This window comes from Campylobacter sp. BCW_6464, from assembly GCF_001762775.1.
GTDB classification, from domain to species: Bacteria; Campylobacterota; Campylobacteria; order Campylobacterales; family Campylobacteraceae; genus Campylobacter_D; species Campylobacter_D jejuni.
In genome coordinates, this window is record NZ_MJXM01000080.1 from 26766 (window position 1) to 142108 (window position 115343).

Consider the following 115343-nt stretch of genomic DNA (forward strand, 5'->3'; position numbering starts at 1 on the left):
TGCCATCTTCTAAAGTTAAATCTAAATCAGTTTGAGTGTCTTCTTGAATCTGTTCTTTAGTTGCTTCTTGTTCTAAATTTTCATCTTCTAAATTTTGAGTTTCTAAAGTTTCGTTTACATTATCATCTTGCGCATTATCATCAAAACTCAAATCTTCCATTCCATCTGAATTTATATCTAAAGAATTTTCATCAGGCAAATCATCTAAATTTAAATTATCTAAATCCAAGCTTATATCGGCATAAGGATTTTCATCATTACTTAATATTGGCAAATCAATAGATGTATGTTTGTTTGTATCTTTATTATTAAGTAAATTTAAAAAATCTGTAGGTAAAAAAGGTTTTTGTAAAATTTGTGCATCTATATCTACATTTTGATTTCGCGGGGCTAAAAAAATCAATCTATCGCATTTTTCTTTAAGAATTTTTAAAGGTGCTGGAGTATCACTATCTACAACAATCACATCATAATTACCCAAATTTTCACTATAAGCATTAAGTTCTTCAAAATCATAAGACATTTTTTTAGCACTAAGGCTTACAAGTCTTGAAACTACAGGGTTTTCATTTAAAAGTAAAATTTTCATCACTTTAATCCTTGAAAAATAATCACTATTTTACGATAATTTCATTTATCCTTTCCTTAGGAGAAAAAAAGAGTTTGCATATGAGTAAAAAGTTCTAAAATTAAATTTTTAAAATATTGCATCATAACTAGTAAAATAGCAATCAAAACTACAAAGCCTAAAGCTATCTTTATAGGATATCCAATAACTAAAAGATTAAATTGTGGCATTGTTTTCATCAAAAGTCCAAAAATAACATCGGCTAAAAGTGAAATTCCAAGTATGGGAAAGCTCATAGTAAAACCTATGATGAAAATATTAAACATACCCATATTTAGATAATGCATTAAATTCTCATGCGGATAAAATCCACCTAAACTAATATAACCCAAAGAATGACTTAAAAACAAAAGCATTAAATGATGGCCATCAAAAGCAAGAAAAAACATCAAAGCAAGCAAATTTAAAATTTGAGATGTGATAGGCATACTCGTTCCAGAACTTGGATCTAATATACTTGCCATAGTAAATCCCATAGTAAAAGCAATCTGCTCGCCTGCCATCATAATAATAGCAAAAATAATTTGAAGCATTAATCCTGCTATCATTCCAAAAATCACTTCACTAATAAGCTGTAAAACAAAAAAACTATCTAAATGCAAAGATTCTAATCTAGCCAAAGGATATAAATACATAGTCAAAAATAAAACTATAGTACTTTTTATCACCATAGGAATAGAATTATGTGAAAAAAAAGGAAAAAAAACTATAAGACCACTCATTCTAGCAAGAAGCAACATAAAAGTTACAACATTTTTATCACCTAAATAATTAACAAATTCCATTGGCGTTTATAGTATAAGTTTTATCACAAAAACTTGCAAGCTTGCTATCGTGAGTTACAAAAAATAAAGCTGCATCATTTTCTTTAACATAGGATATTAAAAGCTCGATAACATTTTTAGCATTATCAAAATCCAAATTTCCAGTTGCTTCATCAGCAAAAATAATCTTTGGTTTTTTACAAAGCACACGTGCGATACTCACACGCTGTTGTTGTCCGCCGCTAAGCTTTCCTATTTTTTGATACAAAAGCGTATCAATACCTAACCTTTTTAAAATTTTCTCATCTAAATCTTGACCTGATAAAACACTAGCAAGTTCGATATTTTCTAAAGCTGAAAAACCTTTAAAAAGATAATGTGTCTGAAAAATAATACCAAAATCATAACGGCGAATGTTTAATCTTTCGTTTTCATCTATCTGATAAAGACTAGAACCTTTAAAAAAAACTTCACCTTTTTTTGGAATCAATAAAGAAGAAAGTATATGCAAAAGAGTAGATTTACCACAACCACTGCTCCCTTGAATAGCAATGCAATCTTTAGTATTTAAAGTAAGATTTAAACCCTCAAAAAGCGGATAATCAAAACTATGGCTTAAATTTTCCGCTCTTAAGAGTTCCATTTTTAACCGTTTTTAAAGTTGTGCAGCAACTTCAGCCGCAAAATCTTCAGTTTTCTTTTCTAAACCTTCGCCAACTTCAAAGCAAATAAATTCAACAATTTTAATTTTTCCGCCAAATTCTTTTTCTTTTTCAGCGATCACTTGTTCTACAGTTTTTTTATCATCCATTACATAAAACTGACCCATTAAAGTAAGTTTGCTATCGAGTTGAGAATTATCAGCTATAAAGCTATTCATTTTACCTGGGATAATATTGTCCCAAATTTTTTCAGGTTTACCTTGAGCTTTAAGCTCTTCTTTGATTTTTTCTTCAGCTTCTTTTAAAATTGCATCACTTAATTGTTTGCGACTTGCAAATTGAGGAATTTTATGTTCAGGTTTATTTGGATCTTTAAGTCTGCGTCTTTCTTCATTTTCTTTTTCAAGTTCAGCAACCAAAGCTTTGTATTCATTTTCAACAAAAGTCATATCCAAATCTTCATAACTTAAATAACTTGGTCTCATTGCTGCAATATGCATACAAATTTGTCTTAACAAATCTCTTGATTTTGAAGCCACTTCAGCGCTATTACAAGCTGCAGCGATCACAACACCAACACGGCCATTTGTATGGATATAACCATTTACAACGCCGTTAGCACCTGCTTTTAAAGTTGCAAATCTTCTTACAACTAAGTTTTCTCCTATAGTTGCAATTTGACTTTTTAAATATTCTTCAAATTTTATGCCATTGATTGTGCTTGAATGAAGTTCTTCCACACTTTGTAAGCTATTACTTTGAATATGAGCTGTAGTATCTTTTGTTAAGGCGATAAACTGATCATTTTTTGCCACAAAATCTGTTTCGGAATTAATCTCACTTACAGTTGCGCTTGTAAAATCATCGCTTACTTTTACACTTACTAAACCTTCTGCAGCAAGTCTATCTGCTTTTTTAGCAGCCTTGCCTAAACCTTTTTCTCTTAAAAGTTGCACTGCTTTATCAAAATCTCCATTAGTTTCACTCAAAGCATTTTTACAATCCATCATCCCCGCACCTGTACTTTCGCGGAGTTCTTTTACCATTGCAGCAGTGATTTCAGCCATTATTCTTGCTCCTCACCGAAGTCTTCTTCGCTCATCGCTTCATCTAAAACTTCTTTTTTCTCTTCATCAGTGATTTCTTTTTCTTTATTTGGTAAAGCTTCACCATCTTGTTCTCTTAAAGCTTTTCCCTCATTAATCGCTTCAGCCATTTCTTGACAGAAAAGTTGCACTGAACGAATTGCATCATCATTTCCTGGAATAGGATAAGTTACCAAATCAGGATCGCAGTTTGTATCTAGTGGAGCTACAACAGGAATTCTTAATCTATTTGCTTCTTGAACAGCAATTTTTTCTTTTACTGTGTCAACAACAAAAATCATATCAGGTTGAGTTTTCATATAACGAATTCCACCTAAATAAGCTAATAATTTTTCTTTTTTTCTTGTAAGCATTAAAGCTTCTTTTTTAGTTAAAAGCTTAATACTTCCATCTTCTTCCATTTTTTCAATTACTTCTAATTTTCTAATTGATTGGCGAATAGTACCAAAATTTGTCATCATACCGCCAAGCCATCTATGATTTACATAAGGCATACCGCATTTTTCAGCGTATTCTTTAATCGCTCCACCTGCTTGTTTTTTTGTTCCAACAAAAAGTATAGTTTTTCCTTCAGCGGCAGCATCACGAACGATATTATAGGTATATCTAAAATATCTTAAAGTTTTTTGTAAATCAATTACATAAATACCTTTTCTCTCGCCAAAAATGAATTTTTTCATCTTTGGATTCCAGCGTCTTGTTTGATGTCCAAAATGCACACCACATTCTAATAAATCTCTCATACTAACCATGAGTTTCTCCTTATAAATTTAGCTTTATTCCTCCACATCCCTTAATTTACACAAGCTAAAAAGGATTGATGTGTGTGAAATGAAGCTAGGATTCTATCAAATTTAAGTTTAGTTTTTACTTATATATGTATTCTTTAGTGAGACTTAAATTATTATTAATTTCCTTTGTGATTAAAAATTGGAACAAATCCACGCTTCCAACACGAAAAGCAGAGGCGCAAGAACGAAGGTATAAATCCCACATTCTTATAAATTCTTCATCATATTTTTCCCTTACCTTGTCCAATACTTTATTAAAATTTTCATCCCATAAATCTAAAGTTTTTGCATAGTGCATTCTTAAACTTTCTGCTAGAAGAAGATGAAAATCCCATTCACTCATAGCACTTACAACCTCTCTTAAAGAAGGCAAATATCCTCCTGGAAAAATATATTTATCTATCCAAGCATTTGTTTTTCCTTCAAACATGGCTAAAATAGAATGTAAAAGCATAGAACCTCCAGGTTTTAAAACTTGTTTTACTTTCATAAAATAAAGTCCTAAATTCTCTTTGCCTACATGTTCAAACATACCCACAGAAACAACTTTATCAAAATAATTTTCAAATTCTAAATCTTGATAATTTTGAAGTCTTATTTCTATTTTATCTTCAAGATCAAGTTCTTTTACTCTTTCCTTGGCTTTTTTACACTGCTCCTCTGAAATAGTAATTCCAACAACTCTAACTCCATACTTTTGAGCCGCCATAATAGAAAGCCAACCCCAGCCACAACCTATATCTAAAAGCTTTTCTCCTTCTTTTAAATCAAGTTTTTTAAGAGTATGTTCTATTTTGTTAATTTGAGCTTCATAAAGAGTATTATTAGGCTCTTTAAAATAAGCGCAAGAATAGCTCATAGTATCATCAAGCCAAAGCTTATAAAAATCATTACCTATATCATAATGACTTTTAATATTTTTACTTTCCTGTTTTTGGGCTATTTTACTCAAGATATCCTCTGTATTTTTTAAAAAACGCTTATTTGAAAAATAATACAAAACTTTAGCTATTTCATCATAATCACCTTCTATTTCTAGTTTAGACTCCATATAATGTTTTGCAAAAACTAAACTCGTATCACTAAATAATTTTAAAAAAGGTATTTTTTCTTTGAAAATTAAAGAAAATTTAGCAGACTGATTACCCACATGAAATTCTTCTTGATCCCAAAATACAATTCTAAAATTTCCATAATTCCATTTTGAAAGAATAAATTTAATCATTTGTTTTTCAAGCATGACATACTCCAATTAATAAGAATTATTATTTGATAGTATCTCTTAATTAGGTTTAAAAATTAATAAAAATGAAGAAAAAATAAGATTTTTGCCATTATCATTAAATAATGGCAAAAAATGTAATATTAATGTAATTTAGACCAAACAGAGCGCTTCCAACCTATAGCAAAAATACTTAAAATTACAAAGAATATCATTACATAAATTCCTGTAGTTTTTCTTTCTTCTTTCTTGCTATCACCTACTTGATCAATATAAGATACAACCTTAGCCTGTGCAGCTTCTGTTAAACCTACTCTTGGCATAGCGGTTCCTGGAAGAAGTTTTTGAGTGTTATTAATAAAATCATGTAAATATTGCTCACCACGAGATCTTATCATCATAGAAAGATCAGGCGGAACAGAACCTAAATAAGTTTTTAAATCATTTTGATTTGATGGAGTAAAAAAGCTATCGTATTTCATATCATGACAACGTCCGCAAGCCTCAATAAAAGTTGCTTTATCTTTAGCAAATTTTATATCTTTTTCCATTAAAGCCACTTTTTGAGCACTATTTTCCATTTTAGCATATTTTGCCTCAACATCTTTCTTAATAGTAGCATCTTCATTGGCTTCAAATTTAACACTCACATCTTTAAGATAAGCAATTACATTGGCTATATTTGCATTTGTAGCTTCTTCACTTTCTCCTGAATTATCTTTATTGTAAGCTGTCATAATAAAAGCATCACCAAATTTATGATCTACTTTTAAAGCAAGCGCAGGATGCATAATCAAAGCTGCTAAAAATTTTTCATCAAAAATAGCACCAGCTGCACTAAGATCAGGTGGTATTACTCCCATAGAAGAATCAGTAATATTAGCTGTTATTCCATCTTCTTTTAGACCATGACATGCAAAACAGTTATTTTCAAAAAATTCTTTACCTTTTTTTGCATCACCCTTAGCAAAATCGATCTTTGCAACATCTGCCCAAAGTGTTTCAACTTTACTTAATTCTTCTTTTGCTTTTTCAAGTTCTTTGTTTGCACTCTCTATTCTTTTAGCATCTCCTGAAGCTTGTGCATCTTTTAGAGCTAATTCTTTAGCTTCAACTATACCTTTTGCAAAAGTAGTATCTTCAACAGCAAAATCAAAATTTGCAGGAGCAACATGAGGTTTCATCACTGAATGAGCATAAGGCTCTACCCCCCAATATACAAGCGCAGTAAAAACTACTACAACTAAAAATATTTTTATTTCTCTCATTGTTTAGCTCCTTTTCTCTCCATAATAGTAATAACCGGTAAAACTACAATAAGTAAAAGTAAAAATACTATAGAAGCGTAAAATCCTACCCAAGCATTTACACCTGTTGGAGGTAATTTTCCATAAACTGTTAAAACAATTAAATCAATAAGCAATATCCAAAACCAAATGAAAAATAAAGGTCTTTCATGAGCTGGTTTTACAACATCACTTCTATCAAGCCAAGGAAGCAAGAAGAAAATCACTTGAGCAATACCAAATGCAGCCAAACCTATATCAAAAGCTTTAATACCTGCAATATCAAAGAAAAATCCTCTTAAAACTTCATAACTCCATAAGAAATACCACTCAGGATAAATATGAGCTGGTGTTTTAAGCGCATTAGCTGGATCAAAATTAATTGGATCCATTGCAAATTCAAATTTAAAACAGACCAAATAAAAGAAGAAAATCATAAAAAAGCTTATATACATAAAATCTTTTGATAAAAATCCTGGCCAAAAAGGAATCACTTTAGAACCCTTTGTGTCACCTGCCATGTATTTTTCAGCCTCTAAATCAAAGTCAAGTTCTTCAGAAATTTCATTATTAACATGAGGAATTCTTAAAGAATAGAAATGAAATGCTATAATAGCAATGATAACTATAGGAAGCAAGCACACATGAAGCATAAAAAATCTTGTTAAAGTTGGATCAGAAACCGCATAATCTCCACGAATCCAAATCACAAGCTCAGGGCCAATAAATGGTATCCCTCCAAAAAGATTAGTGATTACTTGAGCTGCCCAATAACTCATTTGTCCCCAAGGAAGCATATAGCCACTAAAAGCTTCAGCAGAAAATACAACAAACAAAAGCATACCGCTAACCCAAATCATCTCACGACCTTTTTTATAAGAACCGTAATAAATTCCTGTTAGCATATGTATGTATATAATCAAAAATACAACAGAAGCGGCAACACCATGCATGTGACGCCAAAGCCATCCATAATCCACCTCTTGCATAATAGTCTTATTCACACTATCAAAAGCAAGTGCAGTATCTGGTTTATAATACATCACAAGTAAAAGTCCTGTAACAAAAAGCACTGCAAAAAGAGTGGTTAAAATAACCCCCATTGCCCAAAGAAAGTTAATTTGCTTTGGTATCCAATACTTTACCATTAAAACATCAAGCAGTTTATGTACTGCAAGTCTTTGATCAAGCCAATCTACAAGGCCATTAGCTTTTCTAATTTGTGCCATCTTAAGCCTCCGCTATCATTTTTTTATATTCAGGACCCTCTTCACCTAAAACAAGTTTGGTTCCATCAATCTTAAAAGGAGGAATTTCAAGAGGCTTTGGAGGAGGTCCAAAGACATTTTTTCCACTTGTGTCAAATTCTCCACCATGACAGGCACATTTAAACAATTGCTCACTTGGTTGGTAAGCAGGTATACAACCCAAATGCGTACAAAGTCCTATAACCACAGTATAAGCTGCGTTATCTACCACAACATCACGTTTTTCATCTTTTGGCATACTCGCATCTTTTTTTAATATAAAAATAGGCTTTTTACGCCATTCTATAGTTCTAAGCTCTCCATCTTGCATTCCTGATAAATCTACTGTAGTAAAACCTGCAGCTTTGACACTTGGAAGCGGATCCCAAGTTTTTTTCATCGCAACAAGCGAGAAAACACCGCCTACAGCAGCTACGCTTCCAAATGCAAAGCCCATAAAGCTTCGTCTACTCTCAGATGTAGCCATAACTTGTCCTTTCGATTTTATTTTTTAACCAAGTTAAAAGTTTATCGAAATTAAAATAAATTTTTTCTTTGTTTAACAAGTTTTGATATTTAGACAATAAGAGCAAAAAGAGAAAAAACAAGCACAGGTAAAGTTATCAAAAAGCCAAATTTACAATATTGCCAAAAAGAAATATTAATGCCTTTTCTAGCCAAAACTCCAAGCCAAAGCAAAGTTGCCAAAGAACCTATTGGTGTAAGTTTTGGGCCTATATTTACTCCTAAAAGATGCGCATAAATCATCAAAGAATCAAAAGAAAAATTCTCAAAATATTCTTTTAATGCCAAATCTCCGATTAAAACCATAGGCAAATTATTAAATACAGAAGATCCAAAAGCTGAAATCAAAGCCACACCAAAAATTCCACTCTTATCTTGCATCAAAAAAGTATAACTTTTAACCAAAATTTCACTCACACCTATTTTATGTAAAGCAAAAACTACCATATAAAGCCCAAAACTAAAAAGCAAAACTCCATAAGGTGCTTCAAAAAGAATTTGAATACTTTTTTTACCTTGAATTTTTAAAACAATAAGCCAAAAAATTCCCGCCCAAAGCAAAGCAAAAAAACTTATTTTAATATCAAAAATTTCACCTATAAAAAAACTGATCACAAAAAGAAATAAAAATACTATGCAAAGAAAAAACAACTTCGATGAAATTTGCTCTTTTTTGACTAATTTAAATTCAAGCCTTTTAGGCAAAACTCTCACATAAAGCACAAAAACCATAACTATAGTAGAAAGCAAAACAAAAAAATTTGGCAAAAACATATTTTTAGCAAATTCTAAAAATTCTATCTTAAAATAATTTGCTGTGATGATATTGGTTAAATTTGAAATAACCAAAGCGTTTGAACTTGCATCACATAAAAAAGAAAGACTAAGCAAAAAAGAACTTAAAATAAAAGCATGATTTTTACAATCTTTAAGAGTTGAAAATAAAGCTATAATAATAGGTGTAATGATTAAAATCGCTCCATCGTTAGCAAAAAATGCAGAAAGAAAAAAGACAAAAATCAACAAAAATAACATCAATTTTTTTGTGCTGATATAAATTTTTTCTTGATTTTTCTCTCTAGAAAAATGCAAAATTTTACTCGCAATAAAATCAAAAAATCCCAAAGCTTCCAAGCTAAAAGAAAGGATAATCAACCCAACCAAAGTTAAAGAACTATCCCAAACCAAAGAAAAAACAAAATAAGCATCTTTAAAATCTACCAATTGAAAAATAAAAACAAAAAAAGCTCCCAAGCTAGAAAATACCCAAATAGGTAAATTCCATGGACGCCAAAAAAGTAAAACTAAAGTAGATAAAAAAATAAAAAAAGCAAGCATTTAAGCTTTTTTCTTTTGCATTTTGATATAAATTTGTAAAATATCTAACGCTGCAGGAGTAATTCCACTGATTTGACTTGCAGCAAAAATGGTTGGAGGTTTATGATGATTAAGTTTTTCTACAACCTCATTACTCAAACCACTTACACTTTTAAAATCAAAATTTTCAGGAATTTTAAGCTCGCTAAGATTTTTCATTTTTTCTACTTGAGCTTTTTGCATGCTGATATAATGATAATACTTTGCCCCATTTAAAATTTCTCTTAAAGAGTAATGATCCATAGTTTCAAATATAGGGTCAAGTTTTTTTAATTTTTCTATATCAAAACTTGCTCTTGCAACAATTTTTTGAAGATTGACTATAGAAGAAATTTTATCTTCTCCTAAACTCTCTAAAAAAGCATTATTTTGGTTATTAGGCGTAAATTCTTTAGAAAGTAAAAATTCAAGTCCTTTTTGAAGATTGTTTGCAATATTTTGTATATAAGTAAAATCTTGCTCACTTAAAAGCCCCAAATCATAGCCATATTTTCCGAGTCTAAGTATAGCATTTTCTTCCCTTAAAAGCAGTCTAAATTCCGCTCTTGAAGTAAACATTCTATAAGGTTCTTTTGTACCTTTTACTACCAAATCATCGATTAAAACTCCTATATAAGCTTGATCACGCCTTAAAATCAAAGGCTCTTTCATATCTATGCTTAAACTTGCATTGATTCCTGCCATAAAGCCTTGTGCTGCAGCCTCTTCATAACCTGTAGTTCCATTAATCTGTCCTGCACAATAAAGATTTTTAATCTTTTTAAGTTCTAAAGTATGCTTAAGTTCAGTTGGCTCTATATAGTCATATTCTATAGCATAACCAAAACGGGTTATTTTAGCATTTTCAAAACCCTTTACAGAACGCAGCATTTGAGTTTGTACTTCATAAGGTAAAGAAGTAGAAAAACCATTGATATAATACTCCGTCGCATCGATAGTTTGAGGCTCTATAAAAAGATGATGGCTTTCTTTGTCGCTAAAACGATTGATCTTATCTTCTATAGAAGGACAATACCTTGGCCCCACACCTTCAATCTGTCCTGTAAAAAGTGGAGCACGATAAAAATTATTCTTAATAATCTCATGTGTAGTTGTATTAGTGCGTGCAATATAACAAGGAAGTTGAGTAGGATTGAAATTTCTTGAACGAAAACTAAAAGCTTTAGGATTTTTATCCCCATCTTGAATTTCAAGCACGCTAAAATCAATACTTTTTGCATCCACTCTTGGGCAAGTTCCTGTTTTTAAACGCCCCATTTTCAAACCCAAAGTCTGCAAATAGTTTCCTAAATTTACTGAAGCAAGCTCCCCTACCCTCCCTGCTTGAAGTTTATTTTCGCCTATATGAATAAGTCCATTTAAAAAAGTCCCTGTTGTAAGTATCACTTTTTTGGCAAAATATGTGTTTTCTAAATTTGTTTTTACGCCTTTAACTTCATCATTTTCTACGATTAAAGCATTCGCTTGTTCTTGAGAAATTTCTAAATTTGGAAGTTTTAAAAGTTTATTACGTGCAATGATACGGTATTTATCCATATCAATTTGTGCCCTACTTCCTTGAACGGCTACACCCTTACTTTCATTTAAAATGCGAAATTGTATTCCCGCTTCATCAGTGATTTCACCCATAAGACCACCCATGGCATCAAGTTCTTTTACCAAATGCCCTTTAGCAAGCCCACCTATAGCTGGATTACAGCTTGCTGCTCCTATTTGCTCAATCAATGTAGTTAAAAGTAAGGTTTTTTTACCCATTCTAGCAGCAGCAGCACTTGCTTCAACACCCGCATGTCCACCACCTATAACAATGACATCAAACATATTTTGCCTTGAAAAATGTGAATTTTTAAAAGAAAGATTATATAATATTTAGACTTAAAACAAACTCGTTTTAAGTCTAACAAAAATTTATTTAGCTTCTTGGAGAGAGAAAATTAACTCATTGTAAGTTTTATCTGCATCTTTGCAGAAATTTTTAAGCATCTCAACACCCTTATTTAAACCTTGTTGCTGTTCCACTCTTAAAAGATCACTATAAAGGCTTTCTATTGTAGAAATAGCGCTTTTATTTGGCATACGACGAACGGAATAATAGCCTATGATATTATTATTAATGTCTATTGATGGAGTTACATTTGCAAAAACCCAGTAGTAATTGTTATCTTTAGTTTTGTTTTTTACGTAAGCAAAAATTTCTTTGCCTTCTTTCATATAATCCCATAAATATTTAAAAACAGTTTTTGGCATCTCTTCATGTCTTACTATGTTATGAGGTTTATTTAAAACTTCACCCATGGTATAACCTGCATACTTTAAAAAATCATCATTTGCATAAACTATTTTACCTTTTAAATCTGTTTTAGAAGTAATTAAACTATCTTCTTGTAAAAAAATTTCTCTTGACATTTTCCCACCCTCTTAATTTATATTTTTAATTTTGCTAAGATTTCAGCACTTCTTTGCTCTAGTGATTTAATATCATTTACAATCGCATCATAAGCTTTTTGATCGATATAATCTTGACTTGATTCTTCTATTGCTTTTTTAGCATTATCTTTTATAAATTCTTTAGCTAAATTTAACTCAGTTTCAGAACTAAGTTCATTAATAACACCTTGAGCTCTCTCATCTTGGCAAAGATTAGAAATTGGATCTACACTTTCAAGATTGAAATTTTGAGCCCCATTTAAATTTAAATATATATTTGATTTATAAAGAATATGATCGATTTTAACCACAGACAAAATCAATCTCTTTGCAAAGGATCCAAAATTAACGCCAAGAGCACTACTATTTTCTTCTAGACGTTTAAAAGCTTGAGAAAATTTATTAATTCTTTCTTCAGATTCGCTAACAATGTTAAAAACTTGATCGCTACCACTTTGGATATTTACAAAATCCTGTTGCATAGTCTGAATTGCAATGGAAATTTCACTTGTAGATCTTTGAGTTCTTTCTGCTAACTTTCTAACTTCATCAGCTACAACCGCAAAGCCCCTACCATGCTCTCCTGCACGTGCAGCTTCAATAGCAGCATTTAAAGCTAGAAGATTGGTTTGATCAGCTATATCGCGTATTACTTCAACCACTGAAGTAATATTTTGGGAATTAGCCACAAAAGTTTGTACTGTTTCCTTGCTCGAATTTACAACATCCATTAAAGAACCCATGGCACTTTGCAAAGAATCCACCTCTGAGCCATTTTCTGTAGCTGTATGAGTAATGGCATCAACTGTATCATATACATTTTTCATCATGCTAATATCTTGATTTAATGAGCTAGAAATTTGAGACATATCTTTATTTTGATTTCCAAGGCTTAAATCCATTAAAGTTCTTGATAAAGCATTTTTAAAAGTGGATCTTGCTGTCACTTCTATGTTTGCTAAAGCTTTATTTATAAATTCAATATTATGAGCAAAAATTCCTTTTAAACCTTCAGGCAAAGCTTTGCGATAAAATTCACCTTTTTGAGAACAAGAAATAGAAGTATTAATTTCCCTTAAGTAAGCTTCTAGTCCATCAATAGTATTGTTAAGATTATCTGCTATTTCGGCTAATTTTTTGCTTTTTGTTTTTACATATATCATTCTATTATCAAAATTTCCTTCTTTTAACTCTCTACAAAGAACCAAAAGTTTATCTATCATCATTTGCTCATCTTTGTGTTGTCTAAGCAAATAAATCATTAAAACAGCGATTAAAATAAAAATTATCGCTCCAATATAAATATGAATAAAAATGGCACCCAAAACACCGATAACACTTAGAAAAATAGTTAATAATAATCCATTTTTCACCATAAATTTACCCCTTTTACTAAAAATTTTTTGAAGTCATAAATTAAAGTAATACTTTAATAATATATTACTTTAATTTTTAGGGAAAGATTATATAATAAAAAAGATTAAATATATCTTATTTAGTTATCTTCTTGTAAGTTAAAAACAAGTTCATTATAAGTCATTTTATAAGAACTTACAATATCCATTAAAGCTGAAACTCCAGCATTAATGCCTGATTTTTGCTCTTTTTCAAGTAAAATTTTATAAACTTCTTCAATTATAGGAAGAGATTTTCTATTAGGCGCACGACGAACAGAATAGTAGTTGATGATATTTCCATTGGCATCAAATGAAGCACTTACATTTGCAAACACCCAGTAAAAACTACCATCCTTGGCTTTATTTTTTACAAATGCAAAAATTTCTTCTCCTTTTTGAATATAATCCCAAAGACATTTAAATACAGTACGTGGCATATCTTCATGTCTTACTATATTATGAGGTTTATACAAAAGCTCATCGACTTTATAACCTGCGTATTTTAAAAAGTCATTATTGGCATAAATGATATTCCCCTTAAGATCTGTTTTAGAAGTAATTAAAGCATTTTCAGACAAAACTATTTCTTTCATAATTAAAACATCCCAATAAAACAAATAAATCAAAAATAGAATTATTACTAACAATAAACAATAAAAAGTATACTAAATTATAAAATTTTCAAAAAATATTTTAAATTTTATAATGCAAATAATGAGAAATTTTGTAACATTTATATAAAAAATTATCATATCATATAAAAGAAAGTATTTCTAGATTTGTTTTTTTGTTAAAATTTATAATACGCATTGTTAAAATTATATTTCACAAAAGATCAAAAGGAGTGAATAAACTTGGAAACTTTAAGTCAAACTTTAGCTGAAAGAAAACCGCCTTTATATAAACGTATTATAAAAAGTCTTGGATTTTGGGTGATTATAGGCATTATTACAGGTATTATACTTGGTTATACAGATAAAGAATTAGCCATTGCTAGCAAACCAGGAGTTGATTATTTTATAGGTGCTTTAAAGGTTCTTATAGGTCCTATTATTTTTGTTACTTTGGTTTTGGGCATCATTAGTCTTGAAAGTTTAAAAAAAGTAGGTAGTATTGGCGCTAAAGCGGTTATCTACTTTGAAGTTGTAAGTACTTTAGCACTTGCTATAGGTATTTTTATGGCAAATGTTATGCAACCAGGCCATGGAATGAATCTTGATCCAAGTCAACTTGATACAAAAAGCGTTCAAAAATATATTTCTCAAACCACAGAAGTAAGCGCGAGCTCTGAGATTATGCATATTTTAAAAGATGCTATGCCTACTGATATTATCACGCCTTTTACAGAAGGAAAAACCATACAAGTTTTAGTTATTGCTATAATTACTGCTTTGATTATTTCTTTAATGAGAATAGAAGATAAACAGGCAATTCAAAGAGTTTTTGAAGTGGTACAAAATTTTGTTTTTAAAATTCTACAAATCATTATGTATTTTAGTCCTATTGCCGCCTTTTCAGCAATGGCTGTACTCATAGCTCAATACGGAATTGGCTCTTTGATCAACTTAGCATATTTACTTTTAGTAATGCTGATTTCATGTCTTGTTTTTATATTTGGAATCTTAGGTCTGATTTGTTATTTTGCAAAAGTAAATATCTTCAAATTTATGAGATTTATCTCAAGAGAAGTATTGATCGTTTTTGCAACCAGTTCAAGCGAGTCTGCACTTGCTCCTTTAATGAGAAAACTAGAAAAAGCAGGACTTTCTAAAGCAACAGTCGGACTTGTTTTACCAACGGGATATAGTTTTAATCTTGATTGTACAAATATTTATCTAGCTATGAGCTTAATCTTTCTAGCACAAGCTTTCAATGTAAATTTAAGTTTAGCACACGAAATCAGTATTTTAATAGTATTAATGATAGCCTCAAAAGGTGCAGTAGGTGTAACTGGATCAGGTTTTATAGTGCTTGGAAGTACGCTTGCGGCTCTAGGAAATATGGAAATTTCAGAAGCAAATGCAACCTTAGCGCAAGTTCTACCAGTAGCTGCCATAGGTGTTCTTTTAGGTGTTGATAAATTTATGTCTGAAATGAGGGCTGTTGGAAATCTTTGTGGAAATTCAGTAGCAGCCTTAATCGTTGCGATCTGGGATAAACAAATTGATCGGGAAAAATTCAACTATGCTATGGATAATCCAGAAAAATTCCATAATGCTGGAATGAACTAATGGGTTCTTTGGAGGAAATCATATCGATTAACCTCCTCTAAAGTATTATCTTTTTTCCTAAATTGTTTTAAAAAACTTTCATTGAAATTAAAACTAAATCCAACTTGAACAACGGTATCATCAACAGTCTCTCTTGCGCTATAATCACGACGCAATAAATTTAAACTAAATACACTATAAGGAGAGTAAGATACTTGATAATTAGTTTTATCATTATCCTTGCTTATATCAAAAGCAAAAGCGGTGTAAGTTGGAATTACAAAACTCATTCCAAGCTGTAATTTTTTTTCTGCTTCATTGGGTATGTAATAATTACTATAAGCCTTTATAAATTTACTATAACCAAACTCTGCACCAAAGCTTTTAGTATCTTTTTGTTCCTTTTGTTTGTCAATAAAACCATTAACTCCAAATAAAAAATCATCTTTTTCATAACGATTGATTAAGCCCCCTGAGTAATTATAATTATCTTGAGCCACGAAAAGTTCTTTTTGAAAAAGCAAAGAATTATTCTCTCCCTCATAAAGAGAACTTAAATTTTTAACCTGCGCGTTTTCGTTTTGAAAATCTAAATTCCCATCTGTTTTATCTATACCATTATTATTTTCTAAAGTTTTTGAAAGCAAGCTATCAAAAGTGCTTTTAAAATCCACATTCTCTTCTTGAATTTTTGGAGCTTCTTTGGTGTTTTTATAATCAAAGTGCTCCCAAGAATTTTGATTATTATTCTTTACCAAAGCCTCAGTAAGTTCATCAGCATTAAGTAAAGAAAACAATGCTATTATATAAAAAATACCCCTCATTATTCTTATATTCCTTATTATTTCTTGTTTGAGTATTTATTATAAAAAAATAATATAAATAAAAATTCCACAAAGACTAAAAACTAAAATTAGCAAATTTAAAGTAAATAAGTGTATAATTAAAATAAAAAAGGGTTATTAATGCAAAAAGACAACCTCATAGCTTTTGTTATTTTTATTATCAGCACTATCGCATTTGTTATTTGGGGATTTGGTTATATTTCGCAACATCAACTCATTCTTTTTATTCTTGCTTCTATATTTGGCATTTTTATGGCATTTAATATAGGTGGAAATGATGTAGCCAATTCTTTTGGAACAAGCGTTGGTGCAAAAACAGTAACCATTAAACAAGCTTTAATTATAGCAGCTGTTTTTGAGCTAAGCGGAGCAATCTTCGCAGGCGCAGAAGTTACTAAGACTATACGCAGCGGTATTGTTATTTTTCCAAATTCTTTAGATCCTATGCTTTTTGTTATCATTATGCTTGCTGCACTTTTAAGCTCTGGGGTTTGGATTTTTATTGCAACCAAGAAAGGCTTACCTGTATCAACCACACACAGTATAGTTGGTGGGATTGTAGGTGCTAGCATTATGATGGGGCTTTTAAAATTTGATGGGATCCAAACACTCTCTATGGTTAAATGGAGTGAAATTTTAAGAATAGCTATTTCTTGGGTAGCTTCGCCTCTTTTAGGGGGTATTGTAGCTTATATTATTTATTCATATATTGATAAAAAAATTTTAAAACCATCAGAAAAACTAAATGATGATTTGAAAAATATCAAAAAAGAAAGAAAAAAATTCAAAGAAGAATATTTTTTAAATTTAAAAACAAAATCCCAAGAAGAACAAATCAAAGAACTTTCCGCTATAGCTTTAGATGAGGAAGAACAGGCAAATAATTTCTATAGAAATAAAATGAAGGAATTTAAGGATCAAGAAAAAGATATAGATATTTACTCTATTTTAAAAACTCATATGCCAATCATTGCTTGTATTGCTGCTGCTATCATTTCGGCAATGTTTTTATTTAAAGGTTTAAATAATGTTAGCACTTTGGATATTTTACAAAACTTTTGGATTATCGGAATTATAGGAACTATAAGTTATGTTGTAACATTTGCTATAGTCAAAATCGTTAAAAAAACAGAACTTAATAAAACTACTGATAGAATTTTCTCATGGTTTCAAATATTTACAGCCTCTAGTTTTGCATTTTCACACGGAGCCAATGATATAGCCAATGCTATAGGTCCTTTTGCAGCGATTTTAGATGTCTTAAAAAACGGCACAATTAACGCGACTTCTCCTGTACCTTTTGCCGCTTTAGCTATGTTTGGAGTTGCTCTAGTTGCAGGGCTTTGGTTTTTAGGTAAAGAAGTGATTACTACAGTGGGTTCAAAACTTGCAACCATACGCTCTACTACTGGATTTTCTGCAGAACTTGGTGCAAGTATAGTTATACTCTTAGCTACACAATTTGGAATTCCTGTTAGCTCCACCCATATACTCATAGGTGCTATATTGGGTATAGGAGTGTATAATAAAAACGCAAATTGGATTATGATGAAGCCTATAGGATTGGCTTGGATTATCACTTTACCAGCCGCTGGTATTATGGCAGCACTTGTATTTTTAGGATTTAAACTATCTTTAGGAATTTAAGTAAAGCTTATTTTTCTAAAATATTTTTTCCTTTAATTATATGCATTTTAATCTTTCCAAAAAGTTTATCCTCAGAATAAAGAGAACTTTTTGGAGCAAAAATTTCTTCATTCTCATCGAAAAGAACTAGATTAGCTTCTTTGCCAACTTCTATAACTCCACTATTTAAACCTAAAAATTCACTAGGGTTTTTACTTGTAAATTGACAAAGCTCTTGCCAATTTAAAAATCCTTCTTTGATTAAAAAAGTATAGCAAAGACTTATAAATTCGCATACGCTATGGATTCCAAAGGCCGCTTCATCAAAAGCTAAATCTTTTAAAGAAATTGATTTTGCACTATGCAAGGAAGTCAAAAAGCTAATCTTTCCTTCTTTTAAAGCCTCTCCTAAAGCCAAAACATCTTCTTTGCTTCTTAAAGGTGGCATAAGTTTCGCAGCCGTATTAAAATCTTCACAAGCACTATCATCTTTGATAAGATGATGAATGCTTACAAGTTTTAAATCCTTTTCATCTAATAATACTAAAGAATCTCTCAAACTTAAAAGATCAAAAACAACCTTATTTTTATAAAATTTAGCCAATTCTTTCATTTTAGCTATCTGGCTAGTTTCAGCAATTTTACTCATGCCTATAAGCCCTAGCTCAAAACTCATTTCACAATCATTCATCACTCCATTATCATCAAAATCCTTATCATAACAACGCACAAAAATTGGAGAGTCTTTCATAAAAGCATATTGCGAGCTTACTTTTAAAGTATTTGCATCCAAAGAACTATCAAGCTCTAAAGCACAAGCACCTTTATTTAAGAGAGTGGCTAAATTTTTAAGCTTTCCGTTTGCATCCTTAACCCGCACACTTGAAAAAATTTGCATCTTTCTTTGAGCTAAATTTTGTAAAAATAAAGCAAAACTTTCTTCATCAAAATCCATGCAATCACGCAAAACTATACTAGAAATTCCTCCTTTTAGACACTCATTTTCTAAAAGCTCTAAATTAGCTAAAGAAAATTTATCGTTTTTTAAACTCACACACAAATCCACAAAAGATGGAAGTAAAGTCATACCTTTAGCATCTAAAATTTCTTCACCTTGTAAATTAGAACCAATATTGGTAATTTTTCCTTCTTTAATCTCTATATCTTGTAAAGAATTTCCATAAATTTTTGCATTTTTAATTATCATGATTTTTCCTTAATCATTTTGCTTTAGTAAATTCTGCGTTGCTTCTTGCACACTTTTACCCTTAAAAATTGCCACTACTTCATTTACAATAGGTGTATAAATTCCTTTCATTTTTGCTAATCTTTCTATAGCATAAGCAGTTTTTACACCTTCTGCTACTTCATTAAGTTCAGCTAAAATACTATCTAATTTTTGATTTTGCGCCAGTTTTAAACCCACTCTATAATTTCTTGATAAAACACTAGTTGCAGTTAAAAACAAATCCCCTGCTCCACTTAACCCTAAAAAAGTTTCTTCTTTAGCGCCAAAAAATTTACCAAAACGATGCATTTCTATAAGCCCTCTTGAAATCAGTGCTGCTCTTGCATTATTACCAAGTTTTAACCCATCACTAATCCCACTTGCAATCGCTAAAACATTCTTATAAGCACCACAAATTTCAGCACCACGAACATCATTATCAATATAAGTTTTAATAAAATCAGGGAAAAAACTTGCAAATTTTTTACAAAGCTCTTGATTTATCCCACTAATCATCAAAGCAGTAGGAAGTTTTTGCATCACTTCAGCAGCAAAAGAAGGACCGCTTAAAACACAAAAATTTTCTTTTGGTACAAAATCTAAAAAAATTTCATCTAAAAATTGACAACTTTGATCTTCTATGCCTTTTGAAGCAATTAAAATTTTTTGCTCCTTGTTGATGAAATTTTCTTTAAGCCAAGCACGCATCCCTTGAGAACTTAAAGCAAAAACAAGATATTCACATTCTAAAGCTTCTTTTATGCTAACAAAATCTTCTAAATCACGCTGATGCAAAGAACTGATAAAACAATTGTGATTTTCTTTTAAGGCTAAATGTAAAGCACTGCCCCATTTTCCCGCACCAATAACCGCTATACGCATCAACCAAGCTTTGTTTTTAAAATTTCATTTACTTTTGCAGGATTAAAAGCTCCTTTGCCTTCTTTCATTGTTTGACCCACAAAAAATCCAAAAAGCTTGTCTTTACCACTTTTATACTCTGCAACCTTATCGGCATTTGCATTTAAGATTTGTTCAATCACTGCTTCTATGGCTGAATCATCACTTACTTGTTTAAGTCCTAGCTTTTCTATAGCTTCATCAATTTCCACGCTAGTATTTTCAAATACAAAAGCTAAGACATCTTTAGCCGCTTTTGCACTGATAGTGCCATCTTCTATGCGTTTAATTAAAACTCCAAGCTTTTGAGCATCTACAGGAGAATTTTCTATAGTCAATTCTCCTTTTAAAAGTCCCATAAGTTCAGTATTTAACCAATTTACACAAAGCTTAGGATTTAAATTTTGAGAAATAAGACTTTCAAAAAAACGACTCATTTCTAAAGAACTGATTAAAACCTCAGCATCACTTTCTTTTATACCAAGCTCGTCTATAAAGCGTGCTTTCTTCTCATCAGGAAGTTCAGGAATTTTAATATCCAAAAACTCATCTTTTAATAAAACAGGCAATAAATCAGGATCTGGAAAATAGCGATATTCTGCCGCTTCTTCTTTACCACGCATACTTCTTGTAATTAAATTCGTTGTATCAAAAAGTCTGGTTTCTTGAACTACTTCTTGTTCGTAAGTTCCATCTTCCCAAGCCTCACTTTGTCTTTTTACCTCATATTCTATAGCTTTTTGGATAAAACGAAAAGAATTAAGATTTTTAATCTCTACCCTAGTATAAAGTTTTGTATCACCCTTAGGTCTTATACTAACATTTGCATCGCATCTAAAACTTCCTTCTTGCATATTTGCATCTGAAATGTCTAAAAAGCGTATGATAGAATGAAGCTTTTTAAGATAAGCTACTGCCTCATCGCTACTTCTAAGCTCAGGTTCGCTGACAATCTCAAGCAAAGGAGTTCCTGCACGATTTAAGTCCACTTTAGAAAAATTATTTTCGTGGATATTTTTACCTGCATCTTCTTCTAAGTGTGCTCTTGTAATACCTATGCGTTTATTTTCACCCTTTACATTGATAAAAAGCTCACCCTTTTCTACTATAGGGATATCAAATTGTGAAATTTGATAAGCCTTAGGTAAATCTGGATAAAAATAATTCTTACGATTAAAAACACTTTTTTTATTAATTGTTGCATTGACAGCTTTTCCAAAAGCTATAGCTTTTTTTACAACCTCTTCATTTAAAACAGGCAAAGCTCCTGGTAAGGCCAAACAAGTGGGACAAACATTGGTATTTGGAGCTTCTCCAAAAGAAGTTGCACATGAACAAAAGATTTTTGTTTTAGTATTTAATTGAGTATGAACTTCAAGACCTATAACTACTTCAAACATAAAATTTCCTTGAATTTTTAAATGCTTTATTTTATCTTTTTTTCTTTTAGAAAAGGCTTTAAATATTAGACTTTGATTTGTATTTGTTTAATTTTAAAATTATGAAATTATAAAACAACTATTTTTTCTGATTTTTAAGTTCATAGTTTTCTATAAACAACATAAAAACCAAAAATAAAAGCAGGCTAAAAATAAACCCCAAAACAAGATAAAAATAAGATATAAATTTAAAAAGGAGAAAAAAGGTGCACAAAAGCATTAAAGCTAAAGATGCACCTTTAAAAAATTCTAAAATATAGATCAATGACCTTCCTCAACAACAGTTGCACCCGCTAAATATACATAAGTTAAAATCATAAAAATAAAAGCTTGTAAAAATGCCATAAAAGTTAAAAGCACATAAGCAGGAAGCGGAGCTATATAAGGAACTAAAGCTAAAATTACCATCAAAAATAAATCGTCACCTTTAATATTTCCAAACAAACGGAAGGACAAAGAAACCACACGAGAAAGATGAGAGACTATCTCTATAGGAAACATCAAAGGAGCTAAAAGTTTAATAGGTCCCATGAAATGAGCAAAATACTTTACAAAACCTTGTGCCCTAATACCCTCAAAATGATAATATACAAAAACTATAATAGCCAAGGACAAAGTCAAATTTAAACTTGCAGTTGGAGCGTGAAAACCAGGTATTATACCTATAATATTACTAAAAAACACTATAATCCCCAAAGTTGCAACCAAAGGAAGATATTTTCTTGCACCTTTTTCACTTCCCATGGTATCTCTACCCATAGATAAAACTCCCTCTAAAAAAGCCTCACCTAAATTTTGCATACCGCGTGGAACAAGTTGCATAGAACGAGTAGCCATCATAGCCACTATAACAGCAATTAAAGCTACCAAACCTATGTGAAAAAAATAAGAAAAAGTATGACTTGCATCAAGCAAAGAGCTAAATAAAAATAAATCTTTCATGGTTTCCTCAAAAATTTTATTCTAAACTCGAAATTTTAGCAAAATCTTACTTATATTTTAATGAAAATTTACATCCATTCTAAAACTTGCGAAAGTTCTTTAGCAACAAAACACTTAAGCCCTATATCTTCCAAAGGCTTAGAAGGAACAATGGCATTTTTAAATTTTTGCATTTTAGCTTCTTTTAAACGCGTATCAAGGCTAAAAACCTCTCTAATTTCTCCATTTAAACTAAGCTCCCCTATAAAAATACTATCTTTGCTCAAAGGGCGATTTTTAAAACTTGAAATAATAGCTGCAACCACAGCCAAATCCGCCGCAGTTTCGCTTACTTTTACTCCGCCACTAATATTTACAAATACATCATAATGTCCTAAAGGAATTTCAAGCTTTCTTTCAAGCAAAGCCAAAAGCATATCTAAGCGATTTTTTTCATATCCCGTAGCGCTACGCTTTGGATAAGAACTTTCACACACTAAAGCTTGAACTTCTAAAACCAAAGCACGAGATCCTTCCATCACAACACCTAAAGCACTTCCTGAAATAGCCTTTCCACGAGTAAAAAAACGATTTGCCAAATCTTTTGCGCTGATCAAACCTTTAGCAGTCATCTCAAAAATACCTACTTCATTCGTTCCACCAAAACGATTTTTAAAGCCTATTAAAAGTCTGATTTCTTTAGTGGCATCTCCTTCAAAATAAAGCACCACATCTACCATATGCTCAAGAACCCTAGGCCCTGCTATAGCACCTTCTTTAGTAATATGCCCTATGATAAAAGTACTGATATTATAAGCCTTGCTAACACGCATAAGTTCAAAAGTAATCTCACGCACCTGAGTGATGCTTCCTGCTGCTGAAGTGATTTTATTTGAATATAGAGTTTGTATAGAATCAACGATAAGAATGCTATAATCTTTTTTGTGCAATTCTTCTAAAATATTTTCAAGGCAAAGTTCAGTAAGTAAAAATAAATTCGGAGTATTAGCCTCAAGACGATCAGCTCTTAATTTAATCTGGGTTTTACTTTCTTCGCCACTGACATAAAGCACTTTTTTACCCTGTTTAGCTAAATTTGAAGCAATTTTTAACAAAAGCGTAGATTTTCCCACACCTGGACTTCCGCCTATAAGCACTAAAGAACCTTCAACAAGCCCTCCGCCTAAAACCAAATCAAGCTCATTATCATCTGTGCTGTATCTTGTAAAATGTTCTAACTCCACATCTTCAATACAAACAGCCTCACTTGTTTTCATACTAACTTGTGCAAGCTCTTTTAAAACTTTAATTTGCTCAGCTTTTAATTCTATAAAACTATCCCAAGCTCCACAATCAGGACATTTTCCAAGCCATTTGCTTTGTTGATTTCCACAAGCTTGGCATTCAAAAAGTGCTTTATTTTTTGCCATTATTCAAAAATAGGATCTAATAAAGTATCTAAGTAAGCATTTGCATTAAATTCTTGTAAATCCGTCATTTGCTCACCCACGCCTACATAAAAAATAGGAAGCTCAAGCTCTCTTGCTATACTAAAAAGTGCACCCCCTTTAGCTGTCCCATCAAGCTTTGTGATAATCACACCATCAAGTTTTACAAGCTCATTAAAAGCTTTAGCTTGTAAAATTCCAGCATTTCCCTGTGTTCCATCTAAAACTAAAATTTTTCTATGGGGTGCACCTTCTAAAGCTTTGTTTGAAATTCTCACAATTTTTTCAAGCTCATGGGCTAAATTTTTTTGATTTTGCAAACGCCCTGCTGTATCGATAATAACTCTATCAAAATCCTTTGCTTTTGCTTTAGAAATGGTATCAAAAGCAACCGCTGAAGGATCATGCCCTTGTGCAGTTAAAACTATATCTACATCCACTTTTTGTGCCCAAAGTTTTAATTGTTCAATCGCACCTGCTCTAAAAGTATCACACGCTCCTAAAATCACTTTTTGATTTTGGTTTTTATATAAATAAGCAAGTTTGGCAATACTTGTTGTTTTTCCTGCTCCATTTACTCCTAAAATAAGCTCTACAAAAGGTTTTTCTTGATTGGTTTCTTTTTTTTCATAAAGAAAATAAGAACCCATAACACGCTTTAAATCTTCTTTTTTTACTTCATTTTGAGGTGGTAAATAATAAATTATCTCTTCAACTATTTCATAACTTACATCTGCTTCAAGCAAAATTTCTTCAAGCAAATCTTTGGTTATCTTTTTATTCTCTCCTTTAACTCCAATAATATTTTCAAGAGTTTTTGTAAGTCCTTTTTTAAAAAAATTAAACATTAAAGTATAGCCTTTTGTATATCGATTTCTAGCATTTCTTCAGGAATAAGCCCTAAATACTGATTAATCAATTTAGAATGCTTGTTGTAAAGAAACATAGTAGGAATTCCATTTACCCCACCTAAAACTTTAGCTAAAAGATAGTTATTTTCACCATTGGAGACTTTATAAGATATTTTATGTTGTTCTATAAATTTTTGAATCTCCTCATTAGACTTATCCTCTAATAAAACTCCAACTATATTAAAATCATTGTTATACTTTTCTTGTAATTTATTAAGATGAGGGATTTCAGCAATGCAAGGGGTACACCAAGTGGTAAAAAATACAAACAAAGTTGCCTTATCTTCATCGTTGAAATTTAAAACGGCATTTTCTTTTTTAACTGAAATTGATCCTCCATCAATCAAATTAAGTTTAAAATTCATATCATCACTTTGATTTATACTTGTCTCGGTGCTTAAATTTACATCATTTTGCTGCTTTTCTTTATCATTGCTACAAGCAACAAACAAACAAGATATTGTCACTAGTAAAAGTATTTTTTTAATTTTCATTATTTATCAATCCTTTATTCTTCTTTATAAAAATGCTAAAATTATAACATACATAAGATAATATTTTTTTAAAGGCATATTAATGGAAAAAACAGATTTTAGAGCATTGCAAAAAATACGCCTTTTCAAACATTCAAAACTAAATTTCAAACAAGATTATAAGATATTTAAAGAATGTCTTAAAATAATAAAACTATTTAAAGCTAAAAATATTTTAATTTTTATTCCTTTGCATTATGAACCAAACTTAATAAAATTTCGCCATATTCTTAATAAAAATTACAAACTTTTTGTTCCATTTATGCAAGATAAAAGTTTAAAAATTGTAAAATTAAGATTGCCTTTTATTAAAAAAAGGTTTGGGGTTTTAGAGCCTATAGATTCTTTTTTTAAAGCAAAAATTGATTTAGCTATTGTGCCTGTAATTGGCGTCGATAAAAATTTAAAAAGAATAGGACATGGGCAAGGTTTTTATGATAGATTTTTTGAAAATTTAAATTACAAACCTCATATAATATTTGTCCAAAGTATAGATGCTTTAAGTCAAAATAATCTAACACAAAAGCATGATATTTCAGGAAAATTATACATAAACCCTTATAAAAAATATTACAAGAAAGAAAGAAAAAATGATAGAATCACTTATCGCATTTATAGCCGCTATAGTCGGACTCGGTATAGGATATTTAGTTGCAAAAAAAATCAATGATGCCAAATATGAAATTTTCGTAGAGCAAGCTAAAGCTAAAGCCAAAGCTATAGAATACGAAGCAGAGCTTATTTTAAAAGATGCAAAAAATTCAATTCTTAATGCAGAATTAGAAGTTAAAAAAAAATATGAAGAAAAAACTCACAAAATTCAAAAAGATTTTAATCAAAAATTTGATGATCTTTCTAAAAAAGAACAAAAACTTCAGCAAGAAGAAGAAAAACTAAAAGAAGATAAAGAATACCTTTGCAAGTCACAAAAACACATTCAAGACTTACAATCTGATGTTGATAAATTAAAAAATAAATATCAAGAAAAACTTGACGATGTTTTAAAAATTTTAGAACATTCTACAGGACTTACACAAAATGAAGCTAAAGCAATCATTCTTAAAAAAGTAGAAGAAAATTCTCGCGAGCAAATTGCACATATAGTAAGAAAATATGAAGAAGAAGCAAAAAATGAAGCCAAAAGAAAAGCTAATTTCATCATTGCTCAAGCTACCTCTCGTTTTGCAGGTGAATTTGCGGCTGAAAGACTTATCAATGTTATTAACATTAAAAACGATGAACTTAAAGGACGTATCATTGGTAAAGAAGGACGCAATGTTAAAACCCTAGAAATGGTTTTAGGTGTTGATATTATCATCGATGACACACCAGGTGCTATTATAGTAAGTTGCTTTAATCTTTATCGCCGTGCTATTGCTACAAAAGTTATAGAGCTTTTAGTTGAAGATGGCAGAATTCAACCCGCGCGCATAGAAGAAATTCACGAAAAAGTATGCAAAGAATTTGATAGCGCTATTCTAGAAGAAGGAGAAACCATAGTTATGGATCTAGGCTTAAATAAAATACACCCTGAAATTGTAAAACTCATAGGGAAACTCAAATACCGAGCAAGCTATGGACAAAACGCTTTAGCACATTCTTTGGAAGTGGCTCACCTTGCAGGAATCATTGCTGCTGAATGTGGTGGAGATGAGAATTTAGCGCGTCGCGCGGGAATTTTACATGATATAGGAAAAGCATTAACCCATGATTTTGAAGGATCTCATGTGGATTTAGGTGCAGAACTTTGCAAACGCTATAAAGAGCATCCTGTAGTAATCAATGCTATTTACGCACACCATGGACACGAAGAAGCTACAAGCATAGAATCAGCAGCTGTTTGTGCAGCAGACACTTTAAGTGCTGCACGACCTGGAGCTAGAAGAGAAGTGTTAGAAGCTTTCTTAAGAAGAGTCAGTGAGCTAGAAGATATCGCTAAAAGTAAAGAAGGAATTAAAAATGCCTATGCAATCAATGCCGGAAGAGAAATTCGCGTCATAGCCAATGCTCAGCTTGTTAATGATGATGAAAGTGTACTTTTGGCTAAGGAAATAGCAGCTGAAATTCAAGAAAAAATGCAATATCCTGGTGAAATTAAAGTCAATGTTATACGTGAACTTAGAGCTGTAGAATACGCTAAATAAGGTTTATTATGCAAGATATGATTGATACTTTAATAAAATATGGTTATATTGTTTTATTCTTTTATTCTTTAGGGGGTGGAATGGTTGGAATTTTAGCTGCAGGAGTTTTAAGTTCTCAAGGAAAAATGGATCTTATTTTTTGCATTGCTCTTGCTTTTATTGCTAATACCATAGGTTCAACTTTGCTTTTTATACTTGGAAAATATTATAAAAAAGATATTATGCCTTATTTTAAAAAACACCGACGCAAGCTAGCCCTTGCTATGATGAAAACAAAACAACACGGAATTATTTTACTTGTAACTCAAAAATTTATTTATGGTTTAAAAACTTTCATTCCCATAGCTGCAGGTATGGCAAAATATAATTTTATTAAATTTTTTATTATCAATACTCTAGCTAGTTTGGCATGGGCTATTGTTCTAGGTTTTGCTGCTTATACTTTTGGGTATGTTATTGAAGCAATTTTTGATAAACTGAGTTTATATCCTTATGCTGCTCCTTTATTTTTATTATTTTTAGCTGGAATAATTTGGCTTTATTTAAGTAAATTTTCCAAAAAATAATGTCTCTATGGAATTCTTTTTTTTACTCTTTTAAAGAATTTCATTATTTATTTTTATCTGTTGTTATTATTTTTATTTTTAATATCCTTTTAGAATATAATAATTTTTTAAACTTTAAAAACCAAAAACATTACTTTATAAATAACGCTCTATTAACGCACCAATATACAAAATATAATAAAAAAAATAAAAAATACTGGGTTTTAAAGCTACAAACTGAAAACTTCACTTTTTATACTACAAGTTTTAAGGATTTAAATTTAAGCAAGAATCAACTTTTAAGCCTTAGAATTATCACCCATAATATTAACTTTAAAGACTATCTGAGCAAAAGTTTTTACGCACCTTCTTATGATTTTGAAAAATTAAAAGAAAAAGAATACAATCCCATTATATCTTACTTCTTAAATCAACATACAAATGAAAAAATTAAAGAATTTTATGGTGCTTTATTTTTTGCACTGCCCATATCTTTAGAGCTTAGAAACGATGTAAATTACTACGGCATAGCACACCTTATAGCAATTAGCGGTTATCACATAGGCTTGCTTTTTAGTTTAATTTTCTTTATTTTAGCTCCAATTTATAGTTTTTTCCAAAAAAGATATTTTCCTTATAGAAATTTACGTTTAGATTTAAGTATTTTAATTTTTACACTACTTTTAGCTTATGCTTGTTTAATAGGATTTGTCCCTTCTTTTGTGCGCTCCTTAATTATGGCTTTTTGGGTTTTTTATCTATTGTGTAAAAATATAAAAATTATTAATTTCTTTACGCTTTTTTGTAGTATTTTATTATGCATTTCTCTTTACCCTAGACTTTTATTTAGCATTGGATTTTTATTTTCTATTTTAGGTGTTTTTTATATTTTTTTATATATGCATCATTTTGCAAATAAATTTAATAATCTTATAAATATTATTTTGCTTAATATTTGGACTTTTTTTGCTATGGTTTTACCTGTGCTTTATTTTTTTCCACTTATAAGCTACCAACAAATTTTAGGTATTATTTTGAGTGGAATTTTTGTAATATTTTATCCTTTAGTATTATTTTTGCATCTTATAAACTATGGAGATTTGCTCAATTTTATCTTAGATGAATTTTTTAAATTTAAAATTTATGGAACTAATATCCATATCCCATTTTGGATTTTTATAAGTTATCTTATTGCTTCTTTAATCTCTGTACGATTTAAATATCTAGCTTTTCTTTGTATTTTTGCGAATTTTATTCCCTTCATTATGATTGTAATTTAGAAAATAATAGAGTTTAAGCCCAAAAAGATAAATAATCCAAGAAATATAAATCCAAATAAAAAAGAATAAAATAGTAGAAAAAGATCCATAAACACTAGCGTATGTTTTATTATATACCACATAATATACAAATAAATTTTTTCCTATATACCAAATAGCACCCGCTCCAAAAGATACTAAAGCTAAACTTCTAAGAGTTCCCTTATGAACAGAACTTGAATAAGATATAAAAAATAAACCCCAAATAATTACAAAGGGTAAAATTTCAAAAAAATTAAACCCTATTTTATAATCATCTAAAGTTTGTTGGATAAAACCTGAAATATAAAAACTAAGCCCAAGCCCTAAAGGAACAAGAGTTAAAAGAGTCCAATAAGAACTAATGCTTTGCCAAAGTCCTTTAGGTTCATTTTTAGTAATACGATTGATTACAAAATCATAGCCTGAAAAAAAAGCTAAAGAAGTAAATGCCATAGCAATAAGACCTACAATACCCAAATTTACACTATTTTTTAAAAAAGTATCGATGTAAGTAGCAACAACATCTTGTTGCGTTGGTATTAAAAAAGCAAAAATTACTTGCTTTGCTTTTTCATAATAAGCTTTAAAACTAGAAATTTGCGTAAAAACAGAAAAACATACAAATAAAATAGGTATTAAAGATAATACAGTATAAAAACTAAGCGCTGCTGCATAATTTAAAATTTCCTTATCACGCAAATTTAGCAAAATAGTAAAAAAATTTTTCAACTTCTAAAGTCCCATTTTAAAAGGATTTAGTATATTATTTGGATCAAAAGCTTTTTTAATATTTCTCATTAAATTCATTTCGGCTTCAGAAAAAGCTAAATTCATAAAAGGTGCTTTAGAGAGTCCGATACCATGCTCTCCGCTTAAAGTTCCTCCAAGTTTCACTGTTAATTTAAAAATCTCTTCCACAGCTTCATAGCCTTTTTTCACTTGCTCTTGATCATTTTTATCAGGAACCATCACATTAGTATGCACATTTCCATCCCCTGTATGCCCAAAACAAGGAATTTTAAAACCATATCTTTTAGAAATCTCATCTATACCTTCAAGCAAGGCAGGTAGTTTAGAACGCGGAACTGTAATATCTTCATTAAGTTTTAAAGTTCCATACATGGCAATGCTTTGAGAACAATTTCTTCTAGCAAACCAAATATCTGCGGCTTCTTGTTCGTCTTTTGCTATTTTAAATTCACTAGCTCCAGCTTCTAAAAAATAATGTTCTAAATTTCTTAAATCCTCATCAATAGCTTCTTTAACATTACCATCCACATCAGCAATCAAAATAGCGCCAGCTTCTATAGGCAAACCTTTATTAAATTTACTCTCAACCGCTCTAATGCTAAGATTGTCTAAAAATTCCATAGATACAGGACTTACACCGCTAGCAAGACTTTTGTAAACCGCATTCATAGCACTTTTTACACTTGGAAAAATAGCAAAAGCGGTTTTTTTGAATTTAGGTAAAGGCATTAATTTTAAAGTAAGCTCACTTAAAACTGCCAAAGAACCTTCACTAGCGATTAAAATTCCTGCCAAATTATAACCTGCCACATCTTTAATAGTGCGTTTTCCTGCACGAATGATTTCTCCGCTAGGCAAAACAGCCCTTAAAGCCATCACATAATCTTTTGTAATGCCATATTTTGCAGCTCTCATTCCCCCAGCATTTTCGCTTACATTACCCCCTAAGCTAGAATACTCCATACTAGCAGGATCAGGTGGATAAAAAAGCCCGTATTTGGCTACTTCTTTTTGTAAATGTATATTAATAACCCCAGGTTGCACAACAGCCACTAAATTTTCAAGATCAATTTCCAAAATTTTATTCATATGCTTTTCAAAAGCAAGCACCACACCGCCATTAACAGCTAAAGCTCCTCCTGTAAAACCAGATCCTGAGCCTCGTGGTATGACTATGATATTATTTTCATTGCAAAATTTTAAAATTTGAGCAATATCTTCTTCATTTCTTGGAAAAAGAACCCCATCGGGTAAATAATGTTTTTTTGTCGCATCATAGCTATAAGCTCTTTTGTGAATTTCATCAAAATAAGCGTTTTCTTCTCCTAAAAATCGTTTAAAATATTGTTCAAATTCTTTTTTCATGTTTATTGCACCTTAGGAAGATTAATCAAAGCATCATAATACCTATAATAATTTCCTATTTCTTGAGAGTTAAAATCAAAAAAATTACTTTTATATCCACCTATACGAGAATAAAAAGGAACCTGAACGCTAGTTGGCTTGCTTATAGGCACTTCATAAAGCTTATTAAAATCTTGACAATCTACAACTTCTGCTTGATTTTCCAAAGCCACAACCAAAATGCCAACCGCATTATCATCACAAAATTGCCTAAAATCTGAACGCTTAGGAGAAAGAGTGGCCGTTCTAATTAATTGTGCTCCAAAAATGTCAATATGGGTAAAATATATCTGCGGAAATTCTCTAACAAGTTCATTATAAGTTTGTTCATCAGGAGCAATTACCAATCCTCTATCATAAAGAAAATTTAAAACAACCTCATCACCTACTTCAGGCAAAACATTTGGCAAAGGCAAAGCATCTTGCTTAAGAGCTGAAAAAACACTAAATTCTAATTTCGCTAAACCATCTTTTTTATCTATGACACTTGCCCTAGCTATGATACTTTGCGAATTTTTAAAGCGCTGTATTACCACACCACTTGAATAAAGCTTTATATCATCACTGTCTTTAATATAACCATAAATATCATCAACTTTTACAAGTTCACTTTTTATAGGTTTTAAATCAAATCCAACCGCAAAGAGGCTAAGGTTTAAAGCTAAAAAACACACTATAGTTTTAAACAAATTTGCTCCTTAAATAAAAATTTATAGAATTATAATCCTTTTTTGTTAAGCAATTGTAAGAAAAATAAAGTAAAATATAGCTTTTAAATTTCAAAATTCTTTTAAAAATTAAGGTTATCTCATGAAAAAATTATTACTTTTATTTATTTTTGTTGTTCAAAGTTTTGCAGCTTTAAGTGTTGAAGAGCTAACTTGGGATAATGGAGATACCTTGCTTAAATTCTTACAAAGAAATTCCATACCTATGTCGCTTTATTATGGACTTGATAGAGAAGATCAAGAACTTGCTTCTGATATAGCCTATAAAATAAAATATCAAGTTTTAAAAGATGAAAACAACAACATAGAACAAGTTTTAATTCCAATTAGTGATGATTTACAAATTCATATCTATAAAGATAAAGATGGACAATACACTCTTGCTTTTACTCCTGTATCTTATCAAAAAGAAGATAGAATTTTACATTTAACCATTAAAAGCTCTGCTTATCAAGATGTCTATGAAGAAAGCGGTAGCAGTACTTTAGCTCGTGCTATGGTTCGTGCTTTTCGAGGAAGTATAAATTTTCGCAATATCCAAAAAGGTGATGAAGTAACCCTATATTATGAACAAAAAAGACGCATGGGTAAACTTTGGGGTGATATAAATATAAAAATGGCAATGGTAGAAATCAATAAAAGCGCTAGAGAAGTCTTTTCTTATAATGATATATTCTATGATCGCGATGGCAAAGAATTAGAATCTTTTTTACTTACAAAACCTGTGAACTACACTAGAATTTCCTCTCCTTTTACAACAGCAAGATATCATCCTATATTAAAACGCTATCGCGCCCATCTTGGTATAGACTATGCTGCACCTACTGGAACTCCTGTAAAAAGTGCTGGCAAAGGAGTAGTAACCTTTATAGGCACAAAAGGTGGTTATGGAAATGTAATTCAAATCAAGCATGACTCAGGTTATATGACTTTATATGCTCATCTTAGTCGTTTTGCAAAAATTAAAAACGGACAAAAGGTAAATCAAGGACAAGTAATTGCATATGTTGGTTCAACAGGTATGAGCACAGGTCCTCATTTGCATTTTGGAGTATATTTAAATAATAAAGCCATAAATCCTGCATCTGTTGTAAAAATCGCCAAATCAGAACTTAGTGGAAAAGCGAAAGAGAATTTTAAACATATCATAGCTGGATACGAGCAGGTTGTTAAAGAAGCCCTAGCCTCGAATCAACCTAATCCTCCAAAAGAAGAAGATTTTGAAAACTATATAGAATTTTAATTACTCAACAACGCTTTATCTTTTGCATTGATTAAAGAATTTAGAAGAGTTGCAAGCTCTTCTTTTTCTTTTTCATTAATTTCACAAAAATCCGCATCAATCAATTGTTTCACCAAAGCTTCATTTAGCAAATCCCCATCGCCAAATTCTCTAGCTTTTTGAATGATTTTTAACACTCTTAAATCTTTTCTTTCGTACATTTTAATCCTTTAAATAAACCACACTCACAAAACGCTTAGTCGTTTTATCTCGACGATAAGAAAAAAAACTCTCATCATCAAAGCTACAAATTCCACAATCTTTAATATTTTCAATGCCTAAATTTTGCGCTTGAAATTTTACTAAAGCTTTTAAATCAAGTTTATCGTCTTGAACAAATTCTTTAAATTCTTTTTTAGCAAATTCTAAAATTTCTCCATCTATTTCATAATTTTTAGCACAAATTCCAGGCAGGATAAAAAGATGAAATTTATTTTTATCTAAATGTGAATTTTGCATAGCAATTTGATCAACGCATTCTTTTAGGATATTTTCAAAGCTTCCTTTTCTACCTGAATGCAAAGCTGCTATAATGCCACTTTCATGATATAAAATTAAAGGCAAACAATCCGCACTTAAAACACAAAGAGCAGTATTTTTTTCCTTACTTATAAGCCCATCACAACTGAGATTTTTTAAATTTTTATCATAAATAATAACTTTATGAGAGTGAATTTGATCCATAAAAACACATTTTTCAATGTCTTTAAAACCTAAATGAGAAAATAAATTCTCATTATGAATTTTAGCCCTAAAAACATTATAATCCTTATCAAAAGCACAAAAAATACCGACTTTATCATTTTCTAATAAAGATAAGAAATTCTTTCCACTTCTTCCCATGATAATCCTTTGTTTTTGCCTTGTAATTGTGCATAAATATAACGAGCAAGCAAATCACTTTCTATGTTGATTTTTCTACCTACTTGATAGTCTTTAAAAAGCGTTTCTTTAAAGGTAATAGGAATAATAGTAAGCCTAATACCATTTTTTAAAATTTCATTGATAGTAAGACTTACTCCATCAACACCTATACTTCCTTTTTCTGCCATAAATTTCATAGCTTCTTTAGGTAAAGATATATGAAAATCTACTCCATTTTCATCTTTTTGAATTTTTTCAAGTGTGCCAATAAAATCAATATGTCCTTGCATAAGATGTCCATCAATTCTATCACCGTATCTTAAAGCAGATTCTATATGAACTTTATCTTTTAAATTTTCTATAGCTATATGAGTGCGACTTTCACGAGAAAGCTCCACTTCAAAACCTCCCTTATAAAGTTTTGTCACACTCAAACAAGCTCCATTCACAGCTATACTATCGCCAAGATTTGGGCGATATTTTGCTTTTAAACTTAAAGTATTGTTTTGATAAGATTGAACTTTAGCAATTTCTCTTATGAGTCCATTAAACATTTTTTACCTTAAAAAATCTTATTTAATAATTTATTTACCGCTTTATCTACTTTATCGCCTGTACTTTTAGCACCATCACTCACACCACCACCTACTACATTTTTAATAGAATTTAACACACTTCCTGCATTTAAATTTACTTTAGGGTTTTCCGTAGTTCCTGTAATGCTTCCTTTAAAATTGGCTCTATCGAGTTTAATATCAAAAGGCAAATTTAAAGCCCCGCTTTTAGAATTTAAAGCTCCTGATTGTACTAAAATATAAGAACGATCTGCTTGCATATTAAGATCAAGTTTGATATTTTCTTTTTTAATCAAAGCTTTAGCATTAACAGTGCGATAAACATCATTTGTAATATCTTTTAGCGTTAAAATTTTTAAAGCATTGGTAATAAGATTTGGTTTTAATTTACCCTCTTTCATGTCCAAATTAACCTCGCCTTCTTCGCTTAAAAGATTGTAATTTGCCTTCACATCTGCCTTGCCTTGATAAACATCCATAAAGTCCAAACTTTGAGCTAGACTACTTAAATCCACTCCATTTAAATCAGCAAGCAAAAGGTTATTTTTAAGTGTGCTTTGAAGCTTCCCTTCAAATAAATTTGGACTATTTACAACAAAATTTAAACTCTTATCAAAACCTACCTTTCCATTAAATTCTGCCTTACCTTTAAGTTTTCTATCCAACAAAAAGCCTAGTTTTGAAAAATCATTTATCTTTAGACTAAAATCCGAATTTAAAAGCATTTTGCCTATATCAAAACTTCCTTGTAGTTTTGTAAGATCAGCTAAAGATGAATTTAAAACGGAATCAAATTGAGCGATATTGTTTTTAAAATTAATTTTGGTATTTAAATCATAACTTGTATTGTTTGGAAAATTTTTATTTAAAATTTTACTTAAAGTTGCAGCATTTAATATACCTTTAGCTTCTAAATTTGCTTTACCATTAAGGTTGTTAAAATCGATATTATCTAAATTAACTTTTGCATTAACAATCCCACTGGCATAATTTGGCATACCTGCTATAACAAAAAGTTTAGATAAATCAAGTTTATCAATGTTTAAATCAAGTTTTTTACCATTTGAATCAACCTTGATTACACCATCTGCCAAATTTGCATTTGCATTTAAATTTTGTATTTGAGTGCCTATAATATGAGCTTTTGCAGTAAGATCTGCCTTACCTTGTAATTTTTGTCCTGCTGTAGCACTAAACTGAGACAAGTCATCAATAAAAGCATTTAAATCTGTATTTAACTCACTATTTTTTAAATTATAAGTTCCTTGAAGTTTTTTAATATTAAGCAAATTTGAAGCAAGTAAAGCATTGTAAGAAATATTGCTATTTTTTGCATTTGCTTTAGTATCAAGACTAAAAATTGTATTTGGAAGTTCTATTTTGGCTATTTTTTTAAGCTCATTGGTGTTAATCTTTGCATTGTTTATTTTTGCTTCAAGATCGAAATTAGAAAAATCTAAATCCGCATTTAGAAGTTTAGCATTTAAATTTCCAGAAACCAAAGCTCCATATCCTGCAAGAGCTAATAATTTTTCCAAACTTACTTCATTAATATCTGCAAAAATTTTATTATTTTTCAAACTTGCCTTTACCTCTCCACCAAGTCCGATAACTTGAGCATTTAAACTTGATAAGGCATTATTTACAACACTTGTTTGACCTATCACACCCAAACTACCATTTAGTCTAGTTTTTGTAAGTTTTTCAAGCTTTGCAAGAGAAGGAATACTTAAATTAAAATCAGTACTTAAAGCATTCTTGCTAATATCATAAAGAGTTTTTTGAGTTTGTAAGTTAAGATAATCATTGTAAATTTTACTTACAGCATAAATCTTATCTTCTTTAACATTGGCCAAAATTTCTGCTTTAGGATTAGAATTTAAAGGCAAGTCTAAAGAAAAATCTTTTTTTATCGCCTCATAGTTTATATAACTTGTATCAAGTTTTATGATAATATTTCCATCAGGTTTTAAATTCTGTGCTGAAATTTTTGCTTGAGCATTTAAAAAACCTTTAGCGTAACTAGGGTAAGATAAAAGATGAAGTATTTCTTCTACCTTAAGATTTTGCGCATCTAAATTTAAAGCAATAGGATTGTAATTATACATTCTTGCATTTAAAAGTACATTTGAACCTAATAAATAACCTTTTCCATCTAAAGTAAAATCACTTGCTTTACCTTGAATCTTACCGCCAAAAGAAAGGTTTTGATTTAAATTTAAACCTAAATTTTTAGCATAATTTTGATTTAAAGAAATAAGATAGTCAAAATCAAATCCAAGCTTAAAAGGACTCAAAGCTCCCTTGAGATTGAAATCTGCCATATTTGCGATATTTGCTTGCAGTTTAAGACTTGAAAAACGCAAAGTAAAATGCGTGATATTTACGTCTAATCCCGCACTTTCTTTGATCTTTTTTTGCGCTATATTTACCACTATATTATTACCAAAACTTGTGAAAAGTATGGTATAAATAGCAATTAAAAGCACAACAACAAAAGCTATAACTCCATAAAAAATCTTTTTCATTTTTATCCTTTAGTTTATTTTATAAAATAACTTTAGTCTATAAAACTAAACTTTTATAAATATTTTAATTTAAAGTATTGACAAAATTCATTTTTTATAGTATGATTTTATCACTCTAAATAAAAGAGTGCTAAAATCAATATTTTTAAGGATGGACAAAAATGAATTTTCAACCTTTAGGAAAGCGTGTTCTAGTTAAACGCGTTGAAGAAACCAAAACAACAGCCTCAGGCATAATTATACCAGATAATGCTAAAGAAAAGCCTTTAATGGGTGAAGTAGTGGCAGTAAGTAAAGAAATCACTGATATTGCAAATGGTGATAAAATCGTGTTTGCTAAATACGGTGGAACAGAAATTAAACTTGATAATAATGAATATTTAGTTTTAAATTTAGATGATATCTTAGGAATTTTAAAATAATTTATAAAAAGGATAAAAAATGGCAAAAGAAATTATTTTTTCAGATGAAGCAAGAAATAAACTTTATGAGGGCGTTAAAAAACTTAATGACGCGGTAAAAGTAACTATGGGGCCAAGAGGACGCAATGTTTTAATCCAAAAAAGCTTTGGTGCTCCAAGCATTACTAAAGATGGCGTAAGTGTTGCTAAAGAAGTAGAACTTAAAGACAGTCTTGAAAATATGGGTGCTTCACTTGTAAGAGAAGTAGCAAGCAAAACAGCTGATCAAGCAGGGGATGGAACAACTACTGCAACGGTTTTAGCTCATGCAATTTTCAAAGAAGGTTTAAGAAATATCACAGCAGGTGCAAATCCTATTGAAGTAAAACGCGGTATGGATAAGGCTTGCGAAGCTATAGTAGGCGAACTTAAAAAACTTTCTCGCGAAGTAAAAGATAAAAAAGAAATTGCACAAGTTGCTACAATCTCAGCCAACTCTGATGAAAAAATCGGAAATTTAATCGCTGATGCTATGGAAAAAGTGGGCAAAGATGGTGTTATCACTGTTGAAGAGGCAAAATCAATCAATGATGAATTAAATGTAGTTGAAGGTATGCAATTTGACAGAGGTTATTTAAGCCCTTATTTTATCACTAATGCAGAAAAAATGACAGTAGAGCTTTCAAGCCCTTATATCCTGCTTTTTGATAAAAAAATTGCAAATTTAAAAGATTTATTACCGGTTTTAGAACAAATTCAAAAAACAGGCAAGCCACTTTTAATTATCGCTGAAGATATTGAAGGTGAAGCGCTTGCAACTTTGGTTGTAAATAAACTTCGCGGTGTTCTTAATATTTCAGCCGTAAAAGCTCCAGGTTTTGGCGATAGAAGAAAAGCTATGCTTGAAGATATAGCGATTTTAACAGGCGGAGAAGTGATTTCTGAAGAACTTGGAAGAACTCTTGAAAGTGCGACCATACAAGATCTTGGACAAGCTTCTAGCGTAATTATCGATAAAGACAATACAACCATAGTAAATGGCGCAGGTGAAAAAGCAAATATCGATGCAAGAGTAAATCAAATCAAAGCACAAATTGCTGAAACAACTTCAGATTATGACAGAGAAAAACTACAAGAAAGACTTGCAAAATTAAGCGGTGGTGTTGCAGTGATTAAAGTAGGTGCAGCAACTGAAACTGAAATGAAAGAGAAAAAAGATCGTGTTGATGATGCTTTAAGTGCTACTAAAGCAGCAGTTGAAGAAGGTATAGTAATTGGTGGTGGTGCAGCACTTATCAAAGCAAAAGCTAAAATCAAACTTGATCTACAAGGTGATGAAGCAATTGGCGCAGCTATCGTTGAAAGAGCTTTAAGAGCACCTTTAAGACAAATTGCTGAAAATGCAGGCTTTGATGCAGGTGTGGTTGTAAATAGCGTAGAAAATGCTAAAGATGAAAACACAGGATTTGATGCTGCAAAAGGTGAATATGTTAATATGCTTGAAAGTGGAATTATCGACCCTGTTAAAGTAGAAAGAGTAGCTTTACTCAATGCAGTTTCTGTAGCTAGTATGCTTTTAACCACAGAAGCAACAATTAGTGAAATTAAAGAAGATAAACCTGCTATGCCGGATATGAGCGGTATGGGCGGAATGGGTGGTATGGGCGGAATGATGTAATATCTGCTCTAACCTCTTATCAGCAAGAAAAATTCTTGCTGATTACCAATTTAATTTAAAAACACTCCCTTGATTTTCTACAGATTCGCAAATAATCTTAATATCATTATCATCACAAACTTTTTTTACTAAAGAAAGCCCTATACCAAATCCTCCTTGATCGGTATTAAATCTTGTATATCTATCAAAAATTTGATTTAAATTTGACTTTGAAATTCCACAACCTGTATCCGCAATACTTAAAAAATTGGCTTTCAAAATTATAGAAATTACTCCACCTTTTTTATTGTATTTAATAGCATTGCTTATAAGATTATCAATCAATTTAGAAATTTGATTTTTAGGGGCAAAAATATTTGCTTGATTTAAATCAAGCTTTAGTGTAATTTTTTTTTGCTCAAAAAATACTTTAAAATATTCCAATCTTTCTTCAAGTAGCATTCTTAAATCAAATTTTTGTTTTTCTGTTTCTAAGGTATTAGGAAAATTATAAAAAACAAGATCAGAATACACTTGAGATAAACTTTTTGCAGCAAGCTTAATCCTTGCAAATTTAGCATTATCTCCTAAATTTTGATGATCAAGTTGTTCTATACTCATCAAAATAATACTTAATGGGGTATTGAGTTCATGAGTTGAATCTTTAATAAAACGATTTAGTGTGCTGATTTTATCCTCTAAAGGCTTTAGAGCAATTTTTACTAGAATATAAGATATTAAGCCCAATATGAAAAAAGCCATAATAGCAAAACCAAAAACTTTCGTTCTAATCCAAAAAAGATCTTTACCAACATCTTCACCCTGTATTAAAATTTGCAAACCATCGTTAGTATTTACTTCTTCATTGCTAGAATGTCTTAAAAAATAATGATCTGCACTCATAGGAGCAAGAAAAAAAACCTTATTATCACAAATACCTCTACCTTTAAGCTCTATCTTTGCCTTTCTTAAATCAAAATCTATATTACTAAAAACAATCTTTTTAGCATCAAATATAGCAAATTTTAATGCTGTGCTTTGAGCAATATTTTTTGCACTTATATCTATAGGGGTAAAACGAGAATTTAAGATGCTTATAACAATATTTCTATGATTTTCTCTCAAAGTGGCACCCTTTAAAACAACCAATTCTTCATATAATTTTTGATACCATAATGCAAAAAAAATAGTTAAAAAAATACCTGTAGTTGTTAGGTAGATTAATAAAATTTGCCTAATGACTTTTTTAGCCATAGCAATATCCCCTGCCTCTTTGATTTATAATTTTTTCTTTTCCTAAAATTTTACGTAAATTTTTCACATAAGCCCTTAAACTTAGCTCACTAGGCTCTTCATCATAATCCCAGAGTTCTTCAAAAATTCTCTCTGTGCTTAAAAAGTTGTTTTTATTTTTAAGTAATAAAGACAAAAGCTTAATTTCTTTACTCGGTAAAGTCAAGGCTTTATTATTATAGTAAAGAATTTGTGTAGTAAATTCAAATCTAAATCCATCCCCTAAATCTTCAAAATCTTCATTTTTATGTGAAAAAGCTCTTTTAAGCAAAGCTTTAACCCTAATAGATAACTCGGTAAGTTCAAAAGGTTTTTTTATATAATCATCACAACCTGCATCAAAGCCTTGTTTTAAATCGTTTGTTGTGTTTAAAGAAGTCATGAAAATTGCTGGGGTTTGCTTTCCGCTTTTTCTTAATTCTTTAAGCAATGAAAATCCATCTCCTAAAGGAACTTTTACATCTAAAATCCAAAGATCAAAATATCTTTCATAAGCTATATCTAAAGCTTCTTGCGCATTATTGCATAAAAATACTTCATATCCTTCATCATTTAAAAACTCTTCAATGATCTCACTCAAACTCAAATCATCTTCTAAAAGTAAAATTTTAGCAGCCATAATTTAAATCTTTCTAATTTCAAATCTCTTAAAATATATATCATTGTATCAAAATTCCTATCAATTATTTAATAAAATTTCATTTTTATTTAATTTATTTTTATCTATAATCCTTTTATATAAATAAATTTTTCCTTAAGGAGTTAAAATGCTTCCAAAATGGGATAATAGCTATAGTGTGCACAATGCTAAAATTGACGAGCAACATAAAAAGCTTTTTGAACTTGCTGCAAAAGTTGAAGTTGTATCAGATAGATCTGTAAGTAAAAATGAAGTCAAAGAACTTTTGGCTGAATTTTTTAATTATATGAAAGATCACTTTAATGATGAAGAAAAATACATGCAGCTAATAGGCTATCCAAATTTAGAAGAACATCGAAAAATACATAAAGAAATCATCCAAACCATGATTAATTTAATCAAAGATATCAAATCAACCAATGATCTTAAAGAAAAACTTTATATAGTGGCTAAAAAGTGGCTTTTAGAACACATACTATACGAAGACATGAAAGTTGAAAAATGGAGAAGTTCTTCTTTATCTACAGATGATGGCAGTGATATTAGCTTTGAAGCAGCAGAAGATGAAGATAATGAGCATCCACAATTTTATCTTTATATCTGTAATTGTCCTGGTAAAATTCACGATGTTCCTTATAACATTCATCAAAAAATAGAACTACAAGGTCACAAATTTACCTGCAAAACTTGTAAGCAAATTATAAAATTTTACAAAAAACATTCTTAAGGAGGATAAAATGAAACACAATGTAAAAACTTATTCTTTTAGAATGCCTTTAGAGCTTAAGGAGCGTTTGGATAATTTAAGTAAAAATCTTTCTAAGCCAAAATCAGCTATAATAAAAGAAGCTATAGAAGCTTATCTTAATGAAGTTGAAGATTTTTCTTTTGCTGTTAATGCCCTAGAAGAACTTAAAGATGGGGATTATCAAAAGGCAAGTAAAAAAATAGATAAAATTGTCAAAAATCTTCAAGAAAATTCTAATGATAACGAACTTGGTGATTTTGATTTTGCTATTGAAGCTTTAGAAGAACTTAAAGATGGGGATTATCAAAAGGCAAGTAAAAAAATAGATAAAATTGTCAAAAATCTTAAACAAACAAAATAAAAACTTTATCACAATTTTTTGTGATAAAGACTTATTAATTTTTTATGTTAAAATACATTTACGAATATTAAAAATGGAGTTAAAAAGTGGCTCCGGATGTAGGATTCGAACCTACGACCAATCGGTTAACAGCCGACTACTCTACCGCTGAGCTAATCCGGAATATTTAAAAGTAAAATGTAATTATAGTGAAATTAAAAAACTTTGTCAAGGGTTTTTACACAAAAATGCATTTTTTATGCAAAAAACTAATTTACTCCTTAACAATAACACTTTTTAAATTTCTAAAATAAAACAAATTTACCCCATCTTCATATAAATAATCAAGCTTCATTCCATGTGTTTCTAAAATAGTATTTACAATATAAAGCCCTAATCCAAAACTTGATTTTTGTTTTGATCCTTGAGTAAAAGCTTGAGTATAATATTCTAAAGTATTGTTAAGCTCAGGACCACGATTTTTAAAACAAATATAATCGTCTATAATATCAATTTGCACAAACCCATCTTCAGAATGTTTAATACCATTATCTATCATATTTTTAATCGCTGTAGTAAAAAGTTTAAAATCCACATTTACAAAAAAACTTTCTTCCATAAAAATACGTATATTGCTATCATCTCGCATTGCAATTTCTTTGGCTTCATCTAAAACATCTAAAATATTGTATTTTTTTCTATTTATAAAAGCAGCCCCTGAAGTAATTTGCTCAATAGCAGCAAATTCATTAATTAAAATTTCAAGTCTAGTAAAAACCCCATTTAAGCGCTCTTTATATTTATTATCTTCTATCATTTCTAACGTTAAGAGCCCTTTAGTAATAGGAGTTTTGAGTTCATGCATAATATTTCTTAAAAAAAACTGACGAGATTGGTTTAGCTTTCGAATTTGAACAATGGCTTGATAAAAAGCTTCACTTACTTGTGAAATTTCATCCACCCCAGTGCTTACATCTTCTATATCACTAAGCTTTCCTTGGGCAAATTTATCAATTTGTTTTTTAAGTCTTTTGAGTGGTTTTAATTTTTTAAATATATAAATATAAAGCAATACAAGAATACAAATCATAGCTACAGCTATAGCTTTGATAATAAAATACCTATAGGTTTGATAATCTTGATCCTTATAAAGATAAACCTTTCCATCATAAATAATATTTAAATACACCTGTCTATTATAAGAAATAATCTCGATTAAGCCATTATTAACCTCAACCCTAGCTAAAACATCACCTCTAAAAAGAATTTTACGGACCTGCTTTGCTTCTGTTATCTCATCCATTTTATTATAATTTTTTGTCTGCTCTTCAAATTCTTTTTCGCTGATAACTCCTGCAAAATTTAAGAGCCTTGCATTAGCTATTAAAGAATATTTTGTATTTAATTCTCTAGTATAATTTTGCTGATCGTATTCTATAAGCCACAAAAAACCTAGTATAACACTAACCCCAGCAAAAATAAAAATAAAAGTTATAGTATAAAAAATCGAAGATTTATTCATTGAGTAAGCTTATAACCTATTCCACGTATAGAGTGAATATATTTTGGAGTTTTTGGATCATCTCCCATCTTTTGACGAATTCTACTAATAATAACGTCTATACTTTTATTGCTAGAATCCTCACTAATAGAAGAACAATTATAAACAAGCTCTTCACGACTTACCACTCCACCCTCTTTTTTAATCAAATAGCTTAGAATATCAAATTCAGCATTAGTTAAAGTAAGCTCTTGTCCTTTCATGGTAATAATATGCTTATATTGATCATAAACAAGATCTTTTACACTTTTTGCTATGGCGCTTTTTGTATTTGAAATACGTCTTAAATGACTTTTAATACGTGCTTGTAATTCTTTTGGATTATAAGGTTTTGGTAGATAATCATCTGCTCCAAGCTCTAAAGCATTAACCTTATCTGTAATATCATGTCTTGCACTTGAAATAATAATAGGTGTATCATACTTTTTACGAATCTCTTCACACACTTCGAGCCCATCAAGCCCTGGCAAAGAAAGGTCTAAAATGATAAGCTGATATTCTTTTAATGCAAGCTTAGAAAGACCTATATAAGGCTCATGAGCTATATCAACTTTCATATCAAATTTTTCCAAATATTCAGCTGTAATTTCTGCTAATTCTAAATCGTCTTCTATCATAAGAATATTTGTCATAGTTTTCCTTTATTTTAAACTTAATTTTAATTTTAAACTAAAATTTATAACGAAAGGAAAATCCTTCCGTTATTTTTATTTAAGCACAAGCAAAGTCGCAAAACCATTGCGATATACCCAAACTTTGGTAAATTCTTTTTTATTAACTTGTTTTAAAGCTTGTTCTAAATCTTTTAAATTTTTAATTTCACTTTGTCCAACACCTATGATAATATCACCCTCTTGGAAACCAGATTTTTTTCCCTTGCTCTTTTCTTTAACACTATCAACCAAAACACCATTAACATCTTTTGGAATTTGCAAACGATCCTTAAGTCTTGGATCTAAATTTCTCAAACTCAAACCATCAATCAGATCGCTTTGTACGCCTTTAGGATTTTCTTTTTCACCTTTAAGAGTAAAACTTGCTTGCTTATTTTCTCCATCTCTTTCGTAACTTAATGAAATTTTTTGACCAATCTCTAAAGTTCCTATATAATTTTTAAGATCAATAGGACTTTTTATAATCTTATCATTAACTTTAGTAACTAAATCTCCACGCTTAAGCCCTGCTTCATCAGCACTTGAACCTTTTTGAACATCAGTGATTAAAGCTCCTTCTTGATTTTTGTAAGCTTTTTTAGTATCACCTTGCAAAGCTGAAATAGTCACACCTAAAAATCCTCTATCGATCTTGCCTTTTTCAATAAGTTTTTTAGCTATATCTTTAACCATATTTGAAGGTATAGCAAAACCTATGCCATTATTTCCACCGCCACGAGAAAGAATAGCTGAATTAATACCTACTAAATATCCACGACTATCCACCAAAGCTCCACCTGAATTTCCTGGGTTGATAGAAGCATCTGTTTGTATAAAATTTTCATATTGATTTAAACCTATATTGTCTTTATTTAAAGCAGATATTATCCCACTTGTAACACTAAAACCGACTCCAAAAGGATTTCCAAGTGCAAAAACAACATCTCCTTCCATTAAATCATCAGAATTTGTGAAAGTAATAGCTGAAAGATTATTAGCCTCTATTTTTATAACAGCCAAATCTGTTTTTGGATCTTTACCTATAAGTTTTGCTTTATATTCTGTATCACTTCCTGGTAAATTCACTGTAATCGTATCAGCATCATCTACAACGTGATTATTTGTTACTATATAACCATCTTTTGAAATAATCACCCCTGATCCCAAAGAACTCACTACTTCTTTATCATTTTTTCCTTTTCTTTGAGGAAAATCAAAATCAAAAAATTGTTTAAAATAAGGATCATTAAAAAAATCATCCAAAGGACTTGGACGATTCGCTCTTGTAATAGTTTTTGAGGTAGAAATATTAACCACTGATTTTTTTGCATCTTTAATAGAATCATGATAAGAAAGCACTACATTTCCAGCAGCAGGATTTACACGATTAGCCGTTGTAGTTGATTCGTTAAAATTAATACTTGCGGCAAATAAAGCACTCGCTAAACTTAATGATAAAAAAATCTTTTTCATTTCATTTCCTTTTGTTCTTAAAGATAAATTATCTCGTAAAATATTTTACTGTCTTCATAGTATAAAACCGAAAATTTACAAAATTGTAAATAAAACCTTGAGTGATAAAAATTTATAAAACTTGATTGACTTAGGCTAAAGTTTATGTTATAATTTAATCCTTTATATAATCAAGTAAAAATTTTTAAGGAAATATAACATGAATAGTTTATACGAAACTCTTGGAGTTAGCAAAAACGCTAGTGCAGATGAAATAAAAAAAGCTTACCGTCGCCTAGCTAGAAAATACCATCCTGATATCAACAAAGAAAAAGGTGCGGAAGAAAAATTTAAAGAAATTAATGCTGCTTATGAAATTTTAAGTGACGAAAAAAAACGAGCTCAGTATGACCAATACGGCGATTCTATGTTTGGTGGACAAAGTTTTCATGATTTTTCAAGAAATACTGGTGGGGTAAATTTAGACGATATTTTAAAAGATCTCTTTGGAGGAGGCTTTGGTGGACGCTCAAGAGGGGGTTTTAACGGCTTTTCTTCAAAAGGCTTTAGCAGTGGTTTTGGAGGATTTGGAGGTTTTGAAGAAGAAAATTTAGACAGCAATCTAGAGCTTCACATTCCTTTTGAAAAAGCTGTTAAAGGCGGGGAACATAGTTTTAATTTTCAAGGCGAAACCATTAAATTTAAAATTCCACACGGTATAAAAGAAGGCGAGAAACTAAGAATTCGCTCTAAAGGAAAACAAAGCAGAAATGGAGCTAGAGGCGATTTAATCATTATTGTAAAAATAGAAGAAAGTCCTATTTACACAAGAGAAGATGATGATTTATATCAAAAGGTTGATATTTCTTTAAAAACTGCACTTTTTGGTGGAAAAATAAATATAAAAACACTCAAAGAAGGCAAGGAAGAAGCAACAATTAACATAACACCTAATTCAAAAAATAGCCAAAAAATTCGTTTAAAAGGTTATGGGGTGCAAAATAGAAAAAGTGATATTTATGGGGATATGTATTTGATTTTAAATGTTGTTTTGCCAAATTTAGATGCTCTTGATGAAAAATTTATAGAACTCTTAAAAGAAAAATTACCTTAAAGAAAGGAATAAAATATGGAACACCATTATGATGAACCTGTATATTTAATCAGTGTTGTGGCTAAAGTTTTAAGCATACATCCACAAACCTTAAGGCAATACGAAAGAGAAGGATTGATAGAGCCAAGTAGAACCGATGGCAAAATAAGACTTTATTCTCAAAGGGATATTGACCGTATTAAACTTATATTGCGTTTAACAAGAGACATGGGAATCAATCTTGCTGGAGTAGATGTTATCTTAAAATTAAAAAACCAACTTCACGAATTTGAAAATTTAATTGATGAACTACGCTTAGAATTAAGTAAACAACAAGATAAAGAAGCGGCTAGTAAAGCCGTTGTCAAGCATAAAAATAGCTTTGACTTGATTTTTTATGAGAAAAAATAAAAAATAATGGATAATTTTTTAGAAATTTTTTTAATCACCGTTGCTATAGCTATAGTTTTAAATGTCATATTTAAAAAATTTGAAATTCCAACTATCATTGGATATATAGCTGCCGGAGAAATCATTTCTGAAATTTATCATTTAAGTGGCAAAGGCGAAATCACCCATATAGCCGAATTTGGTATAGTGTTTTTAATGTTTACCATAGGGCTTGAATTTTCTTTTAAGCATTTAATGGCAATGAAACAAGAAGTTTTTTTAAACGGCTCTTTGCAGATGCTTACTTGTGGCTTTGTTTTTATGCTACTTGCTATAGGAATTTTGGGACTTGGAGATAAAAGCGCTACCATAGCAGGCTTTGCACTAGCACTTTCTTCAACCGCAGTGGTGCTTAAAATTTTAAATGATAATGGTGATATAAATGAGCAATATGGTAGAAAAGCATTGGGAATTTTGCTTTTTCAAGATATAGCCGTTATTCCTTTGCTTTTGCTTGTAGATATTTTTTCATCCAACAATCAAAACATAGAAAAACTCCTTTTTACCACTTTAATTTCAGCACTTATTTTAATCACTTTATTATTTTTCATAGGTAAATATCTAGTGGATAGAATTTTTAGACTCATTATCCACACTTCTTCTCAAGAAATTTTTATTAGTACTGTTTTATTTATGGTTATTGGAGCAAGTTTTTTAGCAAATTATTTTGGATTTTCTTATTCTTTGGGTGCTTTTATAGCAGGTGCTTTGATAGCAGAAACAAAATATAAACACAAAATAGAAGCGGACTTAATCCCATTTAGAGATTTGCTTTTAGGGCTTTTTTTCATAACTGTAGGCATGCAAATTCAACTTGATGTAGTGGCGCAAAATTGGTTTTTAATCATAGTTTTAACCCTTCTTGTAATGGCTTTAAAATTTGGCATAGTTTTTGGCTTTTTGTTTCTTTACACCAAAAAAAGAGTAGCGCTTAAAACAGCTTTTGCCATAGCGCAAATTGGCGAATTTGCCCTAGCAATTTTTTCTCTTTTGCAAGCAAAAAACATGCTTGATATCAAAACTTCACAAATTTTAATTGTTGTTTCTATTTTAACCATGATTATCACGCCTTTTATTTTAAACAATATAAGAAAAATTACCAATGTTGTAGAAGATATAGCACTTAATACCAACACTGTGCAAAATATTGACAGCAATATCAAGCTTAAAAATCATCTTGTTGTTTTTGGCTACGGACGTTTAGGTCAAGAAGTTGTACAAAAAATCAAAAACACAGGCGTACCTTACCTTGTTTTAGAAAGTGATTTAAATTTAGTAGAACTTGGAGTTAGTCGGGGTGAAAATGTCGTTTTTGCCAATGCTGCTCAAGAAGAAACCTTAAAAATTGCCAATATAGAAGAATGTGCAGTAGCTATTATCACAGTTACAAATGAAGCTAAACTTGAAATTTTATGTCAAGTGCTAGCTAATTATCCAAAACCTATAGATACTATCATTCATGTAAATGGAACTTTGAAAAAGATGCTTTTTTCTAGCATAGATGAAAATATACGCATCATTCGCTCTGAAAAAGTAATCGCTAGAAATTTAGTTCAAGAAGCACTAGAATGCCGCATTCATAAAAATACCTAAGGAAGAATTTTGACAAAAAACGAAGAAAAAGCCTTACGCGTAAAATACCTAAGAAATCTTGAAAAATTTTTCAATGGCGCTATATCTGCACTTAAAAAAGAAGATTTTGATAAAACTAAATTTGAAGAAAGAATGTTAAAAAATGCTAAATTTTTTGAAAAAAATCCCACGGTAAATCTTAACTCAACCTATGCAAAAAATCTTGAATTTTTTGTCAATGCTTGTTTAGATTTTTCCAAAGAAAAAAGCGAACTTTTAAATCTTGCCAATGCTTTAGATAAGCAAAAAAAACAAGGTGAGAAAAAAGAAAAACATAAAAATTATTTAAAGGATTATTATGATTAATGTATTTTTTGATATGGATGGAACTTTAATCGATAGCGCAAATGCCATTTCTTGTGCAGTCAATGAAATAAGACAGGATTTAAACCTAGCCCCACTTTCAAGAGAAATCATTATGCAAACCATCAATACTCCTAATATTGACTGGGCAAAAGAACTTTATAATATAGAAAATTTCCATCATTCTAGCTTTAAAGAAGGCTATGAAAAATATTTTGTCAAACACTATGAACAAAGCGTGGTGCTTTTTGAAGGAGTGAAGGAACTTTTAGAATTTTTAAAAAGCAAAAATTGTTTTTTAGCTATTGCCACTAACGCCCCTCAAAGCTCACTTTCAAGCATACTTAAAAAACACGATATCATTCCTTATTTTGATAAAATTTTAGGCATAAGTTTAGGCATAGAACCCAAACCTCATCCTATGATGCTAGAGCTTTTAAAAAGCGAGGCTCCACATAAAACAAGCGTTTTTATAGGAGATAGTCAAAAAGATAAAGAATGTGCTAAAAATGCCAATTTGCCTTATTTTCATGCCAAATGGTATCAAAAAGATTTAAAAGAAAATGAATTTAGCAACGCTAGTGAACTTAAAGGCTTTTTGCAAAAGTATTTATAAGTTTTTTAATGAAATTTTAGTTAAAATTAGAAACAAATTTTAAAAAGAGTAAATTATGAGTGAATTATTAATAGAAATTGGCACAGAAGAATTACCTGCTATTCCTTTGTTAAAAGAATTAGCTAATATAGAAAAAAAATGGAAAAATGTTTTAGAAGAATATCGCTTGGTAAGTGATTTTAAATTTTATTATACTCCGCGTCGTTTAGTTTTTTTTCATGAAAATTTTGCAGACAAACAAGAAGATAGTTTTGCTGAATTTATAGGAGCACCTAAAAATGTTGCTTATAAAGATGGAGTTTTAACTCCTGCGGGACAAAGCTTCCTGCAAAAAGCAGGGATCAGTGAAAATGAACTCGCTTTTAAAGAAATCAAAGGTAAGGAAGTTTTATATCATCAAAAAGCTATCAAAGGTTTACAAAGTCAAGAAATTTTAGGAGAAATGGTAGAAAAATTTCTAAAAAGTCTTAGTTTTGGCAAAAGTATGCGTTGGGGTGCAAATTCTTTTGAATTCATTCGTGCGATCCGTTCTATAGCTTGCATTTTAAATGATGAACTTGTTGATTTTCAAAGTTATGGGGTAAAAAGTGCTAAAAAAACTTTCATTCACAGAAGTGTAAGTTATGATTTGAAAGATTTTAACAATGCAAAAGAATATTTTGAACTACTAGAAAAAAACTATATCATCCTTGATCCAATCAAAAGAAAAGAAAAAATACTTGAACAATTTAAACTCATAGAAAGTCAAAAAAATATACAAATTGGAGAAGATGAGGAGCTTTTAGCTGAAGTAGTTGCTATCACAGAATATCCTAATGCACTTTTAGGAAGCTTTGAAGAAGAATTTTTAGAAATTCCTAGCGAAGTCATCATCACTTCAATGAGAGAAAATCAACGCTATTTTGCGGTTTTTAACGACAAAGGCTTAAGTAATCATTTTATAGTAGTAAGCAATGCAGTATGTAAGGATTATTCAAAAATCATACATGGAAATGAAAGAGTTTTGCGTGCAAGACTTAGCGATGCAATGTTTTTTTATCAAAATGATTTACAAAATGGTTTGCAACCTGAAAAACTTGCCAAAATGACTTATCTTGAAGGTTTAGGCACAATGCAAGATAAAAGTTTAAGAGAGATTAAAATTGCTGAAATTTTATGTCAAATGCTTCATAATGATAAAATCGAAAATATCAGCACAGCACTAAAATACGCCAAAGCAGACTTAGCCACACAAATGGTTTATGAATTTACTGATTTGCAAGGCATTATGGGAAGTTATTATACGCAAAAAATGGGATTAGATTATGAAATTTGCTTAGCCATCAAAGAACAATATCTTCCTAATTCTGAACAAGCTCCACTTCCAAGCACAGAATTTTCAAGCATAGTAGCCCTTGCAAACAAGCTTGATACCCTTATAGGACTTTTTAGCATAGGAAAAATTCCAAGCGGAACAAAGGATCCTTATGCCTTAAGAAGAGCAGCCAATGGGATCATTAAAATCGCTCTAAATTTAAATAAAGAATTTGATATCCAAATTTTATTAGAAAAACTTTCAAGTCATTATAAAAGCTTTGATATGCAAATTTTAAAAGATTTTATTTTTGAAAGACTTTATACTTTTTATACAGTCAATGCTTCTTTTGTAAAAGCAGTTTTAAGCTCACAAAATACAGATCTTATCCATATCAATCAAAGCGTAAATGCTCTTATAAAACTTAGCAAAAAAGACAATTTTAATGAAAATTTTGTAACCTTTAAAAGACTAGCCAATATCGCCACTAAAAATCCTCATAAAGTTGATGAAAGTCTTTTTGTTCAAGAAGCAGAAAGCAAACTTTACAAAGCTTTTCAAGAAAAAACTAAAGCCAACTCTTTACAAGAAAAACTTGAAAATCTTTTTACACTTAAGCCTTTTATTGATGAGTTTTTTAATCAAGTGATGATTAATGCTGAAGATGAAAAACTTAAAAATAATCGCCAAGCTTTGGTTTGTGAAATTTATGCGGAGTTTTTAAAAATCGCCGATCTTAAAGAGTTAAGCCTATGAAAGCCTTATGGCTTTTTTTAAGCTTTACTCTTTGGCTTTTTGGAGCTCAAAATTTAGAACTCATCAAAGGTCAAGCTTTATTTTTGGAACTAGATAAGAAAGATTTTTTATCTTTGAAAAATAATGATAAAAATATTCCCACCTTTGCACATCCTAAAAATCAAGAAAAAATTCTAGCTATTTTTTCCTTACCTTACAAAAATCCCCCGAAAAATACAAAACTTATCGCATTTTATAAAAATAAAAAAGAAGAAATTTTCATAAAAACTTTAGAAGGTAATTATAAAAGTGAAAAATTGCAAGTTGAAAACAAAAAGATTTTTCCGCCAAAAACCGTACAAGAACGCATCGCTAAAGAATTAAAAGAAGCCAATGCGATTTATAGCTCTTATACTCCAAAAGCTTTATTTAACGGTGCTTTTAATATACCTTTAAAATCTTTTATCACAAGTGATTTTGGCAAAGCAAGAACTTTTAATGAAAAAGTAGCAAGTTATCACAGTGGAACAGACTTTAGAGCTGCCACAGGAACACCTATTTATGCAGCCAATTCAGGCATAGTAAAAATTGCAAAAGATCGTTATTTTGCAGGAAATTCAGTAGTCATTGATCATGGTTTTGGAATTTATTCACAATACTATCATCTTTCTAAAATCGATGTTAAAGTAGGACAAAAGATAAAAAAAGGTGAGCTTATAGGACTTAGCGGGGCTACAGGTAGGGTAAGTGGACCGCATTTGCATTTTGGAATTTTAGCTGGAGGCAAACAAGTCGATCCTTTGGATTTTGTCTCCAAATTTAATGCTATTTTTCAATGAAATTTAGTGACTTTTTCCATGCTTGGCTCCATAAGAGCTATTATAAAAATGCTGTAAGTATAGGAAAAAACGGAGATTTTTTTACTGCTGTGAGCGTAGGAAATCTTTTTGGCACACTTTTAGCCAAGCATTTTTTAAATTTAATAGATAAAAAAATTTTACAACCCCCTTTAGAACTTGTAGAAATAGGCGCTAATGAAGGCTATTTAAGTCGTGATTTTTTAGCCGCTTTGCTTGAATTAAGACCTGAAATTTTTTCTCAAATTTCTTTTTTCATCATAGAACCGCATGAAAAATTAAAAAATTTACAGAAAAAGACCTTAGAAGGAGTGGAATTTACTCACAAAAATAGCCTTAAAGAATGCCATTTTAAGAACGCTTTTTTCTTTTGCAATGAACTTTTTGATAGTTTTACTTGCGAACTTATAAATCATGATAAAATGGCATTTGTAGAAAATTTTAAACTTATTTTTAAAAATATGGATGAAAATTTAATCACAAAATGCAAAGCTTTAAATTTTACAAAAGGCGAACTCAGCTTAGAACTTGAAAATTTTTTTAAAGATTTAGATCAAGCTTGCGATAGATTTGTATTTGCAGGATTTGACTATGGAACTTTTAATATACAAAATTTTAGCTTAAGAATCTATCAAAAGCACGAAGTTTTTAGCCCTTTTGAAGTATCTTTAAAAGATTTTTTCGGCAAAAGCGATCTAACTTATAATGTTAATTTTACCCATCTTCAAAAACTCATCAAAGCATATGATTTTAAACCTTTAAATTTTAAAAAACAAAGTCTTGCTTTAATGGATTTTGGTTTTGAAGATTTATTAGAGTACACAAAAAATAAAAACATTAAAACTTACGAAAGTTTTTTATCTCAAGCTAAAATTTTATTTTTTAATTTTGATGAAAAATTTCATTTTTTCGAATTCCAAAAAAATTGAAATTTGATATTTTTCATACTCGCCAAACAAACTCCCTCCCTTAAACCCTCATCAATGACTAGAAGTTTATGTTTATCAAACAAAGCATAAAACAGCAAACAACCTGCACTCAAATAATTTTTTCTCATCATGCCTACTTCTTTTATGGCCTTTTTTTCTTCCATATGAAAAAGTTTAATAGCATAATTTAAAAAATCCTTATGGCAAAGTTTTTTACCATTTACTCTACTTGCTTCATACTTTTCATAGCTTATATTTTGTTTTAATGCACCAAGTGTAGTAGGAACTCCGGAATTTAAAACCACCGTTTTAACCCCTAAAGAACGAAGTTCCTTTTTAATCATAACCACCTCATCAAAAGCCCTAAAAGCTAGATGCTTTAAATAGGGATTTGCAATTAAAAAATGAATTTTAAGTTTTTTATCTTTAATATTGATGATAAATTTAGGATATTTTTTTATCAATTTTTTATAAGAAATACAAGATTTACAATAAGAATAGCGATTTTTTTCATAAAAACTAATAATACCAAAATCAAAACTTTTAAAACTTTTTCTAAAAGAAAGCTCACAAGAAGCCCCTCCTAAATCACAATACGCAAACTCTCCCCAAATTTTAAGCCTTCTTAAACCTGATTGCATGCCTAAAACACTGATCTTAGCTTCACTTTTAGCATCTATAAGCTTAAAATCAATCCCAAATTCTTCTTTTAAATAGGCAAAAATTTCATTTGTATTGCTTGCTTTTCTAAAAGCTGCAGTCGCCACAGCTCTTGCTTTGCTTAAATCTTGCTCTTTAGCTAAAATACTCAAAGCATTTTTTAATCTTTGTATGGCTTCTTTAGAAATTTCTCCACTTTGATTTAAATTTTTCGCTGCTCCAATAACAAATTCATATTCTTTTAATTTATTTAATTTTTCATCCATTTGCACTGCTCTTAAAGTATTTGAACCAAGATCTATACCTAACATGACTTTCCTTGTTTGATTTTATAGTATAATAGCAAAAAAGTTCTAAAGGAAAAATATGCTTTTAGGTGTAAATATCGATCATATCGCAGTGTTAAGACAAGCTAGAATGGTAAATGATCCTGATCTTTTAGAGGCTGCTTTTATAGCAGCTAAACACGGAGATCAAATCACTTTGCATGTAAGAGAAGATCGCCGTCATGCTCAGGATTTTGACTTGGAAAATATCATAAAATTTTGCAAAAGCCCTATCAATTTAGAATGTGCTTTAAATGATGAAATTTTAAATTTAGCTCTTAAACTCAAACCCCACCGCGTTACTTTAGTACCTGAAAAAAGAGAAGAGCTTACTACAGAAGGGGGACTTTGTTTAAATCATGCTAAATTAAAACAAAGCATAGAAAAACTTCAAAGTGCAAACATTGAAGTTTCACTTTTTATTAATCCTAGTTTAGAAGATATAGAAAAATCAAAAATTTTAAAAGCCCAATTCATAGAGCTTCATACAGGACATTATGCGAATTTACACAACGCACTTTTTAGCAATATCTCTCATACTGCTTTTGCCTTAAAAGAACTTGGTCAAGATAAAAAAACCCTGCAAGCTCAATTTGAAAAAGAATTGCAAAATTTAAAACTCTGTGCTAAAAAGGGCGTAGAACTTGGCTTAAAAGTAGCCGGAGGACATGGTTTAAATTACAAAAATGTAAAACCCGTAGTAAAAATTAAAGAAATTTGCGAGCTAAATATAGGACAAAGCATTGTAGCAAGATCTGTATTTACAGGACTTCAAAACGCTATTTTAGAAATGAAAGAACTTATTAAAAGATGAAAAAACTAGCCATTAGCATAGGCGATATAAACGGCATAGGACTTGAAATTTTAGTGCGTTCTCATGAAGAACTAAGCAAAATCTGCACACCTTTTTATTTTATCCACGAAAGCTTGCTTGATAAAGCTTTAAAACTTTTAAATTTAAAACCTTTTAATGTAAAAATCGTAGCTTTTAAAGATGACAAAGACTATGAGTTTAATTTTATAAAAAAAGAAAATTCTCTTGAAATTTACTCTTTTTGCCTTCCTTTAGGCTTTAAAGTAGATGAAAATTTTGAAATCAAAGCCGGAGAAATAGATGCAAAAAGTGGACTTTATGGTTTTTTAAGCTTTAAGGCGGCAAGTTATTTTGTCTATGAAAAACACGCCCATGCCTTGCTTACTCTACCTATACACAAAAAAGCTTGGGAAGACGCAGGACTTAAATACAAAGGACATACCGATGCTTTAAGGGATTTTTTTAAAAAAAATGCCATTATGATGCTAGGTTGTAAAGAGCTGTTTGTAGGACTTTTTAGCGAACATGTACCTTTAGCTAAGGTGAGTAAAAAAATCACTTTTAAAAATTTAAGCATCTTTTTAAAAGATTTTTACAAAGAAACGCATTTTAAAAAAATAGGACTTTTAGGTTTTAATCCTCACGCTGGAGATTATGGAGTCATAGGCGGAGAAGAAGAAAAGATCATGGAAAAAGCTATAGCCTTTGTTAATGCCTTTTTACACTCTAAAAAAGATGAAAAATTTTTCAAAAAAGCCTTAAAAGATGAAAATTTACAAAAAGAATTGCTTTTAAGTTTTAAAGACAAGGGTGTTTATCTACCCTATCCTTTAGTAGCTGACACAGCTTTTACCAAGGCTGGTTTAAAAAACTGCAATCGTTTAGTGGCTATGTATCACGATCTTGCCCTTGCTCCTTTAAAGGCCTTGTATTTTGATAAAAGCATCAATGTGAGTTTAAATTTACCCATCATACGCGTTAGCGTTGATCATGGCACGGCCTTTGATAAAGCCTATAAAAATGCTAAAATCAACACTAAAAGTTATTTTGAAGCGGCTAAATTCGCAATTAATTTAAACCCTAAAGCTTAAATTTAGCCCTAGAATCAATCAAATCTTCTTTAGCCAAGCTGTCTATAAAATCTTGCAAATCTTTATTGGTATTTAAACTTTGAGTGAGTAAATTTTCATATTTATCAACTTTATTTTTAAAAATTTGCTTAAAACTTCTTTGATCTTTTTATCTTTATTTGCTCTTTGCATAAGCTCTAATAAAGCCTTAATATAAGCTTCTTGCATCCAATCACTTGCATTAAGTAAAAGTAAAATAGGATTTTCCCCTGCTTTTGTATTTTGCATATTTTTTATACAAATTTTTCTTTCTTTAATCATCTTTTTTGAAATAGCTTTAAAATCTTTTTTCGTCTTTTTATCTGCTTTTTTTGAAATATTTTGATACAAACTACTATAGATGTTATCTACTAAAGCAAGTTTTTTATTCTCAAATTCATTACGCACACCAATTTCATTACATATCATAAGCTCATCATCACTTTTACCATCATCTTTGATTTTAGAGCAATCAAAACTAGGTTTTACTTCATCTTTATAAATAAGCTCATCAAAACTCAAAGCCCCTAAACTCACCAAACTTAAACCAAGCAATAAAATAATTTTTTTCATTATTTACCTTTAAAAATTTTTATTTTATTATAATGCGTTTTTATTTTTTATAAGGAACTTAAAATGCAAAATTACAAAAAAGCTCTTTTTGCACTAGCTCTTAGTGCTTTTTGTATGGGGGTAACCGAATTTGTTATGGCAGGAGTTTTGGTTGATGTTGAAACGTATTTTAGCGTAGATGCAAAAACCGCAGGATATCTTACAACCTTATATGCTATAGGTGTTGTTATAGGCGCTCCTCTTATTACCATACCTTTAAGTCGTTTTCATAGACATACACAACTTTTAATCAATCTTGGAATTTTTGCTCTAGCAAATTTCATTATCTTTTTTAGCCAAAATTTCCATCTTACAGCATTTGCACGTTTTATAGCAGGAACACAACATGGAGTATTTTTTGTCATTGCTACCTTAGCTGTAAGTGCTATAACTCCAGATGATAAAAAATCAAGCGCTCTGGCTATAATGGTCACAGGACTTACTGTAGCCTTGGTTACTGGAGTGCCGCTTGGAACTTTCATAGGGCATTATTTTGGCTTTAAATTTATCTTTTTACTTATTTTTATCATTACAAGCTTAGCATTTTTTGGAGTATGGCATATGATGCCCAAAAATTTACATCCTAGCCCAACAAGTCTTAAAAATTTAATCCCTGCTTTTTCACATCAAAATTTGTTAAAAACTTATACTATAACCATTTGTAGTTGTGGGGCTCAATTTGTTCTTTATACTTATTTGCAAAAATTACTTGTAGAAATAAGCGGTTTTAGAGTCCAAGATACAGCTTACATCTTGCTTTTATATGGAATTTGCGCAATTTGTGGGAATTTATGGGGCGGAAAAATAGTAGATAAAAAAGGTGCTATTTTTTCTTTACGTCTTATTTTAAGCATACAAGTTCTAGTATTTTTAAGCGTATTTCTCACCATGCATTCTAAAATTTTAATCATTTTTAGCGTAGCCTTGATAGGATTTTTTGCCTTTTCAACCATACCTGCGTTAAAAATGCTTAGCATTGCTAAAGCTAAACGCCATACTTATAAAGTCATAGATAGTACAGTAAGTGTGAATGAAGCAGCTTTTAATGTAGGCATAGCCTTAGCAAGTTTTTTAGGTGGGATTGTTTTAGCAGGATTGGGTATAGAATTTAATGCTTTATTTTCGGCACTTTTTGTAAGCCCTGCTTTGATTTTTGCCTTACTTTTTGCCAAAGATAAATTAAATTATAAAAAATTTCAAAGAAAAAGTTTAAAAAAGATATAAATTGGAATAAAAATTGCTTGTTTGTTTAATGTAAAGTTAAATAAAGGAGGAGAAAATGGTAGTAGATATCACTCAAAAAACATCAAATGCTATCTTTAGCACCACAACTAAAGTTAAAGAGAAAAATACTTCGGCAGATGAATTTCAAGCCACATTAAATGAAGTAAAAAACAAAGAAGAAAAGGAAGAGAAAAAAACAAACTCAAGCAAATTTACTAATGAAGACATTGATCTTGGTGCTGTTAGAGAAGATTTTAGATCTTATGCTTGGCAAAAAATGAGAGAAGATCAATACAAAAAAAATGAGGAGACTTTGCTAAATAAGCTTTTTGCTACAATTGACGCAGGAAATGCCACAAACAATACAAAGGCTTAATATACAAATCAAAACTCAAACTACACAAACGAGAATTCCAATAATTCTCGTAAATTTTCTAATAACTCCAGATAAAATGAAAAAATTTATTATTTCCTCCATATGAAGAAAATATAGAAAAATTGACCAATTTAATTTATCAATTTCTGTTATAATTTTGCCAAAAACAAAGGAAAATAATGATTTTTATTGATGCTTGCTTTAAAAAACCTACACCCTATACCCCTATTTGGATGATGCGTCAAGCAGGAAGATATTTGCCAGAATATATGGAAGTAAGAAAACAAGCGGGCGATTTTCTCTCTTTGTGTAAAGACTATAAAAAAGCTTCTGAAGTTTCTTTACAGCCTATTGATATTTTAGATGTAGATGCAGCAATCATTTTTTCAGATATCTTAGTTGTTCCTCTCGAAATGGGCATGAATTTACGCTTTGAAAAAGGAGAAGGGCCTATTTTTGATAATCCTATTTCAACCCTAGAAGACTTAGAAAAACTTGACGATCAAAATGCGCATAAAAAATTAAATTATGTCTATGATGCCTTAAAGCTTACTAGAGAAAAATTATCTCAAAACAAGGCTTTAATAGGATTTTGCGGAAGCCCTTGGACTATAGCTACCTATATGATAGAAGGAAGTGGAAGTAAAAATTATGCAAAGTGTAAAAAAATGCTTTATCAAAACCCAGAACTTTTACATAAAATTCTAAACAAACTAACTCAAGTTTTAAAACTTTATTTAGAAGAGCAAATTAAAGCAGGTGCTAATGCTATACAAATTTTTGATAGCTGGGCAAGTGCTTTAGAATACGATAAGTTTTTTGAATTCTCTTTTAATTATATGCTTGAAATTTCAAATTTTATTAAAAGCAAATACTCAAATATACCTGTAATTTTATTCCCTAAAGGCATTAGCGGTTATTTGGATAGAATCGATGGTAATTTTGATGTTTTTGGGGTTGATTGGAGCACTCCGCTTGATTTAGCACGTGATAAACTATCACACAAATACACTCTTCAAGGCAACATGGAGCCTTGCAGACTTTATGATAAAAATGCCATCAAAGAAGGAGTGGAAAAAATACTAAAAACCATGCAAAATAAAGCTCATATTTTCAACTTAGGACATGGGATCTTGCCTGATATTCCTGTTGAAAATGCAAAATATTTTATCAAGCTTGTACAAGAAAGTTCAGCTAAATGAAAATACTCTTTGGTCCTGTTAGCTCAAGGCGTTTTGGAAGATCTTTGGGTATAGATTTAAGCCCTAGTAAAAAACAATGCAATTTTGATTGTGTTTATTGTGAGCTTGATCCAAAAAAAGCCCAAGAAAAACAGGATGAAATTATCAGCATAGATAAAATTATCTCCGAAGTTAAAGTTGTGCTTGAAAAAAATGTTGAATTTGATTTTCTTACCCTTACTGCCAACGGAGAGCCTAGTCTTTATCCTTATTTAAATGAGCTTATTTTATCTTTACGCAGCATTGCTAAAGATAAAAAATTGCTTATTTTAAGCAATGGCACAGCTGTATTAGATGAAGGCAAATTTAATGCTTTACTAAAACTAGATATGGTCAAATTTAGCCTAGATAGTGCAGTTGCTAAAACTTTTTATCGTATTGATAGAGCTTTAAAAAACATTGACTTAGAAAAAATGATAGAAAAAATGGCAGATTTTAGAGCTAGGTTTAATGGAGATTTGATTATGGAAATTCTAGTTGTTAAAGATCTTAATGACAACGAAGAAGAATTTAAAGCGCTCAATCAAGCTTTAAAAAAAATCATACCTTTAAGAGTTGATCTAAGTACCATAGATAGACCTCCTGCTTATGCCGTTAAAAAAGTAAGCGAAGAAAAACTTTTAGAACTTTCCAAACTTATAGATTCTACTCCTGTACTCTTAGCCAAAAGGCATTATGAAGGTGAAAAACTAAGCTTCAATGAAGAAGAATTATTAAAAATACTTCATTTACGCTCACAAAGCGAAATAGACATAGAAGCGAAATTTGATGAACAATCCAAAACTCTCTTAAATCAACTTATCAAAGAAAAAAAGGTAAAAATTCTCGATTTAGCTGGAGTTAAATTTTATAAAGTTTAGACCTTTGGTAAATACTTTCTAAGTAAAGTTATAAGATCATTTCTACTTACATCACTTAAAACTTCACTCACACAATCAAAATCCCTAACTTTTTCCTTTGAAAAAAAGATGATATGGCTTTGTGGATGCTGTTTTTTATAAGCACTTAGCAAATTTCTCATTTGCTCAAGATCAAATTTAATTAATTCATAATCAAGCAAAATCAAACGATAAGTCTCCTTGCTTAATTCTTGTTTTAATTGACTAAAAGAATTTATACATATATTTTTATCGCATTGTTTTTCTATTATATTAAAAAATAAGGTTGCATCAAAATCATTTTGTTTAAAAAGCAATACATTATTTTGATAAGGGGTTTTAAATTTTAAAGTGCAAACCTTATCAAGCTTGTTTTGCAAAATATTTTCAAGATCTTTTTTTTCAAAAGGTAAAGTTAAAAAATACTCATAATGTGTATTTTTATGGCGACCCATCACTATAAAATCATAGTTTTTCTTTACATTTTCATTTAAAATTTTATCCTTGATAAAAATCAAATGAAAGTCATTAACATCAAAACTTAAATTTTTAAAACAAGTGCTTTCTATGCCAAAATACGAAAGTAAATTTGCAAGTAAAAAATTCTCAAGCTTATCATTATTAACTATAGCCACACTTGCTTCAAACTGCAAAACCTTTCCGTGAGATGTCCCTATAATGCTTTTATGATGCTCTAAAGCCTCATTTAATTCTAATCTAATTTGATCTTTTTGAGAATTTAAGGCATTTAAAATCAAAGAATTAATTTCTTTATTATACCCTTCATTTAAGCAACGCATTGCATTGGATATATTTCCAAGCTGATATAAATTTTCCTCCAATAAATGCAAACATCTATCTTTTTCATGGGATATTTTAGTTAAATTTTGACCCGTAGTTTCAAATTTTTCCTTTAACAAATCAAGCGCACTATCAACATCAATCTTTTTTTGAAAATTTAAAAAATCATTTTGCATGCAAAAAATTTTTTGATATATTTTGTTTATATTTCTATTTTGTCTAAAAGCAAAAATAAAAAGTGTTAAAGATAAAACAAAAATGCTAGAAAACATACCTATTTTCAGTTGTTCAGCAACACTATCAAGCTTTAAGATATCAATACTTAAATACGCTAAAATTAGATTAAAAATAAAAATTATCCCTGCTAATATCAAATCAATTTTCCTTTATCTTTTGTGCCGCTTTCTTGCCTACAAGCATTGCAAGATCTTTAAAATCAGCCTTATATATAGATTCAAAATTTCCATAATACGCTAAAAGTTTTTGTATAACCCCTGAACTAAGTCCTAAATTTACAAGCTTAGAACTTTTCAAGTCCTGTTTTTTCTTAGTATTTTGATGAAAGCTGATAGCAAAACGGTGCGCTTCATCTCTTAATTTCTGTAAGAATTGTAGTTTTTTATCGTTAATACTTAAGCTAAATTCTCCTTTTAAGGAATGAATTTTATCTCTAGCACCTCCTTTAGCCCTATGTGCTTTTGCATCGATTTTTTCTTTTGAAATAGCTAAAATATCGACATTTGCCCCACTACTTACAATAATTTCTTTAGCCAAATCAAGCAAAGCCTTTCCTCCATCTATAAGCCATAAGTCAGGGGGTGGATTTTTATCAAAGTCCAAAGCCCTACGCATTAAAACTTCACGCATTTGATCATAATCATTTTTATGTTTTAAATGAAATTTGCGATATTTTGACTTATCCCAAGAATTTGCACTATAATTTACCATAGCTCCAACATTTGCCACGCCTTGCAAATGAGAATTATCAAAAATTTCTATATCATTTGGTAAATTTTCAAGCTCAAAATAAGACTTTAATTCTTTTTGTATAGTAAAACCATGATTTTTTTGCTCTTTTTCTATATTTAAAAGTGCATTTTGAAAAGCCAAATCACAAATTCTTCTTTTTTCTCCTATTTTAGGGATTTTAATACTGATTTTTTTATCAAATCTTTGGCTTAAAATTTCTTCCAAAAGCACTCTATCTTCAAATTCTTCATAAACATAAATAACATTTGCAAGCAAAGGAATGTCCATACTAAAATTTTCTAAAATCAATTGCTTATAAATTTCATTTTTATCCCATTGTATATCATTTTTTATAGGAGTAAACTTAGAATTTGCACTGATAATTTTTCCATTTTGCGCTACAAAACGCAAGGTTGAAAGCATAGAATCTTCAAAAGCTAAAGCAAACACTTCAAAATCTTCTAATTTTGCAATATCTATTTCAACTCTAACTTCCAAATCTTTAATCGTTGCAATCTGATCCCTTACTTTAGCTGCTTCTTCGTAATTTTCATTCTGTGCTAAAACAAGCATTTGTTTTTCTAAGTTTTTGAGTAAAACGCTAGGATTTAAAAGTGCGTGCATAGCCTCATCTAAAATTTCAAGGTATTTTTCCCTGCTGATGCGTTTATCGCAAGGCGCAAGACAACGAGAAATTTGATAAAAAATACAAGGGGATTTACAACTTGCTTTTTGCTTTAAAGGATAATATAAATAAAGCGCATCTAAAAGCTCTCTAGCGCCTTTAAAAAAAGGACCAAAATATTTGATTTTGCTTTTTTTTACCAATTTTCTAGTGATCTCAAAGCGTGGGAATTCTTCTTCAAAATCCACATAAATATAAGGATAAGTTTTATCATCTCTTAGTAAAATATTATATTTTGGATGCAGTTGTTTGATAAAAGAATTTTCTAAAATCAAAGCATCAGCCTCTGAATTAGTAGAGATAAATTCCAAATGCACTGTTTCTTCAATCATTTTTTGAATTCTTAAAGAATTTCTTGGACTTGCATGTAAATTTGGAGCAAAAGCAAAATAAGATTTGACACGATTTTTAAGATTTTTAGCCTTACCTACATATAAAAGCTTTCCTTCTTGATTGAAGTATTGATAAACTCCAGCACTATTGGGAAGAGTTTTTAGCTCATTTTCTAAATTCTCTTTAGTCAAGATTAGAACCTTTTTTTATAAGTTCTCTTAAATCTTCAAATTTCTTAAATAATTTTTCATCTTTAAAGCAATTTTTAAATTCACCCTTAGAAAGCTCCAAATAAGAATTTTTAGAGAGTTTTTCATCATTTTTGTTTTTATTTACTGCATAAGTGTATTTTTGGGGAAAAATTTTTATATCTTTTATATCAACAAATCCGCTTAAAGGATATTTTTGCCCATATGCTTTTATGAGAAATTTAATATAAATTTTGCTATCATCATGATTTAATTCTTGATAAGCTGCTGGATGTAAGGTTATTATATTTAAAATATGATTTTTTACATAAATTTTAGCAATCAAACGTTGCTTGGCAAGCGGAAAAGAACTTAAAAAATCTTTGCAAAAAAATAAGGTTTTTAAAGGCTTATAATGAGGTTTATCCATCAATTCATTAATAACAGCACTAGCGTTTTTAGTCATCTTAATATTATTTCTTTTTCTCATAAGATGATTTTAGCATTTCTTTTCTTAATTTTCTTCTGTGCTTGCGGATATAAAGGCAACCCTCAATACACAAGCTATGAACAAAATGGTTCGGTAAAAACCATTAAAAAATACGAACAATTACATAGGTGGTAAATAATGAAAAAAGCAGATATTTTAGTTTTAGACTTTGGCTCTCAATACACTCAGCTTATAGCAAGACGCTTAAGGGAACAAGGAGTTTATGCAGAAATTTTACCTTTTAATGTAAGCTTAGCTGATATTAAGGCGAAAGAACCAAAAGGTATTATTTTAAGCGGAGGTCCAGCAAGCGTATATGCAACTGATGCGTATTTTTGCGATAAAGGCATATTTAACTTGGGTTTACCTGTTCTTGGAATTTGTTATGGTATGCAGCTTATGGCACATCATTACAAAGCTACAGTTGCACCTGCAGGACATAAAGAATACGGTAAAGCAAACATAGAAGTTAAAAAAGATAGTGCTTTATTTAAAAATCTTCCAAAAAAACAAACCGTTTGGATGAGTCATTCTGATAAAGTAGAAAATTTACCTCAAGGTTTTGAAGTTTTAGCCACAAGTGAAAATAGTCCTTTTTGTGTTTTTGGCAACGAAGATAAGAAATTTTTTGCTCTGCAATTTCACCCAGAAGTACAACACAGTGAATTTGGCAAAAATATCTTAAAAAATTTTGCTAAATACGCTTGTAATTGTGAAAGCGTTTGGAATATGGGTTCTTTTGCAAAAACTCAAGCGGAAAAAATCCGTGAAGAAGTAGGCAGTGATAAAGTGCTTTGTGCTGTAAGTGGCGGAGTAGATAGTAGTGTAGTTGCTGCACTTTTAGCCAGTGCTATAAAAGAGCAAGTTATAGTAGTTTTTGTAGATAATGGACTTTTAAGAAGCGGAGAAAAAGAACAAGTTGAATTTATGTTTAAAAATACCTTAGGTATCGATCTTATCAGCATTGATGCAAGTGAAATTTTCTTAAGTCGCTTGGCTAATGTTAGAGATCCTGAGCAAAAAAGAAAAATCATAGGAAATACCTTTATAGAAGTTTTTGAAGAAGAAGCAAAAAAACATAAAGATGTAAAATATCTCGCTCAAGGAACACTTTATACTGATATCATAGAAAGTTCTGTTGTAGGTGCAAGCAAAACCATTAAAAGCCATCATAATGTAGGGGGCTTACCTGAAAAAATGAATCTTAAACTCATAGAGCCTTTAAAAGAAATTTTCAAAGATGAAGTGCGTGTTTTAGGACTTGAGCTTGGACTTAGCAAAGAAGTGGTTTATCGCCATCCTTTCCCTGGACCAGGGCTTGCTATACGCATTATGGGAGAAGTAAATCACCCTAGCTTAGAACTATTGCGTAAGGCTGATGTAATTTTACTTGAAGAACTTAAAAGCACAGGTTGGTATGATAAAACTTGGCAAGCATTTTGTGTGCTTTTAAATGTTAAAAGTGTTGGGGTTATGGGGGATAACCGCACTTATGATAATGCAGTTTGCATACGCGTTGTAGATGCAAGTGATGGTATGACAGCTACTTTCTCGCATTTACCTTACGAAGTTTTAGAAAACATAAGTCGCCGTATCATCAATGAAGTAGAAGGTATAAACCGCGTTGTTTATGATATCTCAAGCAAACCACCTGCAACCATAGAATGGGAATGATCCATTTTTTCTAGCTCTTATTTTTATTATAAAATTTTTATAAAAATAAGGCTAGAATTTATTTAAGAAATTTCAAGGAAGAAATATGCATGGAAAAATAGCTATTTATATGGATTCTACAGGACGTGGAACCGTTACAAACTCAGCAAATACCTTTTTTGACTTCAATCGCCAAATTTGGAGTGATAAAAAAAGTATGCCAAGTGTTGGTATGCTTGTGGAATTTAGAACTCTTTCTAGCGAAAAAAAAGCAGAAGACGGCAAGCCCGTTCAAACAAGCAAAACCATAACGGGTATAAAACCTTCAAAATTTCAAGAATTTAAAGAAGGGGATTTTATCACTGAGCATGATTTTTGGAAAACTGATAATGATGATGAATTAGAAGACTTGCAAAACTCAAGAAGAAGTGCTTATATAACAGAACTCTATAGAACAACAGACTTTGACAGTATAGAAAAAATTCCTCTTTCTTTTACTATACCTCAAGCTATACAAAAATATTTTGCCCATGAAATTTTATCCGTAGAAACACTTCAAGCCAATCTACAAGATGAAAAGGAAATTCCTTGCATACTTGATTATCTTATACTTAAAAGATTTTTATTTAAAGCTTATGATACTTTAGTTTTTATGGATAATAGCATAGACCAAACCCAATTTAGCGCGTTAAAAAGTATCATGATGCATTTAGAGAATTCATATAAGCAAATGATAGCTGATCAAAAACCAAATATCACTAAAATTTTTAACGAAACTTTTTTATCTTTGCAGTGTCATTACCAAGCTTTAGTAGCCACCATAGATACAAGAAAAAATCGTCTAGCCTCACTTGAAGCACAAATGAAAACTTTGCAATCTGAAATAAATCTTAAAAGCAATGCGGCCAATACAGACCCTGAAAAACTTAAAGCACGACAAGAAAGATTGGCTAAACTACAAAAAGAAGCAGAATACTACAGAACAACACTAAAAAGACTTGATGCTATAAGGGAAGATTTTTATAAGAAAAATTACAATATTTTCGAAAATGCTTTTAAGCTTTCACGAGAAAAGCTTTTTAAAAAAATTGTCACAGGTTTAAATCTATGTGCAACCATAATGGATGTTAAAATTTGGCACTTATCTTTAAAATCATCAGGGGTTAAAAATTCTTATTTTACTATGAGCAATATAGAAAATTCTTTCTGTTCTCTTTCTTTTGCAGAACATTACTTAAGTCGCTTAAATAAATCCGCTCTAAATCCTTTTGATCAAAAACTTTTAGTGTATATTCAAAAAATTACAAAAGAACAAAGAAAAAAATTTTTAGTTGTCACATCGGATTTAGATTTATTATGCAAATTAAAAATTGAAAACTTTTCACAAAATCCGTATTATTTAGTAAAATACGCACCTAAAAAAGTGAATTATCAGTCTTTAATGCGTGATAACACCTTTGATATAGTCTATATTGATGAAAAACATGTTTGGGAAAATGTTGCCGATATTATTTTACAAGGAAAGCATTTTGACAAATCAGGAAAAACCAAATTTAAACTGATTTAAGACATAGAAATTTAAGCTAAATTAAGTTATAATTTCCTTGCCTAAACAGTTTGTGGTATTTAAAGTGATCCAACACATTTTTATTAACTGCGATTGTGTGATTTACCGTGTTCTGTGGCATCGTTTGAGCTTTGAAAAAAGCGAGAAGTTGCAACCTTTAAAAATTACCTAGCGGTTTTCTTTGACTTTTTGGGGTCAATCTTTGTTAAACGGCTGTTTAGGTTTAAAAGGAGATATAAATGAAAATAATGATTTTGGGTAGTGGTGCAAGAGAATATTCTATTGCTTTAGCCTTAAGAAGAGTAGACAAAAATTTAGAGTTTTATTTTGCTCCTGGAAATGGCGCTACCAAAAGTCTTGGAACAAATTTAAACCTAAAAGATCCAGTAGTTTTAGCAACCTATGCAAAAGAAAAAGGTTTTGATCTTTGTATAGTAGGAAGTGAAAGTTTTTTAGCTGAAGGGGTTGTAGATATTTTTAAACAACAAGGACTTGCTATTTTTGGGCCAAGTAAAGCTGCTGCAATGCTTGAAACCTCAAAATCTTTTATGAAAAGCTTTCTTAAAAAATACCGTATCAAAACAGCCAAATTTTTAAACACAAATGATATTGAAAAAGCAAAAAATTTTATACATAGTTTAACCCCTCCTATAGTAGTAAAAGCCGATGGACTTTGTGCAGGAAAAGGTGTTATCATAACTAAGACTCATGAAGAAGCTATAGAAGAAACAGCTAAAATGCTGAGCGGAGAAAGCTTTGGAGATGCTGGAAAACTCGTTGTAATTGAAGAATTTTTAGATGGTTATGAATTAAGCATTTTTGCAGTATGTGATGGCAATGATTTTGTTTTACTTCCTGTAGCACAAGATCATAAAAAATTACTCGATAATGATCAAGGGCCAAATACTGGCGGAATGGGTGCTTACGCTCCTAGCTCTTTGGCGAACGAAAGCTTGCTTAGAAAAGTTCAAAAAGATATTATTTTACCGACTTTAGCAGGCATGAAAAAAGAAGGAGCGGAATTTTGTGGCGTTTTATTTATAGGTGCTATGATCGTTGGAAATAAACCTTATGTATTAGAATTTAATGTTCGCTTTGGCGATCCTGAATGTGAAGTTTTAATGCCTTTAATCGAAGATCCTTTAGAGCTTATTTTAGCTGCTACTCAAAGACGCTTAAGACACGCAAAAATCAAAATCAAAAAAGAATTTGCAGTAGGGGTTGTATGCGCGAGTGAAAACTATCCTTACAAAAGTTCACCAAAAAGCGAAATTACTGTAAATAACATTCCTGAAAACTCTCATATTTCTTATGCTGGAGTAAGCCTAGAAGATGGCAAATTAATGGCTGATGGTGGAAGAGTTTTAGTTTGCGTTGGCACAGGAAAAAGTATAGAAGAAGCGCAAAAAAATGCTTATAAACTTTGTGATAATGTAAATTTCAAAGGAAAACAATACAGAAAAGACATCGCTCATCAGGTTCTTAAATGAAAGAAAATTTACAAGACCGCTTAGAGCGTGAAAATCTAAAAATAGCAAGTTTTGGAAAAAGAGTTCTAGCTTTTTTAATCGATGATATGGTTATTTCTTTGATTGTGTTTATCATTTTTTATGATCGTCTAATCCAAGCAAAAGATTTATTTGAAACGACTCAAATTATAGGAAATTTTTATCTTGGCTTCATCTTGCTTCATTTTAGTTATCAAGCAATTTTTACTTATCTTTATGGGGCAAGTTTGGGAAAAATATTATGCAAAATTATCATCTTGAATGAAAATCTTCTTGACAAACCCAATCTCATCCAAAGTTGCATCAGATCTGCCATAAGACAAGTTAGTGCTATGGCGTTTATGCTTGGGTTTGCTTGGGCTTTAAGTAATGATTTACGCAAAGCTTGGGAGGATTATCTAGCAAGGACAATAGTAGTCGATGTGGCGTAAATTTTCCCTATTGCTAGGAACTAGCATAGCTTTAAGTGCAGCACAAGTTGATATTTACGCTCTTGATGCAAAAAAAGAAGGTGATATTCTTACTGCGAACAATGATGTTATTATTTTTTCTGATTTTTATTTCATCACTGCCAATAAAGCAATTTACAATGAAAAAACCGGAGATGTTGAGCTTTTTGGCGATGTTAACATCCTAAGAGGACAAAACGAAAGATCACATTCTGATTATGCTAAAATCAACCTAAATTCCAATCAAGCCGATTTTAGTAATTTTTTCTTTTCCAATAACAATCTTGAAGTATGGTTTCAAAGCAAAACAAGCCATCTAAATGATAAAGTCTTTGAAAGTAAAATTTCAGCAGTTTCAAGCTGCAATGTTGAAGATCCTGATTGGGAAATTCGTTTTTCAAAAGGCTGGCTTAACCGGGAAACCAATTTTGTTCATCTTTACAATGCAAGATTATATGTTAAAAATACCCCGGTTTTTTATCTACCTTATTTTGGATTTAGTGCTGATACTCATAGACAAAGCGGGCTTTTAATCCCAAAAATCGTTTTAAAAAGTAGCGAAGGCTTATACTATGAACAACCTATTTATATTGCCACTCAAGAAAATTGGGATTTAGAACTTGATCCACAAATTCGAACAAACCGTGGTTTTGGACTTTATTCTACTTTAAGATTTCTTGATTCTCCATATTCAACAGGAGAATTAAATTTTGGTGCTTTTAGGGAAAATAGCTCCTATTTTCACGATGAAAATTTGAAAAACAAAACCCACTATGGAATAGAACTAAAATACTCAAGAGATGATTTAATCAAATCTTTACTCAGTGATAATTTTCAAGAAGGCCTATGGATAGATGCAACCTATCTCAACGATGTGGATTATTTAAATTTAGGAAGTAGAGATTATCGAGATCTTAACTCGCTTGTAACCTCCAAAATCAATTATTTTTTAGCCGATGAAAACAATTTTTACGGAGCTTATGCAAGATATTATATCGACACATCTAAACTTAGCAACAATACAACCTTGCAAGAATATCCAAGCTTTCAATATCATAGATTTTTAAATAACCTTTTTGATGAACGCTTGCGTTATTCATTTGATGCTTCATTTCATAATTTTTATCGACCTGCTGGTTCTTATGCAAATGAGTTAAATTTAGACTTGCCTATCTCGTATCACAATGCTTTTTTTGGAGACTTTTTACACTTTACTTTTACAGAAAGATTTTATGCTTCTTTTGTAAATTATAGCAACGATCCCGAAAGAAACCATGAGCATTATTTTAGAAACACTCATGATTTTAATCTCTACACCGATCTTTCAAAAGCTTATGAAAATTTCTTTCATACTTTAAATTTAGGAGTGAATTACATTTTACCAGGAGCAAAATCAGGTAAAATCGCGCAAGATTATCTTGAAGAATACGACAAAGAAAACGAACATACAAGTCTTTATGCTGTGCAATATTTCTATAACAACGAAGGACAAAAAAAACTCAAACACAGATTTTCACTTGACTATCTCAATAAACAAAATAAATTCTATGAACTTGAAAATCTTTTAACTTATTATTTTAATGCAAACATCAATCTCAACAGCGAAGTGCTTTACTCTTATGAACAAAGTCGCTTTACCAATGTCATCAGCCAAATAGAAGTCAATACAAATTCAAAATTTAATTGGATGTTTTCTCATGCTTATCAAAACGATGAGTATGGAAAATATAGCTTTATTGGCACAAGAGCAAATTATATTGCCACACCTAATTACAATTTATTTGGTGGAATTTGGTTTGATGCTCAAAGAGCTCATGCAAACATGTGGGAACTTGGCTATACCTACCAAAGAAAATGTTGGAACTATTCTTTAATGTATAGAGAAAGAATCGATCCACAACTCACAAGTGGTGGCATCACAGCTAAAAATCAAAGCGGAGTTTATTTTATTTTCAACTTCTATCCTTTAGGAGGAGTAAAATACGATTTCTCTTTAGCAGAAAGTGAAAACAAAATTTAAAAAGGATAAAATTTGCTAAATATTTTAAAAAATTTTACGAATTTATTATCTGGTAAAAAAGGAAAAGTAATGCAATACAGCATAGAAATTAACAAAAATACAGAAATATTTGATATAGATAAAGTCGCCAAACAAGCTGCCGGTGCTGTTTTAATGAGACAAGGCAAAAGCGTTGTTCTAGCTACAGTTGCAAGAGAAGAAAAACAAGTTGAAGAAGATTTTTTACCCCTAACCGTCCAATACATCGAAAAAGCTTATGCCGCAGGAAAAATCCCTGGTGGTTATGTCAAAAGAGAAACCAAGCCAAGTGATGCAGAAACCTTAACAGCGCGCATTATTGATAGAAGCTTACGCCCTCTTTTTCCAAAAGGCTATGCTTATCCGACTCAAATCGTTGTGATGGTTCTCTCAGCTGATCCTAAAGTAGATTTGCAAGTAATGAGCTTAAATGCCGCAAGTGTGGCACTTTATCTTAGTGATATACCTATGAAAGCTCCAGTATGTGGTGTTCGCATAGGAAAGATAGATGGAAATTTCATACTCAATCCAAACAATGAAGAGCTTCAAAATAGCACCCTAGATCTCTATGTAGCAGGTGTAAAAGATGAGCTTTTGATGATAGAAATGAGAGCCTTACCTGATCAAAAAGAAAATGAAATCTTTATCGAAGCTCCTTATGCTGATGTTTTAACTCAAACCACTTCACAAAATATGAATGAACTTAGCGAAGATGAAATTTTAGAAGCTCTAAATTTAGCTCAAAAAGCTATATTAAATGGCTCAAATGCTTATGAAGAAGCCTTTGGCAAACACAAAAAAAATTCTCAAATCGAACTAAAAAATGAGATTGAACATCCTGAAATTTTAGCTTTTATAGAAAATAATTTCCAAAAACAAATCAAAGAAGCCATCAATCAAATGGCAAAAAGCGAAAGAGCAAGCGAACTAAATAAAATCGCTAAAGAAATTTTAAATCTTGAAATCGCTAAAGACTGGAGCGAAGAAAGTATCTTAAATACCTTAGCTAAAGTCAAACGCAAACTTATTCGTGAGCAAATTTTAAATGAAAGCAAAAGAGCTGATGGTAGAAGTTTAAACGAGGTTCGTCCTATCAGTATAGAAACCAATCTCTTGCCAAACGCTCATGGCTCTTGTCTTTTCACTCGTGGACAAACTCAAGCTCTAGTGGTTGCAACCTTAGGCGGAGAAAACGATGCTCAAATGATAGACTTGCTTACAGAAAAAAATCCTATAAGCGAACGCTTTATGGTAAATTATAATTTTCCAGGTTTTTCAGTAGGCGAAGCAAGTCCTATCAAAGCTCCAGGAAGAAGAGAGCTAGGACATGGAAATTTAGCCAAAAGAGCACTTTATCCAAGCATAGATGAAAACTATCCTTATGTAATCCGCTTAGTCAGTGAAATTTTAGAAAGCAATGGCTCAAGTTCTATGGCAACGGTTTGTGGCGGATCTTTAGCCCTAAAAGCAGCAGGAGTGCCAAGCTTAAAACTTGTTGCAGGAGTAGCCATGGGGCTTATCTTTGAAGATAGCAAATTTGCTGTTTTAACAGATATCATGGGACTTGAAGATCATGATGGGGATATGGACTTTAAAGTAGCAGGAAGCAAAGACGGCGTTACTGCTCTTCAAATGGATATAAAACTAGGCGGAATCGATCAAGAAACACTAAAACAAGCTTTATACCAAGCCAAAGAAGGAAGAATTCACATCCTAAATATCATGGAAGAAGCCGCCAAAGAAATCGTAGTCAATGAAGAAGTTTTACCTAAACTTGAGCTTTTTAGCGTTGATCCTTCAAAAATCGTTGATATCATAGGGCAAGCTGGAAAAACCATCAAAGAAATCATAGAAAAATTTGGCGTTTCTATAGACTTAGATCGCGAAAAAGGTGAAGTAAAAATAGCAGGTAATCAAAACGAGCAAATCAAAGCCGCAAAAGACTACATCATAAATATCACAAGCTCTCAAAAAGGAACTAAAAAAGGCTCTAAAGACAAAGATATATCAGACTTTGAACTTGGGCAAGAATTTCAAGGTATTGTTAAAAAAATCGCTCCTTTTGGAGCCTTTGTGGAACTTAAAAATGGTGTTGATGGTTTATTGCATAGTTCAAAAAGCAAGCATCTTAATTTAAGCGAAAACCAAAGCTTAAAAGTTAAAATCAGCGAAATTAAAAACGGAAAAATTTCTGTGGATTTGTGCGAGTGAGTGAATTTCTAACTCACCCTTTTGAGCCTTTTTTTGACAAGGATTCTAAAATCTTAATTTTGGGCTCTTTTCCTTCTATCAAATCAAGACAAGACGGCTTTTATTATCAACACCCAAGAAATCGTTTTTGGCCTATACTAGAAACACTTTTTGATGTAAAATTAGAAAATATCACAGAACAACAAGCCTTTTTAAGAAAAAAACATATCGCTCTTTGGGATGTACTTCAAAGTTGCAAGATAAAAAATTCAGATGATAAAACCATAAGCTATGCAAAAGCCAATGATTTAAACCTAATCCTTTCTCAAGCCAAAATCCAAGCCATTTTTACCACCGGACAAAGTGCTTATAAATTTTTTACTAAATTTCACTCTCATTTAAAAGCCGTAGCCCTACCCTCAACTTCTCCTGCAAATTTAAATTTTTCTTTTGAACAGCTTTTACAAAACTATGAAATAATCAAAAAATTTACAAAATAGCAAACTAAGCATCGCCCAAGCAAGAAAAGAAAAAAAGCTAGTTTACATCTAGCTTTTGCGTGTTATCTTTAAATTCAAATTCCACTCTCTTAGCCCCAAAACCTTTAGCAATAGCTTCTAAAGTATCCTTAGCACTTTTATGAATTTTGCTTTCTAAATTTTGGATAAGATTTAAAGACAAGTCTTTAACCTCATCTTTGGCTTCTTTTATGAGTTTGTTTTTATCACTTTCGCTAAAACTAATCCCCGTACTATTGATAGAATCAGGTAGCAAAAAAGGTAAAAATTTAGCATTTTTTTCATCATAAAATTTCATATCTATGATGCTGTGTTTATATCTACACTCTGGCATGATGATCTTATAAGTATCATCTCCTAAAGGCAAAATATCAAAGTTTTTATCCCTTAAATCATACAAGAAAGTGATCTCAAATTCAAAAATCAAAGCAATCTGTCTTTCACTCAAAGACCATCCTAAAAGATTTTTCCAAATTCCATTAAAAGCACTATCTTTTTTAGTGACAATCTCTTTGCTAAAAACCTGAAAAACACTTAATTCTCCTATGGATTTAAGCTGCATGATATCACTAAAACTTTGCGTACTTTTTTCTTCTATTTTAGGGCTTTTATACTGCCTAAAAAGCACTACAAACAAAAGCACAAGTAAAATCATCACTAAAACAAATAAAATCATTTCCATTTTAAACCTTTCTAAATTTATAAACCTTGATTTGAAAAGATATATTTTTTCTCAAACGCTAAGAAAATAAAAGCATTAATGATAAAAATCAAACACACAAAAGTAAAAACAAATTCCACACTAAAATGTGAAGCCATAATCCCTCCGCCAAAAGCTCCACAAAAATTTCCCAAAAATTGACAAGTTTGATTAAAACCAAAAATCACACTTAAATTTTTAGCACTCACACTTTTTTTAAGCAAGGCATTCACACAAGGCAAAAGCCCTCCAAGTCCTACACCTATAAGCAAACGCACGAAAATAAGCGTATAAACATTACTTGCTACAGCCTGCAAGTAAAAGCAAATTCCACAAAATATCAAAGCTATCAAAATAATCTTACTAGGCCCTATCTTATCGGCGATTTTTCCAAGTTTTGGTGCGAAAAAAAGATTGCTAATCCCACTTGCAGCCACCACTATACCTGCCCAAAGAGCCAAATTTCCACCTTGATGAATTTGCTCAACATAGATACTTAAAATTGGCATCACTCCAAAAGTGCCAAATTGTATCACAAAAGTAGTGATAAAAAGAACGATGATAAGGGTTTTGTTTTCTTTTACTTTTTGAGTATTTTTCTTCGCCTCTTTTTGAATTTTTCTCTCATGGATGAAAAAATAAATCGTCACAAAAGAACAAGCGATCAAAAAAGCCACCACATCAAAAACCGCACTAATGCTAAAAAATTCAGCCACAAAGCCACCAAACAAAGGCCCAAGCAAACTTCCACTTATAGAAGCCGTAGAAAGAGTTCCTAAAGCATAAGCCACTTTTTCTTTAGGCGCTATTACAGCGATAAACACAACAGCAGCAGAAGTAAAACCTGAAATTACCCCTGTTAAACCCCGCACAAAAACCACTTCTAAAGCACTATGAGCAAAACTGAGCCATAAGGTTAAAACCGACATTCCAAAACTTGCACGAAGAAGCATATTTTTATAACCATACTTTGCACCCAAAAAAGCCCATAAAGGCGAAAAAACAGCCATAAAAAGCGGAGTGATCCCAAAAGCAAGTCCTGAATAAAACGCTATTTCACTCGTATCAACATGTCCTAGTTCTTTGATATAAAAAGGCAAAATCGGAGCGATTTGACTAAGCCCCATGCTTGTGGTAAAAACACCAAACCAACACACAAGCAAAGTTCTATTGAAATTTTCCATGGATTTATTGTATGATATTTTTTATAATTTTTAATTAAAACTCAAGGATAAAAATGAAAAAAATACTCTTTATATGCTTAGGCAATATATGCCGTTCACCTATGGCAGAATTTATCATGAAAGATCTTGTCAAAAAAGCAAATTTAGAAAAAGAATTTTTTATAAGCAGTGCTGGAACTTCAGGAGAACACGATGGAGAAGGTATGCACTATGGCACCAAAAACAAGCTTGCCCAACTTAATATAGAACACAAAAACTTCACAAGCAAAAAACTCACTCAAAAGCTTTGCAATGAAAGCGATTTTTTAATCACCATGGACAATTCTAACTTCAAAAATGTTTTAAAAAACTTCACCAACACTCAAAGCAAAGTTTTAAAAATCGCTGATTTTAGCCCTAGTCTAAACTATAATGAAGTCCCTGATCCTTGGTATAGTGGAAATTTTGATGAAACTTATAAAATTTTATCCCTAGCTTGTAAAAATTTACTTGTTTTTTTATCAAAATAATTTAAAACAACTATATATTACTTCTCGTTTACTTTTTAGGCTTATACTTCTAAACGAACCGAAAAACATTCATAAGAAAAACTCCTTAAAATTACACGCCTAGCTTAAATCCCTTTAGCTAGGCTTTTCTTTAGATGTTTTTATCCTTCAGATTTAAAATTTTTATCATTTTAAGTGCTTCTTAAGAAAAAACTCCAAATTTATGTGCTACAATTACATCGTTTTATTAATTTTTGACAAGGAGAATTCTCATGAAACTAGTTAAACTTAGTTTAGTTGCAGCTCTTGCTGCAGGTGCTTTTTCAGCAGCTAACGCTACTCCACTTGAAGAAGCGATCAAAGATATCGATGTATCTGGAGTATTAAGATACAGATATGAAAGTAGCAATCCATGGAGCAATGATAATTTTGGTTCTGGTATTTCTGGTAAACAAGATCATAAATACAGAGCACAAGTTAACTTTAATGCCGCTATAGCTGATAACTTCAAAGCTTTTGTTCAATTTGACTATAATTCGAAAGATGGTGGTTATGGTGAAAATAGCATCAGCAACACAAGTGATACCTTAAGTGTTCGCCAATTATATTTAACTTATACAAATGAAGATGTTGCAACAAGCGTAATCGCTGGTAAACAACAACTAAACACTATCTGGACTGATAATGGAGTTGATGGTTTAGTGGGAACAGGTATTAAAGTAGTAAACAACAGCATCGATGGTTTAACTCTAGCTGCTTTTGCAGTAGATAGTTTCAACGAAGCTTCAGACTCTACTGTAATAATCACTCAAAATAATAGCAACAAAATTACAGGAGTTCAATTTAACCGTGGAAATCCTCAAGGTGATAGCGATACAAGCGGTGCTTTAAACTGGGATAAAAATCTTTATGGTGCTGCTGCCATAGGTTCTTATGAATTCTTAGGTGGACAATTTAATCCTCAATTATGGTTAGCTTATATGAGTGATAATGCATTCTTATATGCTGTAGATGCAGCTTATAGCACAACTATCTTTGATGGAATCAACTGGACTCTTGAAGGAGCTTACCTAGGAAATTCCTTGGATAGCAAACTTAAAAATGCACTTTTAAATCAAGCAGCTAACGGTAATTTCTTCGCTTTAAGAGGTAGTGTTGAATTAAATGGTTGGGATGCTAGCCTTGGTGGTTTATACTATGGTAAAAAAGATAAAGTTACTTTAACCACAATTGAAGATCAAGGTAATCTTGGCTCTTTGCTTGCAGGTGAAGAAATTTTCTATACTAATGGTTCTAATTTAAATGGCGATATTGGTAGAAATATCTTTGGTTATGTAACTGCTGGATATACTTTTAATGAAACAGTTCGCGTTGGTGCTGACTTTGTATACGGTGGAACAAAAACAGGGGAAATTGGCAATGGTGGTAAGAAACTTGAAGCTGTTGCAAGAGTAGATTACAAATACTCTCCAAAACTTAACTTCTCAGCATTCTACTCTTATGTAAATGTTAATACAGATCCTGAAAGCACTCATCACGATGCTGTAAGACTTCAAGCTCTTTACAAATTCTAAGGGGTTTTCAAGTTTAACTTTAAGGCGGGGTTTTACCCCGCCTTTTTTTATGCCTGATTTTTAAAACTTAAATTTATATAAAAAAAGATTTTCCCAAGCTAAAAAGCTTTAGGAAAATTAGGACTTAAACCAATTAGCGATTTTTTCAAAAAGCCCTTTTTGCTCTTGATGCATACCATCTTTGATACCAAAACTTTCACTTAGTTTTTCTAAAAGTTCTTTTTGTTCATCGTTTAAAGAAGTTGGGAATTTGATGGAAATTTGAACGATTTGATTTCCTATGCGAGAACTATGAACATCTTTTACTCCTTCTTTTTCAAGAACAAATCTTTGTCCATCTTTAGCACCCTTTGGTAAATTTAAACTTGCTTCACCGCGTATGGTAGGTACTTTTATACTCTCTCCTAAGATAGCTTGAGTAAAAAACACTGGAAATTCTATATATATATCATCATCATCTCTGATAAAAGTATCATCTTCGGTAGCAATGATCTTAACATACATATCCCCTCTAATGCCATTTTTTAAGATATTGCCTTTAGCATTGACACGAAGTTTCATACCTGTATCTACACCTTCTGGGATATTAAGCTCGACACTATCTTTGCTTTCATTATAACCTAAACCTTTACAATCGCTACATTTTTCACTAGCTTTTTCTCCACTTCCTTGACAATCAGGACAAGTTTGTGCAAAAGTGATAAAACCTTGAGAAATTCCAACCTGTCCCCTACCTTGACACTTTGGACAAGTTTGAAGTTTTCCATCTTTAGCCCCTGTTCCATTACAAGTTTTACAAGAACATTTATAAGTAAAGTCTATATTTTTCTTACAACCAAAAACCGCTTCTTTAAAACTTAATTTTAAATTAACGATAAAATCTGAAGGGATTTTCTCATCATTTGAACTCTTTCTGCGACGCGATGATGAGCCAAAGCCTTCTCCAAAAAAACTAGAAAATATATCTCCTAAATCCTCAAAACCACCAAAACCTGAGCTATTAGAACCAAATCCACCGCCTTTTAAAGCATCTTTTCCATATCTATCATAAATAGCTCGCTTTTCATCATTACTTAAAACCTCATAGGCTTCATTAACAAGCTTAAATTTCTCTTCTGCTTCTTTATCGCCTTGGTTTCTATCGGGATGGTATTTTAAAGCCATTTTTCTATAGGCTTTTTTTATGGTTTCTTTATCAGCACTTTGCGTGATTTCAAGAATTTCATAATAACTTATTTCCACATTATTCCTTTAAAAAATTTAAAATTTTGCTAGAATTTTAATCTTAAAAATTCAAAAATCTAATTTTAGCAAAAATAAAATCAATAATTTATCAAATTTTAAATAAAATTATGCAAATATTATAAATCTTAGATAAAATTTAAAGGATACTAAAATGATTAATGTGTTGATGATAGAAGATGATCCTGATTTTGCGCAATTATTATCTGAGTATTTAGCGCAGTTTAATATTAAAATCACAAATTTTGAAAATCCTAAAAGCGCCTTAAATGTAGGCGTTCAAGGCTATGATTGCCTAATCTTGGATTTAACTTTACCAGGAATTGATGGTCTTGAAGTTTGTAGAGAAATCAGACAAAAAAGCAATATTCCCATTATTATCTCATCAGCTAGAGGCGACTTAAGCGATAAGGTTGTAGGGCTTCAAATTGGTGCTGATGATTACCTACCAAAGCCTTACGATCCAAAAGAAATGTATGCAAGGATTATGAGTCTTATTCGTCGCACAAAAAGAGTTGAACACGCAAATAATGAAAATATTAATTCTGCTTTCAAAATCGATGAGAGAAGGCATGAGATCACCTATGAAGATAAGGTTTTAACACTTACTCCTGCTGAGTTTGAAATTTTAGAATACCTTATCCAGCAGCACGGATATAGCGTTTCAAGAGAACAGCTTGTAAGTCGCTGTAAAAATCTAAAAGATAAAGATTCTAAAAGTCTTGATGTTATCATTGGTCGATTAAGAGTAAAAATAGGAGATAGTTCAAAATCTCCAAAACATATTTTTTCTGTTAGAGGTATAGGATATAAACTAATAGGATGACAAAAAATTATTCTATTTATACCAAGCTAATTATTTTATTTGTTGTTACTTTTTTCTTAGTTTGTGTGCTTTTTATCGTTCTTTTGAAAATAGAAGGAAGTGCTTACAACGAAGAAGAAAGTTTAAAACAAGAAAATCTTATAAAAAATTTACTCATCTCCTATGAAAACACTTCAGGTGCTAAAATAGGATCCTATCTTGAAAATAGCGGTTTTAATACTATACAAAATCCCTATCTTGTAAAAAGCATAAGAAATAATGGACAATCACTTTTTAAAGCAAATGGAGAATTTTGCACCCTTTCTTCTTTAAAATATCATAGCAATCTTTATTTTGATGTTCAATGTAAAGATTTTGATGGCTTATATGAAGAAAATACTAGCGATAGAGTTTATAATCTTTTATTAATAGGATTTTTTTCTTTTTCTTTGTTGGTTGTTTTTATGTATTTTTCGGTATTAAAATCTTTAGAACCTTTAAAAAAATTAAGAAGGCAAGTTGCTAAAGTTGCAAATGGGGAGCAACCTGATTTTTTAGATTATCAAGAAGATGAAGTAGGAAAAATCGCCTTTGAATTTCAAAAAGCTTTTAAAAAAAATCAAGAATTAATCCAATCAAGACAACTTTTCCTAAGAACAATTATGCATGAGTTAAAAACCCCTATAGGAAAAGGGAGAATTATTTCTGAAATGATCAAAGAAGACAGACAAAAAGAAAGACTTATCGCTATATTTTTACGTATGGATTCTTTGATCAATGAATTTGCCAAAATCGAAAATTTATTTTCAAAAAACTACAACTTACACTTTAAACCTAGTCGTTTTAGCACTATACTTGAGGAAGCTAAAGAACACCTTATGAGAGATGATTTTAATAAAGTTGTAAAAGTCGATATCAGAGATGATGCTTTAATCAATGTTGATATGGAAATTTTCTCTGTAATTTTAAAAAATCTTATCGATAATGCCTTAAAATACTCAAACAATGGCACTTGTGAGCTTTTTTGTTGTAAAGAATGTTTTACCATTAAAAATCCAGGCAAGCCTTTAGCAGAGCCTATAGAACATTATCTTGAAGCTTTCGCAAGAGAAAAACACAATCAGGTCAAAGGTATGGGACTAGGACTTTATATAGTTTCAGAGGTATGTAAACTGCATAATTTTGATTTGATTTATTTTTATGATGATGGAAAGCATTGCTTTAAAATTTTCTTTGGAGATAAAGAAAAATAATGGCAAAAGGCCTAGAAAAATTCAACGAACTTGTTGAAAGTTTTGCAAATTTACCTACCATAGGGAAAAAAACTGCCATAAGGCTTGCTTATCACCTTTGCATAAATAATCAAATCGATGGTATGAAACTCGCACACAATATAGAAAATGCTATCCGCTTTATAAAACCTTGTGAGCAATGTGGTGCTTTAAGCGAAAATGAGCTTTGCGAAATTTGCAGTGATGAAGAAAGAAATAAAAACATTTTATGTATAGTTGAAAGTCCAAAAGATATACTAACGCTCGAAGAGAGTCAAAGTTACAATGGGCTATATTTTGTTTTAGATGAGTTAAATGAAGAAAAACTTGAAAAACTAAAGCAAATCATACTTAAGCTAAATATCTCTGAGCTCATTTTTGCATTGACACATAGCATTAATTCTGATGCAACTATCTTTTTTATAGAAGATAAATTTAAAGATTTAAACCTAACTTTTAGTAAAATCGCTCAAGGAATTCCAAGTGGTGTAAATTTAGAAAATGTGGATTTAATCTCTTTAAATAAAGCTATGAATTTTAGAACAAAAATTTAGAAATTTTTATAAGAAATATCGGCTAATTCTTGCAAAGAAAAATCCGCAATCTTTTCATAAATAAAACCTTCCTTGCTTAAAAAATCAAGTAAAGTTTTTTCCATGATTTTAGCCCCTTGTATAAACTCATCTGAGAGCTTAAAACTCATCGCTTCAATACGCTTTGGCACACAAGCTAAGATGTGTGTTTTAGGCAAATCTCCTGCAAGTTCCATGTATTGTAAGGTTTGAAGCATTTCTATTTCATGAGCACTTCCACTCCAGCTAATTTTATTAGGCATAGCATCATAAGGAAAGAAAAATACATCTCCTATACTCGCATCTTGCGCTTCTATGCAGTCTAAAACGATAAGTCTATCGTACCTAGCGATGATATAGCTAAGTTGCAAAGCCAAAGTTCCACCATCAATAAAATCTAAAGTAAATTCAGGATGAGTAAATTTGTAGTTTTTTTCAAGTTGTTTGCAAAGATGAACGCCTAAGCCTTCATCTGCAAACATGATATTGCCTATTCCAAGGACTAAGAATTTCAATGCTTTTCTTCTTTTACAAATTTATATCCGCTAATAATAGCATCCATAGCACCATCTTTACCTTTTACTGCGTTAAAAATCGCCATGTAAATATGTACTGGTACAAAAATCATAATCACCCACATCAAAATTCTATGATAAGTTCTTACATCAGCCAAACCGCCCATTGCAGCTTCAAGCGGTCTTAAAATATGATATAAAAGCCCACCTAAACCCTCATGGTAAGTATGAGTATAAAGAATAAGCCCTGTAAGAATGATACCTAGCATCACAAGATAAAAGAAAAAATAAGTTACAAATTGCAAAGGATTATAAACCCCTTTTAAATGCGGGTGTTTTCCTAAAAAAATGTAAAATTTTACTTGTTCTATCCATAATTTGATATTAAAAATATCCCATACACTTCTGCGTTCTTTTGCACTTACCTTGTCACAAAAAAACAAATATACTTTAAAAATAATACAAGCGATTAAAACAAAACCCACCGCTTGATGTACTAAACGGTATTTTGCTTGCATAAAATTTACAGGTTCGCCATTACTAATAGGACTTTGAAACACATAAGAAAGATAATACCCTGTGCCAATAAGAATCACTATAGCAATAGCTCTTACCCAGTGCGTTAAACGCAAACCTATGCTAAATTCATATTCAGCTTTTCTTTGCAATTTTTCTTCTTTGTTTTGCATGAAAGCCTCCTTATAAATTGACATTCACTTTATATTCGCTTAGATTATTGCCCTTAGTATCCATTACATGCACCGCACAAGCAATACAAGGATCATAAGAGTGAATTTTTCTAATGATTTCAAGCGGTTGTTTTACATCAGCGATTTTAAGTCCTATCAAACATTGCTCATAACTTCCACCTACGCCATTTGCGTCTTTTGGACTTGCATTCCAAGTAGAAGGCACCACAGCTTGCCAGTTTTCAATGACGCCATTTTTAATTCTACACCAATGACTTAATGTTCCGCGTGGCACATGCCCCATATAGCGTCCTTTGTATTCTTTAGAATTATCGATCACATAAGGCGCGCAAGTACTCTGATCTACTTTTAAATTTTCAACTAAATTATTAAACGCTTTTAAAGCATTATTTGCAACGATTTTTGCTTCAATACAACGAGCAGCTGTTCTTCCAAGTGTACTAAATACAGCATTTAAAGGAAGTCCTGCTTCTTTTAAGAACTCATCTACCACAGGAACAACATTTTGATTATCTTTGGCATAATTTACAACGATATTTGCTAAAGGTCCTACTTGCATAGGGTTTCCTTCATAGCGTGGAGCTTTAATCCAGCTATATTTACCCTTAGTATCAAACACTTTAGAATGAACATTATTTCCATGATGATCTACGCTTTCTCCATCTACAAGTCCTGTATAATTTGGATTTGTTTTGCCATCATAAGGATGTAAAGGTTCATTGTCTGCATACCAAGAATGAGTTGCCTCTTCAGTAATCTTATCTTCTTCTACTTCATAAACCTTGCTTAAATCTCCATTTTTGATAATACCACTTTCAAAAAGCCATTCATCTCTTCCGATTTGGAATTCTTTAAAGGTGTAAAGATTATTTACCCCTATATCGTTTAAAACACTTGCTTCATGCGCATAAGCTTTTCCTGCCATCACAAGATCAGGATAATACGCACGATTAACAAAGTCTTGTACTTCTTGGAATTTAACCATATATTCACCCATTCTTGCAGGATCAAGTAAATCCATAACGCAAGTTACACCACCAACAGTTAAGCTTTGTGGATGTGGATTTTTAGCTCCAAAAATCGCCATACATTGAGCAATGATTCTTTGGATTCTTAAACATTCTAAATAGTGAGAAAGAACGATTAAATTTTGCTCAGGACTTAAACGATAAGTTGGGTGACCATAGTACGCATTAGCAAAAGGTCCTAAATTTCCTTTATCTACGAAAGTTTTAAGTCTTTGTTGCACTTCAAGAAGTTTATCCGCACCTGTTGCATAAGGATTTGGAGTGTATTTAAAAGCTTCATCGCTTGCTTTTTTAACATCAGCACTTAAAGCACTTACCACATCAGCCCAATCAAGCCCATGAAGTTGATAAAAATGTACAATATGATCGTGTAAGAATAAAGCCGCATTCATTAAAGTTCTTGTTAAAAGGGCATTTAAAGGCGGAGTAATACCTAAAGCATTTTCAACAGCAACTATACCTGCTTTATAATGTGAAAAAGTACAAACTCCACAAATTCTTTGTGTCATAAAACCCGCATCTCTTGGATCACGCCCTTTTACTATGGTTTCAATACCACGCCACAAAGTAGAGCCAGCATAAGCTTCTTTTACCACATTGTTATCATCAACAACAACTTCAACTCTTAAATGCCCTTCAATTCTTGTAATAGGATCTACGATTATTTTTTGACTCATTTTTATTCCTTATCTTTTTGCATGGAAGATATAACTGCGTGCGCTGCTATAGCAACACCTGTGAGCGTAAGCACGCCTATGCCGATTTTATCTGAAACACTATCCGCGCCCAAACCAAAAACAGTATCAAATTTACGACTAGCCATAGGCTCTTCAAAAGGTCCCATAGTATCCCAAAAATCGGGCTCAGAACAACCTATACAACCATGCCCTGCTTGAATAGGCCAAGAAGTGTGCTGGTTAAATCTCTCTCTTGAACAGTTATTGAAAGTATAAGGCCCTTTACAGCCTACTTTATAAAGACAAAAACCTTGCTTTGCTCCTTCATCTCCAAAGGCATGCACAAATTCACCCGCATCAAAATGTCCGCGTCTTTCACAAAGATCATGAATTCTTAAGCCATAAGCCCATTTTGGTCTGTTATATACATCAAGTGCTGGCAACTCACCAAATAATAAATAATGAAGCACATTACCCACTATATTTTTTTCACTTGGAGGACAGCCGGGAACATTGATCACAGTTTTGCTTGTTACTTTGCTTAAAGGCTGCGCATTACTAGGATTTGGTCTTGCTGCTTGGATTCCTCCAAAGCTAGAACAGGTTCCTATAGCAAAAATAGCCAAAGCATTTTCACTTGCCATTTTTGAAAGTTCATAGCCTGTTTTTCCATGTGCGCCTATGGTTAAAAAATGCTCTGTATCACCCATAGGGATACCACCTTCAACCATTAAAATGTATTTATTTTTATGTTTTTGAATGGCACTTTCTAAATTTTCTTCAGCTTGCCAACCTGCTGCAGCCATCACTGTTTCGTGATATTCTAAAGAAATATAATCAAAAATCAAACTATCAATCGTTGGAGTATCACTTCTTAACAAACTCTCACTACAGCCTGTACACTCAGCCATATGAAGCCACACAACAGGAAGTCTATCAGCAAGCTCAGCAGCTTTTGCTACCATAGGAGTAAAACTCGCTGGTAAAGCCAAAAATGCCGTCATAGCACCTGCCCATTTCATAAAATCCCTTCTAGAAAAACCTGACTTTTCTAATGCTTTTGCAATGCTATCATTGTCTTTTAAAGAAGGAAGCTTTTCAAGAGCCGATAAACGCAACTCTATTTGATGATAATCAATCATTATATTTCCTTTATAACATGAAATTTATTCTCTATAATAATAAAATAAAGGAAGTTAAAATAAAATTAAAAACTTACTCTCATAAGCAAATATTAGTATCAATCTTAATTAAAGTTTAATCATAAGCCTTTTTTGAGTTTGCGAATCAAAAATCTTGCAGGGTGAATAGCGTGGATGTATTTTTTTTCTAAACACAAGGGTTCATTATTTATCAATGCACACAAATACCTTGCCGCTAAAACACTTGTGCTAAAACCCCTTGATCCATGAGCAAAATTAAAATACAAATTACAAGACATTTTAGCTGGTTTTTGCTCCTTGTTTTTTGTCCATAATAAAGCTTTATATTCTTCTTTATAAAACACTTCATCATAAGCATTTCCAACTATCATAAAGCGATCACTCGAATAAGATCTAAAACCTACCTTAGAACCTATGATTTCTAATTTTGTATTTTTATCTATAAATTCGGCTATATTTTCTATATTTTGTTTATCATCTTCTTCTTTTGATTCTAAACTTGTATCAAGTCTATCATAACTTGCTCCAATCACTTGCAAATCATCTTTTATAGGACAAATATAAGCCTTAGAAGATAAAGGAAATGGAGAGTCTAAAAAAGGTTTTAGATGTGTAACTTGACCTCTTACTTTGCTTAATTTCATCTCATCATAAAAAACAAAATCTTTTGTATCTGCACCCATAGCATAAATCAAAACCGCATAATCACTTTTAACAATATCATTTTTAAATTTTAAAGTAAAACACTCATTTTCAAATTTATAAGCTTGAAATTCATGATTAAAATATATACAAGCTTTACTTTTTTCAAAAAGATTTTTAACCAAATTTTTTGGAAAAATCACTCCACCCTCTTCTAAAAAAGCTTGATTTTTTGAAATTTTAAACAAAACATTTTCTCTTTGTGTGTCAAATCTTTCTTGCATCAAATCATTATGTGCAAACTCCACCACACCCTTAAATTCTAAATCTAAAATTTGTCTATAAAAACGACTTGCTTCTATAAAAGAAAGCTCTGAAAACTCTCCTAAATTTACCTTAGGTTTTAAGATTAAAGAGCTTAAAATTCCACTTTCATTTCCACTTGCACCCTTGCCTAGTTCTAAATGTTTTTCAAAAACATCTATTTCAAAACCCCTTAAACTAAGCTCATAAGCTAGAACAGCACTTGATATACCCGCACCAATAATAGCTACTTTTTTATTTTTTAAAGATGAAAATGTTCTTGAAAAATACGCTTCTTTATCTTTAAACTCAAGCTCATTTTCCAAATAAGCTTTAATCATTTCTCTTTTTCTAAAACCTTTGGTTTTTTCTACTCTAAAGCCATATTTTTTTAAATTTTTTTGCAAAAAACTTGCCGAAGAAAAGGTGCAAATTTGTGTATTTTTTTTAGAAAGTCTTGCCACTTCAAAAATTAAATTTTCATCAAACATTTGCGAGTTTTTATTTGGAGAAAATCCATCTAAATACCAAATATCAGCTTTAAAATCCAATTCTTTTAAAATAGCAATATCTTCAAAAACAAGGTCTAAAAAACAATCTTCAAAATAAAAACGATAAATCCCTTCTTTAGCCTTAGGATAAAATTTTAAAAATTGCTCTAAAAGCTCTTTAAACTCTTCATAAAATCCTAGTTTTTGGTAAATTTCTCTTAATTGTTCTTTTTCGATATAAAAAGCTTCTATACTGATATAAAAAAGTTTTTTGGGACGCTTAAAAGGAGTGGTTTCTAAAAAGCGTTTCAAAGTAAGAAAAAAATTTAAACCTATACCAAAACCACTCTCTGCGATAATAAAATTTTCTTGATTTTTCCATTCAAAAGAATGAGTATAAACAAATTTGCTTTCATTTAAGCCATCTTTGGAATTAAAATAAAAATCATCAAAATCCAAAGAAAAAGGAGTATTATCCTTAAAAATTAGCTTAGCTTTTTTCATCGGTTGTTATAAAAATAACTCTCAACTCCATCAGCAATACCCTTAACCAATAAATCTTGAAAAGCTTTATTGGCGATTCTTTTACCTTCATTTGGATGTGTAATATAGCCAATTTCAATCAAAATTGCAGGCATTTGCGCACCCACTAAAACCCAAAAAGGTGCTTCTCTTACACCGCCGTCTACAATTTTATACTTTTTGCGTGTTTGAATGAGTATATTTTTTTGTACATCAATGGCTAGTTTATTTGAAGCAACGATTTTTTCACGATTTAAGAAATTTAAAATACTTTGTTTTGAGAAATAATTAATCTCTTCAAAATCTCCTTGATTTTCTTTTTCTGCTGCTTTTTTGCTTCTTTCGCTTCTTGCAGGACTTAAAAAGAAAGTTTCCACGCCTTCGCTACTTTTGGCCTTGACAGCATTGGGTGCTGCATTAGCATGTATAGAAATAAACAAATCCGCTCTTTTATCATTAGCATATTTAGTTCTATCGCGAAGATTGATAAATTTATCCGAACTTCTAGTGTAAAGCACTTTATAACCGCGTTTTTTAAGTTCATTTCCAAGTTTTAAAGCCGCGCTTAAAACTATATCTTTTTCTTTTAAACTTCCTTTTTTATCACTTAGAGCACCGCTATCTTTTCCACCATGCCCCGCATCGATAACTATAAGTTTTCCTGATTTGTATCTCGTACTTAAGGTTTTATTAAAGCTTTGAGTTGCTTTTTTATCTACACTTTGACTTGAAGTTTGCGCATGAAAACCTAAAGTGAGATTTTTATTATCCAACTTTTTTAAAAGTTTAAATTCTTTAGGAGTACTCAAAACCACACGAACAATTTTTGGATTATATTGCGTAACGACAATTGTATTTTGTCCAAAGGTAAAGCTTTTTCTATTACCTTCTAACACACCTTTAAAACTTACAACATATCGGAATTTTTGATCTTTGGTTTCAAATATTGCTATTTCTTTTTCATCCAAATCATCGCTCAAATTTAACACCACAGCGTTAGAAATTTTATCCACATCTAAAACATATAAAGGTCCTTGATCTTCTTTTTCGTTATTGGTTTTTTTATCTTGTTTTTTTATTTCTAAAACTTTGGTTTTAATTTCTGTTTTTTGATCTTGCTTTTTCTCTGAAATTTTACCAACTTGCTCAGTCTTTTTTTGGCTAGTAATTTCTTTTGAAAAAATTATTTTTTCTTCTTTAAAAGATATATCAATAGGAATTTTTTCTTTAGCATAAACCACTATGCGTATGGTTTTGGGATTAAATTGTGAAATCACTAAACGATAGTCATCAAATTTAAACTCTTTTTTACCTCCTTCTAAAACCCCATCAAAATCACTAATAAAACGATAGTTTCCTTTTTCATCTAAAGCAAAACTTTTTAATTGATTCTTATCTAAATTTGCATTTAATTCAAGCTCTACACTTTGGCTTGTTTTACTTGACCTTAAAACGTAAATTTTATCATCACTTTTTGTTTTAGAAACGATACTACTCTTTGGCTCTTGTGAAGTTTTAGAATCTATTTTTTCTATATTTTTTATTTGTTCATTAGGTGATTTTTTTTCACTTTTTTGAACTGTTTTTACAGGTTTAAAAGTTGACTTTTCAGTATCTTGAGAAATATTTTGAACCTTAATATCTTTAATAACAGCCTTTCTTAAAGCATTGATACTTGCTTCACTTATACCACTTTCTTTTAACTCATTAGCATATGACTTGTCGTCTAAATTTAAAGTATTTGAACTGATGATCAATCTTTTTAAGATTTCAATTTTAGTTTTTTCATCTTCATTGATAACACTTTGTATATAAAGGCTTTTTAGCTGATGATGAAATTTTACTTGCACTTCGCTTTTAGAACTGATAAAATTTTTATCGAAATTTGCAAGTTCATTTTCATAAGCTCCAAAAAGAGTTGTGAAAATAAATACTAAAAATACAGAAATTTTAGCCATTATTCACCATTAACCAATTTTTCCATAAGTTCTTTAACACTGATAAGTTTATCTAAACGATATCCATTTGCACCTGTAAAGAAAAGCCCCGTTTCTTTTTTACCTGACCACGCATCAAAAAGCCTATCTGCTATACAATACCCTACTTTAGTCGCCTCTTTTCCGCGTCCACAAGGTGCTACACAATTGCTTATACAATTGATCTTTGGACCCATTTTTTTATCTACCAAATTTAAAAGATTGGTTCTAACTCCACGAGCAGGATAGCCCACAGGAGATTTAATAAGCTCTATATCTTCTTCTTTAGAAGCTAGCAAAACGCTTTTAAACTCTTCACTTGCATCACATTCAAAAGTTCCTATGAAACGCGTTCCCATTTGAACACCACTAGCTCCTAAAGAAATAGCGTTTTCTATATCTTTTTTATCCCAAATTCCACCTGCGGCAATCACAGGAAAAGATCCCCAATTTTTAGCCTCTTCTACCACAGGAGCGATTAATTTTTCTAGCTGATAATTTGGATCTAAGCACTGCTCATAAGTAAAACCTTGATGACCTCCACTTTTTGGCCCTTCTAAAACCACTGCATCAGGTAGGCGGTTGTAACGGCTTTGCCATCTTTTGCAAATAATTTTTAAAGCCTTTGCAGATGAAATAATAGGCACTAAAGCCACATCAGGAAAATCTACAGTAAATTCAGGCAAATTTGTAGGAAGTCCAGCGCCAGAAACAATCACATTAAAACCAACCTCACAAGCATCGCGTGCTATTCTTGCATAATCATTACTTGCACATAAGATATTACACCCCAAAGGTGCATCGCCGCAAACTTTTCTTGCATTATTAATTAAAGCTTGCAAACCCTTGCGTGAGTAAAAATTTTCACTTCCGTAAGGCTTAGCGTTTAATTCTTTACTCGCATACTTTCTTTCTTCATAATATCCTGTTCCCACAGAAGAAATGATCCCAAGTCCACCATTTAAAGAAACTGCAGAAGCTAATCTATCCCAGCTTATGCCTAGCCCCATTCCCCCTTGAAAAATGGGATATTTTATAGTATGTTTTCCTATTTGTAAGGGTTGTAAATTCATTCTTTTACCTTTAATTTTGCAAATTTTCTTTTACCTATTTGTAAGATGTATTCTCCTTGTTCTAAATGCATTTGCTCGTCGCTAACTTTTTGAGAATTTACACTTACTGCATTAGCACTGATGCTTCTTCTTGCCGCAGAAGTAGAGCTTTCCAAACCACATTCAACCAAAGCCTTAGCAAGCCAAATTTTTCCTTGTATTTCAAACTCAGCCATATCACTTGGTAAAGCATTTTGAGAATGAATTCTATCAAATTCAGATTTAGCATTATTAGCCTCTTCTTTGGAGTGAAAACGCTCCGTAATCTCTAAAGCTAAATTTTCTTTAGCTTTTTTAGGATGTAAATTGCCTTGTTCTATATCTTTTTTTATTTGCGCGATTTCTTCTAGGCTTTTTTGACTTAAAAGTTCATAATATCTAAACATCAATTCATCGCTAATACTTAAAATTTTAGCATACATATCATTAGCTTTTTCTGTAACACCAATGTAATTATTTAAACTCTTACTCATTTTGTTTACACCATCTAAACCTTCGAGTAAAGGCATCATAATCACAGCTTGTTCTTTCCCTAAATTATAAACTCTTTGAAGCTGTCTTCCCATTAAAAGATTAAATTTTTGATCCGTTCCGCCCATTTCAATATCGCTTTTTAAAGCCACGCTATCATATCCTTGAAGCAAAGGATATAAAAACTCGCAAATCGAAATAGGGCTTTGTTCTTTAAATCTCTTGGTAAAATCGTCACGCTCAAGCATTCTAGCTACACTAAAAGTTGAAGTAAGCTCTACTATACCCGCGGCTCCAAGTTCATTAAGCCAAGTAGAATTAAACTTAATCTGTGTTTTTTCTTTATCCAAAACCTTAAAAACCTGTGTTTCATAAGTTTTAGCATTGATTAAAACTTGCTCTTTATCCAGCTTTTTACGCGTTGCACTTTTTCCACTTGGATCACCAATTTGTCCTGTAAAATCTCCAATCAAAAACTGCACAATAGCTCCATGTTTTTGCAAAAAAGCCATTTTTGTTAAAACCACGCTATGGCCTAAATGTAAATCAGGTGCTGTAGGATCAAATCCTGCCTTTATAAAGAAATTTTCACCCTTTTCATAATAATTTTTAATTAATTTTTCTATTCTTTCTTCATCAATAAGCTCTGCACAGCCACGCTTAACTTCTGCTAATATTTTTTTTATATCCATAATAAACCTTTTTAACCTTCTTTATAAGCATCATTTAAAGATGTAAAATCTAAAATCTTACAACGAGATTTTAACCTATCCTTGACACTATCTGGGTTGATATTATCAGGAATTTCCATTGTAATCTCAAAATAATCTACCGCCGAATTTAAATCACTTGATAAATTAATTGTTAATAAATTTATCTGCATTTTAGCTAAAAATGCCAAAAATTCCGCTAAAACACCTTTTTTATTTTCCAAAGAAAAAATCAATTTATAAGATTTAGGGATGTTAGAATCCCATTTTATAAATACCATATCTTGATTATTATCTATCATTTTATCAGCTCTATCGCAAAGCTTATGATGGACAATAGCGTTACCACCTTTAACAAAAGCTAAAACAGCATCACCTCTTTTTGGATGGCAACAAAAATCAAAATCCACATTAGCGATTTTATGGTTACAATATAGAGTAAAATTTCCTATTTTTTGCTCTTTAATCTCATATTTATCAAACCAATATGACTTCTTGGCGTATTTTTTAAGACCATTAACTATATCTTTCAAATAAGCACTATCTGTTGCTACTTGTCTAATACGTCTGGCTAAATTTTCTTTTTCTATCCAAGTTTCAATTCTGTTTTTATCAACTCCAAAAATAAAACTTAACATATTAATAGAACTTGCTAGATTAATCTCTCTGATTTTTTGCTTACAAAATTCCCTTATACTTGCTTTTGCTTTTCCTGTTTTAACACTATCTATCCAAGAACAGCGATAAAATTTATCATTGCTAGTAACCACTCGCACAATATCGCCATTTTTAAGCTCAGTTAACAAAGGTACTTTAATACGATTTACATAAGCACTTTTTGCATGAAGCCCTACTTTGGTATGCACTTCATAAGCAAAATCAAGAACCGTTGCACCACGAGGCAAAGTGAAAATTTCTCCCTTAGGAGAATAAACTGCAACATCTTCAACATAAAGACTATCTTTAGCATATTCATAAAGTTCAATAGCATTATAATCTTCTGCATTTTCAAGATTGTTTATACTTTGCATTGAAATATCTGTAAGCCAATCAAGACGAGGCGCAACCACGCTACCATCTTCTTTATATTTCCAATGCGCTGCTATACCAAATTCCGCAATTTTATGCATATCAAAAGTTCGAATTTGTGCTTCTATAATACTTTTAGCATCAAAAAGTGTGGTATGTATGGTTTGATAACCATTTTGTTTAGGCAAGGCTATATAATCCTTAAAACGCGAAACCAAGGGATTAAAATGTGTATGTAAAATTCCCAAAGCTAAATAACAATCGCTTACTTTTTCAACCAAAATTCTTACCCCAAGTAAATCAAGAACTTCTTCAATACCAATGCCTTTTCTTTGCATTTTAAGATAAATAGAATAGCTATGTTTAATGCGTTTTTGAATTTCAAAACTACCTTGTCTAAAGCCATTGCTCAAAAATAAAAGTTCGATTTTAGAAATAAATTCATTTAAACCTAATTGCATTTCTTGATTGTTGGAATTGATATAATTGTCAATAAGCTTGTACTCATCTGGCATAAGATATTTAAAACTAAGGTCTTCCAAATAATTTTTTATGCTTGAAATACCAAGTCTATGGGCTATTGGGGCATATACAACTAAAGTTTCTTCGCTGATTCTTTTTTGCTTATCTTCTCTTAAAATATCAAGAGTAAGCATATTATGCAGTCTATCGCATAACTTCACAATCAAAACCCCAACATCTTCAATACTTGCTAAAAGCATATTTCTGAAAGTCAAGGCTGATTTAGTTAAACTTTTTTTAGATTTTGATGAAATGAGATTATCTTCTCTAATTTCTATAATTTTAGTAAGCCCTAAAACAAGTTTTAAAACCTCAGAACCAAACTGCTCTCTAAGTTCTTCTTCGGTGCAGTTTGTATCTTCGATCACATCATGCAATAAAGCAGCTAAAATATTGCTTTTATTTTCACTTAAAAATCCAACCAGTGTTGCTACTAAAATAGGATGTACCGCATAAGGCTCTCCACTTTTTCTAAACTGCCCTTCATGGCAAAATATACAGTAATCTACTGCTTTTTCAAGAATGGCATCGTGGCCACAAATTTCGAAAAGTAAAACCTTAGCAGCTTCTAAATCTTTACAATTTTTTACATTATCGATTAATTGTTCAAGTAATAATTCTTCATCGATTGGTTTCAACTAAACCCTCTAAAGTGATTTTATTTTCTGCAATTTCATATAAAGCTATATCTGCAAGTTTATTTTTATTTTTATCAAAATCCACTAAAGGAGTCGCACCATTTGCTAATTGCTCTGCTCTTTTTGCCACCACTAAAGAAAGACGATATCTATCATTGCCCATTTTTTCCAAAGCTTTTGCCGCTACTTCTTCTATTCTTTTATCCATAATTTTCTCCTTAATTATTTTTAACGATTGAACAAAGGCTAGTATCACCTTGTATAATTTTAAGCAAATTACCCTCTTCAAACATATTACAAACCACTATAGGAAGTTTGTTGTCTTTAGCTAAAGCTATCGCTGTATCATCCATCACTTTAATATTATCTTGCATAGCCTCATCATAACTTAAAGTATTTAAAAATACTGCATCATCAAATTTTTTTGGATCTTTATCATAAACTCCATTAACTTTTGTAGCTTTTATTACCATATCTGCATCAATTTCTACAGCTCTTAAAATAGCTGTTGTATCTGTAGTAAAATAAGGATTTCCAGTGCCTGCAGCAAAAACCACAACACGACCCTTTTCTAAGTGTCTTTGTGCTCTTCTCATAATATAAGTTTCACAAAATGCTTCCATCTGAATAGCACTTTGAACCCTCACTTCAAGCCCAGAGCTTTCCAAGGCTTCTTGAATGGCAATAGCATTGATAACCGTAGCAAGCATTCCCATATGATCGCCACTTGTCCTTTTAATCAATCCGCCCTTAGCAGCACTTACTCCACGAATAATATTGCCACCACCTATAACTATGCCTACTTCTATTTGATTTTTTACAAGTTCTTTAATCTCTGAAGCTATGAATTTTAAAATAGAATTTTCTATGCCAAAGCCATTTTCACCTGCTAAAGCCTCTCCTGAAAATTTTACTAAAACTCTTTTTCTCTCTTGCATTATTTCTCCTTATTTAACTTGAAATTATATTTTAAATTCCATTAAATTTAGCTAATTTAAGCTAATGAGTTCCAAAGGATTGATATGAAAATTTTTTTGAGTTACTTCAAAAGTAAGATCATTTTTTATTCTACCCACTACGGCACCTTTTTTAATATTCTTACCAACTTTAATATTAGGAGCAATCTTATCTAAATGTGCGTATATTGTATGTATGCCATTATCATGTTCAACAATAACAACTCGAGCTAACATACTAGTATCTTTGGCAAAAACTATTTTTCCATCTAGCACATTTTTAACAACTGCATCGCTTTTATTGCTTCTTAAAACTACATTCTCGTTAAAAATTTTAAGATTGTAAACAGGATCAACATAATTTCCAAATTTTTGCTTCACAGTAAAAGAATCCAATGGAGCTATGGTTTTTTTTCCTGTGTAACGCTTGACTGAACCTCCTTGATAGCTTGAACCTAATTGTCTTATTTGTTGATTATTTTTTACTATTTTAGTATCATTTTTGCTTGAATTTACATTTTCTTTATCATTAATAATTTTTAATTGATTTAATGTTTTTCTAAGCTCTTCTTGCTGAGCTTGTAAGTCATCAAGTTTTTTTGCATATATAGTTCGATCTGTTTTTTGTTTGTTGATTTCACTAATTTGTTTTTGTTTTAAACTTTGAAGTTTAGCTAATTGAGCGTTGTAATCCTTAAGACTATCATTGATTTTCTTAATCTGAGCTTGTTTATCATCAATAAGCCTATTTACTCCCTCATAATCTTTAGAAATTTTTAAAATTTCTTCATTTAAAACTTTGTTTAAACTTCCTAAAATTTCAAAAGCCATAAAACTTTCTTCACTTTCAATATAGCCTTGAGGGATAGGTAAATCATAAGCAAAATCTTTAGCCATTAAAGATATAAGCTTACTTTCCATATTTGATTTACTTTTAAGCAAATCTTCATTTTGGCTTGTAAGGGTGTTTAACTCTTGATTTTGAGCCTTAGCGCTTGCTTCAAGCTTAGAAGTTTGTGAATTTAAGCCTTCAATTTGTAAGCTTAAGTCTTTCAAACTTTTTTCACCATTTAAAATATCACTAGCCAAATCTTCAAGTTTTTTGTTTAGCTGTTCTTGTATACGTTTATTTTCTTCTAAACTTTTTGTTTTTTCATTTATAGCATTTGCTAAACTTATATCAACAAATAAAAAAAAACAAAAAAAGATAAGAATGTTTTTTCTCATCTTTTAACCTTAAACATAACCGTATTTACACACAACAAGCAAATAAACAAAGTAGCTAAAAAAATTAAAGTCAAATGTAAAATAAAATTAATAGGTGGAAAAATAATATCTACAGCCTTTAAGCTTTCTTGGATAATAGAAAGATCAAAAATTTGGGTAAAAAAGGCAAGCAAAATAATAAAAGCAATAAAACAATCAACCACAACTACCTTATAAAGCATAAAAGATCTAAACCAAAACGGAGCTCCAAATAAACACATAATTTCAATACGATCGGTATGTTCATAAAGCCAAATTCTCATCTGTTTTAAAAACAAAACAAAGGCAAGTAAAATAATGATAAATAAAAATAACCAAAAAACAAATTTCATCAAAATAAGTAAGGAATATATCTTATCATGGGTTTTGGAAAAAGTTTCAACCCTGCTAACACCTACAATATTTAAAAGTTGATTTTTAATTGAATTTAGTTCATTTTGATCAGGCAAAGAATTTAATTTTAAAGTATAAAATTTTGGCAGAGAATCTTTTAAAACTTTCAAATTCTTTTCAGAAACATCATTTTTCAAACGATCGATTAAATCCTTAGGATCTAAAGATTCAAGTCCAGCAAAAAATGGTACTTTTGTTTTTACCACATTCTGATCAAGTTCAGTTTTACTGACAACTATAATATTATAATCTTTATTAACAAGTTCTTCATAATGTTTTAAAGTTGCATTTGTAATCAAAATAAACTCAAAAGCAAACATCATAAACAATAAAGATAAAATTAAAGATAAATGTGTTTTAAAAAATTTCATTCATTTTTCCATTTTCTATATTAAAACGACGATAATCCACTCTTAAATTGCTAGGAATTCTATGTGTTACCACTATAACACAAGTTCTTAAAAGTTCTCTAGCAGACTTTAAAAGAGTCCATATAATATCAGAAGAATACTCGTCCAAATTTCCCGTTGGCTCATCGCAAAGCAAAAGCTTTGGATTATGAGCTAAAGCCCTAGCCATAGCGACGCGTTGTTGCTCACCACCACTAAGTTGATTAGGCAATTTATCTGCTTTAAAAGTTAAATTTACATGCTTTAAAAGCTTAGCAGCTTGATCATGGCATACTTTTTTACTATAACCTTTAATCATTAAAGGCAACATAACATTTTTTTCAACACTATATTCTTGTACAAGTTTATAATCTTGAAAAATAATCCCTATTCTTTGACGCAATTTTAAAAGTTCTAAATTTCCAATTTTATTCATCAAAGATCCACATACTTCAAGCTTGCCAGAAATAGGTTCTAAATCCCCATAAAAAGACTTTAAAAGCGTACTCTTGCCACTCCCACTTTTACCAGTAATAAAAACAAAATCATCATCCTTAAAAGCAAAACTCGCTTCTTTAATAACTAGTTCATCATAACCTAAAGTAAGTTTATTTGCTTGGATTAAATTAGGCATCCTTTTTCCTTAATTTCCCTTTTTAAATTTTTAAATTATGCTTTATTTTTGCTTAATTTTCAAGAAAAATTATATTTTAAACTGAACTTTTAAAATTTCTTTTAATTCATTTACCGCTTTAATGTTTTCTTGAATTTTAAATGGTTCTTTAAAAGCAAAATCAATCGTTTTATCAAGATGCAAATAACAATGTTCAGGCTTATTAAAAGCTCCAAAAGCAACCTTTAAAAGCAAATTCTCATCTTGTTTATAGATGCTTTCAAAATGCAAGAAAAAATCATCTTTTTTTATAGTAATATTTTTAAAGTTCTGCTCTATTTTTTTTAAATCCTCTCTAGAAAATTCAACCGATGAGAGATTAAATTCATTTAACTCATAATTTTTACAGTCTTGGTTAAAATTCCACACCCAAAGATCATATATATTTTTTTCTTGCTTTTTCCATCTATCTTCATATTTGCTTGAAATTTCTAAATTTTCATTTTTTCTAAGACTAAATTTTGGCGCAGGAAAAGTCAAAAATTGCTCTAAAGTAAAATTAAAATACTCAAAACTATCTGTTCTAAGCTCAAAACGACCATTTTGAACTAAAACCCTAGCACATTCTTTGCAAAAATCCTTCCCAATAACTCGCCTATGAGGCTTTTTGTCCCAAGGAACAGGAAAATGTAAAAAAATCTTTTCAACTGATTTTGATTTTAATACACTCAATAACAATCTCGCATCACTTTGGATTAGCAAAATATTATTTACATTTTGTGCCTTAGCAAGTTTAGCTACTTGAGTTAAAGCTGGATTGTAAATTTCCACCCCTAAAATTAAAACATTTGGATTTTCTTTTGCTTGATAAAGCAAATGTCTTCCTGATCCAAAGCCTATTTCTATATAAATTTTACCTTGAAGTCTAGATAAAAGTTCATCAAAGTTATCAACGATAAATGGTGTTTTTTCAATTAAAGCATTGTTTTTAAGTCCAAAAGCTTCATTGATAATATCCTCACAAAAACCTTCTTTAAAGATTTTTAAAGCCTTTTGTAGATAACCTATTTTAGAAGGTTTTGTATATTTATCGCCTTTAATCACAAAACCATTTTGTGCTTTTTTAATCTGCAGAAAAAAACTCTCTTCTTGAACCTTTGTATAAATAAGACTAACATTATCATTCTTAGCAAGCCAAAGAAATTCAACATCATCCTTGCTATAAGGCAGATTCATTTCTTTGATCTTTTTGCTTCTAAAATTTGGCACTACTGAGCCGCCTTAACTTTGCTTGAAGGTTCTGAACAAAGCCCAGCCGAATCAATAGCAATAACTTCATAACTATATTCCACCCCTGGTAAAGCTTTTACATCTTTTAATCGCTTTTCTTTAATGCCTTTAAAAACTGCATTTTGCTCTCCACCATAGCGTCTTACTTCATATTCAACAGCTCTAGTATCATTATCACTCCATTCTAAATTTATCCCTTCGCTTGTGCTTTGAGCCAAAATAATACTAGGAGCCAAAGGATTATCTAAAGTTCTACCCTCTACACCATCTTTTGGCATAGGACTTTCAAGACCATCTTTATCCACTATTGTTACTTTATAATACTTGCTTTTACCTGCTCCTTCTACTATATCCTCATAAGAATTTTTATCAGTCTTTGCCAAAACACTAAAAGGAAGGAAGCTTGAGCTCGTAGAATAAACTTTATAATAAGAAAAATCTTCATACGTAGGAGCATCCCAAGTTAAAATGATTTTATTAGAACCATCTGTGCTAGCACTTAAATGCTCAACTTGAGGGGGTAAAGCCTTGCTTGTAGAACTTACAACTTGACTTGGCTCACTCTTTATCCCATTAAAACTCACAGCAATAATTCTATAACTTGAATTTTCATTAGGTTTTAAATCACTATCGATGTATTCAGCGTTTAAGCGATTTTTTACTTCTGCAATTTTTTTAAATTCTTTATCATCACCTTTAGTTCTTTCAATAATATAAGAATCAACCCTAAAATCAGGATGCGGACGCCAAATAAGTTTAATACGATTAGGCAAATTGGTCACAGCTTGAATAAAAGGAACAGCTTCAAGTCTTGGAGCTGTGCTCACTTCTATAACCTTGCCATCTTCTGAAATTTGTCCTTGCTCATTAAAGCTTTTCATCATATAACGATACTTAGTACCAGGCTCTAATTTAGTATCTACATAATGAGTTTGAAACTTATCTTTAATAGTGCCTACAAGTTTAAAATCAGGATTTTCATCACTAGAACGATACAAATAAAATCCTTTGATATTTTCATTATATAAAGGCTCCCATTCAAAAGCAATATTACTCATATCACCAAGACTTTTTAAACTTTCAACCTTTGGTAAGCTTTCATTTACGGCAGGCTCTTTACTTGAAGCTAGCGAATTCATTTGCGAAACACTACAAGCGCTAAGCAAAAGAGTTAAAAAACTCAAGTAAAAACTCAAGCGAAATCTTTTCATCATTCTCTCCTAAATTAATTTGTTCAAACATAATGTTTTTAAAATCTTCCATCAAAGGTGCTTTAACAAAAATTTGCTCTTTAGTTTTTGGATGGATAAAATACAAAAAATAGGCATGCAACATTATCCTACAATCATACTTACCCTTATAACCATACAAACTATCGCCCAAAATATGGCGATTTAAACTAGCCAAATGCGCTCTAATTTGATGAGTTCTTCCTGTAAAAAGCTTAGCAGCCATCAGAGTTAAATTTTCAGTTTTTACTACATTTATGAAAGCTGATTTTGCATTTTTACTGAATTTATTTTCCTTATCTATGGCTATTTTTTTAATAGCATTAGAAGGCGAACGCATTAAAAATTTTTCTACTATAATTTTATCTTCTTTTAGTGGCAAATCAATTAACGCAAGATAAATTCTTCCCATGCTTTTATCTGCAAGCTGTTCGCTTAATCTTTGGTGGGTGAAATTATTTTTCGCTATTAGTATAGCCCCACTTGTATCTTTATCTAATCTATGAACAAGACCAGCTCTTATCTCTCCTCCTAAATTTGATAAAGTATATTTTTTTTCTATCAACCAATCCACCAAAGTGGCATTTTTAACACTACTTGCTCCATGAACGACTAAATTTGAAGGTTTATTTAAAACAAGCAAATCTTCATCTTCGTATAACACATCAATATCAAAATCCACTTCAAACTGAGGTTTTATCTCATCGTAAAGCTTTAAACTTACAATAGAAATAATATCACCATTTTTAAGCTTAAATGAATTTTTATCTTGAATTTTATAATTAACCTGTACGCAATCTTTTTCTATAAGTAAAGCAACTTGATTGCGACTTTGGTTTAATTTTTTAGCCAAAAACACATCAAGCCTTGAATTTTCATCTACTAAAAAAGTTTGCATTTTTTCCTTGGAGGTTTTGATAAATTTAAAATTTTAGTTTATAATTATAGCTTTATATTACTAACTGAAGGCAAATTTTGTTTAGATTAGATAGAAGAATTTTAACTCATTTTGACTATATGCAACCCATTTTATTTTTACCCATAATTCTTATTTCATTTTTCTTGATCTTTGAAGCTAATCCTTTTTTAGCAGAAAAACAGTTTGTTTATGCCTGTGTGGGATTGTTTGCTTTTATGGTTTTTTTCTTCTTTCCCATAAGGAAATTTATTTGGATTATTCCAGTTGCTTATTGGATTAATATTTTTTTATTGCTAAGCGTAGATATTTTTGGGGTTGAAAAATTAGGTGCTAAAAGATGGCTTGAAATTCCTTTTACTCACTTTACTATACAACCTTCTGAAATTTTTAAACCTAGTTTTATTTTAATGCTTGCTTATCTTATTTATCAAAATCCTCCTCCAAAAAATGGATACAAACTTAAACAATTCATCAAACTTAGCTTTTACATCATCTTACCTTTTTTGCTAATTGCAAAAGAACCTGATTTAGGAAGTGCTATGGTTTTACTACTTGTTGGTTTTGGAGTGCTTTTTATCATGGGAGTTCATTATAAAATTTGGTTAAGTATTGTTATAGCTATAAGTGTTAGTTCTCCTATTATTTATACACATCTTTTAAAGCCCTACCAAAAGCAAAGAATTCATGATTTTATTTCAGAAAAACCAAGCTATCAAGTAGCCCAATCAATGATAGCTATTGGAAATGGTGGTTTAACTGGAAAATCTCAAGATGAAGCTACGCAAACTCATTTTAAATTTTTACCTATTTCAACTAGTGATTTTATTTTCGCTTATATGATAGAAAGATTTGGATTTATTGGGGGATTGACATTAATTATATTTTATATTTTACTTATTTTTCATCTACTTAGTTTAAATTATAAACTTAAAGATGATTATTTTACTAGAGTTGCTATTAATTGTGTTGCATTATTTATTTTTATTTATGCGGCAGTAAATATCTCAATGACTATAGGTTTTGCACCAGTAGTTGGGATCCCTTTGCCTTTTTTTAGTTATGGTGGAAGTTCTTTTACTATTTTTATGATTTTTTTTGGAATTTTACAGCATTTAATCACTTTTAGATATTTTTGGATGGATATAAAGGCTAAATAAAATATTTTTAAGCATTAATAAGATATAATTTTATCTTTTAATTCAACTTAGGCGGATTTATAGCTCAGTTGGTTAGAGCAACCGGCTCATAACCGGTTGGTCGCAGGTTCGAGTCCTGCTAAATCCACCATTCTATTATAAGTTATAGACTCTCTCTTTAAAATAATAATTTTTAGTCCTTTAAATATTTCGGTCTTGTGTAAAAAAATATGTGATGTGATTTTTTGAAAGATAAAGTGGTGGTTAGAGGCAGAATCGAACTGCCGACACGCAGATTTTCAGTCTGCTGCTCTACCGACTGAGCTATCCAACCACTTAGTTTGATAAAGTAAAAATGTAATTGTATCTTTTTTTCTTTAATTTAAGTTTAAATACAAAAATAAAATTTTATTTCCCTTAAAGTTTTAATAAGATAGAATACCCGCTTTAGATCATTATCAAATGGAAATTTTTTGAAACAATTTGGATTAGATAGACGAACTTTTAAAATTTTACTAGCTGGTTATATTATTATTGCATTGTTTGGGGCTTTATTGCTACATTCAAGCTGGGCACATACAACTCCTATTGATTTTTTAGATGCCTTTTTTACAAGCACATCTGCTGTTAGTATGACAGGATTGGCAGTTAAGAACACTGCGGTTGATTTTACCTTAGCAGGACAAATTATTATCTTAGCTTTGGTACAAATTGGAGGCTTGGGATATATGGGTATAGGTTTGTTTGTTTATATACTCATACGCAAAAAAGTGGGATTTAGTGCAAGAAATTTACTAAAAGAGTCTTTATTTTATCCATCAATGGATGGTTTATTTAAATTTTTTAAAAAGGTTTTACTGTTCATTTTTACTATAGAATTGATAGGTGCTATACTTCTTACCATGCGTTTTGCCCTTGAAATGAATTTTAAGAAAGCTTTATGGTTTGGAATTTTTCATTCTATTAGCGCTTTTAATAATTCTGGGTTTACCATATTTGAACATGGACTTATAGCTTACAAACATGATATAGCAATTAATCTTATTATCACTTCTTTGATTATTATTGGAGGGCTTGGATATTTTGTTTTGGTTGAATTATACTTTTTTCAAAGAAAAAAATTGCAAAATTTAAGCCTACATACAAAAATGGTTGTTGTTGCAAGTATTTTTCTTATTTTCTCTTCAACGCTTATTATTTTTGCTTTTGAATACTCAAATCCTCAAACTATAGGACATTTTTCATTTTTTGATAAAATTTTAAGCTCATATTTTATCGCTATTAATTACCGCACAGCAGGATTTAACACCTTAGATATGGGACATTTGCATGATGCGAGCTTATTTTTTGGATCATTGTTTATGGTTATTGGTGGTGCACCAGGAGGAACAGCTGGGGGTATGAAAGTAACAACTGTAATGGTTTTATTGCTCTATGCTTATTGGAGTATCCGAGATGGAAGAGTTAGAATTTTTGGACATGAAATTCCAAGAGAAACTATATCTAAAGCTTTTATTATAGCTGTAGGTTCAGCTGTTTATATAGTAATAGCTGTTATTTTGCTTTCCTTGCTAGAGTCAAATTTTGATTTTATAGCCTTACTTTTTGAAACTTCTTCAGCTTTTGCAACGGTAGGAATTTCGGTAGGAAATGGTGGAACTTTATCTTTATGCGCTTTGTTTAGCGATCCTAGCAAGGTGATTATCATCATTATGATGCTAAGTGGCAGGATAGGTGTTTTTGCTTTTTTACTCTCGGTATTCAAACAAGACAAAGCTATTCATTTAAAATTCCCTGAAGGAAAGGTTAATTTATAAAGGTAAAATCGTGAAAAATCTTAATTATGGAATCATAGGACTTGGAAAATTTGGATCAGTTGTAGCAGATGAACTCATTGCTGGAGGTCATACTGTTATCGTTGCGGATAAAGATGAGGAAGCTTTAAAAAGTATACAAAATCCTCCAAGCTATGCTTATATTTTAGATTCTACAAATATTTCAGCCCTAAAAGAAGCAGGCTTTCATGATGTTGAAGTTGTTATTGTTAGCATAGGAGAAAATGTTGAAAAATCAATCCTTACTCTTATGGCGCTTAAAGATATAGGTGTTAAAAATATCATTGCTAAAGCAACCTCTAATATCCATGGTCAAATTCTTTCTAAGTTAGGTGCAACAAAGGTTATTTATCCTGAAAAAGAAAGTGCTAAAAGACTAGTAAAAGAATTTTTAACTAAAGATGCTGATTATGAAGTTTTTGATCTTTCAGCAAATACTATACGAGCTATTAAGATCAATATAGATGAAAAATTAGCAGGAAATTCTTTAAAACATATAGCACAAAATATGAAAGTGATTTCTTATAAAAAATTAAATAGCGACTGGGAAATATTGCCTGATTTAGAAACCACGACAGTTTATAGTGGAGATGTTGTAATACTCCTTGGAACAGTTAAAGAACTTAGAGAATTTGAACACTAAACAAGATTTAAAGCCTTGCAAGCCTTTACAAAACGCTTTAAGGCTGTTTTTTCTTTGGTAGAAATTTTATGATATATAACTTCATCTAAATAATATCTAACATCTTTTATATCTAAATCCCTTGTTTTGGCATAATTTTGCAGTATATAATAAGGAATTTTAATCTTTGTTTTTGGAAATTTTTTCAAAATTTGTTTATATAAAGCTTTTTTTTGCACACAAGAAAATCTAGCAAAAACAAAAGGCAATCCTGTTTTTTCGTGCCATTTTGCACATAAATCGATATATTTAGAAGGATCTTTTAGATAAAGCTTTAAAGCCTTATCACCTATAATTACTTTTCCATCTTGTTTTAATACTTTAGCTAAAGCATTTGAAGTTGCTGAACTTGGATCTTTGGCATTTGATGTATTTTTTTCTACTAATACACTTAAAACTCTTTTATTAGCACAAATACCCAAATCTAAATTTTTATATTTTTTTCTAGCACTTTCTATGCTTGAAATGATAGCTGCATCAATTCTTCTATAAAATAAATCTTTATTTAGCTTACTTGGAACTCCTTTTTTATACTCCATACTTGCTTTATAACCATTAGGTAGGGGATATTTCTTAAGATATATATGTAAAGGTAAAAGATTAATATAATCAATTTTTCCAAAAATCATCTCTTTTAAAGAGTGTTAAACACTCTATCTCCTGCATCTCCAAGCCCTGGGATAATATAACCTTTTTCATTTAAACCTTCATCAATACAAGCCACAAAAACTTCCACATCACCATGCACTTGGCTAAATTTTTGCAAACCTTGCAAAGCAGTAAGTATGGATATAAATTTTATTTTTTTAACTCCTTGGCTTTTTAAAAAATTACAAGCCTCTATAGCAGTTCCACCTGTAGCAAACATAGGATCTATGACAATAGCGGTGCGTTTTTTTGCATCTTTGGGAAGTTTTTGAAAATAAAAATCCGCCTTTAAAGTTTCTTCATTTCTTACAAATCCCAAAAATCCAACACTTGCATCAGGAATCATCTTAAAAACACTTTCAAGCATTCCTAATGCAGCTCTTAAAATAGGGCAAATCATAATTTTTTCATCAAGTTTTTTTACTGTAGTTTTTTGTATAGGTGTTGAAATTTCAATTTCTTTTAAAGAAAAATCTTTACTCGCTTCAAAAAGTAAAAAAGATGAAATTTCATCGATTAACATGCGAAATTGAAAGGGCTTTGTCTCTTTAGCCCTTAAAATTCCTAATTTATGTTCGATCAATGGATGATTGATACAATGAATATTTTTCATTTTAAGCTTTCAAAATAAGCTTTCTCGTTAAAATTTTTTACCTTAGCCACACCATCTTTTACCGCAGCTGCTGCTACAGCTGTACTTACTGCAGCTTTTACTCTTTCATCAAAAGGTTTTGGTATGACATAATCTCTTCCAAATTCTAAAGTACTTAGATTGTAAGCCTTTTTAACCGCATCACTTACAGGAAGTTTTGCAAGATCTGCTAATGCTTTAGCAGCAGCTACTTTCATATTTTCAGTGATTTTACTTGCACGCACATCTAAAGCCCCGCGAAAAATAAAAGGAAAACCTAAAACATTATTGATTTGATTTGGATAATCACTTCTTCCTGTTCCTACAATCGCATCTTTTCTAAGTCTAGCCACATCTTCAGGCATCACTTCAGGGATAGGATTTGCCAAAGCAAAAATTACAGGATCTTTTGCCATACTTAAAACCATTTCATCATCAAGAATTTTTGGCGCACTAAGTCCTAGGAAAACATCAGCTCCTTTTAAAACTTCTTTTAAAGTCTTTTCCTTAGAATCAACAGCAAATTCAAGCTTTTGAGGAGTTAAATCATTTCTATCCTTAGAAACAACACCTTTGCTATCTACTAAAATAATATTTTCAACCCCTAAATTTCTATACATCTTAGCACTTGCTATACCTGCGGCACCTGCGCCACTTACAACCACCTTAATGTCTTTAAATTTTTTACCGCTTATCTCCATAGCATTCATAAGTCCCGCAGTTGAAATAATAGCCGTTCCATGCTGATCATCATGCATTACAGGAATTCCTAAATCTTGCAAAGCCGCTTCAATTTCAAAACATTTTGGAGCAGCTATATCTTCTAAATTTATCCCACCCACAGTCGGAGCCAAAGCCTTGCAAAAATTTACAATCTCTTCCACACTATGAACATTAATTTCTATATCATAAGCATTTACATTTGCAAATTTTTTAAACAAACAAGCCTTACCTTCCATAACAGGTTTTGAAGCCTGTGCTCCTATGTTTCCAAGTCCTAAAACAGCAGAACCATCGCTAACTATAGCTACCAAATTAGCCTTGTTTGTATAAGTATAAGCAAGCTCATTATCTTTAGCGATTTCAAGGCAAGGTTCTGCAACTCCTGGGCTATACGCCAAAGATAGATCATAACTTGTAGCCATTGGCTTACTTGGCACAATATCAATTTTCCCACCTAAATGGTATTTTAAAGCTTCTTCTTTTAAATTCATTTTATTTTCCTCTAACTTTTAAAAAATTTTCTATTCTTTTTTTACACTCATCAACCCCTAAAAATTCTAATACTTCAAAAATACTAGGACTTACCGCACTCCCTATTAAAGCTATGCGTATAGGCTGAGCCAAATCTTTTAACTTTGCTTCTTTTTTTTCTAAAAAATCATTTGTAAAATCTTCAAAATCTTTACCTGTTTTTTGATCTTTAAGCGTATTAGCAAATACTTGGAGCAATTCTAAATTATTTTCGTTAACAAATTTTTGCACTGCATTTTCATCATAATTTTGCGGCGTATTAACTATGCTTTTTGCACCATTGATAATATCATGCAAGGTTTTTGCACGCTCTCTTAATAAATCAAGTAAAAATCCTGCCTTTTCATAAACAGATAAATCAAAGCCAAGATCTTTAAGCTGACGGTTAATCTCTTCAAAAGGTAAAGTTTTAATATAATGAGTATTAAGCCATTCAAGCTTTTTAGCATTATAACAAGATGCGCTTTTATTGATATGATAAGGATCAAAAAGTTTTTTCAAATCTTCTAGTGAAAAAACCTCATCATCACCGTGACTCCAACCTAAACGCACAAGAAAATTAAGCAAAGCTTGAGGTAAAATTCCCATTTCTTTGTATTCCATAACATCAGTTGCCCCATGTCTTTTTGAAAGCTTTTTACCATCTTCTCCATGTATCATAGCCACATGAAAAAATTTAGGAATTTTAAAACCCAATGCTTCATAAAGCACAATTTGTTTAGGAGTATTTGAAAGATGATCATCCCCACGAATCACATCACTTACCCCCATTAAAGCATCATCAATAACAACAGTAAAATTATAAGTTGGAGTTCCATCACTTCTTGCAATGATAAAATCATCCATTATATCCTCTGCTTTAAATTTTACCTCGCCTTTAATCCCATCTTCAAAAACAATCTCGCCGCTTTGAGGTGCTTTAATACGCACAACAGGTTCTATACCCTGAGGTGGCGTGCCTGTAAATTCTCTATATCTTCCATCATATCTTGGGCGCTCTTTGGCGGCTTCTTGCTTGGCGCGCAATTCTTCTAATTCTTCTTTACTCATATAACAATAATACGCCTTGTCTTCATCTAAAAGCTTTTTGACATATTCTTTATAAAGATCAAAACGCTCTGATTGGTAAGTTACTTCTCCATCATGTTCTAAACCGCACCATTTAAAAGCTTCGATAATTGCTTTAGTAGCTTCTTTGGAATTTCTTTTTAAATCCGTATCTTCAATACGAAGTAAAAAATTTCCACCATTTTTTCTAGCGTATAAATAATTATAAAGAGCTGTTCTAAGTCCACCTATGTGCAAATACCCTGTTGGGCTTGGAGCAAAACGCGTTGTAAGTTTTTCGTGCATTTTTTGCCTTTTCTTAAATTTTTATTGATATAATGCGATATTTATACTTAAATAAAGGTTTGAAATGAAAAAAATTTTATTAAGTTTTGCATTTTTTGCAAGTTTAGCTAGTGCAAATACCATTAATGCTATAGCTGTAGTTGTAGACAAAGAGCCTATCACGACTTATGATATAGATCAAACTATGAAAGCACTTAAAATTGATAGAAATAAAGCTTTAGGCGTACTCATCAATGAAAAAATGGAAATTTCACAAATGAAACAACTGGGTATTGTAGTCAATGATCTAGAGCTTGATGATGCTATAAATAAAATGCTTGCTCAAAACAAAACTACTTTAAATGCTTTCAAAGCAAATTTAAAATCCAAAAATCAAAGCTATGGACAATTTCGTGCAAATTTAAAAAAAGATTTAGAAAAAAGAAAGCTTTATGAAAAAATCGCAAGTATGGCAAAAACTGATTTTAGTGATGATGGAGCAAAAAAATTTTTCGAACAAAATAAAGATAAATTCACTTTTTATACACAAATTAATGCAAATATTTATTTATCAAACAATCCTCAAACTTTAGAAAATATCAAAAATACAAAAAAAACAATCCTTAAACCACAAAATGCATCTTTAAACACAAGCAATGCCGATCCAAGACTTTTAGGGCTTTTATCGCAAATTCCTGTTGGAGGGTTTTCCCCTGTTTTAAATGGAAAAAATGGCTATGAACTTTATGAAGTTAAAAGCAAAGATGGAGCACAAACTCCTGAATACGAACAAGTTAAAAATGAAGTTTTAAACGCTTATGTAAGCGAACAAAGACAAAATTTCATACAGGATTATTTTGATAAACTCCGCTCTAAAATCAATATAGAATATTTAAGATAAAAATTACAATTAAAATTTCCCTTTAATAGGGAAATTTTAATGTCTTGCAAGATAATTTGTATCGTAATTATTATTAATAAAATCAGGATTTTCCATCATAGAAAGATGAAATTCTTTGGTTGTTTTTATCCCACTTATAAGTAACTCATCTAAAGCTACTTTCATTTTTGCAATAGCTTTATTGCGATCTTCTGCCCAAACTACAAGCTTACCTATCATAGAATCATAATAAGGAGGCACGCTATAGTCTTGATAACAATGACTTTCCATTCTGACATTGCGTCCTGCGGGTGGAATGTATTTAGTAATCTTGCCTGGACTTGGCAAGAAAGTTTTAGAATCTTCTGCCGTGATTCTACATTCTATAGAATGCCCATTAAGCTTAATACTTTCTTGAGATGGCAAGGCATAACCTTCTGCCACCTTAATCATTTGTTCTATGATATCAATCCCACTTACCATTTCACTTACACAGTGTTCAACTTGCAAACGTGTATTCATTTCTATAAAATAAAAGTCTAAATTTTTATCAACTAAAAACTCAAAAGTTCCCGCACCTTCATATCCTATAGCTTTGGCTGCCTTAATAGCAGTTTCATGAAGCCTAGTGCGTGTTTTTTCATCAAGCAAAATCGCGGGAGATTCTTCGATAAGTTTTTGATGGCGTCTTTGCATAGAACAATCTCTTTCACCCACATGAATCACATTACCAAAACTATCTCCTATAACCTGCACTTCTATATGGCGCGGATTTTGAATATATTTTTCCATATACATAGTTCCATCGCCAAATGCTGTCATAGCCTCGCTTTCAGCTGACCAATACGCTTTTTCAAGATCTTTTTCATTTTCAACCACACGCATACCACGACCACCACCACCTGCAGCTGCTTTTAAAATCACAGGATAGCCTATTTCTTTAGCAAGTTTTTTAGCTGCTTCAGCTCCTGCTAAAGCCCCATCACTTCCTGGGATTACAGGCACGCCTGCTCTTTGCATTACTTGTTTAGCTTTTGATTTATCACTCATTAAATTCATAGCTTCTACAGAAGGACCTATAAATTTGATGTTATGTTTAGCACAAATTTCAACAAAATTTTGATTTTCACTTAAAAATCCATATCCTGGAAAAATCGCATCTGCTTCAGCAATTTCAGCTGCTGTGATAATAGCTGGGATATTTAAATAACTTTCAGAACTTCTTGCTTTTCCTATACAAATGCTTGCATCAGCGTATTTTAAATATAAAGCATCTTTATCTGCTTCAGAATACACACAAATTGCTTTTTTACCCATTTCTTTAATCGTTCTTAAAGCGCGTAGTGCTATTTCTCCACGATTAGCAATTAATATGCTTTTAATTTCCATTTTATAATTTCTCCACCGCAAATAAAGGCATTCCAAATTCTACAGGCTGACCATCAGCAACTAAAATTTCAGCGATCCTGCAATCAAATTCCGCTTCAATTTCATTCATGATTTTCATCGCTTCGATAATAGCTATAGTATCGCCTTTTTTAACCGTGCTACCCACTTTTACAAAAGGTGCTGCACCTGGGCTTGGAGCTTGATAGAAAGTTCCCACCATAGGGCTGTTTATACTTGGCTTGTTTGATTTTGCATTTTGACTAGGTTGAGCTTCATTTACAACACTTACATTGATAGGTTGTGGAGCTGGAACTGGAGGACAAACAGGAGCTGGAACATCGCAACACATATCTCTTTCAAGTTCTATTTCAAAACCATCTTGTTCTTTGATCTTAATTTTACTAATATTTGCTTCAGCAAAAAGGTTTACTAACTCTTTAATTTCTTCTTTTGTCATAAAATTCTCCTAAAATTTAAGAACTTAATCTTGTATTATATAAAAAAACTTAAAATTTAACTTTAAAAAAGAAAAAAATCATAAAAAATATAGATTTTTTAGGTTATAATCCTTATAAAAAATTACAAATATTAAAAGGTTAAAAATGGGCTTAAAAGCAGATAACTGGATAAGAAAAATGGCATTAGAATACAAGATGATCGAGCCATTTTGCGAAGCAAATATAGGAAAAGGTGTAATAAGCTATGGACTTTCAAGTTATGGCTACGATATACGCGTAGGGCGTGAGTTTAAAATTTTTACCAATGTTAATTCAACCGTAGTAGATCCAAAAAATTTCGTAGAAGAAAATGTAGTAGATTTTGAAGGCAATGTATGTATAGTTCCTGCAAATTCTTTTGCCCTAGCTAGAACTATAGAGTATTTTAAAATGCCTGATGATGTTTTAGCTATTTGTCTTGGCAAAAGCACTTATGCAAGATGTGGTATCATCGTCAATGTTACTCCTTTTGAACCAGGTTTTGAAGGACATATCACTATAGAGATTTCAAACACTACGCCTTTACCTGCAAAAATTTATGCCAATGAAGGCATAGCACAAGTGTTGTTTTTACAAGGCGATGAAAAATGTGATACCACTTATAAAGACAAAAAAGGCAAGTATCAAGCCCAAACTGGCATAACCTTGCCAAGAATTTTAAAATAGGAACACTTGTTGCTTTAATTTTAAAAAAACTTAAGCAAAGGAAGGCAAAATGTTTAACAAAAAAAATATCTTAATCACAGGCGGAACAGGCTCTTTTGGAAAAACCTATACTAAGGTTTTGCTAGAAAATTATAAACCTAATAAGATTATCATTTATTCTCGTGATGAGCTTAAACAATTTGAAATGGCAAGCGTTTTTAATGCTCCTTGTATGCGTTATTTCATAGGAGATGTAAGAGATAAAGAGCGTTTAAGTGCTGCTATGCGTGATGTGGATTTTGTTATACATGCTGCTGCGATGAAGCATGTGCCTATTGCTGAATATAACCCTATGGAATGCATAAAAACAAACATACACGGTGCGCAAAATGTCATCGATGCTTGTTTTGAAAATGGGGTTAAAAAATGTATCGCTCTTAGTACAGATAAGGCTTGCAATCCTGTAAATTTATACGGCGCAACCAAACTTGCAAGCGATAAGCTTTTTGTCGCTGCAAACAACATAGCAGGCAATAAACAAACACGCTTTAGCGTTACAAGATATGGCAATGTTGTAGGTTCAAGAGGTTCAGTAGTGCCTTTCTTTAAAAAACTCATCAGCGAAGGAGCTAAAGAACTTCCTATCACCGATACAAGAATGACTCGTTTTTGGATCAGCCTTGAAGATGGAGTGAAATTTGTGCTGAGTAATTTTGAAAGAATGCACGGAGGAGAAATTTTCATCCCTAAAATTCCTTCTATGAAAATCACCGATCTAGCCCATGCTTTAGCTCCTCATTTAAGCCATAAAATCATAGGTATAAGAGCAGGAGAAAAACTACATGAAATCATGATTTCAAGCGATGATAGTCATTTAACCTATGAATTTGAAAACTACTATGCTATAAGCCCGAGTATTAAATTTGTAGATAAAGATAATGACTTTAGTGTCAATACCCTAGGCGAAAAAGGACAAAAAGTAAAAGATGGTTTTTCTTATAGTTCGGATAATAATCCTTTATGGGCAAGCGAAAAAGAACTTTTAGAAATCATCAATCACACTGAAGGTTTTTAAAATGCTTACTTATTCTCATCAAAACATCGATCAAAGCGATATAGATACACTTATAAAAGCCTTAAAAGATGAAATTTTAACAGGGGGTAAAAAGGTAGATGAATTTGAAGAAGCCCTTTGCGAATATGTGGGTGTAAAACATGCTTGTGTATTAAACTCAGCTACTTCAGCTCTTCATCTTGTCTACACGGCACTAGGTGTCCAAGAAAAAATCGTTTTAACCACCCCTTTAACCTTCGCTGCTACGGCTAATGCGGCCTTAATGGCGGAAGCTAAGGTAGAGTTTATCGACATTAAAAACGATGGCAATATCGATGAAAAAAAACTAGAAGCAAGACTTTTAAAGGATAGCGAAAATATAGGAGCTATTAGCGTAGTGGATTTTGCGGGCAATAGCGTTGAAATGGATGAAATTTCAAGCCTTGCTAAAAAATATAATATTTCTTTAATCGATGATGCAAGCCATGCCTTAGGTGCTTTGTATAAAAGTGAAAAAGTAGGGAAAAAAGCCGATCTTTCTATCTTTTCTTTTCACCCTGTTAAGCCTATTACCACTTTTGAAGGTGGAGCCGTGGTGAGTGATAATGAAGAGCTTATCGCTAAAATCAAGCTTTTAAGAAGCCATGGCATAATTAAAAAAAGGCTTTGGGATAGCGATATGGTAGAGCTTGGCTATAATTACCGCTTAAGTGACGTTGCTTGTGCTTTAGGGATAAACCAGCTTAAAAAACTCGATCACAATCTTGAAAAAAGAGAAGAAATCGCAAGTTTTTACGATAAAGAATTTGAAAAAAATCCGTATTTCTCCACGATAAAAATCAAAGATTATAAAAAAAGCTCGAGACATTTATATCCTATTTTGCTTTTTCCTGAATTTTATTGTCAAAAAGAAGAACTTTTTGAAAGCTTGCTTCATGCAGGAATTGGCGTGCAGGTACATTATAAACCAACTTATGAGTTTAGTTTTTATAAAAAACTCTTAGGAGAAATAAAACTTCAAAATGCGGATAATTTTTACAAAGCCGAGCTTAGCATACCTTGT

Annotated in this window: 107 protein-coding genes, 3 tRNA genes and 4 pseudogenes (1 of these 114 only partly in view); 46 read left to right on the forward strand and 68 right to left on the reverse strand. The window is 31.0% G+C overall.

All coding sequences use genetic code 11. From position 1 onward, the window contains the following. The 14 genes and pseudogenes from AJ885_RS10770 to cetC form a co-directional block, all read right to left on the reverse strand. Window positions 1-589 (reverse strand): annotated as a pseudogene (locus AJ885_RS10770) (highly acidic protein); the annotation flags it as partial. A 56-nt stretch (window positions 590-645) separates the two neighbouring features. Continuing rightward, window positions 646-1413 carry a flagellar biosynthetic protein FliR gene (gene fliR, locus AJ885_RS08790; RefSeq protein ID WP_002855878.1) on the reverse strand — a complete coding sequence of 256 codons (768 nt, stop codon included), beginning with the start codon at window positions 1411-1413 and terminating at the stop codon, window positions 646-648. Then, entirely contained in the window at window positions 1400-2035 is a 636-nt protein-coding gene (locus tag AJ885_RS08795) for an ABC transporter ATP-binding protein (RefSeq protein ID WP_070281116.1), read from the reverse strand. Before AJ885_RS08795 ends, fliR begins: the two co-directional genes overlap by 14 nt. A 12-nt stretch (window positions 2036-2047) precedes the next feature. Then, entirely contained in the window at window positions 2048-3121 is a 1074-nt protein-coding gene (tsf, locus tag AJ885_RS08800) for a translation elongation factor Ts (protein ID WP_070210297.1), read from the reverse strand. Beyond that, the gene (rpsB, locus tag AJ885_RS08805; RefSeq protein WP_070210298.1) at window positions 3121-3912 is read right to left on the reverse strand and encodes a 30S ribosomal protein S2; all 792 of its coding nucleotides are present in this window, start codon (window positions 3910-3912) and stop codon (window positions 3121-3123) included. Before rpsB ends, tsf begins: the two co-directional genes overlap by 1 nt. Window positions 3913-4027: 115 nt before the next feature. Continuing rightward, a complete protein-coding gene (locus AJ885_RS08810) occupies window positions 4028-5191 on the reverse strand; it encodes an SAM-dependent methyltransferase (RefSeq protein WP_002933865.1) in 1164 nt (387 codons plus the stop codon). A gap of 125 nt (window positions 5192-5316) precedes the next feature. Beyond that, window positions 5317-6441 (reverse strand): cytochrome c1, encoded by a 1125-nt coding sequence (locus tag AJ885_RS08815; RefSeq protein WP_070210299.1) that lies wholly within the window; start codon window positions 6439-6441, stop codon window positions 5317-5319. Continuing rightward, on the reverse strand, window positions 6438-7688 hold the full coding sequence (locus AJ885_RS08820; protein ID WP_002852758.1) for a cytochrome b: 1251 nt from the start codon (window positions 7686-7688) through the stop codon (window positions 6438-6440). Before AJ885_RS08820 ends, AJ885_RS08815 begins: the two co-directional genes overlap by 4 nt. Window position 7689: 1 nt before the next feature. Further along, complete coding sequence (gene petA / locus AJ885_RS08825; protein WP_002852880.1) at window positions 7690-8193, reverse strand: ubiquinol-cytochrome c reductase iron-sulfur subunit; 504 nt, start codon at window positions 8191-8193, stop codon at window positions 7690-7692. Between the two features lie 89 nt (window positions 8194-8282). After that, window positions 8283-9569, reverse strand: coding sequence for an arsenic transporter (locus AJ885_RS08830; protein ID WP_070210300.1), 1287 nt, complete (start codon window positions 9567-9569; stop codon window positions 8283-8285). Then, window positions 9570-11429: a tRNA uridine-5-carboxymethylaminomethyl(34) synthesis enzyme MnmG gene (gene mnmG / locus AJ885_RS08835; protein ID WP_070210301.1), complete on the reverse strand. Its 1860-nt coding sequence runs from the start codon at window positions 11427-11429 to the stop codon at window positions 9570-9572. A gap of 87 nt (window positions 11430-11516) precedes the next feature. Further along, the gene (cetB, locus tag AJ885_RS08840; RefSeq protein WP_002866200.1) at window positions 11517-12014 is read right to left on the reverse strand and encodes a bipartate energy taxis response protein CetB; all 498 of its coding nucleotides are present in this window, start codon (window positions 12012-12014) and stop codon (window positions 11517-11519) included. 17 nt (window positions 12015-12031) lie between these two features. After that, a complete protein-coding gene (gene cetA / locus AJ885_RS08845; protein ID WP_070210302.1) occupies window positions 12032-13411 on the reverse strand; it encodes a bipartate energy taxis response protein CetA in 1380 nt (459 codons plus the stop codon). A 119-nt stretch (window positions 13412-13530) separates the two neighbouring features. Next, window positions 13531-14025 (reverse strand): energy taxis response protein CetC, encoded by a 495-nt coding sequence (gene cetC, locus AJ885_RS08850; RefSeq protein WP_052794861.1) that lies wholly within the window; start codon window positions 14023-14025, stop codon window positions 13531-13533. A 261-nt stretch (window positions 14026-14286) separates the two neighbouring features. Between cetC and AJ885_RS08855 the strand changes: the two genes are divergently transcribed. After that, entirely contained in the window at window positions 14287-15663 is a 1377-nt protein-coding gene (locus AJ885_RS08855) for a cation:dicarboxylate symporter family transporter (protein ID WP_044779083.1), read from the forward strand. On the opposite strand, the gene AJ885_RS08860 is transcribed toward AJ885_RS08855, so the two are convergent. Continuing rightward, window positions 15660-16466: an inverse autotransporter beta domain-containing protein gene (locus AJ885_RS08860; RefSeq protein ID WP_052794862.1), complete on the reverse strand. Its 807-nt coding sequence runs from the start codon at window positions 16464-16466 to the stop codon at window positions 15660-15662. The genes AJ885_RS08855 and AJ885_RS08860 overlap by 4 nt on opposite strands. Before the next feature lie 141 nt (window positions 16467-16607). Here AJ885_RS08860 and AJ885_RS08865 point away from each other — a divergent pair, with 141 nt between their 5' ends. Further along, complete coding sequence (locus AJ885_RS08865) at window positions 16608-18134, forward strand: inorganic phosphate transporter (protein ID WP_070281118.1); 1527 nt, start codon at window positions 16608-16610, stop codon at window positions 18132-18134. Between the two features lie 7 nt (window positions 18135-18141). On the opposite strand, the gene AJ885_RS08870 is transcribed toward AJ885_RS08865, so the two are convergent. The 8 genes from AJ885_RS08870 to AJ885_RS08905 all read right to left on the reverse strand — a co-directional run bounded on the left by AJ885_RS08870 (window position 18142) and on the right by AJ885_RS08905 (window position 25454). Continuing rightward, window positions 18142-19320 carry a metal-dependent hydrolase gene (locus AJ885_RS08870; RefSeq protein ID WP_002880573.1) on the reverse strand — a complete coding sequence of 393 codons (1179 nt, stop codon included), beginning with the start codon at window positions 19318-19320 and terminating at the stop codon, window positions 18142-18144. A 9-nt stretch (window positions 19321-19329) separates the two neighbouring features. Beyond that, entirely contained in the window at window positions 19330-20226 is an 897-nt protein-coding gene (locus AJ885_RS08875) for an NAD(P)H-dependent glycerol-3-phosphate dehydrogenase (RefSeq protein WP_079264396.1), read from the reverse strand. Then, complete coding sequence (gene gatB, locus AJ885_RS08880) at window positions 20223-21641, reverse strand: Asp-tRNA(Asn)/Glu-tRNA(Gln) amidotransferase subunit GatB (RefSeq protein WP_002880575.1); 1419 nt, start codon at window positions 21639-21641, stop codon at window positions 20223-20225. Before gatB ends, AJ885_RS08875 begins: the two co-directional genes overlap by 4 nt. A gap of 118 nt (window positions 21642-21759) precedes the next feature. Then, window positions 21760-21945, reverse strand: a complete 186-nt coding sequence (locus tag AJ885_RS10775) for a hypothetical protein (RefSeq protein WP_044779077.1) — start codon at window positions 21943-21945, stop codon at window positions 21760-21762. After that, window positions 21942-22622 (reverse strand): F0F1 ATP synthase subunit A, encoded by a 681-nt coding sequence (locus AJ885_RS08890; RefSeq protein ID WP_002858390.1) that lies wholly within the window; start codon window positions 22620-22622, stop codon window positions 21942-21944. The genes AJ885_RS10775 and AJ885_RS08890 overlap by 4 nt, the downstream gene beginning before the upstream one ends. Window positions 22623-22690: 68 nt before the next feature. Next, window positions 22691-24031: a DNA repair protein RadA gene (radA, locus tag AJ885_RS08895; protein ID WP_070281120.1), complete on the reverse strand. Its 1341-nt coding sequence runs from the start codon at window positions 24029-24031 to the stop codon at window positions 22691-22693. After that, window positions 24031-24897 carry a signal recognition particle-docking protein FtsY gene (gene ftsY / locus AJ885_RS08900; protein ID WP_002880578.1) on the reverse strand — a complete coding sequence of 289 codons (867 nt, stop codon included), beginning with the start codon at window positions 24895-24897 and terminating at the stop codon, window positions 24031-24033. Before ftsY ends, radA begins: the two co-directional genes overlap by 1 nt. Further along, window positions 24897-25454: a TlpA family protein disulfide reductase gene (locus AJ885_RS08905; protein ID WP_002861908.1), complete on the reverse strand. Its 558-nt coding sequence runs from the start codon at window positions 25452-25454 to the stop codon at window positions 24897-24899. The genes ftsY and AJ885_RS08905 overlap by 1 nt, the downstream gene beginning before the upstream one ends. An 82-nt stretch (window positions 25455-25536) precedes the next feature. Between AJ885_RS08905 and AJ885_RS08910 the strand changes: the two genes are divergently transcribed. The 4 genes from AJ885_RS08910 to AJ885_RS08925 are packed head-to-tail and all read left to right on the forward strand — an operon-like array spanning window position 25537 to window position 29462. Beyond that, window positions 25537-26163 (forward strand): 5-formyltetrahydrofolate cyclo-ligase, encoded by a 627-nt coding sequence (locus tag AJ885_RS08910; protein ID WP_044779072.1) that lies wholly within the window; start codon window positions 25537-25539, stop codon window positions 26161-26163. Continuing rightward, complete coding sequence (gene rny / locus AJ885_RS08915; protein ID WP_002880580.1) at window positions 26084-27637, forward strand: ribonuclease Y; 1554 nt, start codon at window positions 26084-26086, stop codon at window positions 27635-27637. Before AJ885_RS08910 ends, rny begins: the two co-directional genes overlap by 80 nt. A gap of 8 nt (window positions 27638-27645) precedes the next feature. Then, window positions 27646-28203 (forward strand): DedA family protein, encoded by a 558-nt coding sequence (locus AJ885_RS08920; RefSeq protein WP_002880581.1) that lies wholly within the window; start codon window positions 27646-27648, stop codon window positions 28201-28203. After that, complete coding sequence (locus AJ885_RS08925) at window positions 28203-29462, forward strand: ComEC/Rec2 family competence protein (protein ID WP_002880582.1); 1260 nt, start codon at window positions 28203-28205, stop codon at window positions 29460-29462. The genes AJ885_RS08920 and AJ885_RS08925 overlap by 1 nt, the downstream gene beginning before the upstream one ends. Here AJ885_RS08925 and AJ885_RS08930 read toward each other — a convergent pair. The 3 genes from AJ885_RS08930 to AJ885_RS08940 are packed head-to-tail and all read right to left on the reverse strand — an operon-like array spanning window position 29406 to window position 32326. Next, a complete protein-coding gene (locus AJ885_RS08930; RefSeq protein WP_052794865.1) occupies window positions 29406-30212 on the reverse strand; it encodes a YihY/virulence factor BrkB family protein in 807 nt (268 codons plus the stop codon). The two genes, AJ885_RS08925 and AJ885_RS08930, sit on opposite strands and share 57 nt — an antisense overlap. A gap of 3 nt (window positions 30213-30215) precedes the next feature. Then, complete coding sequence (locus AJ885_RS08935; protein ID WP_002861914.1) at window positions 30216-31598, reverse strand: FAD-linked oxidase C-terminal domain-containing protein; 1383 nt, start codon at window positions 31596-31598, stop codon at window positions 30216-30218. A 2-nt stretch (window positions 31599-31600) separates the two neighbouring features. Continuing rightward, window positions 31601-32326: a plasminogen-binding N-terminal domain-containing protein gene (locus AJ885_RS08940; protein ID WP_002880584.1), complete on the reverse strand. Its 726-nt coding sequence runs from the start codon at window positions 32324-32326 to the stop codon at window positions 31601-31603. A 121-nt stretch (window positions 32327-32447) separates the two neighbouring features. Between AJ885_RS08940 and AJ885_RS08945 the strand changes: the two genes are divergently transcribed. Beyond that, the gene (locus AJ885_RS08945; protein ID WP_002852845.1) at window positions 32448-33608 is read left to right on the forward strand and encodes a M23 family metallopeptidase; all 1161 of its coding nucleotides are present in this window, start codon (window positions 32448-32450) and stop codon (window positions 33606-33608) included. On the opposite strand, the gene AJ885_RS08950 is transcribed toward AJ885_RS08945, so the two are convergent. The 4 genes from AJ885_RS08950 to AJ885_RS08965 are packed head-to-tail and all read right to left on the reverse strand — an operon-like array spanning window position 33605 to window position 37614. Further along, on the reverse strand, window positions 33605-33808 hold the full coding sequence (locus tag AJ885_RS08950; RefSeq protein ID WP_002853612.1) for a hypothetical protein: 204 nt from the start codon (window positions 33806-33808) through the stop codon (window positions 33605-33607). The two genes, AJ885_RS08945 and AJ885_RS08950, sit on opposite strands and share 4 nt — an antisense overlap. Before the next feature lies 1 nt (window position 33809). Then, window positions 33810-34490 (reverse strand): polyphenol oxidase family protein, encoded by a 681-nt coding sequence (locus AJ885_RS08955; protein ID WP_002880585.1) that lies wholly within the window; start codon window positions 34488-34490, stop codon window positions 33810-33812. Further along, window positions 34454-35065, reverse strand: coding sequence for a riboflavin synthase (locus AJ885_RS08960; RefSeq protein ID WP_002880586.1), 612 nt, complete (start codon window positions 35063-35065; stop codon window positions 34454-34456). Before AJ885_RS08960 ends, AJ885_RS08955 begins: the two co-directional genes overlap by 37 nt. Window positions 35066-35073: 8 nt before the next feature. After that, the gene (locus tag AJ885_RS08965) at window positions 35074-37614 is read right to left on the reverse strand and encodes a hypothetical protein (protein ID WP_070281131.1); all 2541 of its coding nucleotides are present in this window, start codon (window positions 37612-37614) and stop codon (window positions 35074-35076) included. A gap of 161 nt (window positions 37615-37775) precedes the next feature. Here AJ885_RS08965 and groES point away from each other — a divergent pair, with 161 nt between their 5' ends. Together groES and groL are read left to right on the forward strand one after the other, a co-directional pair. After that, window positions 37776-38036, forward strand: a complete 261-nt coding sequence (gene groES, locus AJ885_RS08970) for a co-chaperone GroES (protein WP_002825273.1) — start codon at window positions 37776-37778, stop codon at window positions 38034-38036. A 19-nt stretch (window positions 38037-38055) separates the two neighbouring features. After that, window positions 38056-39693, forward strand: coding sequence for a chaperonin GroEL (gene groL / locus AJ885_RS08975; protein ID WP_002853460.1), 1638 nt, complete (start codon window positions 38056-38058; stop codon window positions 39691-39693). A gap of 42 nt (window positions 39694-39735) precedes the next feature. On the opposite strand, the gene dccS is transcribed toward groL, so the two are convergent. Both dccS and dccR read right to left on the reverse strand, forming a co-directional pair. Further along, window positions 39736-40926, reverse strand: a complete 1191-nt coding sequence (gene dccS / locus AJ885_RS08980; protein ID WP_002880589.1) for a two-component system sensor histidine kinase DccS — start codon at window positions 40924-40926, stop codon at window positions 39736-39738. Next, window positions 40919-41584, reverse strand: a complete 666-nt coding sequence (dccR, locus tag AJ885_RS08985; protein ID WP_002880590.1) for a two-component system response regulator DccR — start codon at window positions 41582-41584, stop codon at window positions 40919-40921. Before dccR ends, dccS begins: the two co-directional genes overlap by 8 nt. Window positions 41585-41732: 148 nt before the next feature. Here dccR and AJ885_RS08990 point away from each other — a divergent pair, with 148 nt between their 5' ends. The 3 genes and pseudogenes from AJ885_RS08990 to AJ885_RS11000 all read left to right on the forward strand — a co-directional run. Then, complete coding sequence (locus tag AJ885_RS08990; protein WP_002861919.1) at window positions 41733-42332, forward strand: bacteriohemerythrin; 600 nt, start codon at window positions 41733-41735, stop codon at window positions 42330-42332. A gap of 10 nt (window positions 42333-42342) precedes the next feature. Continuing rightward, window positions 42343-42582, forward strand: a pseudogene (locus tag AJ885_RS10780) (ribbon-helix-helix domain-containing protein); the annotation flags it as partial. A gap of 45 nt (window positions 42583-42627) precedes the next feature. Beyond that, window positions 42628-42714, forward strand: a pseudogene (locus AJ885_RS11000) (CopG family transcriptional regulator); the annotation flags it as partial. 87 nt (window positions 42715-42801) lie between these two features. On the opposite strand, the gene AJ885_RS09000 reads toward AJ885_RS11000, so the two are convergent. The 4 genes from AJ885_RS09000 to htrA all read right to left on the reverse strand — a co-directional run bounded on the left by AJ885_RS09000 (window position 42802) and on the right by htrA (window position 46380). Then, a tRNA-Asn gene (locus AJ885_RS09000) sits at window positions 42802-42876 on the reverse strand. 91 nt (window positions 42877-42967) lie between these two features. Then, on the reverse strand, window positions 42968-44215 hold the full coding sequence (locus AJ885_RS09005) for an ArsS family sensor histidine kinase (RefSeq protein ID WP_070281132.1): 1248 nt from the start codon (window positions 44213-44215) through the stop codon (window positions 42968-42970). Then, window positions 44212-44886 (reverse strand): response regulator transcription factor, encoded by a 675-nt coding sequence (locus AJ885_RS09010; RefSeq protein WP_002777451.1) that lies wholly within the window; start codon window positions 44884-44886, stop codon window positions 44212-44214. The genes AJ885_RS09005 and AJ885_RS09010 overlap by 4 nt, the downstream gene beginning before the upstream one ends. Before the next feature lie 75 nt (window positions 44887-44961). Then, entirely contained in the window at window positions 44962-46380 is a 1419-nt protein-coding gene (gene htrA / locus AJ885_RS09015) for a serine protease HtrA (protein ID WP_070210306.1), read from the reverse strand. A 199-nt stretch (window positions 46381-46579) separates the two neighbouring features. Between htrA and AJ885_RS09020 the strand changes: the two genes are divergently transcribed. The 8 genes from AJ885_RS09020 to AJ885_RS09055 are packed head-to-tail and all read left to right on the forward strand — an operon-like array spanning window position 46580 to window position 54268. Further along, window positions 46580-47473, forward strand: coding sequence for a DnaJ C-terminal domain-containing protein (locus AJ885_RS09020; RefSeq protein WP_070210307.1), 894 nt, complete (start codon window positions 46580-46582; stop codon window positions 47471-47473). A 15-nt stretch (window positions 47474-47488) separates the two neighbouring features. Beyond that, a complete protein-coding gene (hspR, locus tag AJ885_RS09025) occupies window positions 47489-47863 on the forward strand; it encodes a heat shock transcriptional regulator HspR (protein WP_002861924.1) in 375 nt (124 codons plus the stop codon). A 6-nt stretch (window positions 47864-47869) separates the two neighbouring features. Then, a complete protein-coding gene (locus AJ885_RS09030; RefSeq protein WP_070244153.1) occupies window positions 47870-49495 on the forward strand; it encodes a cation:proton antiporter in 1626 nt (541 codons plus the stop codon). Between the two features lie 9 nt (window positions 49496-49504). Beyond that, window positions 49505-49840, forward strand: a complete 336-nt coding sequence (locus AJ885_RS09035; protein WP_070210309.1) for a hypothetical protein — start codon at window positions 49505-49507, stop codon at window positions 49838-49840. Continuing rightward, a complete protein-coding gene (locus tag AJ885_RS09040; protein WP_044779052.1) occupies window positions 49833-50453 on the forward strand; it encodes an HAD family hydrolase in 621 nt (206 codons plus the stop codon). Before AJ885_RS09035 ends, AJ885_RS09040 begins: the two co-directional genes overlap by 8 nt. 55 nt (window positions 50454-50508) lie before the next feature. Continuing rightward, window positions 50509-52503 carry a glycine--tRNA ligase subunit beta gene (glyS, locus tag AJ885_RS09045; RefSeq protein WP_070210310.1) on the forward strand — a complete coding sequence of 665 codons (1995 nt, stop codon included), beginning with the start codon at window positions 50509-50511 and terminating at the stop codon, window positions 52501-52503. After that, window positions 52500-53321, forward strand: a complete 822-nt coding sequence (locus AJ885_RS09050) for a M23 family metallopeptidase (RefSeq protein ID WP_070281134.1) — start codon at window positions 52500-52502, stop codon at window positions 53319-53321. Before glyS ends, AJ885_RS09050 begins: the two co-directional genes overlap by 4 nt. After that, a complete protein-coding gene (locus AJ885_RS09055; protein ID WP_070281136.1) occupies window positions 53318-54268 on the forward strand; it encodes an SAM-dependent methyltransferase in 951 nt (316 codons plus the stop codon). Before AJ885_RS09050 ends, AJ885_RS09055 begins: the two co-directional genes overlap by 4 nt. Here AJ885_RS09055 and AJ885_RS09060 read toward each other — a convergent pair. After that, a complete protein-coding gene (locus AJ885_RS09060) occupies window positions 54241-55239 on the reverse strand; it encodes an exopolyphosphatase (RefSeq protein ID WP_070281137.1) in 999 nt (332 codons plus the stop codon). The two genes, AJ885_RS09055 and AJ885_RS09060, sit on opposite strands and share 28 nt — an antisense overlap. 55 nt (window positions 55240-55294) lie before the next feature. Here AJ885_RS09060 and AJ885_RS09065 point away from each other — a divergent pair, with 55 nt between their 5' ends. Next, window positions 55295-56068 carry a pyridoxine 5'-phosphate synthase gene (locus tag AJ885_RS09065; protein WP_070210314.1) on the forward strand — a complete coding sequence of 258 codons (774 nt, stop codon included), beginning with the start codon at window positions 55295-55297 and terminating at the stop codon, window positions 56066-56068. After that, the gene (gene pdxA / locus AJ885_RS09070; RefSeq protein ID WP_070210315.1) at window positions 56065-57159 is read left to right on the forward strand and encodes a 4-hydroxythreonine-4-phosphate dehydrogenase; all 1095 of its coding nucleotides are present in this window, start codon (window positions 56065-56067) and stop codon (window positions 57157-57159) included. The genes AJ885_RS09065 and pdxA overlap by 4 nt, the downstream gene beginning before the upstream one ends. On the opposite strand, the pseudogene AJ885_RS09075 reads toward pdxA, so the two are convergent. Next, window positions 57149-57750, reverse strand: a pseudogene (locus AJ885_RS09075) (hypothetical protein). The gene pdxA and the pseudogene AJ885_RS09075 overlap by 11 nt on opposite strands. A gap of 63 nt (window positions 57751-57813) precedes the next feature. Here AJ885_RS09075 and AJ885_RS09080 point away from each other — a divergent pair. The 4 genes from AJ885_RS09080 to AJ885_RS09095 all read left to right on the forward strand — a co-directional run bounded on the left by AJ885_RS09080 (window position 57814) and on the right by AJ885_RS09095 (window position 61490). Further along, on the forward strand, window positions 57814-59013 hold the full coding sequence (locus AJ885_RS09080; protein WP_070210316.1) for an MFS transporter: 1200 nt from the start codon (window positions 57814-57816) through the stop codon (window positions 59011-59013). Window positions 59014-59068: 55 nt separating this feature from the next. Next, the gene (gene ciaC / locus AJ885_RS09085) at window positions 59069-59389 is read left to right on the forward strand and encodes an invasion antigen CiaC (protein WP_052857453.1); all 321 of its coding nucleotides are present in this window, start codon (window positions 59069-59071) and stop codon (window positions 59387-59389) included. A gap of 179 nt (window positions 59390-59568) precedes the next feature. Further along, on the forward strand, window positions 59569-60591 hold the full coding sequence (gene hemE / locus AJ885_RS09090) for a uroporphyrinogen decarboxylase (protein WP_053872398.1): 1023 nt from the start codon (window positions 59569-59571) through the stop codon (window positions 60589-60591). Next, window positions 60588-61490 carry a radical SAM protein gene (locus tag AJ885_RS09095; protein WP_070281140.1) on the forward strand — a complete coding sequence of 301 codons (903 nt, stop codon included), beginning with the start codon at window positions 60588-60590 and terminating at the stop codon, window positions 61488-61490. The genes hemE and AJ885_RS09095 overlap by 4 nt, the downstream gene beginning before the upstream one ends. Here AJ885_RS09095 and AJ885_RS09100 read toward each other — a convergent pair. From AJ885_RS09100 to AJ885_RS09110, 3 genes are read right to left on the reverse strand one after another with little or no spacing between them, the layout of a single operon-like run. After that, complete coding sequence (locus AJ885_RS09100; protein WP_070281142.1) at window positions 61487-62683, reverse strand: hypothetical protein; 1197 nt, start codon at window positions 62681-62683, stop codon at window positions 61487-61489. The genes AJ885_RS09095 and AJ885_RS09100 overlap by 4 nt on opposite strands. A 1-nt stretch (window position 62684) precedes the next feature. Then, window positions 62685-64487: an excinuclease ABC subunit UvrC gene (uvrC, locus tag AJ885_RS09105; RefSeq protein ID WP_070281144.1), complete on the reverse strand. Its 1803-nt coding sequence runs from the start codon at window positions 64485-64487 to the stop codon at window positions 62685-62687. Further along, on the reverse strand, window positions 64480-64974 hold the full coding sequence (locus AJ885_RS09110) for a hypothetical protein (RefSeq protein WP_070281146.1): 495 nt from the start codon (window positions 64972-64974) through the stop codon (window positions 64480-64482). Before AJ885_RS09110 ends, uvrC begins: the two co-directional genes overlap by 8 nt. 138 nt (window positions 64975-65112) lie before the next feature. On the opposite strand from AJ885_RS09110, the gene guaA reads away from it, so the two are divergent. The 7 genes from guaA to AJ885_RS09145 all read left to right on the forward strand — a co-directional run bounded on the left by guaA (window position 65113) and on the right by AJ885_RS09145 (window position 74879). Further along, window positions 65113-66648 carry a glutamine-hydrolyzing GMP synthase gene (guaA, locus tag AJ885_RS09115; RefSeq protein WP_070281149.1) on the forward strand — a complete coding sequence of 512 codons (1536 nt, stop codon included), beginning with the start codon at window positions 65113-65115 and terminating at the stop codon, window positions 66646-66648. A gap of 85 nt (window positions 66649-66733) precedes the next feature. Beyond that, complete coding sequence (locus AJ885_RS09120) at window positions 66734-68194, forward strand: hypothetical protein (protein ID WP_070281151.1); 1461 nt, start codon at window positions 66734-66736, stop codon at window positions 68192-68194. A gap of 239 nt (window positions 68195-68433) precedes the next feature. Further along, entirely contained in the window at window positions 68434-69684 is a 1251-nt protein-coding gene (gene purD / locus AJ885_RS09125) for a phosphoribosylamine--glycine ligase (protein ID WP_070281154.1), read from the forward strand. Then, window positions 69681-70133: an RDD family protein gene (locus AJ885_RS09130; RefSeq protein ID WP_070281156.1), complete on the forward strand. Its 453-nt coding sequence runs from the start codon at window positions 69681-69683 to the stop codon at window positions 70131-70133. Before purD ends, AJ885_RS09130 begins: the two co-directional genes overlap by 4 nt. Next, complete coding sequence (locus tag AJ885_RS09135) at window positions 70123-72171, forward strand: LPS-assembly protein LptD (protein ID WP_070281158.1); 2049 nt, start codon at window positions 70123-70125, stop codon at window positions 72169-72171. Before AJ885_RS09130 ends, AJ885_RS09135 begins: the two co-directional genes overlap by 11 nt. Window positions 72172-72240: 69 nt before the next feature. After that, window positions 72241-74400 carry a polyribonucleotide nucleotidyltransferase gene (locus AJ885_RS09140; protein ID WP_070281186.1) on the forward strand — a complete coding sequence of 720 codons (2160 nt, stop codon included), beginning with the start codon at window positions 72241-72243 and terminating at the stop codon, window positions 74398-74400. After that, window positions 74397-74879 (forward strand): DNA-deoxyinosine glycosylase, encoded by a 483-nt coding sequence (locus AJ885_RS09145; RefSeq protein ID WP_044780115.1) that lies wholly within the window; start codon window positions 74397-74399, stop codon window positions 74877-74879. Before AJ885_RS09140 ends, AJ885_RS09145 begins: the two co-directional genes overlap by 4 nt. Window positions 74880-74916: 37 nt before the next feature. On the opposite strand, the gene AJ885_RS09150 is transcribed toward AJ885_RS09145, so the two are convergent. Both AJ885_RS09150 and AJ885_RS09155 read right to left on the reverse strand, forming a co-directional pair. After that, a complete protein-coding gene (locus AJ885_RS09150) occupies window positions 74917-75579 on the reverse strand; it encodes a DUF4230 domain-containing protein (protein WP_070248799.1) in 663 nt (220 codons plus the stop codon). 17 nt (window positions 75580-75596) lie between these two features. Then, the gene (locus AJ885_RS09155; protein ID WP_070248796.1) at window positions 75597-76781 is read right to left on the reverse strand and encodes an MFS transporter; all 1185 of its coding nucleotides are present in this window, start codon (window positions 76779-76781) and stop codon (window positions 75597-75599) included. 53 nt (window positions 76782-76834) lie between these two features. Here AJ885_RS09155 and AJ885_RS09160 point away from each other — a divergent pair, with 53 nt between their 5' ends. Continuing rightward, window positions 76835-77290, forward strand: a complete 456-nt coding sequence (locus AJ885_RS09160; RefSeq protein ID WP_070281159.1) for a low molecular weight protein-tyrosine-phosphatase — start codon at window positions 76835-76837, stop codon at window positions 77288-77290. Window positions 77291-77541: 251 nt separating this feature from the next. Then, window positions 77542-78843 (forward strand): major outer membrane protein, encoded by a 1302-nt coding sequence (locus AJ885_RS09165; protein ID WP_070281161.1) that lies wholly within the window; start codon window positions 77542-77544, stop codon window positions 78841-78843. A gap of 117 nt (window positions 78844-78960) precedes the next feature. On the opposite strand, the gene dnaJ is transcribed toward AJ885_RS09165, so the two are convergent. After that, window positions 78961-80085, reverse strand: a complete 1125-nt coding sequence (gene dnaJ, locus AJ885_RS09170; RefSeq protein WP_070281163.1) for a molecular chaperone DnaJ — start codon at window positions 80083-80085, stop codon at window positions 78961-78963. A gap of 154 nt (window positions 80086-80239) precedes the next feature. Here dnaJ and AJ885_RS09175 point away from each other — a divergent pair, with 154 nt between their 5' ends. Genes AJ885_RS09175 through recR form a run of 3 tightly spaced genes read left to right on the forward strand, consistent with a single transcriptional unit; the run spans window position 80240 to window position 82715 of the window. After that, the gene (locus AJ885_RS09175; protein ID WP_002861955.1) at window positions 80240-80911 is read left to right on the forward strand and encodes a response regulator transcription factor; all 672 of its coding nucleotides are present in this window, start codon (window positions 80240-80242) and stop codon (window positions 80909-80911) included. Further along, the gene (locus AJ885_RS09180) at window positions 80908-82143 is read left to right on the forward strand and encodes an ArsS family sensor histidine kinase (protein WP_002861956.1); all 1236 of its coding nucleotides are present in this window, start codon (window positions 80908-80910) and stop codon (window positions 82141-82143) included. The genes AJ885_RS09175 and AJ885_RS09180 overlap by 4 nt, the downstream gene beginning before the upstream one ends. Then, window positions 82143-82715 (forward strand): recombination mediator RecR, encoded by a 573-nt coding sequence (recR, locus tag AJ885_RS09185; protein WP_002861957.1) that lies wholly within the window; start codon window positions 82143-82145, stop codon window positions 82713-82715. Before AJ885_RS09180 ends, recR begins: the two co-directional genes overlap by 1 nt. Here the strand turns inward: recR and AJ885_RS09190 are convergent. The 17 genes from AJ885_RS09190 to AJ885_RS09270 form a co-directional block, all read right to left on the reverse strand. Then, window positions 82712-83248, reverse strand: coding sequence for a HyaD/HybD family hydrogenase maturation endopeptidase (locus AJ885_RS09190; protein ID WP_070210329.1), 537 nt, complete (start codon window positions 83246-83248; stop codon window positions 82712-82714). The two genes, recR and AJ885_RS09190, sit on opposite strands and share 4 nt — an antisense overlap. After that, the gene (gene cybH / locus AJ885_RS09195) at window positions 83245-83937 is read right to left on the reverse strand and encodes a Ni/Fe-hydrogenase, b-type cytochrome subunit (RefSeq protein ID WP_002855770.1); all 693 of its coding nucleotides are present in this window, start codon (window positions 83935-83937) and stop codon (window positions 83245-83247) included. Before cybH ends, AJ885_RS09190 begins: the two co-directional genes overlap by 4 nt. Window positions 83938-83947: 10 nt before the next feature. Next, window positions 83948-85663 carry a nickel-dependent hydrogenase large subunit gene (locus AJ885_RS09200; RefSeq protein WP_070281165.1) on the reverse strand — a complete coding sequence of 572 codons (1716 nt, stop codon included), beginning with the start codon at window positions 85661-85663 and terminating at the stop codon, window positions 83948-83950. A 2-nt stretch (window positions 85664-85665) separates the two neighbouring features. Next, window positions 85666-86805 carry a hydrogenase small subunit gene (locus tag AJ885_RS09205; RefSeq protein ID WP_052794884.1) on the reverse strand — a complete coding sequence of 380 codons (1140 nt, stop codon included), beginning with the start codon at window positions 86803-86805 and terminating at the stop codon, window positions 85666-85668. A 119-nt stretch (window positions 86806-86924) separates the two neighbouring features. Then, complete coding sequence (mnmC, locus tag AJ885_RS09210; RefSeq protein WP_002861962.1) at window positions 86925-88766, reverse strand: bifunctional tRNA (5-methylaminomethyl-2-thiouridine)(34)-methyltransferase MnmD/FAD-dependent 5-carboxymethylaminomethyl-2-thiouridine(34) oxidoreductase MnmC; 1842 nt, start codon at window positions 88764-88766, stop codon at window positions 86925-86927. Further along, the gene (locus AJ885_RS09215) at window positions 88763-90742 is read right to left on the reverse strand and encodes an N-acetylmuramoyl-L-alanine amidase (protein ID WP_070281167.1); all 1980 of its coding nucleotides are present in this window, start codon (window positions 90740-90742) and stop codon (window positions 88763-88765) included. The genes mnmC and AJ885_RS09215 overlap by 4 nt, the downstream gene beginning before the upstream one ends. Next, the gene (locus AJ885_RS09220) at window positions 90742-91833 is read right to left on the reverse strand and encodes a nitronate monooxygenase (RefSeq protein ID WP_070210332.1); all 1092 of its coding nucleotides are present in this window, start codon (window positions 91831-91833) and stop codon (window positions 90742-90744) included. Before AJ885_RS09220 ends, AJ885_RS09215 begins: the two co-directional genes overlap by 1 nt. Continuing rightward, complete coding sequence (gene tyrS, locus AJ885_RS09225; protein WP_053872701.1) at window positions 91830-93035, reverse strand: tyrosine--tRNA ligase; 1206 nt, start codon at window positions 93033-93035, stop codon at window positions 91830-91832. Before tyrS ends, AJ885_RS09220 begins: the two co-directional genes overlap by 4 nt. 11 nt (window positions 93036-93046) lie before the next feature. Further along, on the reverse strand, window positions 93047-95242 hold the full coding sequence (locus AJ885_RS09230) for a RelA/SpoT family protein (protein WP_070210333.1): 2196 nt from the start codon (window positions 95240-95242) through the stop codon (window positions 93047-93049). Beyond that, the gene (locus AJ885_RS09235) at window positions 95226-95450 is read right to left on the reverse strand and encodes a DNA-directed RNA polymerase subunit omega (protein WP_002853464.1); all 225 of its coding nucleotides are present in this window, start codon (window positions 95448-95450) and stop codon (window positions 95226-95228) included. Before AJ885_RS09235 ends, AJ885_RS09230 begins: the two co-directional genes overlap by 17 nt. A 10-nt stretch (window positions 95451-95460) precedes the next feature. Then, entirely contained in the window at window positions 95461-96180 is a 720-nt protein-coding gene (pyrH, locus tag AJ885_RS09240; protein ID WP_002871033.1) for a UMP kinase, read from the reverse strand. Between the two features lie 51 nt (window positions 96181-96231). Then, window positions 96232-97425 (reverse strand): murein hydrolase activator EnvC family protein, encoded by a 1194-nt coding sequence (locus AJ885_RS09245; protein WP_070210334.1) that lies wholly within the window; start codon window positions 97423-97425, stop codon window positions 96232-96234. Further along, the gene (locus AJ885_RS09250) at window positions 97422-98228 is read right to left on the reverse strand and encodes an FtsX-like permease family protein (RefSeq protein ID WP_070210335.1); all 807 of its coding nucleotides are present in this window, start codon (window positions 98226-98228) and stop codon (window positions 97422-97424) included. The genes AJ885_RS09245 and AJ885_RS09250 overlap by 4 nt, the downstream gene beginning before the upstream one ends. Continuing rightward, a complete protein-coding gene (locus AJ885_RS09255) occupies window positions 98215-98880 on the reverse strand; it encodes a cell division ATP-binding protein FtsE (protein ID WP_070281169.1) in 666 nt (221 codons plus the stop codon). The genes AJ885_RS09250 and AJ885_RS09255 overlap by 14 nt, the downstream gene beginning before the upstream one ends. Before the next feature lie 69 nt (window positions 98881-98949). Beyond that, window positions 98950-100128, reverse strand: a complete 1179-nt coding sequence (gene trmB / locus AJ885_RS09260) for a tRNA (guanosine(46)-N7)-methyltransferase TrmB (RefSeq protein ID WP_070281175.1) — start codon at window positions 100126-100128, stop codon at window positions 98950-98952. Continuing rightward, the gene (locus tag AJ885_RS09265; protein ID WP_079860292.1) at window positions 100128-101363 is read right to left on the reverse strand and encodes a fibronectin type III domain-containing protein; all 1236 of its coding nucleotides are present in this window, start codon (window positions 101361-101363) and stop codon (window positions 100128-100130) included. The genes trmB and AJ885_RS09265 overlap by 1 nt, the downstream gene beginning before the upstream one ends. Further along, entirely contained in the window at window positions 101308-102276 is a 969-nt protein-coding gene (locus AJ885_RS09270; protein WP_070210338.1) for an RluA family pseudouridine synthase, read from the reverse strand. Before AJ885_RS09270 ends, AJ885_RS09265 begins: the two co-directional genes overlap by 56 nt. A 77-nt stretch (window positions 102277-102353) precedes the next feature. Here AJ885_RS09270 and AJ885_RS09275 point away from each other — a divergent pair, with 77 nt between their 5' ends. Then, on the forward strand, window positions 102354-103454 hold the full coding sequence (locus AJ885_RS09275) for an FtsW/RodA/SpoVE family cell cycle protein (RefSeq protein WP_044780131.1): 1101 nt from the start codon (window positions 102354-102356) through the stop codon (window positions 103452-103454). Between the two features lie 53 nt (window positions 103455-103507). Further along, window positions 103508-103584: transfer RNA gene (locus tag AJ885_RS09280), tRNA-Ile, on the forward strand. A 107-nt stretch (window positions 103585-103691) separates the two neighbouring features. Here AJ885_RS09280 and AJ885_RS09285 read toward each other — a convergent pair. Beyond that, window positions 103692-103767 (reverse strand) — tRNA-Phe (locus AJ885_RS09285). A 139-nt stretch (window positions 103768-103906) separates the two neighbouring features. On the opposite strand from AJ885_RS09285, the gene AJ885_RS09290 reads away from it, so the two are divergent. Together AJ885_RS09290 and AJ885_RS09295 are read left to right on the forward strand one after the other, a co-directional pair. Continuing rightward, window positions 103907-105250: a TrkH family potassium uptake protein gene (locus tag AJ885_RS09290; protein ID WP_044778992.1), complete on the forward strand. Its 1344-nt coding sequence runs from the start codon at window positions 103907-103909 to the stop codon at window positions 105248-105250. Between the two features lie 10 nt (window positions 105251-105260). Further along, the gene (locus AJ885_RS09295) at window positions 105261-105911 is read left to right on the forward strand and encodes a potassium channel family protein (RefSeq protein WP_070210009.1); all 651 of its coding nucleotides are present in this window, start codon (window positions 105261-105263) and stop codon (window positions 105909-105911) included. On the opposite strand, the gene AJ885_RS09300 is transcribed toward AJ885_RS09295, so the two are convergent. Genes AJ885_RS09300 through gltX form a run of 4 tightly spaced genes read right to left on the reverse strand, consistent with a single transcriptional unit; the run spans window position 105908 to window position 109836 of the window. Continuing rightward, a complete protein-coding gene (locus tag AJ885_RS09300; protein WP_070210008.1) occupies window positions 105908-106579 on the reverse strand; it encodes a menaquinone biosynthetic enzyme MqnA/MqnD family protein in 672 nt (223 codons plus the stop codon). The two genes, AJ885_RS09295 and AJ885_RS09300, sit on opposite strands and share 4 nt — an antisense overlap. Before the next feature lie 5 nt (window positions 106580-106584). After that, complete coding sequence (gene upp, locus AJ885_RS09305) at window positions 106585-107211, reverse strand: uracil phosphoribosyltransferase (RefSeq protein WP_070210007.1); 627 nt, start codon at window positions 107209-107211, stop codon at window positions 106585-106587. Continuing rightward, window positions 107208-108443 carry a malic enzyme-like NAD(P)-binding protein gene (locus AJ885_RS09310; RefSeq protein WP_070210006.1) on the reverse strand — a complete coding sequence of 412 codons (1236 nt, stop codon included), beginning with the start codon at window positions 108441-108443 and terminating at the stop codon, window positions 107208-107210. The genes upp and AJ885_RS09310 overlap by 4 nt, the downstream gene beginning before the upstream one ends. Window position 108444: 1 nt before the next feature. After that, window positions 108445-109836: a glutamate--tRNA ligase gene (gene gltX / locus AJ885_RS09315; protein WP_070281179.1), complete on the reverse strand. Its 1392-nt coding sequence runs from the start codon at window positions 109834-109836 to the stop codon at window positions 108445-108447. A gap of 64 nt (window positions 109837-109900) precedes the next feature. Here gltX and salC point away from each other — a divergent pair, with 64 nt between their 5' ends. Beyond that, complete coding sequence (gene salC, locus AJ885_RS09320) at window positions 109901-110716, forward strand: peptidylprolyl isomerase SalC (RefSeq protein ID WP_070275046.1); 816 nt, start codon at window positions 109901-109903, stop codon at window positions 110714-110716. Between the two features lie 36 nt (window positions 110717-110752). Here salC and AJ885_RS09325 read toward each other — a convergent pair whose 3' ends face one another. Together AJ885_RS09325 and accB are read right to left on the reverse strand one after the other, a co-directional pair. Continuing rightward, window positions 110753-112084, reverse strand: coding sequence for an acetyl-CoA carboxylase biotin carboxylase subunit (locus AJ885_RS09325; RefSeq protein ID WP_070275047.1), 1332 nt, complete (start codon window positions 112082-112084; stop codon window positions 110753-110755). A gap of 1 nt (window position 112085) precedes the next feature. Then, entirely contained in the window at window positions 112086-112541 is a 456-nt protein-coding gene (gene accB / locus AJ885_RS09330; protein ID WP_002861982.1) for an acetyl-CoA carboxylase biotin carboxyl carrier protein, read from the reverse strand. A 145-nt stretch (window positions 112542-112686) separates the two neighbouring features. On the opposite strand from accB, the gene dcd reads away from it, so the two are divergent. The 3 genes in view from dcd to pseC are tightly spaced (at most 49 nt apart) and all read left to right on the forward strand, a layout consistent with a single transcriptional unit that may run on beyond the window. After that, window positions 112687-113247: a dCTP deaminase gene (dcd, locus tag AJ885_RS09335; RefSeq protein ID WP_070210003.1), complete on the forward strand. Its 561-nt coding sequence runs from the start codon at window positions 112687-112689 to the stop codon at window positions 113245-113247. Window positions 113248-113296: 49 nt separating this feature from the next. Then, window positions 113297-114301, forward strand: a complete 1005-nt coding sequence (pseB, locus tag AJ885_RS09340) for a UDP-N-acetylglucosamine 4,6-dehydratase (inverting) (protein ID WP_070281180.1) — start codon at window positions 113297-113299, stop codon at window positions 114299-114301. A 1-nt stretch (window position 114302) separates the two neighbouring features. Beyond that, window positions 114303-115343: the 5' portion of a UDP-4-amino-4,6-dideoxy-N-acetyl-beta-L-altrosamine transaminase gene (pseC, locus tag AJ885_RS09345; protein ID WP_070281182.1), read on the forward strand. The gene runs 90 nt beyond the window's last position; 1041 of the gene's 1131 nt are visible here — the first part of the coding sequence; the start codon lies at window positions 114303-114305; the stop codon falls past the right edge of the window.

Bases quoted from the DNA above. Each gene is read 5' to 3' on its own strand.
- fliR (WP_002855878.1), bottom strand. From the start codon at position 1,413: ATGGAATTTGTTAATTATTTAGGTGATAAAAATGTTGTAACTTTTATG.
- AJ885_RS08795 (WP_070281116.1), bottom strand. From the start codon at position 2,035: ATGGAACTCTTAAGAGCGGAAAATTTAAGCCATAGTTTTGATTATCCG.
- tsf (WP_070210297.1), bottom strand. From the start codon at position 3,121: ATGGCTGAAATCACTGCTGCAATGGTAAAAGAACTCCGCGAAAGTACA.
- rpsB (WP_070210298.1), bottom strand. From the start codon at position 3,912: ATGGTTAGTATGAGAGATTTATTAGAATGTGGTGTGCATTTTGGACAT.
- AJ885_RS08810 (WP_002933865.1), bottom strand. From the start codon at position 5,191: ATGCTTGAAAAACAAATGATTAAATTTATTCTTTCAAAATGGAATTAT.
- AJ885_RS08815 (WP_070210299.1), bottom strand. From the start codon at position 6,441: ATGAGAGAAATAAAAATATTTTTAGTTGTAGTAGTTTTTACTGCGCTT.
- AJ885_RS08820 (WP_002852758.1), bottom strand. From the start codon at position 7,688: ATGGCACAAATTAGAAAAGCTAATGGCCTTGTAGATTGGCTTGATCAA.
- petA (WP_002852880.1), bottom strand. From the start codon at position 8,193: ATGGCTACATCTGAGAGTAGACGAAGCTTTATGGGCTTTGCATTTGGA.
- AJ885_RS08830 (WP_070210300.1), bottom strand. From the start codon at position 9,569: ATGCTTGCTTTTTTTATTTTTTTATCTACTTTAGTTTTACTTTTTTGG.
- mnmG (WP_070210301.1), bottom strand. From the start codon at position 11,429: ATGTTTGATGTCATTGTTATAGGTGGTGGACATGCGGGTGTTGAAGCA.
- cetB (WP_002866200.1), bottom strand. From the start codon at position 12,014: ATGTCAAGAGAAATTTTTTTACAAGAAGATAGTTTAATTACTTCTAAA.
- cetA (WP_070210302.1), bottom strand. From the start codon at position 13,411: ATGGTGAAAAATGGATTATTATTAACTATTTTTCTAAGTGTTATCGGT.
- cetC (WP_052794861.1), bottom strand. From the start codon at position 14,025: ATGAAAGAAATAGTTTTGTCTGAAAATGCTTTAATTACTTCTAAAACA.
- AJ885_RS08860 (WP_052794862.1), bottom strand. From the start codon at position 16,466: ATGAGGGGTATTTTTTATATAATAGCATTGTTTTCTTTACTTAATGCT.
- AJ885_RS08865 (WP_070281118.1), top strand. From the start codon at position 16,608: ATGCAAAAAGACAACCTCATAGCTTTTGTTATTTTTATTATCAGCACT.
- AJ885_RS08870 (WP_002880573.1), bottom strand. From the start codon at position 19,320: ATGATAATTAAAAATGCAAAAATTTATGGAAATTCTTTACAAGATATA.
- gatB (WP_002880575.1), bottom strand. From the start codon at position 21,641: ATGTTTGAAGTAGTTATAGGTCTTGAAGTTCATACTCAATTAAATACT.
- AJ885_RS08890 (WP_002858390.1), bottom strand. From the start codon at position 22,622: ATGAAAGATTTATTTTTATTTAGCTCTTTGCTTGATGCAAGTCATACT.
- radA (WP_070281120.1), bottom strand. From the start codon at position 24,031: ATGGCAAAAAATAAAGCACTTTTTGAATGCCAAGCTTGTGGAAATCAA.
- ftsY (WP_002880578.1), bottom strand. From the start codon at position 24,897: ATGTTTAATTTTTTTAAAAAAGGACTTACAAAAACTCTTGAAAATATT.
- AJ885_RS08905 (WP_002861908.1), bottom strand. From the start codon at position 25,454: ATGAAAATTAAAAAAATACTTTTACTAGTGACAATATCTTGTTTGTTT.
- AJ885_RS08910 (WP_044779072.1), top strand. From the start codon at position 25,537: ATGGAAAAAACAGATTTTAGAGCATTGCAAAAAATACGCCTTTTCAAA.
- rny (WP_002880580.1), top strand. From the start codon at position 26,084: ATGATAGAATCACTTATCGCATTTATAGCCGCTATAGTCGGACTCGGT.
- AJ885_RS08920 (WP_002880581.1), top strand. From the start codon at position 27,646: ATGCAAGATATGATTGATACTTTAATAAAATATGGTTATATTGTTTTA.
- AJ885_RS08925 (WP_002880582.1), top strand. From the start codon at position 28,203: ATGTCTCTATGGAATTCTTTTTTTTACTCTTTTAAAGAATTTCATTAT.
- AJ885_RS08935 (WP_002861914.1), bottom strand. From the start codon at position 31,598: ATGAAAAAAGAATTTGAACAATATTTTAAACGATTTTTAGGAGAAGAA.
- AJ885_RS08945 (WP_002852845.1), top strand. From the start codon at position 32,448: ATGAAAAAATTATTACTTTTATTTATTTTTGTTGTTCAAAGTTTTGCA.
- AJ885_RS08950 (WP_002853612.1), bottom strand. From the start codon at position 33,808: ATGTACGAAAGAAAAGATTTAAGAGTGTTAAAAATCATTCAAAAAGCT.
- AJ885_RS08955 (WP_002880585.1), bottom strand. From the start codon at position 34,490: ATGGGAAGAAGTGGAAAGAATTTCTTATCTTTATTAGAAAATGATAAA.
- AJ885_RS08960 (WP_002880586.1), bottom strand. From the start codon at position 35,065: ATGTTTAATGGACTCATAAGAGAAATTGCTAAAGTTCAATCTTATCAA.
- AJ885_RS08965 (WP_070281131.1), bottom strand. From the start codon at position 37,614: ATGAAAAAGATTTTTTATGGAGTTATAGCTTTTGTTGTTGTGCTTTTA.
- groES (WP_002825273.1), top strand. From the start codon at position 37,776: ATGAATTTTCAACCTTTAGGAAAGCGTGTTCTAGTTAAACGCGTTGAA.
- groL (WP_002853460.1), top strand. From the start codon at position 38,056: ATGGCAAAAGAAATTATTTTTTCAGATGAAGCAAGAAATAAACTTTAT.
- dccS (WP_002880589.1), bottom strand. From the start codon at position 40,926: ATGGCTAAAAAAGTCATTAGGCAAATTTTATTAATCTACCTAACAACT.
- dccR (WP_002880590.1), bottom strand. From the start codon at position 41,584: ATGGCTGCTAAAATTTTACTTTTAGAAGATGATTTGAGTTTGAGTGAG.
- AJ885_RS08990 (WP_002861919.1), top strand. From the start codon at position 41,733: ATGCTTCCAAAATGGGATAATAGCTATAGTGTGCACAATGCTAAAATT.
- AJ885_RS09005 (WP_070281132.1), bottom strand. From the start codon at position 44,215: ATGAATAAATCTTCGATTTTTTATACTATAACTTTTATTTTTATTTTT.
- AJ885_RS09010 (WP_002777451.1), bottom strand. From the start codon at position 44,886: ATGACAAATATTCTTATGATAGAAGACGATTTAGAATTAGCAGAAATT.
- htrA (WP_070210306.1), bottom strand. From the start codon at position 46,380: ATGAAAAAGATTTTTTTATCATTAAGTTTAGCGAGTGCTTTATTTGCC.
- AJ885_RS09020 (WP_070210307.1), top strand. From the start codon at position 46,580: ATGAATAGTTTATACGAAACTCTTGGAGTTAGCAAAAACGCTAGTGCA.
- hspR (WP_002861924.1), top strand. From the start codon at position 47,489: ATGGAACACCATTATGATGAACCTGTATATTTAATCAGTGTTGTGGCT.
- AJ885_RS09030 (WP_070244153.1), top strand. From the start codon at position 47,870: ATGGATAATTTTTTAGAAATTTTTTTAATCACCGTTGCTATAGCTATA.
- AJ885_RS09040 (WP_044779052.1), top strand. From the start codon at position 49,833: ATGATTAATGTATTTTTTGATATGGATGGAACTTTAATCGATAGCGCA.
- glyS (WP_070210310.1), top strand. From the start codon at position 50,509: ATGAGTGAATTATTAATAGAAATTGGCACAGAAGAATTACCTGCTATT.
- AJ885_RS09050 (WP_070281134.1), top strand. From the start codon at position 52,500: ATGAAAGCCTTATGGCTTTTTTTAAGCTTTACTCTTTGGCTTTTTGGA.
- AJ885_RS09055 (WP_070281136.1), top strand. From the start codon at position 53,318: ATGAAATTTAGTGACTTTTTCCATGCTTGGCTCCATAAGAGCTATTAT.
- AJ885_RS09060 (WP_070281137.1), bottom strand. From the start codon at position 55,239: ATGTTAGGTATAGATCTTGGTTCAAATACTTTAAGAGCAGTGCAAATG.
- AJ885_RS09065 (WP_070210314.1), top strand. From the start codon at position 55,295: ATGCTTTTAGGTGTAAATATCGATCATATCGCAGTGTTAAGACAAGCT.
- pdxA (WP_070210315.1), top strand. From the start codon at position 56,065: ATGAAAAAACTAGCCATTAGCATAGGCGATATAAACGGCATAGGACTT.
- AJ885_RS09080 (WP_070210316.1), top strand. From the start codon at position 57,814: ATGCAAAATTACAAAAAAGCTCTTTTTGCACTAGCTCTTAGTGCTTTT.
- ciaC (WP_052857453.1), top strand. From the start codon at position 59,069: ATGGTAGTAGATATCACTCAAAAAACATCAAATGCTATCTTTAGCACC.
- hemE (WP_053872398.1), top strand. From the start codon at position 59,569: ATGATTTTTATTGATGCTTGCTTTAAAAAACCTACACCCTATACCCCT.
- AJ885_RS09095 (WP_070281140.1), top strand. From the start codon at position 60,588: ATGAAAATACTCTTTGGTCCTGTTAGCTCAAGGCGTTTTGGAAGATCT.
- AJ885_RS09110 (WP_070281146.1), bottom strand. From the start codon at position 64,974: ATGAGAAAAAGAAATAATATTAAGATGACTAAAAACGCTAGTGCTGTT.
- guaA (WP_070281149.1), top strand. From the start codon at position 65,113: ATGAAAAAAGCAGATATTTTAGTTTTAGACTTTGGCTCTCAATACACT.
- AJ885_RS09120 (WP_070281151.1), top strand. From the start codon at position 66,734: ATGCATGGAAAAATAGCTATTTATATGGATTCTACAGGACGTGGAACC.
- purD (WP_070281154.1), top strand. From the start codon at position 68,434: ATGAAAATAATGATTTTGGGTAGTGGTGCAAGAGAATATTCTATTGCT.
- AJ885_RS09130 (WP_070281156.1), top strand. From the start codon at position 69,681: ATGAAAGAAAATTTACAAGACCGCTTAGAGCGTGAAAATCTAAAAATA.
- AJ885_RS09135 (WP_070281158.1), top strand. From the start codon at position 70,123: ATGTGGCGTAAATTTTCCCTATTGCTAGGAACTAGCATAGCTTTAAGT.
- AJ885_RS09140 (WP_070281186.1), top strand. From the start codon at position 72,241: ATGCAATACAGCATAGAAATTAACAAAAATACAGAAATATTTGATATA.
- AJ885_RS09150 (WP_070248799.1), bottom strand. From the start codon at position 75,579: ATGGAAATGATTTTATTTGTTTTAGTGATGATTTTACTTGTGCTTTTG.
- AJ885_RS09155 (WP_070248796.1), bottom strand. From the start codon at position 76,781: ATGGAAAATTTCAATAGAACTTTGCTTGTGTGTTGGTTTGGTGTTTTT.
- AJ885_RS09160 (WP_070281159.1), top strand. From the start codon at position 76,835: ATGAAAAAAATACTCTTTATATGCTTAGGCAATATATGCCGTTCACCT.
- AJ885_RS09165 (WP_070281161.1), top strand. From the start codon at position 77,542: ATGAAACTAGTTAAACTTAGTTTAGTTGCAGCTCTTGCTGCAGGTGCT.
- AJ885_RS09175 (WP_002861955.1), top strand. From the start codon at position 80,240: ATGATTAATGTGTTGATGATAGAAGATGATCCTGATTTTGCGCAATTA.
- AJ885_RS09180 (WP_002861956.1), top strand. From the start codon at position 80,908: ATGACAAAAAATTATTCTATTTATACCAAGCTAATTATTTTATTTGTT.
- recR (WP_002861957.1), top strand. From the start codon at position 82,143: ATGGCAAAAGGCCTAGAAAAATTCAACGAACTTGTTGAAAGTTTTGCA.
- cybH (WP_002855770.1), bottom strand. From the start codon at position 83,937: ATGCAAAACAAAGAAGAAAAATTGCAAAGAAAAGCTGAATATGAATTT.
- AJ885_RS09200 (WP_070281165.1), bottom strand. From the start codon at position 85,663: ATGAGTCAAAAAATAATCGTAGATCCTATTACAAGAATTGAAGGGCAT.
- AJ885_RS09205 (WP_052794884.1), bottom strand. From the start codon at position 86,805: ATGATTGATTATCATCAAATAGAGTTGCGTTTATCGGCTCTTGAAAAG.
- mnmC (WP_002861962.1), bottom strand. From the start codon at position 88,766: ATGAAAAAAGCTAAGCTAATTTTTAAGGATAATACTCCTTTTTCTTTG.
- AJ885_RS09215 (WP_070281167.1), bottom strand. From the start codon at position 90,742: ATGGCTAAAATTTCTGTATTTTTAGTATTTATTTTCACAACTCTTTTT.
- AJ885_RS09220 (WP_070210332.1), bottom strand. From the start codon at position 91,833: ATGAATTTACAACCCTTACAAATAGGAAAACATACTATAAAATATCCC.
- tyrS (WP_053872701.1), bottom strand. From the start codon at position 93,035: ATGGATATAAAAAAAATATTAGCAGAAGTTAAGCGTGGCTGTGCAGAG.
- AJ885_RS09235 (WP_002853464.1), bottom strand. From the start codon at position 95,450: ATGGATAAAAGAATAGAAGAAGTAGCGGCAAAAGCTTTGGAAAAAATG.
- pyrH (WP_002871033.1), bottom strand. From the start codon at position 96,180: ATGCAAGAGAGAAAAAGAGTTTTAGTAAAATTTTCAGGAGAGGCTTTA.
- AJ885_RS09245 (WP_070210334.1), bottom strand. From the start codon at position 97,425: ATGAGAAAAAACATTCTTATCTTTTTTTGTTTTTTTTTATTTGTTGAT.
- AJ885_RS09250 (WP_070210335.1), bottom strand. From the start codon at position 98,228: ATGAAATTTTTTAAAACACATTTATCTTTAATTTTATCTTTATTGTTT.
- AJ885_RS09255 (WP_070281169.1), bottom strand. From the start codon at position 98,880: ATGCCTAATTTAATCCAAGCAAATAAACTTACTTTAGGTTATGATGAA.
- AJ885_RS09265 (WP_079860292.1), bottom strand. From the start codon at position 101,363: ATGATGAAAAGATTTCGCTTGAGTTTTTACTTGAGTTTTTTAACTCTT.
- AJ885_RS09270 (WP_070210338.1), bottom strand. From the start codon at position 102,276: ATGCAAACTTTTTTAGTAGATGAAAATTCAAGGCTTGATGTGTTTTTG.
- AJ885_RS09300 (WP_070210008.1), bottom strand. From the start codon at position 106,579: ATGATTTTTGGAAAAATTGATTATATTAATCTTTTACCTTTACATATA.
- upp (WP_070210007.1), bottom strand. From the start codon at position 107,211: ATGAAAAATATTCATTGTATCAATCATCCATTGATCGAACATAAATTA.
- AJ885_RS09310 (WP_070210006.1), bottom strand. From the start codon at position 108,443: ATGAATTTAAAAGAAGAAGCTTTAAAATACCATTTAGGTGGGAAAATT.
- gltX (WP_070281179.1), bottom strand. From the start codon at position 109,836: ATGCACGAAAAACTTACAACGCGTTTTGCTCCAAGCCCAACAGGGTAT.
- salC (WP_070275046.1), top strand. From the start codon at position 109,901: ATGAAAAAAATTTTATTAAGTTTTGCATTTTTTGCAAGTTTAGCTAGT.
- AJ885_RS09325 (WP_070275047.1), bottom strand. From the start codon at position 112,084: ATGGAAATTAAAAGCATATTAATTGCTAATCGTGGAGAAATAGCACTA.
- accB (WP_002861982.1), bottom strand. From the start codon at position 112,541: ATGACAAAAGAAGAAATTAAAGAGTTAGTAAACCTTTTTGCTGAAGCA.
- dcd (WP_070210003.1), top strand. From the start codon at position 112,687: ATGGGCTTAAAAGCAGATAACTGGATAAGAAAAATGGCATTAGAATAC.
- pseB (WP_070281180.1), top strand. From the start codon at position 113,297: ATGTTTAACAAAAAAAATATCTTAATCACAGGCGGAACAGGCTCTTTT.